Consider the following 115,343-nt stretch of genomic DNA (forward strand, 5'->3'; position numbering starts at 1 on the left):
CCGCCAGCTTATCGGGGAGGCAGGTTTTAAAGGTGAACCTACCGCTGAAGGCCGTATGGAAATTGACTATTCTATACTTGCCCACTACCAGCACCACGGATATGCCATGGAAGCCGTCCATAGCTTGATAGGCTGGATACTCCAAGACCAAGATATCAAAGAGATTATAGCCCAGACTTATCCCGAATCTATAGCCGCCCAAAAACTTCTGGTAAAAATAGGTTTCAGCGCTTCCGGTAAAGGCATGGAACAGGGCACCATACTCTTTGTTCTTCCCCGCGAAGACTATAAAACCGAATTACCTGTGATGACTGAAGGAGAAAAAAACGTGAAAGAAGACCTCAAAGCTAATTCCCGTAAAGCCGCTGAAAGCTTTGGTGATATGCTGGCCGCTTTTGGCAGCGCCGTCAGTGAAATATTTAATGACCCTTCTTTAAAAGAAAAGGCCAAGGAATTCGGCAAGAGTGTTTCAAGTTCGGCAGAAGCGGTAACCAACCGCTTTAAAGACGAGGAAATAAAGGTAAAGTTTAAAGAAGTGGGTGACGCCGCCCAAATTTTCGGCAAAAATGTAAGCAATATCTTCAAAGATGATAAAAAAGAATCTAAAACAACCGATGCCGAGGATTAGTTTATATTCCGCATACTGCAATGCATATATTTAGCAGATGTATTTACAGGTGCATCTGCATTTTGACGTGCTCTATCCCGTCCTCCACAAAGGACTCTCCGTCAGGAGCATAACCCAAGCTGGTATAGAAACCTAATGCACTGGTCTGAGCATGAACTACTACTCTATCTACATTTTCTGTTTTTAACATGCTTACAGCGTAGTTCATCATCTTCCTTCCCAAACCAAACTTGCGGTGGTCAATATCTACAGCCACTCTTTCAATCTTAGCAAGGCTTTTATCCAGCATTCTTATACGGCAACAGGCTAAAGCCCGTTCTACGTTATGTATAACCAGATGACGGGCAGTTTTATCGTATAAATCATATTCGGTATCTGGGTCAATCCCCTGCTCGGTTACAAATACTCTGTACCGAAGGGCAAAAACCATTTGCAAAATATTTTCGTTTTCAACTAAGCATACCTGATACATAATCATGGTATTATATTTAAACTATAACGTACATTCAAACACCACCTATATGCAAAGTGTTTTTACTGCTAAACTATAATAAAACCGAATTTTTCCGGAGGCTAAATATGTCACCACCCAATAATAAGACCCTAAAAATAATCCGTAATCGTTTTTTTACCGGTCTTGCCTTTGTTTTGCCCATCGGGGCGGCACTGGGACTGCTTATTTGGGTATTTAATATAGTAGACGGTATGCTAAAGCCTGTCATAGAGTTTTTCTTCGATTGGTATTTCCCGGGATTGGGCCTTTTAGTAACATTGCTCCTTATATATCTAGTAGGATTGGTGCTAAGTAACTATTTCGGCAAGCAAATATTGGGGTGGATAGATAAGTTACTGACAAAAGTACCTATATTCAATCAGGTATACAACAGCGCCAAACAGGTCATAGAAACACTGGGGGTGAGTAATAAAGTCTCCTTCAAAGAGGCTGTAATGGTAGAATTTCCCCGGGCAGGTATGCATAGTCTGGCATTCATTGCTAATGAAACCACCAATTCCAGCGGTGAAAAATTGTATCTGGTTTATGTACCCGGCTCCCCCAACCCGACCAGCGGCTTTTTAGAGCTCCTCAGGGAAAATCAGATTGAGAGGGTAAATATATCGGTTGAAGATGCCATGAAAACCCTCCTTTCGTGTGGTTTGGTGTTTCCTGAAACGATTCAGAGTATTGAGATTGGCAAGGGGGATTTACGCCCCGGCAAAATCTAGGGCATCAGTTTTTTAATAAAACAAAGGGGCAGAGACCTGAAAGTCCCCGCCCCTTTGTTTTTACTTTTATCTGGCTAAAGGTTATTTAATTTCTACGGTAGCGCCGGCAGCTTCAAGAGCCTTCTTGGCGGCATCAGCTTCTTCTTTGCTGACATTCTCTTTAACAGCCTTGGGAGCGGCTTCAACCATATCCTTGGCTTCTTTAAGACCCAGGCTGGTAAGTTCGCGGACAGCCTTGATTACGTTAATCTTGTTGGCACCGACATCCTTCAGGATTACGTTAAATTCGGTCTTTTCTTCTTCAGCAGCAGCAACAGCGGCACCGCCACCGGCAGCGGGGGCAGCTACGGCAACAGCAGCACTTACACCAAATTCCTTTTCGAGGGCTTTTACCAATTCGGACAGTTCAATAACGGTCATGCCCTTAATGGCACTCATCATTTCGTCAATAGTCATGAAAATACTCCTTATAATATTTTATTACTTTATTTAGCCTTCAAGCTGTTTCATACGGGCTTGAAGTACAATGGCCAAACCACGGGCAGGACCATTGAGTACCATCGCCAAACCGGCAATAGGACTCTGCATACCAGCCAAAACCTTGCTGATAAGCACTTCGCGAGACGGTAACTTGGCAAGCTCTGCTACTTCGTCAACGGAAATAAGCTTGTTGCTGAGATAACCGCCGGTTACTTTTAAAGTGGACTTGGAGCTGGCCAGATAGTCCATCAAGACTCTAGCCGGAGCAACCACGTCACTCGAAGAGTAAGCCATAGCCACCGGGCCTTCAAATGCACTCTTGATATTTGTGTGGTGAGTGTTGTCAGCGGCACGCCGAGCCAGAGTATTTTTAAGCACCCGGTAACCCACACCAGCTTCACGCAGTTTTACACGTATAGTGGTCAACTCTGATGTACTGATACCGCGGTAATCAGTAAAAACCGCAGACTGGGCAACAGCTAAAGCGTCAGTTAACTCATCAACTGCTATCTTTTTCTTTTCACGTATCTTCTTTACCAAACCGCACCTCCTTTTCTAAAAAATAAAGTCCTTATGCCAAAGCACAAGGACTTATAAAACCCTTAATAAAAAGTCTTGTATCCTCGGCAGGCAATGTATTAAGCCAATAGGCACCCACGTCTCAGGAAATATTCAGTTATAAATACGGCTGACTTATGCGCCACCCATGGCAGACACAGCCCTGAGATCCATCTTTACACCAGGCCCCATGGTAGTAGCCAGATAAGCACTCTTGATGTACTGGCCTTTGGCACCGGTGGGCTTTGAACGTATAATAGCATCTATCACAGAGGTCATATTCTCCAGCAAAGCCTGCCCTTCAAAACTGGCCTTGCCCAATACGATATGTACAATGCCTGAACGATCCAGTTTGAATTCCACACGTCCTTTGCGGGCTTCGGTAACAACTTGTTTGAAATCTTCAGCAGGGACTACAGTGCCGCTCTTAGGGTTAGGCATAAGACCGCGCCGGCCCAGAACTTTACCAAGTTTACCAACTTTGCTCATCATGTCAGGGGTAGATATAGCAACGTCAAAATCAAGGAAACCGGCTTCAACCTTCTTTATAAGCTCTTCACCACCGTATACATCAGCACCGGCCGCTTGAGCCGCTTTTTCAGCTTCACCCTGGGCGAATACCAATACACGTACGGTTTTACCTAACCCATGGGGCAATACGGCTACACCGCGCAACTGCTGGGTAGCATTTTTAGGATCAAGGCCCATCTTCAGATGCATTTCAACGGTCTCATCAAACTTTGCCGCAGCCATTTTCTTGGCCATATCAATAGCTTCAGCCGGAGCGTAAGCCAAACTCTGGTCAAGCAGTTTTATTGCGTCCTGATATTTTTTACCGCGTGTTACCATCTGTTATTCCACCTTAATGCCCATGCTGCGGGCAGTACCTTCAATAATTCTTTCTGCACCCTCAATATTAACTGCATTCAGGTCCTTCATCTTGACCGAAGCAATTTCTCTGAGTTGGCCCTTTGAGATAACAGCAACGACGCTTTTGCTGGGAGTACCAGAACCTGCCGCAACACCAGCCGCCTTTTTCAAAAGGTCAGCCGCGGGAGGGGTTTTGGTGATAAATGTAAAAGAGCGGTCATCATAAATAGTTATCTCTGCAGGTACAATAGTGCCCGTCATAGAGGCTGTGCGTTCGTTATATTCTTTACAGAAACCCATGATATTGATACCGTGCTGACCCAGCGCCGGACCAATGGGAGGTGCAGGATTGGCTTTACCTGCAGGTATCTGTAATTTTACAATTGCCTTTACTTTTTTTGCCACGTATGTCTCCTAAAGCCTCTAGAGCTTTTCGACCTGCAAAAAGTCAAGTTCCACAGGAGTTTCCCGCCCGAACAGGGAAAGAAGCACCTTGACCTTGCCTTTTTCAGTGTTAATTTCGTCTACCATGCCGATAAAATCAACGAACGGTCCGTCAATAACCCTGACACTCTGTCCCTTGCGGAAACCAACCTTAACTCTGGGCGATTCAGCTTCCATTTGGTCCAGTATACGGCTGACTTCTTCGGGCGGCAAATTGGTCGGCTTACCCTCGGAACCTACAAAGCCAGTAACACCGGGAGTATTGCGGACTATAGTCCAGCTTTTATCATTCATGTTCATCTGCACCAGCACATAACCGGGCAGGATTTTCTTTCTGATGGTTCGCCGCTGACCGTTTTTAACTTCAACTTCTTCTTCGGTAGGCAATACAACCCGCTCTATATCATCCTCGGCATCCATAGACTTAATCCGTTCGTCAAGACCTTTACGGACTCGTTCTTCATGCCCGGAGTAGGTATGCACCACATACCAATTCTTTTGTTTAACAGTCATAAAATTTCACCTTGTCAGTCGGCAACCCCATAACATTTCTAAACGCATTATTTTACAAATACGTTATCAATAAACCAGCTAAAGCCGTAATCTACAACGCCCAGTACAATACCAACCGCTATAGCAACCACCAAAACCATGGTGGTTAGCTTTATAACGTCTGGCCGGCTCGGCCAGACTACTTTTTTTAATTCGGCAACAAGGTTGGAAAAGAAACCAGGTTTCTTACCAGCCGCCTTGGCAGTTTGCTGTGCGGAAGGACACATATTACCTAGCTCTCCTCCTTTATCTACTTGGTCTCGCGATGTACCTTTGCCTCACGGCATCGCGGGCAATACTTACTTAGTTCTATTCGCCTGGGATCATTACGCTTGTTCTTTTCGGTGGTGTAATTTCTTTCACCACAGTCCGTACAAGCCATATTAATCACAATTCTTGTGTCAGTTTTTTTGGCCATTTTACGCTAATACCTGAGAGATGGCACCCGCACCAACGGTCTTACCGCCTTCACGGATGGCAAAACGCATACCCTTTTCCATAGCTACCGGATAAATAGTGGAAATCTTCATTTTCACATGGTCACCGGGTACAACCATTTCAACGCCTTCGGGAAGATGAATCTCACCGGTAACATCAGTAGTACCAAAGAAGAATTGAGGTTTGTAGCCATTGAAGAAAGGTGTATGGCGGCCGCCTTCGTCCTTGCTGAGTACATAAACTTCAGCTTCAGCATTAACATGAGGCTTGATGGAGCCGGGTTTGGCAAGTACCATACCGCGCTCAATATCTTCACGCTCAACACCGCGGAGAAGCAACCCGACAGCATCGCCAGGTTCAGCGGAGTCAAGAATCTTATGGAACATTTCCAAACTGGTAACAACAATCTTGCGGGGCTCATGATGCAGACCGACCAGGTCAACTTCATCGCCGCCTTTAATAACACCGCGTTCAACACGGCCGGTAGCAACAGTACCGCGGCCTTTAATGCTGAATACATCTTCAACCTTCATCAAGAAGGGCTTGTCAACAGGACGGGGAGGAATGGGTATGTAGGAATCAACAGCATCCATCAGTTTCCAGATTCTGCCGCACCATTCACATTCACGCTTGCCACAGCCGCACTCAAGGGCTTTAATGGCACTTACTCTAACTACCGGAATTTCATCACCGGGGAAAGAGTTTTTGGTAAGAAGTTCACGAACCTCAAGCTCAACCAGCTCAAGCAGTTCTTCATCATCCATCATATCGCATTTATTAAGAGCTACGACTACAGCAGGTACTTCTACCTGATGAATCAAAAGTACATGTTCACGGGTCTGGGGCATGGGGCCATCAGGCGCGGAAACCACCAGAATAGCACCGTCCATCTGAGCGGCACCGGTGATCATATTCTTGATATAGTCAGCATGTCCAGGGCAGTCAATATGGGCATAATGCCTGGTCTCGGTCTGATATTCAATATGAGAAATAGCAATTGTCAGACCTCTAGCTTTTTCCTCAGGAGCGTTGTCAATCTGGTCATAGGCGCGGAAATCAGCCCAGCCCTTGGTTGAAAGGGTCTTGGTGATAGCCGCAGTCAGGGTAGTTTTGCCATGGTCTACGTGCCCAATAGTGCCTACATTACAATGAGGCTTAGAGCGGTCAAACTTTTGCTTTGCCATTTCTTTTAATTATTCCCCCTTATTATTATGGAGCCCACAATCAGATTCGAACTGATGACCCCGTTCTTACCAAGAACGTGCTCTACCTACTGAGCTATGTGGGCAACGCTTACATTATATTTATTTTAATACCCACTGTCCAGCCCGACGGGGTCATAAAATACTCTGGAGAGGGCAGGGTTCGAACCTGCGTAGCCCTTAGGGCGGCAGATTTACAGTCTGCTCCGATTAACCACTCCGGCACCTCTCCATGATGCTGTTAAAAAAGCCCAAAAAAAAGTTAGCGGCTCAGCCCGAGAGGGGATTCGAACCCGCTAACCTACCGATTACAAGTCGGTTGCGCTTCCTTTGCGCCACTCGGGCAATATTTTTATCACGTTTCAGGCTGATTGTCAAACAATCAAAGTGAGATTATACGTAAATAAAGCTCTAAAGTCAAGCAAAATCAGCTGTTTTCGTATCTATTTTCGAAAGCATGGCATAGCTGACAGTTATTCGCCCGAAATGGATTACATACCGGTTAATTTACCACCACATATCCACCCTGTGAAAGGATTCGGTTTTTATATATTTTTCGGCATCCGGATACATATCTATATATTTACCGATATCACCATTCCCGCTCAAAGCCAGAATAACTTCATCCATTCTGCCGCCGCCCTGACTTTTGTGGCATGAAATAGATTTGAGCTTCAGTATTGCCGTCTGGCTGATATCTACCTGATAGTTGGGCTCCTGCGGATTTGAAAGTAAAAGTTCGGTAACTTTATGGGGTTCAAGACCTTCCGCAATAAGGTCAGGATAGGCCAGATGGTCACGCGAATACGGGAAAATAGCATCCATCACGGCTTCTCCGCACTGGCGGTGGTCTCTATGCCACCACATATAACGCTGGTATGGGTCAGTAGTAATAACAGTAAACGGTTTAAAAGCGCGTATCTGCCGCACCAGCTCCTTGCGCAATTCGGGTGTATTCTCAAGCCCCTGGTCAGGTTTACCCAGAAAAACCACCTTGCTTACGCCCAAGACAGCTGCCGCCTGACGTTGTTCATCCTCGCGTATTTTTATCAATTCAGATGGTATCATATTGCGGTCAGAAGTACCTTTATCTCCATTGGTACATACCACATAAGCCACTTTTTTACCTTCGGCGGTCATTTTGGCAATAGTGCCGCCAGCACCGAATTCGGCATCATCCGGATGAGGCATGATAACCAATACATCTGCTTTTAAAGACATAACCCCTCCGTTCTAATTAACACCTGCTGCTTTAACATTTAAAAGACTGTAATAAACTGATTCTATTTGAGCAGACACAGACTGCCATGAATATTCTACGATTGCTCCCCGTATAGCCCCGGGGTCAGATTCTTTCATAAAAAGCCATTCACGAAGACAACCCGCCAGTTGTTCCGGCTGATTATCAGGTACAAGGCCGCCGTTAACTCCAGACTGAATGATATCGGGTGCAACCCCGACCCTCCCGCTGATAACCGGAGTACCGCAGGCCATAGATTCAAGTATAACCATGCCAAAACTCTCATAATACGACGGGACTATACAAACACTGGCGGCATTATAATATTTTACCAGTACACTCTGTTTGACTGCCCCGTAAAATTTCACTTTATCCGAAATGCCAAGCTTTTCAGACATTTTTTTCAGTCTTTTTCTTTCACCCTTGCTGTAATCATCACCACCCACTACAAGCAGTTCCATATCGCCCTCAAGCAGTGAGACCGCTTTGAGCAGATTATCCAGCCCCTTCAGTTTCTCAAGCCGTCCCACAAACAGCGCTTTAGGGGCAGATGAAAGGCACAGTTCAGCTTCAACCTCAGCCCGACTGGTGATGAAAAATAACTCTGTGTTAACTCCGCAGGGGATTACCTTAATTTTGTCTGCTGCCGCTTTGTACAAAGATATCAGGTCATATTTTTCATTTCGGGTAGCAGCTATTATTAGGTCCGTTTCGTGGACTATGTTCTGCTCGGCATCTAAGCGGAGCTGGGGATCAACCTGTGCCTGCATCAAACGGTTTTTAACCTTTCCAAGTGTGTGAAACATAACCAGATGGGGAACTTCCCAAAGCTTGCTTAATACGAGCCCGGCTCTGGCAGACAGCCAGTAATGGCTGTGGATAAGATCATATTTAATACCTTCGGAATTACGGAATGTTTCCAGCCCGCAGACAAAACTTTCCAGATGCTCGTACTGAGCCAATTTCCCCATATCTTCTACCGGCCCGGCCTGAATATGAATAAGCCGGACATTGGGAGCTAAAAACTCCCAGACATCATCACGCGGGTCATGGGCACGGGTATAGACATCAACATGGTGGCCTATACCTCCCAATGCACGTGCAAGTTCACAGATATATACATTCATTCCGCCGGTATCCCGTCCGCCGGGTTGCCCCAAAGGACAGCTGTGAAGGCTGATAAGGGCAATATGCAATATATTCTTAGCCAATATTTTGCACCTTACTATCCAAAATTATCCGGCACTTGTGAACCGGTTGAGATTTTCCGCCCAAATGAAATTTGTACTTTTCTTCGCCCCGCAGGAAATCAAAGGCATCACAGCCTTTTTCTATTGCGTCTTTGACAGCCAAAACCTTGGAAAGCACACCCACGCTTAGGTGGGAATACTCGGCACTGTAACCGCTGTTATACAAATATCTTATATTATTATAATCAAAGCAAAACAGGCTTGCCAAAACAGTATCTCCTGCCTTTAGAAACGCCAAACGCAGGTAACCCTGACTACCAAGCCAGTTCGCCAAGCTTTTGAAATAACAGCGCATTTCAGAAGATAGAAAAAGTGCTTTCTCGGGGTGACTTTCTTCCATTTGGTCAAGCAAAATATCAATATTTTCAGAGTTGGTTTCTATTTCCAGTCTGGGTGTTAAAACTTCCTCAAGACGGCGGAGTTTACGTTTAAGCTCGTGGCGTTGGTGTTTTTCTAGTTGAGCCAGATATATTTCAAAGTCATTCGGCAGCTCAAGCAACGGAGAAACATCAGCTTGTTCGCAAATTACCTGAAACCCTTTCTTTTTAGCCAGCGGCAGCAGGTAATTATAAGCTTCAGACCGGGTAGTAAGTGCCTCCAATTCCAGCGTCTCAACTTGATTTTGCTGTAGCAGTTTCAGCAGAAGCTCAAAATATCCCGGCTGGTGGCCGGGCTTTACCACAAAATCCAGATAATCAAAAACACTCCCGTCAGCTATAAAACGGGCAATTCCATTATTTATACTCAAGGCTACTAAGCCTATAGTTTCATCCCCATCGTTAACCAGTCCGCAAACCTGCCTGCCGGATGGCAAAAAACAATCTTGCCAGAGATACTGCCAGCTGGGATGAATAAACGGATAAGTAATATTTATCCCTTGTGAGACAGTATCAAAATTACGGCTCAATTCGCCAAGCTCAATTTTTTTAAAAATATATACCATCTTTAAAGGATATCACCTGCCCGCTTGTAAGACAATTTTCATCAAAAACGGAAATATTATTTGACAGTCTGTTAACAAGACATTATTATATTCTTATATGCGCATATGGGGGTTTTATGGAAAAATATGTGAATATCTTTAAGGCCCTGGCAGACGAATACCGTCTGCGTATACTAAGTTTGCTGTTCAAGCAGGAGTGCTGTGTCTGTGAAATCCAGCAGGCACTAGGCATAAGCCAAACTTCTGCATCCCGCCACCTGCAAAACCTGCATCAGGCCGGGCTTATAAAACTCCGCCGTGACAGGTTATGGGCACTTTACTCAGTTGATTTAACCGGATTCCCGCCTGATGTCAATAAAATCATGCGGGGTCTAGAAGAAATGCTATCTCAAAATCCGCTTACTAAGGCGGATTTTACTCGGCTGAAATCCAGTTGCCGGAGAGGTAACACCTGATGGACTTTATTATCAATCTGCTGGCGGGTGGATTTTCTGCCCTGTTTGAATATCTTTCAGCCCATGTTATAGCCTGTCTGGTGCCGGCATTTTTTATTGCCGGGGCTATTTCAGTATTTTTGAATCCGTCTATAGTAACCAAATATTTCGGCAGTAACGTAAACCCCTTTGTATCATACAGTATAGCCTCTGTATCCGGGTTTATACTGGCAGTATGTTCCTGTACGGTTTTACCCCTGTTTGCCGGCATTTATAAACGCGGCGGGGGTATCGGCCCGGCAGTCACTTTCCTGTATTCAGGCCCTGCCATAAGCATTTTGGCGGTTTCCTTGTCTGCCGGAGTACTAGGCTATGACATCGGCTTTGCCAGGGCTGCCTTTGCCATCATATTTTCTATACTAATAGGCCTTATCATGGCCTACCTTTTCAGCAAAGATAAACCCGCTGTTTCCCAACTGTCAGCCGCACTGCCTGCAGATACAGCCCATGAACGCCCCATGTACCAAACCCTTATTTATTTCGGCAGCCTTATCGCCATACTTATATTCGCATCCGCCAAAAATATACCCGCATTTCTGCTTGCTCTTTTAGTATTGCTGTTCAGCCTTTGGCGGTTTTTCAATATGCCGCAGATAAAAGAATGGCTTTCTGAAACTTGGCGTTTTGTAAAGCTGATTTCCCCATGGCTAATAGGCGGTATCTTTATAGCCGGGGTTTTGAAAACCCTTATCCCTACTGATTTTATCACCAGTTACGTGGGCAGCAATAACCCCATTTCAAACCTTATTGCTTCATTCTCAGGTGCTCTGCTATATTTTGCCACCCTGACCGAAGTACCCATAGTCAAGGCCTTTATTGATTTGGGTATGGCCAAAGGCCCGGCACTGGCTTTGCTGCTGTCAGGGCCGGCTGTCTCTCTCCCCAGTTTTTTAGTTATCCGCAAAATATTGGGCAATAAAAAGGCATTTTCCTATATAGGGTTGGTGATACTAAGTTCAAGTTTAGCCGGGTATATATTTGGGATATTTTAAATACAAGGAGAACCAAAATGATAATCAAGATATTAGGTACAGGTTGTGCCAAGTGCAACAAACTGGAGGAAATGGCCAAAGAAGCCGTACTGGAACTGGGGTTGTCAGCTCAAATAGTAAAAATAAAAGATATAGATAAAATATCCGCTTATCCTATACTGATGACTCCGGCTTTGGTTATAGATGAAAAAGTAGTTATCTCCGGTAAACTGCCTACTAAAGAAGAAATGCTGAAAATCATACTATCAGCTTCTAAATAATATTCCATAAAAAAGCCGGCACACTCAAGGTCAAAATACCCTGAACCGTGCCGGCACTCCCTGAGAATGCTTTACTTAACAGCGTTTGCTGCTAGAGATATCTCATATTTACGGCGTACAATTCCGCTCCCGTTCGGGCTGGCAGGAATTTCATTTACCTTGCCTACCATACTCAATTTCTTAAGCACATCCAGCAGGCTGTTAGGTTTATTTTCGTATACAATAATTACAGGGTGATTGGGGCGGGGTATCAATTCCACCACTTCAACCTCACTGGCGTTTTCCAGTTGGTCCATTATTTTGGTAATTTTTACTGCATCTACCGGCGGCAATATTTCCAGTTCTATTTCTTTATCCCGTACAATTACTTCCTGAGTAGTGGATTCTATAATATCCGAGGTAGCAACCGCTTTGGCCATAAAATCATCCGGCTCACTCTTATTGGTTTCTTTGGTTGCAGAATGTGCAAGTTCAACAACCGCGGCTTCACCTTCAGACTTAAAATCAAAATCTTTATCCAGACTGTTTACCTGCTGTTTCAGAGTATTCAACTGGCGATAAATCTGTTCATATACTTTTTTAGCTTTTTCCTCAGCCTTGGCAAGCAAACTGTCAGACTCCGCTTTAGCTTTGCTTATAGCCTCTTCTTTAATCGTAACCGCAATTTTATCAGCCTCTACAACAGTTGCATCCGCCAGCCTTTTTAAAGAATCCAGATGCTCAGCCTGTTCTTTCAGCTTTCCCAATTCAGTTGAAAGGCGGCCGTTTTCTGAAAGCAGATTCTCAACGAAGGATTTTACCTGCTCAGGATCCAGACCCTTTTGGATTATATTAAATTCGTTATCTTTTATGTTAAATACATTAGGGTTGTTTCCAGCCATTTCCGTACCCTCCAATCAGTATGCTCTAACAGAATAGTTGTTTATCTGAGTATAGTTAAATAGCCAATTAGTAACTTTTAGATAGTTACCTAAGTACCATTAATATCTAGCATCATAACCCTTAACCCCATCAGAAAAACCTGAATTAATTTAGCTATTGCAAGTGCAAATATCTGTCTTTCCAAAACTAAATTATACCACTGAAACTACCATATCTATACTTTAACTATATCAAACCATAGTACGGGGTTACAAACCCTCAAACAGTTTTTACCAGCTAAGAATATGCACACAGAGATACCGAATTCAAACTGAAAAGCGGAAAATTAATAGCGGCTTAGAGACTGTCCATTAAGACTGACGGTCTTACGAATTAATCTACCCCAGATATAAAAACCCACAGCCGAAAGCAAAGCCAGAGCCGCCAGAGTACCCCAAACCGATAAAGCACTGTCAGGGTGAGCATCAAGCAAAGCACCGCCTACCATAGGGCCAAGTGAAAACCCCAGCATTTCGGATAAACCATAAAATCCCATATATCTTCCCCTCTGCTGGGGCGGAGAAAGATCTCCAACCACCGCCAGAGTAGTAGGTGCAAAAACTATTTCGCCCATAGTGATAACACTCATAGCCAGGAAAGCCATACCAAGACTGGATGTCCAGGCAAACATCAGATACCCGGCAGCATAAATCAAACTGCCCATGACTACTACATGCGACTTAGAGACGTTATGCAAAATCCGGGTAACCGGTAATTGCAGGGCAAACACCATCAGCCCATTCAAAGTAAGCAGCATGCCATAATCAGCCTCCGAAAAGTGCAGGCGGTCAACTGTAAAAACAGAAAGGGTACTGATAAATTGCCCTACTACTATGAATAAAAGTATGCTCAAAATGGTAAACCAGAGAAATGCCCTGTCCTTGCCGGCCGAAAATATTTTGGTCAGGCTGACCCATTCCACCGAATTTGATATGGATTCTTTGATATATTTTGAAATTATATACAAGGTTATTAGGCAAACGATTGCCCCCACGCCAAACAGATAGGCATAAGGAAGCCCGATGAGCAAAAATCCCCCCAGCATCGGCCCAATAGCCCATCCCAGGTTGTTACCAATGCGTACTATTCCGTAAGTTTCCGTCAGACGGTCTTTGGGGGTAAGGTCTGCAATCATAGCCTGTGAAGCAGGGCGGGTAGCCATTAAAGCACAACGCAGCAGTATGTAGGTTAGAATAATCATCATAACGGGTACATCAAACCCGATAAATATCGTCATAGCCCCGTAGATAACGGCACTGGCAACTGAAGTTAACAGCATCACCGGTTTTCTCCCGAAAGTATCCGCCAAAGCTCCTGCAATCATCTGGATAATAGCCGATGCAAATCCGCTAAGCAGGATAACCAAACCTACTTGAGTCATGGAAAGTCCCCGTTCCTGGTAGAGGTATAGCGAAATAAACGGCAGTGACAGGGAAAATGCGGCACTGTTTATCAACCCGATAAGGGTCAGTATCCAAACCCCGCGGTCAAAGCGGTCTATCAACCCTGTCTTTAGACGGGTTTTCAAGTATGATGGAGAAAACCAAAAAGAATTCATCTTTAACTCTGGGACAAAATAGCGAATGCCGGACAGCCTGCATGTCCAGCATGTGGTTTATACTTTACTACCATTTTCCAGCATATTCAAATAAACAGATTGTCTTTTATTTCTTATAGTTCTTTTAGCAGTTTGCCAGCTTCATAAATTCTCCATAATATATTCATAACCCCTGCACAGCCGCCCGCTAGACTATAAACATGTTCAAAAATCCTTTTAAACACCTTTCTGCCGCAATTGCAGGATTTTTTCTGGCGGTAACAATTCTGCTGTCCACACCTAATCCCATACTAGCCTGTGATATATCTATTTTACCAGCAGTGCCTAGCGGTGCAAGCGGCAGCGAAATAAGCCTTACGGTAAATGTGGCATTGACCCACCGTGTCTGCACAGTGCCAATCAGCCAGACAGATATCACCCTGACCAATATGACACTGGTCAGCCAAACCGACTGGAACAAAATAAATAATTCGCTCTATCAAGCCACTTTGATAGTCAAGCTGGGAAACAGCGGAACAGGTACAATCACGGTGGTACGGGAATGCACCAAAGGAGGAGATACTGCCAGTGTAAAAATAACCATACAGTCTGCATCGGCAGATGTATCTGTAGCTTTGCCGTCAGATACCATTCCCGCAGTGACTGACCCTCCGGATGAAAATCTAATACCCACCATACTACCCGCAGACATTATAAATACGCAGACAAATACTCCTGCCGAACAAGAACTGGGATGGATGGAAGCGATATATCAGGCATTAAGTGAGCCGTACATGCTAGCTTATATAGCCCTTATGTCGGCCGGTACTATCAGTTTTCTGAAAGGCTGGCGGAAAAACCGCCCTATTCTGATGGCGGTTTCATTATTTTATCTGGGTTTTTTTGTGGGAGGCTGTCCCTGTGCCATTGGTTCGCTTCAAAGTGTACTCTTGCATACCGGGGAAATGAAGATTTATATGGTTCAGTACATACTTCTCTTTATCCCCGTAATTACCACTCTTTTCTGGGGAAGAATATTTTGCGGCTGGGTATGCCCAATGGGAGCACTGCAAAATTTTATCTACCGGAAAGAAACGGGCATAAAGATAAACGAAAAGCTGAACCATTATCTTGGTTTTATAAAATATATATTTTTATTCGCCCTTATAGCTGCGGTACTGATAACAGGTACCACAGTGTTTGCTCATATAGACCCGTTCAAAGCCCTTTTCAATTTTGATTTCAACTGGTTTACCGGGATTTTTCTGGGTGTAGTTCTCACGGGGTCTATCTTTATATCCGGTTTTTGGTGCCGCTATTTATGCCCGTTGGGGGCATTTCTGGGACTGTTGAGCAAACTATCATATTTCAAACTAAAGTTTGGCACTTCCTGCAAACATTGCGGCATTTGCCAAAAAACGTATTGCGAATACGGAGTTATAAACGGCAGCGGCAAAGAGCTTAAATTAGATAATTCGGAATGCGTACGCTGCGGAGAGTGTTTAAAGCGCTGCCCTAAAAATGCAGTCAAACTCAGCCATAACCGGGTAATCCTGATTTCAGGTATCCCCAACCCCGTGTCCCAAGAAATCATCTCCAAGGAAGAGTTCAAGCCAGATCTTTTAAAAAGCCCTTCATTCGGCTCTGAACCATAGACAGTACCAGGGCACTGGTAACCACTGCAATAAATACCCCGGGGCTAAATCCGGTTATAGCCACACCCAGTGCCGTACCGGCCGCCGGGGCATGTTTCAAGTTCATAACTACCATCAGGAAAATACAAAACCCCACTGCCATAGCATAAACAAGGGCATCTGTCAGCATACAGTGGTGAGGTATCAAATTTACCAGACAACCAATACAAAAACCCAGTATATGCCCCCAGAATATGCGGCGTGGTACTGCCGGAGGGGAACTGGGTTGAGTAAAGACAATGAAGGCGGTAGAAGCAATGGAAGCAATGACTACCGCATTTTCTATACTAAGGGTCAAGGCTATTATAAAGAGTACAAGCGTGGCCAGAAAGCTTTGAAAAACATACAGCTTCCAGTGTGTTTTAAGTTCACGTATCTGCTTTTGCAGATAACGGTAAACCCTTTTTAGATAATTAAGCTGCATCTAAGTTTCTTCATTACCCCCGGCCACACCAGCCTTTTTCTATCCGAAATACATATCCTTGGCAGAAGCTACAAACTCGCTGTTGCAGATAGGGCAATAGAATGCAGCCTTTTCCACTGATAAAACAGTGGTATCATTTTTCTCCACCCGTGACACCTGTGCCTCAAATCCGTCGTTAGGGCACTTGGCACATATATAACGCTTGAGACCTGTCTCCGTCTCGGTGAAGACTTTGGCATCAGCCAACAACTCGCAAATTAGATCGATATCAGACATGTAACCCTCCGGATAATATTATTTTTTTATTATACCCTAAAACTGTTTTTTTTAAATCCCGATTTTATATATACAGAGCGGAATATAGCTAATAACAGCTTTATTTTGCCAGTTTTCAGCCCTGAAATGCATTGTTACTTGACTGCTCAAAGCAAATGTATATTTAAAATTTCCCCAAATAAAAAACCGGCTCCTTTTAGGGGAGCCGGGTAGCTTTCTAATTCAGCTTTGGGTTAACCGTGTTATTTCTGGGTTTTGTTTTCATGGGTGGCAAGCTCTGTAGTAATGTCTTCCACCATCTTGTTAAAGACGTTGCGGATCTTTTTCATGACAGCTTCGGCTGCTTCTTCGCCGGCCCTGCGCGCTTCTTCAGCTGCCTTTCTGGCATCAGCGGCGGCCTGTTCTGCCCGGATAATACTGCCGTCAATTTCGTCCAGTATCTGGGGCAGGGGCTTGCTTAAGATCTCGTGACTGCCTTTTGTTGGTTGGTTCACTGCTTTCCTCCTCCTCTAGCACATCCTGATAGTATTATACAATTTATAAATATTTATTATTTAAGCTACTCATAGCTAAGGTCAAAATAATTTTTTTTATGTAAATTTGCTTACCGTCATCATCGCCCTGTCAAATACATATCCCGCCGCATGATGGACGGGATATGTACATTCATATTTATGTATCAGAATCAGGCTAAAATTGTCTCCGCCTTTTCCGGGTTGCTTACCTTAAGTACAATCCTGGCCTTACCCGGTGTGGAGTCCAAAAAGGCGTAAAAATAATCTATATTTATATCTGCCTTGCTGAGAGGCTCAACTACTGTTTTTAAAAGTCCGCTGGGAATATCCGGGATCTCAGCGGTAACCATCATATCAGTACGGCTGGTGAATCCAGCGGCTTTCAGGGCTTCAGCCCCGTTATCCGGATTATCCAGAATCATACGCACAATTCCAAACTCGTCTGTTTCGCTGACGGATAATGCCCGGATATTTATTTTTGATTTATCCATAGCCTTAAGTATGGCAGACAGCCGCCCTGGTTTATTTTCCACAAAAACGGAAACCTGTTTTATCATCATTTTCCTCTTCCTCCTGTTGCTACCTGTTTTCAGGTAATTCGGAACGGTCAATAATCCTTTTTGCCTTGCCTTCAGTTCTGGCTAGGGTACGCGATTCAACCAGTTTTATTTTGGCGCGTATCCCCAGCACACTATCCAGTTCGGCCTGAAGTTTTTTCTGAAGGGCATTCAAGCGGGACATCTCATCAGAGAAAATGCCTTCGGAAACCTCCACCCATATTTCCAATTCGTCCGAGGCAAAGGCATTGTGTCTGTCCACTATTATCTGGTAATGGGGTTCGATACCCTCTACAGTAAGCAATACACTCTCAATCTGCGAAGGGAATACTGAAACACCTCTAACCCGTATCATATCATCACTGCGGCCGGTAATTTGGGACATACGTACCATAGTCCTGCCGCAGCCGCATTTTTCGGGCATCAGACTGGTAATATCTTTTGTCCTGAAACGCAGTACCGGCTGGGCCTCTTTATTGATGGTAGTGATTACCAGTTCACCTTTCTGGCCATACGGAAGCACTTCACCTGTTTCAGGGTTTATTATTTCGACCAGAAAATTATCCTCCCAGATGTGTAAGCCGCACTTCTCGGGGCATTCCATAGCTACACCCGGTCCGGTTATTTCAGTCAAGCCATATATATTCAGGGCAGTAATACCCAGTTTGGTTTCTATCTCACGGCGCATATTTTCACTCCATGGCTCGGCACCCATAATACCAAGCTTGAGCGACGAATTATGGAAATCCAGTCCCATTTCGCTACCGGCTTCATACATTATCAGAGAATAAGACGGGGTGCAGGTAATCACGGTGGTACCTAAATCCTGAAGCAGCATAAGCTGCCGTTTTGTGTTGCCGGTAGAAGCTGGAACTACCGCCACCCCCATTTTCTCCGCCCCGTAATGAATACCCAAACCGCCGGTAAAAAGTCCGTACCCGTAGGCATTTTGCAGGATATCTTCTGGCACAACACCGGCGCAGCTTAAGGAGCGGGCTACCAGTTCAGCCCAGGTATCCACATCTTTAGCAGTATAGGGGGCGATTACCGGTTTACCTGTAGTGCCAGAAGAGGATTGAATACGGGATATCTCATTTTTTGGCACACAGCATAACCCGAAAGGATAATTCTGACGGAAATCTTCTTTACTGGTGAAAGGCAGCCGGGCAATATCTTTCAGGGTTTTAATATCTGCGGGTTTTACCCCCAATTTGTTCATACTCTGGCGGTAAAACGTATTTCTTTCATAGATATAAGAGACTGTTTCTTTAAGCCTTTTTAACTGCAGCAGGTCCAGCTGCTGTCTGGGCAGCGTTTCATATTCGGGGTTACGTATAACCACTTGCTCCTCCTAATATAGCGGGAACTATTACAGGGTAAACGCCTTACCAAAATAGTATTGCTTTTACCGAAATAACAGAAAATATTTTACCCCTTTTTCTTAAAATGAGGAAATGTTTTGTTTATAAAAAAGCCCCAGTCGAAACACAGACTTGCATACCCTTTCAGCATCGCATATGACGGCTCTAATATTCAGACAAAATTTATATCAGTCTGCTTTTGAAAGTATCTTGGCCAGTGCACTTTTTAACACTGCAATATTAAACGGCTTTTTAATACACGGGATATCATGGTTAATCAGAAGCTCACTGGATGTATCACCGGTAATAAAGATAACCCGTTTAGTCAATTTTGGCCATTTGGCAATTATCTCTGAATAAAGTTCAATGCCACTCACCCCGGGCATACGTATATCTAAGAGAATTGCATCGTATCTATTTTTTTCAATCATTGGCATAGCTTCCTGAGGCACGGCACACTCATCCACTTTGTAACTATCCTGAACAAGCACAATCCGTATCAGTGTCCGAATTGTAGCTTCATCATCAATTACCAGTATTGATGCTTTTTGGGTTGGACTTTGAACCGCAGCATTTGGGTCAGTAACTGCATGCATTCTATCTGAAGTCATTACCGGCAGTTCAATAATGAATTCAGCTCCTTCACCGGATGTACTCTCACCCCGAATAGTACCCCCATGTTCCAGAATAATGCCATGTGACAGGCTTAGACCCAAACCGGTACCTTCACCGGGTTCTTTGGTAGTAAAAAACGGCTGGAATAGTTTTGCCAGTATTTCAGGCGGCATACCCAACCCGTCATCACGGAAAGACAGTTTCACCCTATCACCTGCTCTGCTGACAGTGATATTCAGAGTACCTTTTTCATGAGCTTTTTTCATAGAATACTCTGCATTCAGTATCAAGTTTAAAATTACCTGCTGCATCTGGCCGGGGTCAACCGTCAATAACGGCAGATCAGGCTCATATTGCTTTATCACAGCTATATTGGCAGTTTTAAGCACATAACTGCGTAACTCCAAAGTATTATCAATAAGTTCGGTAATATTTACCTGATGTCTGACCGGTTTGGCTTGACGGGCAAACGTAAGCATACGCTTTACAATATCTACTACCCTTTGGCTGCCGGAATTTATTATCTGTAGCTGCTCCATTACATCTCTTGGTAAATCTTCCCTTTCCATAAGTATAGAGGCAAAACCTATTACCCCGGTGAGAGGGTTATTTATCTCATGTGCAATGCCAGCCGCCATTTCGCCTACTGCCGCCAAACGGCTGGACATCTCTGACTGGTAACGCAGTTTTTTCTGTTCCTCTTCCAGCTTTTTACGTTCGCGTATATCTCTGGCAAGTGTAATAACAGTACGCTTACCACCAAGTTCAAACATACGTGAATGCAATTCCACTGGGATTAATTCGCCTTTTTTGGTTACCAGTGTATACTCAGCTACCACTTCATTGCTTTGCTCCACGTTTCTTATAACATCGGGGGCTTCATCTATCCGATATTTGCCATCCAGCAAAATTTCCGCCGGAGTAATTTGCAGCAGTTCTTTCCGGTTGTAGCCCAACATTGACATGGCAGCATCATTTACTTCTATAAATTTTCCGACTGAATAATCTGCTTCAGGCTGATGCACTAAAATAGCATCCGTAACACTGTTAAAAAGCACCTGATAATTTTGCAAGCTTTCATTAAGTGCATTTTCAGCCTGCTTCCTTGCAGTGGTATCACGGATAATATTTATCAGGGTTATTGTGCCTTCAATATCTGCTCCGCGTGAACTGACCTCTACCGGGAAAATACTACCGTCTTTACGCATATGGGAAGTTTCAAAAAGCATACCGTGAGCATAAGCATAATCAATCTGCTTTTCGGTAAGCATTTTAGCCTGCGGGTTACGCAGGTCCTGTATTTTCATGGTCAACAGTTCTTTACGGCTATACCCATAAGCTTTTACAGCTGCATTGTTAGCTTCCAATATTTGTCCTGTTATTCTATCCATAAAAAGGATAATATCCCGGCTGTCTTCAGCAATTAGTTTGTACTTTTGCAGTGCATCTTCGGCTTCTTTGCGTGCGGTAATATCCATAATCATAGCCAGATAATATAAAAAGTTACCATCTGAATCCTTGATAATCGCAACTGAAATATGTGCCCAGAAAATACTGCCATTTCTGTGGAGATATCTTTTATCTGTTTCATAACGGTTTATATCCCCGTTTTTCAGGTGATTTAATTGGTCTATATCCTGATCTAAATCATCTGTATAAGTGATATCTCGTACTGTCAAACTATTAAGCTCTTTATCAGAGTACCCTAACATCCGGCAGAATTTATCATTTACCTGACGGTATTTTAAATCCGAATCATATATTGCAGCACCTATAGGTGACTGGTCAAAAGTTGAGCGGAATCTGGCTTCACTGACACGGAGCAATTCTTCAGCCTGTTTTCTTTTAGTAATATCCTGTATAGTCCCGAAAACCACATTCCGCTCAGGGTCAAACTCTGCTATAGAGTGTATATATAAGATAGCCCCATCGGAAGGACGCTTAATTTTGAACTCGATATCATACGGAATATTTTGGGTAATCAGGTTATTTAACGCCGTATCCAAAAAGGCACGGTATTCTGGGACAGGTATCATCTGAACAAAAGAAATGGTCACTGTATCTTCTGTCAAGCCATATATCGCTCTGGCTCCTTCAGATGGATTCACCAACCCGCTTGACAAATCAAACTCCCAATACCCGAACCCGGCTACCTGTTCGGCTTTTATCAAACGGCTATGGCTTTGTTCCAGTTCATATGCAGCTATTTTACGGTTGCTGATATCATGGGCCAGAGTCAACACCGCCGGTCGGCCCTGCAAATCAAATAAATGGAATGTTATTTCCACAGGGATAATATGTCCATCTTTATGCCTCAGATTTGACTCACGGGTTATCATATGCTGCGCATACAGGTCATCAGTAGTCTCTTTTAACAGGAGACCGGATGAAGCGTAAAAAAACAGATTTTTTGCAGATATTTTCAGCAGTTCTTCATGGTCATACCCCAGCATGGAAGATGCCATTTTATTCAGCTCAACAAATTCATCAGACCATTTGCGGCTTTCAATATAGCAGACAAAAACCGCATCGCTTATACTTTCAAAAAGAGCTTTATACTTACGCTGGTTTTCCTTGATAGCTTCTTCCGCTAAATGCTTTTGGGTGATATCCTGCAACGTACAATGTGTTTGTTTAAAATTTCCTTTAGCATCACGGGCTATTTTCCCGCTGAATGCCATCAGCACTACTGAACCATTTTTTCGGCTCATATAAAACTCAGTTGAGGCATTGCCGGTAGCTTTGAAAACGGGAAAACGCTGTCTAAAAAGCTCCACCTGGTCAGGCAGTAAAAAATCCCCGAACCAGTGCCCGATAACCTCGTCCCGTTGGTATCCCATATCATCAAGCCAGGCTTGATTTATCTCTATAAAACGGCCTTCGGAATCCAGTGATTGATAGCCAATTGGTGATTTTTGATAAAACTCCCGATAGCGTTCCTCGGTTTTGCGTAATTCTTCTTCGGCCAATTTCCGGTCTGTAATATCCCGAAAATTGCACTGGAGGATTTTCTCTTCACCCACCCGGTAAATATTACTGGTAAATTCAACCTTCTGCACTTTACCGTTTTTTGTCAGAAGCGGAAAATCATCATAGCGGATATAGTCTTTTCTTTGCAGATCGTCAAAAGCTTTGCGGCTGGAAGCTATATTTTGGAATACACTAATTTCCCAGATTCTTTTATCCAGAATTTCTTTCTGAGTGTACCCCAGCATATTTAACAAAAATGGGTTGATATTAGTTACTTTACCGGATACTATATCAACAATAAGAATACCGTCTTGGGCGGTTTCGAAAAGGCGGCGGTATCGCAGTTCGGAAGCTTCTAAGTCCAGCCTTTTGTCATTCATATATATTTATCCTGATATACAGAGAGTTGAATAATCTTGATAATACACAATTATTTACAGTTATGTCAGCTTTTTATCCGAAACATTCAAATCTGCACACTATAACTTTACCCCGTAATATTGCTGTTGTCTATGAAAATTAGGTTTCCCCGTAATAACCGCCAGCATCAAATCTGCCTTACTTTATAGAAATTAAACCCTCAGCAAACCGCGAAATCCTCTGCTGCTATACCATGAAGTGGCGCTGTTATGAAAAACAAAAACATGCCCGTAGCGATAATCAGCAAAAACAGCCCCGCCCAGTTTTCTGATATCAGGCGGCGTTTTTAGCCAGCTCTCGGTCTTGGTGTCAAAATTACCGTATTCCTGCAATTGGCGGTATTGCCCCTCTGTTAAAAGCTCAATACCCATGTCCTGTGCCGCATCCACAACGTTACCGCCGGGTGCTGCCCGTTTTTTGGCTGCCTCACCGTCATAACACATTTTGCGGCGTCCTTCGGGGCTTTCGGCTGAACAATCATAAAATATATATTCACCTGTTGCCTTATCATAGTCAATCACATCCGGTTCACCGCCGGATTTTTCCATTTCATTTAGTGACCACAGCTTTTCAGCATTTGCCGCCAGCCTTTTTTCTATCTCACCCCATTTAAAACCTTTATGGCGGTTCGTATTTTGTTCAAAACGGGTTTTCAGCACGTTAAAAACTTTGACACGCTGATCCGCCGATAATTCTTTTCCGATACCGTTATTGTTATCCATACTTTTATATTACCCCTATTTCTGAGGCTTTTAAAAGTACATATTCAGCCAATGCAAAAACTTTTTTCGACTCATGCTAATGAACAGGTTTTATACGGCAGGCTCACGAATATTATACCTATAACAATTGCCCGCAAGTATATTTAATCATAATATTTATGCAGGTATAAAACGAAACTGATGCAAAGATTACATCTGTATATGTTGAAACCCGGAATGGTCTTAGGGCAAAACCTGTTCGATCAATCAGGCCGCCTGATTTATAGCAATGGCATGAAACTTTCCGAAGAATATATACAGGTCCTGCAGAGTTATGGAATGAAGGAAATACTGGTCCATAACTCTAACATGCTGGATATACCCGTCCAGTGTTTGTACTCACCTCTCATTGAAGCAACTTTATCAATAGAATTGCGTGAACTTTTTACTGAAATGCGGGGTGGGGCTGAAATCAGTGAAAAAATGCTTGAGAAGGTATTTGACCCCATATATCAAATGGCAGGTGAACTTTTCCCTGAACTCATTGGTGAACCAAATTTAAATCTGAAATTAAAAGCCGAAGAATACCAATTTGTATATCTCGTAAAAGTAGCCGGAATTTGCATGCTTCTGGGTAAACGGGCAGGATATGGCATATACGACCTGCCAGTCTTAAGAACTGCCGCTTTGCCGATGAATTTGGGATATATAAACCTGAGCGGAAATGAAATAAATATGATAGACCCGTTTTGTGAACCTCAATCTGTCAATATAAAAAATCATCCGCTTGAAACATGGAAAATACTCTTAAACTATAAATACATTCACCCCGACACACTGAATGCTGTTAAACACCACGAACGGTACGATGGCAACGGATACCCTGATAAGCTCTCAGGAGTACTTACCCCTCTATCATCCCAGATACTGGCTGTAGCAGACTCTTATGACGCTATGACATCACTCCGTCCGTACCGTCAGCCTCTAAGCCAAGAGGCAGCTGTAAAAGAACTTCTGGCCTGTAGGGGCAGTCAATTCAATCCAAAGGTGGTAGATGCTTTTGTAGAAGTACTTAACAATGTAAATAAACCCTCTGCGAAACCAATTTATCTTTAGCGATAAGGCACATTATGATAAATCAGAATACTATAAAACAAAAATATCTGTTATCACTGATGGAATCTGAGGGATGCCCCGGTTGCGGCCGCAAGTTCAACAGCCCGGTTTGCCCTTTTTGTGGTTTTCCCAACGCAATTACCCAGCCAATAAATCCGGTAAATAGCAGTCAACCTTTGCTTCTGCCTGAAGACAATTCCGTTTTACCCGTACTGCCGATTAAACCAGTATGCCAGTTTACCTCACCTGACCAGATTACTCGTATTGCCGCGCAATCAGAAAATATTCCGAATGAACAACAGCACACTATGGGAAATACCTTTGATCCTGAAAGTATTCAGTCAGAGGCAATATTAAAACTTCAATACCAGATGGAATGCGAACTGCACTCATCACTTAATCAGGCACGGCATGAAGCCCAGCAGATTATCAGAAAGATGCTCAAAGCTGCCGAAAAGAAAAAGCCTGGCTGAAACATCTAAACTTCGGGCAACAATAAAAGCCAAAATAAAAGAAGAATCCCGAAATGTTGTTGAAAAAGCCAGTATTAAATCAGAGCATTTATTGAAGAAGGCACGCCGAAAAATATCCCGCAAAAGAGAGCTTGAAAGCGTCAAGTTTGTTTCCCGTTTGCGTGACCAATCCCGCCATAGTATTAACACTTTGACAGATGAAGTCCAACAGGAATTGGAAGCCACAGTGAAAATTGTAGTAGATGAAGCTTTGAAATGCTCTGAAAATAACGCTGCAAAAGCAATTTCAGATGCCCGCTTGGAAGCTGATATTATTCTCCAGAAAGCTATCAGCAGACTAAAAAAAAGGCTGACAGCTTAATTTCAGAAGCTCTGCATCAAACAGAAGAAAAAAACATGCTCCTGCTGGCAACGTATCCCACAGACTGACTATCCTCAAAAACACAAAAACCACCGAACCTATTGAAACTGTGACGGTGATATCGGGAAAAACCAGCCCTACCCTGGCGGATAATTATCCGTCTGAAGCGGTCAATTTTTATAACCAGGGCAATGATAAAGCCTGTCAGGGAAATTTCGGAATAGCCATTAATTTTTATACCAAAGCCATATCTTATGCCGCAGGCTTCAGTTTGGCTTACACTAACCGTGACTTTGCCTATTTCGCCCTGAAAGAGTATTCAAAAGCTATCTCGGACTGTAACTATGCCATCAGGTTGAACTCAAATGACTCCAGAGTATATTTCAATCTGGGTCACTGTCTGTTGGCAAAAATAAAACGAATAAAGCTAAGGAAAATTTCAAAAAATGCCTTAACCTTGCCAATGACCCCTCTCTTATAGAAGCCCCAAGTCAAAGCCTCAATACAAAACACATGCCAAATAACACATTACAGCTGAGTAAAGTATCTCAAATAAATTAATAATAAGATATCTTGACCTCATATTGACTGTTTGTACATATAAGTGTACATTAATTCCTAATAGTCATTAAGGAGTACCCATTGAAAAGATCACACTGGGTTTTATGGATAGTATCGGGTATTATTTGTACAGTTCTTTCAGGCGTGATTTCTTCCATTAGCTCTGTTTTTATAGTTCTGGCAATATATTGTTTCGCAGGCGCAATGGGTTTGTTGAACTTTAAATCTAAGAATAAACCTTCTTAAATAAATTCATCTAACCCATCATGAATATCCAAAACAAGCAGTTAATAATGTGCAGTACACACAAGACATCTGCCCATTATCTAGAACGATTAAATGCTTAGCTGTAACTAAAACCATATTTAAAGAGTAAATAAACAAGATATTTAGCATTTTTTCACAACACTACTATTTGATACAAATGGAAAAGCCCTAAGACTAACATTAATCTTAGGGCTTCGCTGCATTTATTAAATGGTGGGCCATCTTGGTCTCGAACCAAGGACCTCAGTCTTATCAGGACTGCGCTCTAACCAGCTGAGCTAATGGCCCGATTGAAAAACGTCATTATAATATAGCAAACAGGATGTTTTGCGCAAGTCCTATATCACACATTTACTTATGGAAACGAAATGAAATAAGAGGCGATAAAACTCAGGCTGTCAGCCTGAAGGAAAGTGATTTTAATCCCCTTTATAACACTAACACCTTAACCTCTGGATAGCGGAAAGAAAAGCGAAGTATCCGTTTTAAGTCGGATATCGACCTAGGTTAATAGGCACGAGGCCAATTATCCTTAGAAAGGAGGTGATCCAGCCGCAGCTTCCGCTACGGCTACCTTGTTACGACTTCGTCCCAATTACCAGTCCCACCCTCGGCGACTGCCTCCTTGCGGTTGGCACATCGACTTCAAGTGTTACCGGCTTTCATGACGTGACGGGCGGTGTGTACAAGGCCCGAGAACGTATTCACCGCACCTTGCTGATATGCGGTTACTAGCAACTCCAACTTCATGCAGGCGGGTTTCAGCCTGCAATCCGAACTGAGGACAGCTTTGAGGATTAGCTCCAGTTCACACTGTTGCAACCTATTGTTCTGTCCATTGTAGCGTGTGTGTAGCCCAAGATATAAAGGCCATGCTGACTTGACGTCATCCCCACCTTCCTCCCCGTTTCGCGGGGCAGTCTCGCTAGAAAATTTAACTAGCAACAAGGGTTGCGCTCGTTGCAGGACTTAACCAAACACCTCACGGCACGAGCTGACGACAGCCATGCAGCACCTGTGCAAACTCCTGACTTAACAGGTCGTTTCCCTTTCGGTTCACTACTTCATGCATGTCAAATCTTGGTAAGGTTCTTCGTGTAGCATCGAATTAAACCACACGCTCCGCTGCTTGTGCGGGCCCCCGTCAATTCCTTTGAGTTTTAGCCTTGCGACCGTACTCCCCAGGCGGGACACTTAAAGCGTTAGCTTCGGCACAGAGAGGGTCGATACTCCCTATACCTAGTGTCCATAGTTTAAGGCGTGGACTACCAGAGTATCTAATTCTGTTCGCTCCCCACGCTTTCGAGCCTCAGTGTCAGTGACAACCTAGAAAACCGCCTTCGCCTCTGGTGTTCCTCCCGATATCTACGCATTTTACCACTACACCGGGAATTCCGTTTTCTCCTGCTGTACTCTAGTCCAACAGTATTGAATGACACGTCCCGGTTAAGCCGGGAAATTTCACATCCAACTTGAAAGACCACCTACGCTCACTTTACGCCCAATAAATCCGGATAACGCTTGCTTCCTACGTATTACCGCGGCTGCTGGCACGTAGTTAGCCGAAGCTTATTCCACAGGTACCGTCATTATTCTTCCCTGTGAAAAGAGGTTTACAACCCGAGAGCCTTCATCCCTCACGCGGCGTTGCTGGGTCAGGCTTTCGCCCATTGCCCAAGATTCCTTGCTGCTGCCTCCCGTAGGAGTCTGGGCCGTGTCTCAGTCCCAGTGTGGCTGATCATCCTCTCAGACCAGCTACCGATCGAAGCCTTGGTAGGCCGTTACCCCACCAACTAGCTAATCGGACGCAAGCCCCTCACCAAGCGCCTTACGGCTTTAGTGAACCAACTTATGTCGGCCCACCACATGCGGTATTACCTTCAGTTTCCCGAAGCTATCCCCCACTTAGAGGTAGGTTACTTACGCGTTACTCACCCGTTTGCCACTATCTTAATTGCTTAAGACCGTTCGACTTGCATGCATAAGGCACGCCGCTAGCGTTCATCCTGAGCCAGGATCAAACTCTCCAAGCTCAATATTAATTACTAGCATATTGTGTTTAAAACTTTTCTTTCCGCTATCCAGTTGTTAAGGTGCATCAGTTCCAGACAAAGAGAGATAGTATCACATTCCGTTACTCTCTGTCAAGGAAAAACCCCAGCCTGTTAAAGGCTTTTGTGGAGTTGTCTACCGTGAAACCTGTCTTTTAAGGCGGCCGTTTTTTACTCGGCAATCAATTTCAACGTGGGAGAGTATATCATAGGGTCTAGGGGAAAGCAAATCCCTTTTTAGCTTTGGAGGGGGGTATTTTTTAAAATAATTGGCATATTTTTTGTTATTTTTGCCCATCTGTCATATAACCTTGCACACATATGCTGGTCACACAGTGCACCCTTAAAGATTTCTTTGGTATGACGTGACCTGTTTAGGATCCAAAAACTTATTAAAATATTTTTGAACTATTGAAAAGAATAAGCTCGGCTGCACTTATTAATTAAAAAACTCAAAAAGGTGAAGAAATGAAAGCAAACAGATAAAAATAAAGCCCTCTTCCAAACTATTTAGCTTTGAAAAAGGACTTGAACTACCTATTGGTAGCGCATACCGGATTTGTCAAAAGTCATGTTATTTGGTACTTTTACGTTCATTTTAGTGTTTTTCTAAAATATGGCGAATTGTCATTCTATTCGTAAAGTAACGTTTTGTACCACCCTGTATTTTTTAATCCGTTAGCAAATGGTTAGCAAAATTATATTCGTTTTTAGCTTGAACAATTTTGCCTTATACTTCTATCACCTCAATACCAACATGTACTTTGTGCAACATGAAATCCCAGTATGTAAGTAAACCCTTAGCTCTGCAAAGCTATACGTTGACATTAACGTTGTTAAGGACTAGGAAAGAAGGAGGAGGTAAGGGGGAGGATGGGCTCATGGATACCCAATGGCTTTCGGATTATTACATCATCGTGCAGTTGTGGGTAATATATCAAGTATAGAAGGCAACGATGGTACGTTGAAGATATTCTAAAAACTTTCTCTTCACATCCACATATGAAAGAAAAATAAAAAGCGGGGGAATCCCTTCCCCCGCATGGATATAACCAGAAACTCTAACCTAGGTCTGTTTTGCTCTCCTAGCTACCAGCTGCCAGGCAACTACCAGCAATATAAGAGCAGGTACACCTATAATGGCAAGCCCCATCCAAGCCGCAAAAGAAAAGAGCTCAGCTGAAGCCCCGAAATAATGCTGCACAGCTACCAACAACAATACCAGCCCGATAATGCCTATCAGCCATTCATACCAGTTGACTTTGATATTGTGACTACGCAGCCAACTGGCAAATGTATACAGGCCAACAGATATAAGTGCCCCTATCACCACGAAAGGGATAAAGTGTTCCATCTCAATTTTCTCCTTCTTCCAAAATGCCTATTGTTCCAGCAAAGCAGGGTGAGTCCCATATACATGCCATTCAGCAGGATTATCCCACCACGAAGAAGCTTCCTTCAATCCATACCTCATAGTTTCTTCCATGTTTTTGAAGAAACTATTGAATAAGGGTGTGGTAGAAACAGTGGATTTTACTAAACTATGTATAAAACTGCCATCAGGTATAGTATTGAAAGGACAATTGCCTCTACAAGCAGAACCACACTTAGAGATGGTACCGACAGTACAAGAGACCAGGTTACATCTCCAACCCTTGTAGCCTGGGATATTGTACATCCCTGCAATTCCGCCGGTTCCGTCATCTCCAGCCCAATCCTGTCCGGTGAAGGTTTCCCAGTTTTGTCCTATCTCAACCTTCGGAATTGCTCCCATGGGGCAAGTATCGGCACAGATACCGCAAGTTTCACAGAATTTGGGTATACCGGCATCAACCGGGGGAGTGAAGACCAAGGGGAGGTCTGTATAGAAAATAGCATGGGTACGCATTAGCCCGCCGTATTCGGGTGATAAAGCCACCTGTCCCATACGGCAATGTTCCGCAAGCCCGCTCAAAAAGTCCCATACCGGAGCCGGCTGCAATTTATGCCCATAAACCGCATGATATCCCAAACCCCGTATAAAATTTTGGACAACAACTTTAGCAAAAGCAACACGGGTATACGAAATACCCTCTGCCGCACCGCCAAAACCTGCAAAAGGCCGCCGCAACAACTCATCACAGGACATATTATGAGCTGTAATTACATATTTATGAGAAGTGGGTATATGAATTGTATTGGGATTTAAGGTTCGGTAGTATTCGCTGATACTGTCATCAAAAATAATACGTTCAGATGCAAATGACTGAGGGGCTGTACCGTCTGCAAACGGGTCATGGGATGACGAAACATCCCAGATAAAGTTCTGGGTTTTGGAATTAAGTTCCGCCACACCTACTGAAGGGCCTAACCCCGCCACGCTTAATACGGCCCTGAGCATCAGAAGGTTTTCCTCAGGAGTACCTTGCCATTTGGGTATACCGAGTTCATCCGGAGTAGCCACAATTGGCAAGGGATAACCATTCATTTCACAATTATCCGCATAGTGAGTATTTACCCCGGCCGCTCCCAGGGCTTTTCCCAAAGCTATATCTCTGGTAGAAGCCTGATAGTCAGGCCAAAGTTCTTTGGTTTTATCCTGAACTGCCTTGGCACCAACCCCCAATGCCTCACTGAAGGCAGCCGGTCCGCCCGGATAAGACATGGCAATAGCCGCACCTTTCCAATAGGTAAATTTACTCTGGTCACGACGTTTAAGCAGATTCCAATCAAGCTCCATGCCTATGTCACCAAATTCACGGCTCTTGACATACCAGGGGCGATTGATTTTTGCTTGAGGTGAAGCTAAAAGTTCATCCAAGTCATGAAAGACCGGCGTGGTTGCGGCAACTGTTCCCAAACCTGCGCCAACTAATCCCAGGCCTTTCATAAAATCACGTCGGGAAACTGTTGAGTGGAAATTGGACATATTCAATTCTCCTTTTTCGTTGTTGTAGTCTTTCCTGCTGCCATCCAGTCTATCCTGGAAGCCATTTAACACTAATCCTCCTTTTCGGATATTATTAACAACTGCAAAGTGAATTTTGGTAATATGTGATGGTAATATATTACCATCACATATTACCTCTTTACAACTACCCAAAAGAATTAGTACCAAATCTTAATCTTATCTCTTATGCTTACAATTGCCATAAAGAAACTATTTTGCTAAACTTCCAATATGGAAGATTCAAAATTTCGTGACTTAGAAGTTGGACATTTCTTAACAATTATCCTGCACCACACTACGTGGCTCATTCACAATAAATGGAAAAAGGAATTAAAGAAAATAGGGCTAACTGGAGAACGTTTTGCCTTGATTCATGAAATCAGTTTATTAGGTAAAAACGCAAACCCAGCATCTCTCGCAAGAAAATCCATGCTAGAACCTCATGCCATCTCAGCATTACTGACTAGGATGGAGAAAGATGGCCTTATACGTAAGTCATTTTTTGAAAAACCCAAAAACATGGTCAGAGTAGAACTTACTCAAAAAGGTGAAGAGCTTAGAGAGTTGGCATGGCAAATAACACCGATTTTGAATGAGTTTTGGGAGAATTGTCTCACCTCGGATGAACTTAAGTTATTGTTTGACCTTTTAGCAAAACTGAACACCCATAATCTACCTTCAATCTACGGACACAATAAGACACCTCATAACTTCATACCAAAATACGATCAAGAAACCCATAAAATTGTTAAATTCTACGTTAAATCGTAAGTAAGTCGCCGTTCAGACCGCAGACAACTATCCCCCGCCGTCTTTTTCTTTCTTCTAGTGTAATTGGCAAGGGACTGATAACAGGCTATCAATTGTTTGCTCAGCTTCGTTTTCGCCTTGAGTACCTCAACAGCTCTTTGACCTGTTCCAGCCCTCAAGTTTGAATCCTTTCTCCCTGCAGGCTTCTTCTTGGTATATGCCACAAATGCAGACATGGCGTTTGCTCTCACGCCATACCCATGAAGGCACGAGAGCTACACCTAGCCATTTTCCAGGCATTTGCGCATATTCTTACCAAAAAGTATTTTCCTTCTCAAGTGGTTTCTAAATGCAAATACTTGAGCAAATATTTAAGTAGTGCTAAAGTTTGCCTCAAGTTTTGCCAAAATAATAGCTGGAAAAGAGCTTCTCTATGCGAGGACATATAACTAAAAGAAGCAAAGATAGCTACTCCATTGTGCTCGAACTAGATAAGGATCCTGTTACTGGCAAACGTAAACAACAATGAATAACCGTTAAAGGAACGAAGAAAGCCATCGAAAAGAAACTCTCTGAGTTACTCTCACAAATTGATACTGGCTCTTTTATTAAACCAGGTAAAACAACCGTCAGAGAATACCAATAAGATGGCTGGATGACTACGCAAAAGTTAATCTATCTCCCCGCAGCTTCGAGAAGTATTCAGGCATTATTATCAAACATCTAATACCCGATTTCGGGAGACTCACCCTAACACAATTAAAACCCGAACACATCCAAAGACATTACACAACCAAACTCAGAGAAGGACTCAGTGCAAGAACTGTAAGATATCATCATGCCATAATTCATTCTTACTTGCAGACAGCTGTTAAATGGGGGTTAGTAGCCCGTAATGTAGCTGATGCAGTTGAACCACCAAGAATACAAAGAACCGAAATGCAGATTTGGAATGAAGAGGAAATAAATATCTTTTTAGAAAACTCGAAAGATAGCCCATATTATGCTTTATTTTACACAGCTCTTTTCACAGGTATGAGGCGATCCGAATTGTTAGCGTTAAGATGGCAAGATATCGATCTAATTTTGAGACAAATTCATGTAAACCGCAGTTTACACCATCTCAAAGACGGAACTTATATCTTCTCATAACCAAAGTCAGCAAAAAGTAGTCAAACGATAGCTCTTACTCCCTCGACAATAATAACTCTCAGGGAATATCAACAAAAGCAAAAATTAGAGAGAGCAATGTTTAATTTTCCATTCTCAGATGAAAGTTTAATCTTTAGTGATATAGAGGGAAAGCCATTTCGTCCTAACACTATAACCAGAGCTTGGACTACTCAAGCAAATAAGTGTGGATTAAGCCCTATACGCTTCCACGATGCCAGACCTACACACGCTTCGCTAATGCTAAAACAAGGTATACACCCGAAAGTAGTCCAGGAGAGTTTAGACCATTCTAGCATTCAAATGACTATTGATACTTATAGCCATATTGCGCCTGGCATCCAAGAAGCAGCTGCTAACCGTTTTGATGAAATGTTAAATCGTACACCAGAAAATACATCCTCAGAAACAATCCGTTAGCAATCCGTTAGCAATTCGTTAGCAAACAGGCAAAAATAAAGCCCTCTTCCAAACTTTTTAGCTTTGAAAAAAGGCTTCGAATGACTATTGGTAGCGCATACCGGATTCGAACCGGTGATCTCGTCCTTGAGAGGGACGCGTCCTAGGCCGCTAGACGAATGCGCCATTAAGAACGAAATGGCTGGGGAAGAAGGATTCGAACCTTCCCATACGGATTCAGAGTCCGCTGTCCTACCGCTAGACGATTCCCCAACATGCACACGGATTATACAGTGAACCAAGCCACAAAACAACGCCGCATCAACATTTAAAGGTGCGGCATTGTTTTGCTTAAGTCAGTTTATGAAATAGGGGTGATTGCAGGAGGCATATAAAGGAAGCCATAGAAAATAACTAAACTTATGCCAAAACAGCAAAACAAGAAAGCTAATATGAAAGCTATAACGCCGGCATTCTCTATCAGTTTACTCATTCCGTTTCCTATCTCCTATTTACATTTTTATATCAGAAATATCATAAATGCTTTTTAATTTTAAGTCAAGAAATCCCTTCATTTAGTCCAGCTTGACATGTATTTACCGAATAGCATAATCTTATTTGAAATGCTAGATTTAACTGAACTTGAAGAATCCCTCGGAGTAAAGTTTGAAAATCCGTCTCTCTTGGAGCAGGCTCTTATCCATACTTCCTGGGTAAATGAAAATCCTACCCACTTAAATGGCTCCAACGAAAGAATGGAATTCCTGGGTGATGCCGTGCTGGGTGTCATATTTGCAGACCGCCTTTACCATGATTTTCCTGATATTCAGGAAGGTGACCTGACCCGTTTCCGCTCCCTGCTGGTACGGAGAGAGAGCTTGGTGAGGGTGGCTTTAGGGATAAATCTTGGCAATTACCTTTATCTGGGAAGGGGCGAAGATGTATCTAAAGGGCGTTTTAAACCGGCAAATTTAGCGGGTGCTTTTGAAGCCGTGCTGGCTGCTATATATATAGATAAGGGCATAGACATAACCCGAGAAGTGATTTTCCGCCTTTTCAGGACTGAAATGGAGCGAGTTCAAACCCTTAGTTCCAATATTGATTATAAATCCCGCCTGCAGGAGCTTATTCAGGCTCAAATGCAGATGACACCCCGCTACCGTATTACAAACTTTAGCGGGCCTGAGCATAACCGCTTATTTGTGGCAGAGGTTTACACAGAGGCTAAGGTTCTTGCTGAAGGTTCGGGGCGAAGCAAAAAAGAAGCCGAAACCAGCGCCGCCAAGGCAGCTTTGCAGCAGTTTGAAAACAGCTTTACAGCTGAAGATAACATTTGATAAACTTTTAGCATCATAGGAGGTTATATATGGGTGGCAGAGATTTTCAATCACGTGAGACCAAAAAACAGAAGAAAGATTCAAAAAAACCAGCAGTTTCGGGTGAGTTTTTTCAGCCGAATGTAGAACCGGAAGTAGTCCGCAAAAAGAAAAAAGGTAAAGATATATAAGTTGAAATACGAGGTTCAGGCATGCCCTGTCTGAAAGCTATTGTCAGGGGAAAAGTACAGGGAGTTTACTTCAGAGACTTTACCCGTATACAAGCAGTGCGTTTGGGGCTCTGCGGATATGCTAAAAACCTTGCCAGTGGTAACGAGGTGGAAGTGGTAGCCGAAGGCAACAAAGATTCACTTCTGGAGTTTTTAAAATTGCTCCGTTCGGGCCCTCCCCATGCCGAGGTTAAAGAAGTGGAAACAAGCTGGGAAATGACAAACAGCAACTACGGTGATTTCCACATCAAATACTAATCCGGATTGAACAAAACAAAACCTTTAAGTCCAGCGTTCAAGTTCAACGCTGGACGTTTTTATTAACTCCAAATAGTCTGTCTTGATATTTAGAATACGTGAAACTTCCGTATCCACCTCATAAGGTTCACCCGCAAATATCTTTCCCAGATGCTCAATCTCACCTTTGGTATGGTCACCATGGCTGGTAAATTTCTGGGTAGCTTCTATGATACCCATATCGAACGGCAATGTGAAGTAAAGATCAGATAAAACCTTTTCAATACCCTGATTATAAAGCGAATCCCAGCCTGTTTTGCCGCCGCCGTATTTGCTTGAAGGCAATACCGGCAGCAAATTTGAGATTGAAAAATTCCCCTTGCCGTTGATAACCTGCAGGGGTGTAACACTTATCAGGAAATCACTGGATAAAATAACATTAGGCACCCAGAAAGTGGGGATAACCAGTGGTTTATTTAAAGGATTATCCACCTCAACCCAAGTGCAATCATTTACATCCAGCAGAACTACCCTTTGAAAATCGTATGAAAGAGCTTTATAAATACTTTTCATGGGTGCACCGCCGGGTGCACCTTCCAATATGATAATATCCGCATCACTTATCTTGCGGATTCCGCTTATAATCTTGTAGATAAGCTCACGGCTGGTACTAACCGGATACTGTACTGGATAATGGGCATTTGGCTTTATCAGGACTCTTCTGGCACGGGAAAGTATTTCCGGTGCCTTAAAATTATATTCGGACGCATTGTATATCAAGAATGTACTCCTGGTTTATCATAATAAGTAATTGCCATGTTAATATTTCGTTGTATCAGGTCAAACTGCGATTGACATTCTACAGGCACGCGGAGCAGGTCAAAATGCCCCCGCCATAAGAACACCCCCGACTTGCCGGCTTGGTAAGTCACAAATCGGATACCGCTATTCATCCTGATATTAAAGCATAAAACCGATGCCTTTATTCCGGCTAAAAAATACTCCACCAGAGTTTTTACCCGGTTAAGCATCGGCTATTGGCCTAGCCACATTGCAGATTCTTCACAGATATCAAAACCCCCGGTCTATGCGTTAGCTACCAAACAATAAATAATCCGCCTCCAACCATAAATACAACTTTGGTAAAACCAAAATCGTAGAATTTTGAGGCATATTATTCATCCTGGGCTAAATCCCGGCCGGAAAAATCCGATTTCCTATTTACGGGAGTTGTGATACATTATCCGTAAAAAACAAGCCACACTTGCAACCTATTCATTTTAGCATAAAAGTCAAGGTTTTAAGCCATATATTTATAATTATTTTGCAATATTTAGTGCCAAACTTATCAGAGTAGCTACAGATGCTCCTGAACCGCCCTTAACCTGGTGACCATTGTCCTTGTCAAGATATGCAGTTCCTGCAATGTCCAAATGAACCCATGGTCTGTTTTCTACAAATTCTTCAAGGAACAAAGCCGCCGTACTAGCACCGGCGACCGGACCGCCGACATTTTTAATATCTGCCACGTCACTTTTTATCATTTCCTTATACTCATCGAAAGTGGGCAGCTGCCATATGCACTCACCTGCCTGTTTGGCGGCAGATACTACCTTAGCGTAAAATTCATCATCATTGGTAAAACCACCGCTGCAGGCACTGCCAAAAATACGTGAGCAGGCACCGGTAAGAGTGGCTACATCTACCATTTGCTTAGCTCCCTGCTTGCATGCATAATCAAGGGCATCAGCCAGTATCAGCCGCCCTTCAGCATCAGTAGAATGGATTTCTACCGTCTTTCCGCTGGCCATCCGCAATATGTCACCCGGCTTGATGGCACACCCGCTGGGCATGTTTTCAGTAGCCGGCACAATACCCATAATGTTTACCGCCGGTTTCAACTTGGCGATAGCCCCCATGGCCGTAATGACTGCCGCCCCGCCGGACATATCAGACTTCATTTCCCACATTTTATCCCAGGGTTTAAGCGAAATACCCCCTGAATCAAAGGTGATAGCTTTGCCTATATATGCCATATCCAGTTCATCACTGTCACGTCCGGTATATTTCAGGATAATAAATTTGGGTGCCTGGCATGAACCTTGTCCCACTCCCAGCACACCGCCCATGCCTTTTTCAAGCAGCTGAGTTTCACTAAATATTTCACAGGCAAGGCCGGTAGATTCGGCCAAACGCCGTGCAAAATCAGCTAAATCAGTTGGTGTCATATTGCTCGAGGGTTCATTTATAAGGTCACGGGCAGAGCAGACAGCATCTGCCACAATCTGCCCCTTTATAAGCCCCTGTGATGCCTTGGCAAGGTCAGCCTTTTCACCCAACACCAACTTTATTTCTTCAATCACCCCGTTTTCATTGCCGCTGGTAAAATATTTTCGGAAACGGTAACTGCCCATCACGGCACCTCCGGCAGCTATTTCCGCCAGCACATCAGTCCCAAGTGTCAATTCCCCCAGCCAAATGGCTATAGTTTTAAAACTCTTTTTGGATAAAGCCCTTGAAAGCTCACCCACAGACTTGCGTAGTTCATCATGGCCGAATTTTTCCGCTTTTCCCATACCAAATACCGCCAGATAACGGACCGGTAGTTTACCCAGAGTATTTACCAAGTGAAGTTCGCCTGCCTTGCCTTTCAGTTCGGCTTTTTCTTTCATTTCAACCAGATTGCCGCCCAGTTTAGAATCCAGTTCCTTGAACTCCAAGCTCAAATCCTGTCCTTCAAAAACAGGCATAGCCAAAACATCAGCCGTAATTGACTGCGGTTTTTGTTTTACAATTTTGATTTCCATTATCTGCACTCCTCTTGCTCTAGATAGGTTTTTACATCTTTTATTAAATATTCCAGCACCGGTTGAAAGTCAGCCTCGGTACTTATACGATAACATCCTTCGGAAACAGGCTCAAACATGGGCCTAAGCATCCGGTAGATTTCCCAGTCTGCATCCGAACGGGATGTACCCTGCTTAGTTCGCATGTCCATGCGTTTTTTAATAATCTCCGGTGATAAATCCATCTCTACAATGAACCTCTTCACACTCTGGCTGGAAGCTATACTGTACAAAGGTTCGCGGTCTTTGGCTGTCATGCTGGTAGCATCCAGTACCAGCGATACTCTTTGCTTAAGCAGTTTAGTCATTAGCTCATGTATTGCTTTAAAAACCCGGATATGCTCTGTATTGGAGTAAACAGGCTTTCTTATCAAAGTTTTACGCAAAGCATCACTTTCCAGTATCACAGCCGGTATCCGTTCTGTAAAACACTTTGCAAAGGTGCTTTTACCTGTTCCCGGCAAACCTACCAAAATAACCAGAAACGGACACTTTTCAGCTGGAGGCAATTCACCGAAGCTGTTTAACAGCAATTTAAAATCGTCTTCAGATGTGAACGGCATAATAACTAATTATTATATTCCAAAAAAGCTAAAAAACCCAGACAGTTTTCAGACCTCATAAAAAGCTACTCCGACTACACCCGGACCAGTATGTACACCCATTACAGGAGTAAACTCCATAAATAAAATCTCAGCCTGAGGGAATTTCTCTTTTATATTCTGCTCCAGCCTGTGTGCCCGTTCCAAAGCATCCGCATGCATTACCGCCACTCTCAGCTTGCCTTTACCTTTTACATGTTCCGTCATCAAATCCATAATATTTTGCAAAGCTTTTTCGGCAGTGCGGGGTAAAGCTATTGTTTGGGCATCTCCATTACGCAGGGTAAAAACCGACTTAATTTGCAGTACTGAATCTGCCAATGCAGCTATTTTGGGTATTCGCCCGCCTTTAATCAAGTATTCAAAAGTATCCAGCGTAGCATACAGATAAATTTTCGGCATCAGGGTGTTTATTACGTTTACCAGATTATCAAGACTTTTACCGGACTCGGCATGACGGGCAGCTTCCAAAACCACCAATCCCAAACCTGCAGCGGCAGTTTCACATGGAATAACCTTTATACAAAGATTTTTATGTTTTTCCAATACCTGCATGGCAGCCAGCTGAGCGGCATTGAACATACCTGAAAACCGCACAGGTTCGGTAACACATAAAATCTGGTCGGTTTTGGCAGACAAGCGGGAAAAAGCCTCAATATACGGCCCGGGTACAGAGCCGACAGTTTTGGGTGTCTGGGAAGATTCCTTCAGTAACTTGTAAAACTCATTAAGGTCAAGTGCAGAATCATAAGAAGCCTTGCCGTCTATAACAATTTCTATCGGAATAACTTCTATCTGGTACTTTCTGACAAGCTCAGCCGGGATACAGGCGGTTGTATCGGTAACTATGGCTACTTTTGATGCCACGTTTCACCTCTCATCAGCTAAAGTGTTTAAGCTTATTATACACACAGCCGAGAGTTTGGCAACACATATTATCCGGTTATTTTCACATCTTCCTGAGGGTATCTCTGCAAGGTAAACCCAGTAAATCACAGGGCAGTTCTTTTAGAATAAATATTTCCCGGGGGGTTTTATACTGTGCAATATTTTCCAGACAGTATTTTTTAATACCGGCAGGGGTTTGTTCAGCCCCATCCCGAAGTATTACCGCCACCCGAACCACCTCGCCCCGCATACCGTCAGGATCAGGAATCCCCACTGCCAGTACTTCTTTCACCCCCGGGCATGAAAGAAGCAAATCTTCAACGTCAGAAAAATATATATTCTGACCTTTGGTAATAAGCATAGGTTTAATAAAATATTTTATGTAAACATAACCGTCGCTATCTTTATAGCCGATATCACCGGTATAGAGCCAGCCGTTACGCAGCATTCGGTTGGTTTTTTCGGGTTGGCGGTAAATCCCATCCATAACAGGCCCGCGTATAATTATCTCCCCAGTCTGGGATGGCAGTAATACCTGCCCTGCTGAATTTACCACTTCCAATTCAAACCCCTTAAGCACTTTGCCCACAGAACCGGACTTACCACTTTTGTCCAAAGGCTGACAAGTTACATGGGAAGTAGATTCAGTCAAGCCGTAAAAATCTACCAAATCTCTATCCAGTAAAATCCTGTATGACAATACCAGTTCCGGAGGCAAGGGCGCACCGGCACTACCGCATAACCTGAGTGAAGTCAGATTATATTCAGAAGAATTTTCCCGCAAATGGCGAACCAGCATGGCATGAATAAACGGAACACCCAAAAATACGGTGATACTCTCTCTTTCAATTGTCTTTAACAAACAGTCAATGGAAACGCCGGAAAGAAGTATTACGCTCCCCCCGCTGAAAAGAGTACCCAGTAATACCACCACCAACCCTATTATATGGTGGAGCGGCAGGGCAAACAGTATTACCCTGTCTTCGGCACTTTGCGCAAAGCCACCCGCGGATATAGCAGCCGTCTTTACCAGATTTACGTGGCTTATCACCACTCCTTGCGGGCGGAGCTGAGCTGCCGAGGTATAAGCTATATGGGCAGTTCGGTTTTCGGGCACATCAATTTCAAAAGGTATTTCAGGAATATCTGTCAGAAAATTTTTTAATAAAATTACATCAGGATAACCGATGTCTTCCGGGCTGATATAATGCTGAATATAGTTTAGTTCAGACCGATGCTGATGCAATATATTCAGTCCATCTGCCTGACAAGCCAAGACCTTTGGCTGACAGTCATCAAGCAAAGCTTTAAGCTCCGGCCATTTGTATTTCGGGTCAAGCGGTACTGCTGCAGCCCCTGTTTTAACTATACCGAAATAGAAAAAAACGAATTCAAGACAGTTTGTCATAAGAAGAGCCACCCGCTCACCCGCAACCACACCTATATGGGTAAGCGCCCAAGCATAACAGTCGGAAATCCTGTCCAACTCTGCATACGTAATACTTTTACCTTCAAATTTCAGAGCTATAGCCTCTGGGCAAGTTGTAACCACTTCCGAAAGCCTATCAGCAAGATTCAAGTGTCACCATCCGGATATGTATTGTCTGAAGCATTTGGATGAGCCAGTGTACCAGATTTTATATTTTGTATCAATTTTTTAATATCATTCATTTTGTCCGTTTCACTGAAACCTGCTTGACAAGCAGTCCCCTAGTGATTAATATTTACCTAACTGAATATTTCAAAGGCTGTGAACAAGACTAGTAGATTTCAAGCGAGGCTAAGAGAGCCGGGCAAGGTGTGAGCCGGTGCTGACGCAGAAGTTGAATGGACTTGGGAGCCGCAAACCGAACGGTCTATCCAAGTAGGCTTTGCCGCAGGGGAAGCGTTAAAATATCCCAAGGCATATTGGGTCAGCCCAGAGTGCCTGTTTGAGATGACCGGCATTTCATAATCCGGTTAATTAGGGTGGTACCGCGGAAGTAAACCTTCTGCCCCTTTCAGGGCAGAGGGTTTTTTATTATCCCGCCCGCACAGGCCTAATAGCAAAGGAAGCTCAAAACATGCCTGGCTTACCTGCGCAGGAAATAAATGATAAACCAAGGCTAAACTGGGACTAAAATAATGTCAAGGAGAACAGAAATGGTTCAAACCAAGTTTATACTGCAAGAAAAGGACATGCCCCAGGTCTGGTACAATATCCAGCCTGATTTGCCCGTACCGCTGCCTCCCGTTCTGCATCCGGGTACCGGCCAACCGGTGACTCCAGCTGATATGGAAGCCATATTTCCCATGAGCCTTATTATGCAGGAATTCAGTCCTGAAAGGCATATCGCCATACCTGAAGAACTGCTGGAAATATATAAAATCTGGCGGCCAACTCCCCTTTACCGTGCCCACAGGCTGGAAAAAGCTTTGCAGACCCCGGCTAAAATCTTTTACAAACTGGAAGATGTCAGCCCGGCCGGTTCTCATAAACCCAACACCGCTCTGGCTCAGGCTTATTATAATAAAAAAGCCGGCATAAAAAGGATTGCCACCGAGACCGGCGCCGGACAGTGGGGTTCTTCGCTGGCTATGGCCTGCAAATTCTTTGATATAGAGTGCAAGGTCTACATGGTAAAGGTCAGCTACAATATGAAACCCTACCGCCGCATTATGATGGAAACCTGGGGTGCCTCTGTCGTACCCAGCCCCAGCCCTGATACCAAGATAGGCCGTGAAATACTTGAACGTGACCCTGAATGCCCCGGCAGCCTGGGTATTGCTATAAGCGAAGCCGTGGAAGACGCCGTAACCCATCCCGGCACCAAGTATGCTTTGGGGAGTGTACTTAACCACGTTCTGCTGCATCAAACTATTATCGGTCAGGAAGCCAAAAAACAGATGGCTATGGCTGACTGCTACCCGGATATCGTGATTGGCTGCGTAGGCGGCGGCTCTAACTTCGGTGGTATAGCCCTGCCTTTTGTAGAAGACAAATTGAACGGCACTCACAAGAATACCCGAATTCTGGCTGTTGAACCCGCCAGCTGCCCTTCTCTGACTAAAGGTCTGGACGCTTATGACTTCGGAGACGAAGCCGGTATGACACCCATGATGAAAATGTTTACCTTGGGTCACCGGTTCATGCCCCCTCCGGTACATGCCGGCGGTTTGCGCTATCATGGTATGTCACCCTTACTGTCTCACCTCAGCCGCCTGAAGCTGATTGAGGCCACAGCTGTTAACCAGGTAGAAACCTTTGAAGCTGGCATGCAGTTTGCCCAAACCGAAGGCTTCATAAGCGCACCTGAAACCAATCACGCCATTAGGGCGACCATTGATGAAGCTTTGAAATGCCGTGAAACCGGCGAAGCCAAAACCATACTCTTCTGCCACAGCGGCCATGGCCATGTGGACATGGCTTCTTATGACCTGTATCTGCGCGGTAAGTTGAGCAATTATGAATATCCTGCAGAACTGGTAAAAGAGGCTCAGAAGGGTTTACCCAAAGTAAACGTCAAGTAATATTTCTGTCTAAACGTTTTTTTGGAGGGAGGGGCTAAAAGCCCCTCCCTCTTTTTATCAATAATTTCTACACAATTTCCTGCTATAATGAGCACAATAACTCCTTACAGGAAGATGCTATGAAAAAAATTTTCAATAATTTCTTCGGGCTGTTTATTTCAATCAGTCTGGTACTATCCATGCTTCTGGCACAGGGCTGCGACATACTTCAGGATTTCAACAATTCCCCTGAAGATAACACCCAAAACCAGACTAATGAACAAAATTTGCCGGACTACAGCGATGAATTTGGGAGTGTACAAAGTCCAGTTAATTTCGTAAATGCAGTAAAAGCGGTAAAACCCTCGGTAGTGGCTATAAATGTAGAGCTGGTCACCCGTGATATTTTCGGGCGGACAGTAGTAGAACAGGCTGCCGGCTCCGGCTGGATTATAGATTCAAACGGGATTATCGTAACTAATAACCACGTGGTGGAGGACGCCACCAGCATAACAGTAACCCTGGATGACGGGCGCACCTTTAACTCGGTAGCGGTACGCACTTACCCGGCCAACGACCTGGCGGTGATAAAGATAGATGCCACCAATCTGCCCGCAGTCAAGCTGGGTGATGCATCTAAACTGGCGGTAGGAGAACCGGTGGCCGCCATAGGTAATGCACTGGGTATGGGTATTTCCATGACCGGCGGCTGGATAAGCCGGCTAAATACCACTGTTCAGTTTAGCGATACCGAAAGCCTGACCGGGCTTATAGAAACCGATGCCGCTATAAATCCGGGTAACTCCGGCGGTCCGCTGGTTAACTATTTGGGTGAAGTGATAGGCATAACCAGTGCTAAAATACAGGAGATAGGAGTGGAGGGTATTGGCTATGCTATCAGCCTTTACATAGCTTTGCCCATTATCAATAACCTTATCTCCCAGCTGCCTGCTTGAGAAAAACCATGAAAAAGAACCAAAAATTGCTAAGCCTGTTTCTAAGCATACTGCTTGCTGCTACCGTCTTTACGGGTGGGGGCTGCGATTACTTGTCCCAGCCTATAAACTCTGACAATACGAACGATACCAATAACACTTCCCTCCCTATTGACACAGACTGGACTTTCCCCACTCCCCAGCAGAATCTGCCGAAACTCGCAAACTACGCCATGGTGGTTGCGATGGTGAAACCGGCAGTAGTTGCAATAGATGTGAAGTATACCACCCAGGACATATTCGGACGACAGACTATCTCTGTAGTTTCGGGTTCGGGTTTCATAATAGACCCCAACGGCTACATTATTACCAACAACCACGTAGTTGAAGGCGGAAGCACTGTCACCGTCACTCTTTCAGACGGCCGTACCTTTACCGCCAGCCAGGTGGTAACAGATTCACGCACAGACTTGGCGGTAATCAAGGTGGATACACTGGGTGAAGATCTGCCGTTTGTATATATAGGTGACTCGTCAGCTTTGGAAGTAGGCGAACCAGTGGCGGCTATCGGCAATGCCCTGGGTTTGGGCATCACTATGAAAGGCGGCTGGATAAGCCGGCTGGACGCCCAGATAACCGTTGACCAAAGTGTCACCCTGTACGGTTTGATAGGTACAGATGTAGCCATAAACGAAGGCAATTCCGGCGGCCCGCTGGTAAATATGGCAGGTGAGGTTATCGGCATTACCTCTGCCAAAATAGCTGAAGTGGGGGTGGAAGGGGTAGGCTACGCCATAAATATAAACTCCGCCCGCACCTTCATTGAAGAACTGGTCAAAAAAGGCTATATTACCCGTCCTTTTATGGGAGTGGCAGGCATACTGACCGTAGACAGTTCAATCCAGTCATACTTCAGGCTGGGCATAGACAGAGGGGTGCTTATCCGGGGAGTGTCTGAAGGCGGACCTGCCGAAAAAGCAGGTCTAATGGCAAATGATGTTATTCTGGCCATAAACGGCCAGCCAGTGCTGACTGATGAAGAACTGATACTGGCTATCCACGGCAAAAAGGTAGGAGATAAAATAGAGGTCAGCTATTTCCGGGACGGAGTAACCACTACTGTCACTCTGACACTGGCAGAGACCCCGCCGCCGGAAAGCTAGTTTTTTAGTTTTTTAGCGTGCCACCCACAGGCTTAGGGAGTGGCCATCAATATCCAGACTTTCAGCATACGCCCCTTCGGGGGCGTTTCCATCTATAAGTCGGCTGGAAAGTGTTTCTTTCTTTATATATTCGCTATGCATCTGGATAACACTATCCAGATATTCATCAGCCTGATAATAAGTATTTATATAATCTGCAATCTCAAATCCGGCAGATTTCCGCATGGTCTGCAAACGGTGGACAATCTCGCGGGCAGTGCCTTCTGCCAGCAGTTCGGGTGAAAGCCCGGTATAAACGGCTACTGTATAAGCCCCTTCGGTACTGGCGGCATAGTTTTTCTCCGGTATAACTGTGCCCGGCTCTTCCACTGCCAAAGCCTTTACGTTCAGCTCTTCCAGCACCTGTTCGGCCAGACGCATAAGTCCTGTTCTTTCACCGGCGGAAGCCAGTACCACCCGCACCTCAGCCAGAGGCTGGCGGACTTTGAGAGCCGCTTTGCTTCGGGCAGAACGCCCCATACTGGAAACCTTCATTACCAGCCGTATTTCGTTATCCAGCTGTTCGTCTATAAGCGCTGTGTCCGCCACCGGAAAATTCGTCAGGTGGACACTTTCCAAAGCAGACGGGTCTACCGAAAGCACCAGGTTCTGGTAGAGTTCTTCGGCTACAAACGGGGTAAAGGGAGCCAGTAGTCTGGAAAGGGTAACCAGACAGGTATACAAAGCCTGATAGGCCGAAAGTTTGTCGGCATCATTTTCGCTCTTCCAGAAACGGCGACGGCTGCGGCGGACATACCAGTTGGAAAGGTATCCCACAAAATCTTCAATCCGCCGTCCGGCCTGAGTGGGGTCATAATTATCCAGCCCCTTATCCACATCCAGCACCAGCTGGTTAAGCTCGGATAAAATCCATCTGTCCAGTTCGGGCACTTCGCCTTCCAGATACTTTTCCGAAGGGGTAAAGCTGTCTATATTGGCGTAGGTAACGAAAAATGAATATACGTTCCAGAGCATCAGCAGGAACTGGCGGGTTACCTCACCCACCAGTTTTTCGGAAAAGCGTCTGGCATTTCCGGGAGGGGCCGCAGTATAGAAATACCAGCGGACAGCGTCTGCCCCGTATTTATCCAGCACCGTAGCCGGCTGAATAACATTATTTCTGGACTTGCTCATTTTTTCGCCGCGCTCATCCAGTATATGCCCCAGACAGATTACATTCTGATAACAGGGGCGGTTGAATATCAGGGTAGAAATAGCATGCAAACTGTAAAACCAGCCGCGTGTTTGGTCTACAGCCTCACAGATATAGTCAGCAGGGAAACGCCCGTCTTTGGCAATAGACCTGCTTTCGGGCTCAAAGGGGTAATGGTACTGGGCAACCGGCATAGCCCCGGAGTCATACCAGCAGTCCATAACCTCGGTAACCCGTTTCATATTCCCGCCGCATTTATCACAGTCATAAGTCCACTCGTCTACATATGGGCGGTGGATATCCAGTTTTTCCTGCATGCCCTTGAAATTCGGTTTGGCTTTGAGTTCATCAATGCCGCCGACACACTCCGTCCGGCCGCACTTTTCACACCGCCAGATGGGTACAGGCGTTCCCCAGTAACGTTCGCGGGAAAAAGCCCAGTCAATATTATTTTCCAGCCAGTCGCCAAAACGGCCGTCTTTTATATGTTCGGGATACCAGTTTATCTGCTGGTTGCCCTTTATCAGTTCGTCTCTGACCGCGGTAGTCCGTATGTACCAGCTTTGCTTGGCATAATAAATAAGCGGGGAATCACACCGCCAGCAGAACGGATAGGTATGGTGCATACGTTCATTACGGAACATCAGCCCACGCTCTTTAAGGTTGCGGGAGATATCCTTGTCCGCTTCTTTAACGAATTTGCCGGCAAACGGGTAACTGCCGGTTATCCTGCCCTGCAAATCCACGTGGTGGACAAATTTTAGCCCGTACTTCACCCCGGATTCATAGTCCAGTTCACCATAAGCCGGAGCAGTATGGACTATACCCGTGCCATCATCCATGGATACATAGCTGGTGGTTATTACCGGATAAAGCAGTTCTTCAGAAACACCTGTCTCAGAGTTATCCTTCATATTTCTTACAGGAATACCGAATTCCCGCGGGTCAAACAGCGGCTTATAAAAAAGCCCACTAAGGTCACTGCCCAGGCATTCCCCCGCTACGGGATTTTCTGCCAGTTTAAGGGCTGACAGACGTGGTTTGGCCAGTATCATATAGTAGTCCGTCATATCCAGTATGACATACTGGTCCGCAGCGGATACCGCCAGCGCGGTATTGGCGGGTAAAGTCCAGGGGGTAGTAGTCCAGGCCAGCAGATAAAGCGGCTTGTCAGCCGGGTAAGCCCATTTCTTTGCCAAACCTGCCTTAGCCAGACTTTCTTTGGCTATTTCAAATTTCACAAATACGGAAGGGTCTTCGGTATTATCCTTATATCCCTGCGCCACCTCATGAGAGCTTAGCGAAGTGCCGCAGCGCGGGCAATGTGGGGTAACCCTATGCCCCTGATACACTAGTCCCTTGTCCCACATTTGCTTAAGCGCCCACCAGCCGCTCTCTATATAGTTGTTATCCATAGTTATATAGGCATTGTCCAGATCCACCCAGTAGGCAATCCGTTCGGTCAGCTTGTTCCATTCGGACACATATTTAAAAACGCTGGAACGGCAACGGGCATTAAACTCAGCAATGCCGTACTTTTCAATATCATTTTTGCTAGTAAATCCCAGTTCTTTTTCCACCTCAAGCTCAACCGGCAAACCATGGGTATCCCAGCCGCCAATCCTGGGGGCATAATAACCCTTCATAACCTTGTAGCGGGGTATTACGTCCTTAAAAACCCGTGAAAGAACATGGTGAATACCCGGACGTCCGTTGGCAGTGGGCGGCCCTTCGTACAGGGTAAAACGCTTGCCGTCACGGCGGTTTTCAATGCTCTTTTTGAATACGCCCTTGTCCTGCCAAAGTTTCAGGATATCTTCTTCCATCTGGGGGAAGTTTTGTCTGGGATTCACAGCCTTAAACATTCATCACCTCTTAAAAAAGAAAATCCCGTCCTTATCAGGGACGGGACAAATAAGCCCGCGGTACCACCCCGCTTCCCCTGCCATAAAGCAGAGGCTCTCATAAGGGCACTAACATGCCCCGCCCATTATAACGGGTGGCGAACCCGGCCAGGTCTACTTGGCCGAAAGGCTTTTCGGCTGGCGGCTCAGGAGTGATTTTCGGGATAACCGCGGGAAGGTCTGCTTTCACCGTACCAGACTCGCTGCTGCACCGCAGATAACCTACTCTTCTCCGTCAAGGCCTTTTGTAAGGTTTATTGTACTATTCTTTTAAGACTACCACAACTTTTCTTGATTCACCAAAGCCAACGCTCTGGGTAGTCACTTCGTCATCATCAGCTAATGCCAGATGAATAATCCGCCGTTCATAAGCAGGCATAGGCTCAAGTGAAAAAGGCATACGCCGCAATTTTACCTGTTCGGCTGTTCTCCAAGCCAAAGCCTGAAGGGAACTTAGGCGGCGTTGCCGGTAACCATTTACGTCAACTACCACCGGTTCAAATCTGCCCAACTGGTGGGAAAGCATTAGCCTCACCACTTGCTGCAAACTTATGAGAGTCTGACCCTTGCGTCCTATCAGGATACCCAAGTCTTCGCCCACAATGTTCAAAACAGTACTCGGCTGTGATTCCTCATCGGTAACCATCTTTTCAGGCAGGATATCTACATAGGCTTCGATATCCATCTTGTCCAGCAGGGTTTCCAGAATATTTTGTGCTAGATCGCCTGCATCCATCTGGTTGCCCGGCGCAATATCATCATCGTATTCATTTTCAATAAGATGCAGGCAGACCCTGGCATCTTCCCCGCGCAGACCCAGTAACCCATGCCTGCCTTCAGACAATACCTCTATCTCAACTTCGTCTCGGCTTACGTTTAGCTGATTTAGCCCCAGTTTTATTGCTTCCTCCACCGTCTTGGCGCTCGTCTCGACCTTTTTCATCTATACTACCTTCCATCTGCTTACCTTTGGCCGAAGAATCAATCAACTGACCAGACGGAGTTGCAGTTCTTTTTTCAGTTTTATATGTGTTTCCCGGCCGTACCTGCCGGCCGCCGCGGAAATAGGAAATAACTTTTTCGGCCATAGGTTCAAGCTGTCCCCAACCAGTAATGAAATACTGCATTATGATACCCACTATGGCAGAAACGAACCAGTAGAAAGCCAGACCACTGGGGAAAGAGAGCGAGAAGAAGAAGAACATGAACGGCATCATGAAACTCATCATCTGTCCCTGAGCTGCCTGCTGCTGATTAATAGCTTTGGGGGTAGACATTTTCTGCTGGACATACATGCTTACACCCACCAGCAAAGCCAAGGCAAAGTCCGGAAGGGAAAGATCCATCCAGAGGAAATGATTGCTGAGCGGCAGGGTTTGGTAAACTACCGGCCATGAATAAAGATGATCAGCCAGATTCATAAAGTCTTCGGGAGTAACAGCCAATACTCTCACAATAGCCTGATACAAGGCTATCCAGATAGGAAACTGAATGAGCATGGGAACCAGACAACCGGTAGGTGAAACACCGGACTCTTTGTAGAGCTTCATTTGCTCTTCGGCCAGTTTCTGGCGGTCATTACCGTGCTTTTTCTTCAAAGCTTCCATATGTACGGTAATTTCCTGCATCTTCTTGGTGGCCGTAAGCTGTTTTCGGTTAAGCGGCCAGAGTGCCAGCCTTATAACCACAGTCAGCACAATAACTGTCAGCCCGAAACTTCCCCATAAATTGTGGGAAAGCCAGACCATGCCGTTTATCATCGGCGAAAGTATTACTAAATCCCAAATAGCACCAATATCCAACGACTACCTCGCTAACTTACTACAAAAGTCCAGATTATAGTACGGCTCTCCGGATTTATAGCATATACAGTTTCATCTTCCTGAGTATGTATGTATACAACTTCACCTGACACCGTAACCGGTGCTATCACTTTCAAGGCAAGGTCGGTAACAGCCTTCATTTCCATTGTATTTACATTTATGGAAAAAATCTTGCCGGTCTTAGTGGCCACAATCACATTGTCACCCAGCAGCGCCGGAGAGGAAGCAACCTCGTCAGTCATATCAATGACTTTAATCTGGGAACCAGTCAAAGCATCCAGTACATAGGTGTTGCCGTCCAGATTGGGGGCAAAAACTTTGCCGTCAGCCACAACCGGGGTTGCCCAGAACCAGTTGGGTGATTCAAAGACCCATTTCTGGCTGCCGTCTTCCAAATCCAGAGCGTACAGATTGCGGTCAAAACAGCCCACATAAACAACGCCGTTATCCACTACCGGGGCGCTGGCAAAGGGGCTTTGGGTTTCAAACGTCCAAACAGGGCTGCCTGTGTTGATATCCAGGGCATATACCTTTTTATCAAAACCGGGTACTATAACTAAATCTCCATCAACCACCGGAGAAGCCCAAATCTTGGCACCGGTCTGATATTCCCAAACCTTCTGACCGTCTGCCTTGCTCAGGGCATAAACAACACCATTAGTGTCTGCAAAAAAGATTTTATCTCCGTTAGGGGCAATACCGCTGACAATAGCGGATAGTGACCCTGTTCCGGGGTAAACCCACTTCAGACTGCCATCAGCCTGATTATAAGCATAAACTTTGCCGCCGTAGGTAGAAATATAGATAACACCGTCCGAGACTACCGGAGTACCATATATACCCACTGTAGTAACAGCACCAGCACAGCCGCCGCCGTTGGTGGTAGTCTCCAGAGTCACCTGATAACGAGGAGTGCTGGCATCTTTATTAAGGGCTATAAGTTTACCAGTCATAGAACCAAATATGGCATCATTATCAGAGACAAGCACGCCTGACCAACCCAAAGGCTTCTGACTGGTACCCATACAGCCGCTTAAAACGGCCAAAACGCCGATAAGGCTAAACAGCAAAACAATTTTTTTGGATATGCGATTGGTTTTGAACAATTTTCCGTCCTATTCTGGCACTGGGTCGTAGCCACCCTTGTTCAAGGGGTGACAGCGGCTAAGCCGTTTCACACCCAACCAAATTCCCTTAAAAATTCCGAATCTTTCGATAGCTTCGTAGGTATACTGTGAACAAGTGGGAATAAACCTGCATGAGGAGGGTGCAGTTTTAGAGTAGGTATTCTGGTATAATCTAATCAGTTTTAAAGCTAGTTTTTTCATCTGTTTTTGATAGTATCTGCGCCTTGCCAAGCAAGTGCTTAACTACCCTCTCCATTTCGGCACATTTTACTGTAGCCGCTTTTGCCCTAGCTATAAATACTATGTCCCAGCCCTGTCTGAGTGCGATAGTCCGCAGGCTTTCCCGCAATATCCGCTTTGCCCTATTACGCTCTACTGCTCCGCCTACTTTTTTGCTTACAATGAAGCCTACCCGGCTAAATTCAAGGTTATTAGGCAACGCCTTCATCACAGCCAGCTGCCCAATATAAGTTCCGTCACCGGCAAGCACCCGGGAATATTCTTCCCGCTTGGTAAGCCTGTTTGAGTATTTCATTGTAAATAGTGTAACCATACTCCGGATGGATAATCAACCCGGAGTACAGCTGTTACACTCTAGACTACAATCAGTTTCTTGCGCCCCTTAGCCCGGCGGGCGCTGAGTACACCGCGTCCTCCGCGGGTGCTCATCCTTGACAGAAAACCATGAACCCTCATGCGGGGGATACGTTTCGGTTGATATGTCCTCTTAGGCACATTAACTCCTTAAATGGCAAGTAATAATTTACTATTATGCAGACTCCGCAGACTCAGAAGCTTCCGCTGCAGGAGCAGCCTCAGCCTTTACTTCGGGTACCGCAACTTCGGCCTTGGTCTCTACTTTAGACTCAACCTTGGGTTCAGCCATTTTAGGTTCGGGCCTCAGCTCACGCATAGGCGAAAAAGTAGCCACATTTCCCTGGCGGCGTACATGCTCAGAAACAAAGGGCATCAGGGCTATAAAACGAGCCCGTTTAATGGCATTAGCCAAAGCCCTCTGGTGCCGGGCACAGGTACCGGTGCGGCGGCGGGGTTCAATTTTGCCGCGGTCAGATATATATCTGGCCAGTTTAGCCGAATCCTTGTAATCAATACGGCTAACCTTCTCAGCGCAGAAAGAACATATCTTGCGCTTGGGGGTATAGCGGCCGCGCCCACCCCTGGCTGGTCTGTTAGGTCTGTCCTGGATACTCACTCAATCAAACTCCTATCAAGAGATTTAATATTCACTAAAACGGAATGTCTTCCGGTTCTAATTCACCACCGCCATTGTCATCATCACGGGCATCCATCCCGGTACCTGCACTGGCTTTCTCAAGGAAGGTAACCCTGGAAGCAATTACCTCGGTACGGTAATGTTTCAGATTATCCTGCCCTTCCCAGCTTCGGGTGCGAAGCCGTCCTTCCACGTACACCAGCCGCCCTTTGGAAAGGAACTGGTTGCACTGTTCAGCCAGCTTGTTCCAAGCAACTACCGTAAACCATTCAGTTTCCTGTTTGCGTTCACCCTCGGGGGTATTATAAACCCAGTTGGTAGCAACTTTAAAGGAGGTAACAGGATGCCCGCTGGGGGTATACCGCATCTCCGGCTCACCGCCAACATTGCCAATTATCATAACCTTATTCAAACTCACCATCTCTCGCGTCTCCTCTCTGGCAAAATGCCCGGCAGCATTAACAGATATTATTCTTCGTCCATATTAATGGCCATATGCCGAATAACCTGCTCTGAAATACGCAGGTCAGAGTTTATCTTGCGTATGGAAGAAGGCTTAGCCTTCATCTTGATAAACACGTAATAACCTTCGCCGTATCTGCCGATAAGATAAGCCAGCTTGCGTTTACCCCAGTGGTTCACCTCGGTAAAGCTGCCTTCTTTTTCAGCTATGGTTTTGCTAATGCCTTCCAGAATGGCCTCAACCTTTTCCTTGGGGGTATCAGTGGTTAAAATAACCACCAGTTCGTAATCACGCAGGTTTTCAACTCTGGATTTAAGTAGTTCGCTTGCGGCCATGTTTTCCTCTCTAAGTTAAAGGCAATATATTCCCTTAAAAAATCTGACGGTCATTATAGCATATAGCGAAGAAGCAAACAATATTGACCGGAATGAACCTACCCGACCATCAAATCATATTTGACAGATTGCGTCAAATACTCTAAACTGTTTTCCGCTTCTAGGCCCCATGGTGTAGCGGTCTAACATGCCACCCTGTCACGGTGGAGATCGGGGGTTCGAATCCCCCTGGGGTCGCCATTGAGCTTCTTTTTACCTTCAGTTACCAGAGTATACCACATTGCTGGTTTGTCATTTTCCCGTAGCGTTTTATTCATCTCCTGCCACCCTAATTCTAACGGATATATCTTAAAACTATCAGTTTCATCATATATTTAAAGAATATTTTTAATAATGTGCATTTCGATATATATGCGTTCTCAAATAATAAATTTTCCGCAAGCCTTTCTTATAATGCAATGATAGGCTAAAATATTTCCAGAGTACTCTTAAGGAGCTACCAATGGAAAAAGAGAAATTTGAAATCGTAATTACCAGCCCTAATGCCAAAGAAGTAAAAACTATAACTATGGAAGGCACACTAGATGAGGCCAAGGCTAAAACAGACCAAATTGCCAGAGAACATATCGGCAGTATTGTCTCTGCTTTTACCACTAACGGCTTCAAGTCGGTTTACCAGAAACACTACCTATCTGCTATCAAATGCCCCAAATGCGGGGAGATTATCCCCATAGAACACCTGTAATTATAAAAATATTTTCAAAAGAAAAAAGCTGCCTCTAGCTTAGCTGAAGGCAGCTTTTTGTTTCCCAGTTTGCAGTTATACCTGCGGCAAATAGGCTATCGCCTCTATTTCCACCATTATTTCAGGAAAAACCATACCGGCAATCACAGTAGACCGGGCAGGTTTAGTGCCGCTGAAAAAGACCGTATAAACACTATTCATTTTGGCAAAGTCTTCCTGATTTTTTAAAAATACGGTTGTCTTTACCACATCATCAAAAGAAGCTCCAGCTGTTTTAAGCAGTTCCGCCATTTTTTCCAGACATCGCTTAGTCTGAATCTCAACACTAGCTAAAGGTTTGCCGTCCGCATCAATATGGCCTATCTGACCCGAAATATACAGGTAATCACCTGCTTTTACCGCCAATGAATAAGGCCCTTGTGCTCCGGGTGCTGAAAAATACTTTTTGCTCATTTCCCATTCTTTCTTCTTTATTTTTTTCAAATTAGCCACCGTTCAGAGCAGCGTTTTAAAGCGTTGCTATAGCGGATTTTTAATTGTAGAATAACTTGTCTGAAATTACCAAATCATATGAGGTGTAAAAATGACCGATGAAACCGGCAAATCAGCCAAAGAATCCGCTGAAGAATATTTAAAAGTTACCCGTATAGCTCTTAAACAAGCTGAAGACCAAGCCAGAGCAGCAAAAAAAGCAGCTGAATCTGCGGCCAAAGACTCTCAAACAGCCATAGACAAAGCTGATGCTGCGGCCAAACAATATCAGGAAAATATGGAGAAATATACGGCACTGTACGCCCAAAAAGCCGAGGAAGCCAGCCGGCGTTCAGAGGAAATGATTGCCAAATATACAGACCTGTTTGAAAAAGCCATAAAACGGGCTGACGATACCAGCCGCTGGGCAAAAGATAACTGTGAAGAAGCAATACGCCAGACCAAAGAAGCTATGCTGCGCATAGAGGATGCCACCCGTTCAGCCAAGCAGTCTGCTTTGGACAGCATCCGCACCGCCAAAGAAATGAGCGAAGAATGTATACGTGCCTCCCGTGATGCTGTTTCCCAGTCTGATGAAACTATAGACATGCTGAAAAAGACGGCTGATGTATCCGTAAGGGCTTCCGAATCTGCTCTGTTAAAGATGCAGGAAAACGGCGCCCGCATACGCGAGAATGTAGATACCAATGTAAAAAATTCAACTAAAGCCATTACTGAAATGAATCAGCTCAGCCAGAATTCTTCAGCAGAAATTTCAGAGCTGATAACCAGGCTTCAAAATGAAATCCGCAAAGCCGAAGCTATGAATGCCCAAATGAAGCATCTGGTAGATTCTTCTAATGCTCATCTGAAAGAAACTGTAGCCAGAGTTGAAGAGGTCCAGCAAAATACTGTACAGGCAGTAAAGCAGATACAGGAAACATCCCGTAAGGCTGCGGATGATGCTAAGACAGCCTCTAACAAAGCTGTTGAGGCTAGCCGCAAAGCAGCACAAGAAGTATCCCAGACTTGGGTCGGGGTATTTAAAGAATTTATCGGCAGTGTGGATACTTCAAAACAGGTTATAGCCGCCATTACCAAGCAGACAGCCGAAAAACTAGATGCTGTGGCCAGCGAACCGCCTGTTACCCGCCCGGCAATCTCACCCCGCCCTGCCCACCAGCCGCAGGCTGTAACACCTGAAACCGCAAAGACAGATGCCACTACTGATGAGGTTAATGAACAAGCCGAATCCACATCAGAGGAAAATCCCTATTACTCTGAACCGGAAGAAAAGGATAACAAGGTAGACTTACCTGCCAAAGAGGTAAATGAAGCAACCCAGAACCGTTTGGAATATCTGGCAAAAATGTATGCCGCCAACAAGGCCCGCCGCCAGAATGACCCCGGTGCCAAAGACACCGAAGATGACGATTAATTTAACCGCATGAAATAGGTTTATATACAAAGAGCCGTACTTTAAAGTACGGCTCTTTTATTGCAAATACAGATTCAGACAACAATCCCTGTCAGTCCAGCAGGGAGGGTATACTCCCGAAAGCGTCTTCCACGTTGAACCCCTCGGACAGACGCTTGTCCAGAGAAATAAAGCGAATGGTTCGGTCAAAATAATCCATAACCTTTTTGGGGCTGGAAATCTCGGACATAATAACAGTCACACCCATATTGTCTCCCCGCGGGTAATCGCCGCTGCGGATAATAGCATGCTTGGCATTGTCCCTTAGAGTGGCTGAAAGCTCCTTGATAATATCTATACTCATCTTGTTGGGGTTAGCAGACAGCAGGTATAAAGCCCGTCTGGCATCTTCGGGGCGGCATTTCAAAGAAAGCTCGGCAATAGCGTCTTCCATAGCCTGAGCCCCCTTTTGGGTTTCGGCATGTTTGCCTCTGAAATCCAGTTTGAACGGCAGGAAAGAGCTGGCAATCTTGCTATGACCGATAACCGTCCAGCCGGATAATGTTTGGATAATATCACCCGCATCCAGCACCTTTGAGCCTATATAACGGGGGGTAGTCTCTTCACCGGCGGAAAGTATATTGTAAAAAGGTTCTACAAAACGGTAGTTAATCTTGTTGAAATTATCACTTATCGAGGAGGCATCACGCACATAACGCTGGTTATCCGCCAGTATTACAGCATCCGCCACCCCGTAAGCAGACTTCAGGCAAGTCCCCACATTATAAATAGTCCGCTCTTCAGTGACTTCTTCATAGTTAAAGGGTAAAACAATCATATTGTAGACCGGTTTGTCTACAAACCGCTCTTTTATCATCTTGGTCAGCACCGCAATCGCCCCTGAGCCGGTACCACCGGATGCCCCTGCTACCAGCAAAAAGGCATCGGTATCCTGAAGCAGGCGGGTTTCGCGGATACTGTCAAGTATTTTGTCACCATCTTCACGCGCCAGCTGAGCTCCAAGCTCATTCAGCTTACCCACTCCGTGCCCGCTGGTTTTGCGGCTGCCTATAAGAATACGGTGTTTATAATCAGGCTTAACGTGTACCAGACCGGACAGGTCTGCAATATCGGTATTTACCGCTAAAACATTTGACACTATGCTGATGCCGCGCTGACGCTTTGCATTTTTTCCTAACAGGGCAAACTGGTCCGCAATACGTCCGCCGCACTGGCCGCAGCCTATGACCATTAATTTCACTTTTTCACCCGCTTCTCAGCAAAAAATCCGAAAACCTTTAAAAGTTTAACTGCTAAGGTAGCAATAGTCAATCAGAAGCTTGCCGGTTTAATACAAGATAACCTGTTTTCTTGATTTTTCGGCCTTAAAACCAGATAATGATTTTAATATAAAAAGCTGGTCAGGCACGATATTATGCTAGTTGAGCTTCGGGTAAAAAATTTTGGCATTATTGAGGATATCACCTGGTCTCCAGGTGAAGGGCTTAATGTCATTACGGGTGAAACCGGAGCCGGAAAATCACTGGTAATAGATGCAGTGGAAAGCCTGCTTTCGGGGCGTATCGGTGACGAACAAATTCGCCACCAGGCCAGTGAAGCCAATCTGGAAGGGGTATTTTATTTAAACCCCGCCAGCCGCCTGAAAATAGCCGCCATGCTGGCCGAAAACGGGTTGGAACTGGAAGATGACAGCCTTATTATCCGTCTTGAGTCAAAACTGGCCGGCCGCAGTGTGCTAAGGTTAAACGGCAGCGCCATAAGCCGCTCGGTCTTAAGCCGTCTCTGCCCTTATCTCATTGATATACACGGTCAAAGCGAACACCTTTCCCTTCTTAATAAATCTTTCCATCTGGATATGCTGGATGGTTATGCCCATACTGCCGGTGAACGCACCGAGTTTGCCCGTCTGGCACATGAGCTTAACAGCCTGCAAAGGCAGCTATCCGAATTGGAAAAGACCAACCGCGAAGCCGTCCGCCAGCAGGAATTCCTGCGTTTTCAGGCAGATGAAATAGAGGCGGCTAATCTTGCCGAAGGCGAAGAAGAAAACCTGCTTTCTAAACGGCAGGTCATGGCTTCCACCGAAAAACTGAAAACCCTGACCCACCAGTCACTGGAGTATTTGTGCAGCGGCCAAAACGGAGGGGTACTGGCCGATTTAAACCAGGCTATGCAGTCCCTCAGGAAAATTGCCGAAATAGACTCCTCACTCAAAGATACCGCAGATGAAGTGGAGAGTGTATATTTTAGTCTTGAAGAAAGCTGCCGCTCTGTCCAGAACTATAACCGGGGGCTTGATTTTAACCCCGCAGAACTGGAAGATATTGAAAACCGTCTGGCACTTATCCACAGTCTGGAAAGGAAATACGGGCGGGATATTCCCCAGATACTGGCTTTTCTGGCTAAAACCAAAACCGAGCTGGATAATATAACCAGCTTTGCCGAAAAGACAGATAAACTAAGCAACGCTATAACAGAATTAAAAAGCCGCCTTGGAGATATGGCATCAGGATTAAGCAAACACCGCAAAGAAGCCGCTCTTAATCTTGAAAAAGCAGTCCAAGCAGAACTGGCAGACCTGAATATGTATCAGGTAATATTTAAAGTAAATTTCCAAACCCAAGCTGACGAAAACGGACTGCCGGTAAGCGATCAGACGCTCGAATTTTCATCAAGCGGCACAGACATAGTAGAGTTTTTTGTAAGCACCAATCCCGGCGAACCTCTCCGCCCGCTTAACAAAATAGCCTCTACCGGTGAAATATCACGCATTACTCTGGCCTTAAAGAGTGCCGCTTCGCGGCTGGATGATATACCGGTGATGATATTTGATGAAATTGATATAGGCGTAGGCGGACGCTCCGGAGATATGCTTGGGCGAAAACTCTGGAAACTTTCACAGGGGCATCAGCTGATAAGTGTTTCTCATCTGCCCCAGATAGCCGCATATGCCGACCACCACTTTTATGTATCAAAAACCGAACTTAACGGCAGAATAAACAGCCGTATTGCACGCTTGGATAGTGAAGAACACCTTGCCGAACTTTCGGTAATGCTATCAGGCAGCCAGACTGGTGAAAAATCACTGGAGAATGCCCGCGAACTATTAAAAAAAGCCTCTATATTTAAGGAAACCAGCCCCGAACAACCTGAACTGAATATGCCCCTAAGCGGTAAATAGCCATGCCGCGGCATATTTTAATATCTCTTATCTTTACCACTTTATTCTGGGCATCAGCCTTTGCTGCAATACGGGTGGGTTTGGCAGACTACAGTCCGTCCCATATGGCTCTGCTCCGTTTTCTGGTAGCTTCATTAGCCCTGATTATATATGCAGTGATAACCAGAATGCGCCTGCCGGACAAAAGTGACTTACCGGCTATATTTCTGCTGGGGCTGGTAGGCATAAGCATGTATCACTCCGCCCTCAACTACGGTGAAAAGACAGTCACCGCCGGTGCTGCCAGCCTTATTATTGCTGCTGCGCCTATATTCAGCGTTTTACTGGCCAGATTTTTCTATAAAGATAAGCTAACCCCGGCAGGCTGGCTGGGCATAATTCTCAGCTTTGGGGGAATTGCAATAATCACCCTGGGCGAAGGGCAAACCCTCAGCTTTGAACCCCATGCCATTTTTGTATTGCTGGCTGCTATCTGTACCAGCATATACATAGTATTCCAAAAACCCCTGCTAAAAAAATACAGCGGATTTGAGTTTTCTACCTATGCTATCTGGGCAGGGACTTTGCTGCTCATGGTATTTGCACCCGGTCTTTTAAAAGAGATATCAGAGGCCCCTCCATCATCTACTTTGGCGGTGGTTTACCTGGGCATATTCCCTACTGCCATCTCCTACCTTTTATACAGTTATGCCTTATCCAAAGCCCGCACCGCACAGGTAATCAGTTTTTTATACCTGAACCCTGTTTTTGCCATAGGCATAGCCTTTTTCTGGCTGGGTGAAATACCGGCTGTTATCAGCCTGCTGGGAGGCCTGCTGGCACTGTTCGGAGTCATACTGGTTAACCGCTACGGCCACAGCCGCTGATATCCGCTTGAATCAATTTTGACATACCATTTACACACCTCCTCCATAATATCTCCACACACACCTTGTATAGTTAATGCATAACAACCTGAGGAGGTTACAGAAATGAAAAAGAGTCTAAAAATCTTAATCATTGTGGGGGTAGTAGCTGCCCTATCCGCCCTGTTCATGTTTTCCACTGTCTCGGCTGCTGGTCAAAACCGCAGTTTTGCCGGGGAGTGTGACGGAACAGTGCTTACTCTGCTTAATATGACACAGGCAGAGCTACAGGCGGAACGCCAAAGTGGTAAAACTCTGGCAGAAATTGCCGCCGAACAGGGCATCAGTACCGATGCTCTGGTAAATGCCCTTATGGAACAGCACAGAGCCGCAGTGCAGGCTATGGTAAATGCCGGACAGATTACCCAGGAGCAGGGTACTTACCGCCTGCAGATAATGGAGCAAAACGTTATCCGCATGGTAAACCAAACCGGCGGCGCTAACGGAGCAGGCAGCGGAAACGGTGTCTGTGATGGAAGTGGTCCTATCAGCGGTTCTGGTAATGGCACAGGCGTTGGCGCTGGCAGCAGCAATGGCATCTGTGACGGAAGCGGTATCGGCAGCGGTGGAGGACAAAGAGGCGGCAGATAAACTTGCCCGGTCTTTCTTTACTAACATCAAAGGGGCAGACTTTTGCGTCTGCCCCTTGCCGTTTAGAAGATTGCATTATAATATGAGAAGACAATGACTAAGCAAATACTGATAGCGGATGACGAAAAAAGGATAGCAGAAATCCTGCAAGCCTATCTTGAACGTGAAGGCTTCATGGTGGTTGTAACCTATGACGGAAAAACCGCTCTGGCAAAATTCCATGAAGAAAACCCTGATCTGATAATACTTGACCTGATGCTACCCGAAATATCCGGCTGGGATGTCTGCCGTGAAATCCGCAAAGAAAGCCGCGTACCTATAATAATGCTTACCGCTCGTGATGAACTTACCGACAAGCTGATAGGATTGGAAATTGGGGCGGATGATTATATGACCAAACCCTTTGAGGCCAAAGAACTGGTAGCCCGCGTCAAAGCTCAGCTCAGACGGTCTGAATACACTCCCAGCCTTGACTCAGTACTGATTATTGACCAGCTGGAAATAGACAAGGCACGGCGCCTGGTTAAAATAGGCGGTAAGGCGGTTGATTTGACTGCCACCGAGTTCGATATACTGATAAACTTTGCTGCAAGCCCGGGACGTGTCTTTTCCCGTATGCAGATACTGGACAAACTGGGTGAAGCTTACGAAGGATATGAACGTACCATAGACAGCCATATTAAAAATCTGCGTAAAAAAATAGAGCCTGATCCCGAATCCCCTGCCTATATCCTGACCATACACGGGGTAGGCTACAAGATGAAAGATAAAGGATAAAAGAGCGTGTTCCGCTTAAGCTATAAAATTTTCGGTGCCCTGCTGCTTACAGTGTTACTTTCGGTAGGTCTTACTTCGTTTGCCGCCAATCAGCTGACCGCCAGCCAGTTTCGCCAGTATATTATCCGTGGAAATACCGAGTTTATAACCGGTGTGGAAAGCACACTAAGTATGTATTATACCCAGTACCAAAGCTGGGATAACGTAAGTACCATACTTGTACAACTGCTGGGCAGTAACGGCGGGAGGCTTCTTTTAAGTGATGCTGGCGGGCTGATAGTAGCTGATACCCAAAACAAATGGGTAGGCCACCTGACAGACGAGTATAACCTGTCAGACGGTAACACGATAAGCGTTTCCGGTACATTGGCGGGATATTTTTATTGGCTCGGCAGTGAAAGCAGCGCCTCAGGAAGCGGCTATGGCAAAGGAATGCATAGCAGCCAAAACAACACCGGCAATTCCGCTATCACTATCATCACCGAACCCCAACAGCAGCTGCTAGATGAAATGAACAGGTCTGTTTGGATATCCGGTATTTTAGCCGGTCTGGCCGCATTGGGTCTGGGACTACTGCTGACGAACCAAATTATCCGCCCTATAAACGCCCTTAACCGCAGTGCCAGGCAGGTTGCCGGCGGAAAGTTCTCCCAGCGGGTAAGAGTAGAATCCCGTGACGAACTGGGTGAACTGGCTGAAAGTTTCAACCACATGGCTAAAAGCCTTGAGACAAATGAACAGTCACGCCAGAGACTGCTGGCAGATATTGCCCATGAGCTTCGTACTCCACTCACAGTTATTGAGGGAACGGTAGATGGAATACTGGACGGGGTTTTTGAAGCTGATACCCGTCACCTTACCACCATCAAAGAGGAATCTGCCACGCTTACCCGCCTAATCAAAGATCTGCGTGATATATCTCTGGCCGAATCCGGCAAACTCAAACTGGAAATCGCTCAAGTGGATATAGCAGAAATTATCCGCCGTCAGGCAAGTCAAATATCCATACTGGCAAAAGATAAGTCTGTTTCCCTTGTAACCGATATACCAGAAAATTCATCTGTCATTTCAGGTGATGCCACCCGCTTAAACCAAATAACCGCCAACCTTCTTAGCAATGCCTTGCGGCATACATCTGCCGGCGGGCAGATAACCCTCAGCCTGAAAAATATGCTTTACAAGGATAAACCCGGAGTAATGGTATCGGTAGCTGACAACGGGGAGGGAATACCCCCGACGGATTTGCCCCACATTTTTGACCGCTTTTACAGGGTAGCCACTTCCAGAGCCAGAAGCGAAGGCGGCAGCGGGCTTGGTCTGGCTATTGTAAAAGAAATGACAGAAGCACACGGCGGTTATGTATGGGCAGAAAGCTTACTTGGAAAAGGGAGCACATTTAACTACTGGCTGCCCAGATAACAGCTAATTCCCAGTCTTCAAAAACCCTTTTAAGGCCAGCATTCTTTATAAAGCAGACAAGCCACATGGTGCCCGGGTGAAACCTCCCCCATTACCGGCACTATTTTAGGACAATCTTCAAAGGCTTTAAAACAGCGCGGATGAAATACACAACCGCTGGGCGGATTCAGGGGGCTGGGTACTTCACCCTTGAGTATAATGACTTTACGTTCAGCCTCAACCGCAGGGTCAGGTATAGGCACCGCCGAGAGAAGTGCCTGAGTATACGGGTGAAGTGGTTTTTCATACAAACCATCCCTATCGGCTACTTCCATAAGTTTACCCAGGTACATTACCATTACCCTATCTGAAATATGCCTAACTACTGAAAGGTCATGCGAAATAAACAGGTACGAAAGACCAAATTTATTCTTCAGGTCATCCAGCAGATTTATTATCTGAGCCTGAATGGATACATCTAATGCCGAAAGCGGCTCGTCACACACAATAAATTCCGGCTGCAAGGCCAAAGCTCTGGCCACCCCAAGACGCTGGCGCTGGCCGCCGCTGAATTCATGGGGATAACGCTCGGCCATATAGGGTGATAATCCTACCAGCTTTAAAAGCTCCGCTATACGTTTATTATATTCTTTGTTGTTTACTTTATGTAAACGTAGCGGTTCGCCGATAATATCTGCCGCAGTAAAACGCGGGTCAAGCGATTCGTAAGGGTCTTGAAATACCACCTGCAACTTCTGACGGTACGGACGAAGCTCTTTGTTGGTCAGACTGGCCAAATCTTTATTTTTAAACCAGACTTCACCAGAAGTAGGCCGCTGAAGCTGGAGTATGTTTTTGCCGATAGTAGTTTTACCGCTTCCGCTTTCCCCCACCAAACCCAGCGTTTCCCCCTTGTGAATAGCAAAACTTACCCCATCTACCGCTTTGACCTCAGCCAGTTTTTTACGGCCGAAAAGCCCGCCGGTAACAGGGAAATATTTAGTCAGATTGGTAACTTCAAGGATTATATCTTTTCCCACGTCAACGCCCCTTCCTGGGCAACCAAACAAGCTGTCAAATGGCCCGGTTTTATTTCTATAAGCGGAATCCGTTTGATTTTGCATTCCGGCTTAACGTATACACAGCGCGGGGCAAACGGACAACCCTGCGGCGGACCAATCAAATCAGGAGGCTGGCCGTCTATAGGCTGCAAACGGGTGCGTCTGGGCTCGTCCAGCCGTGGTACAGAGCCAAGAAGTCCTGCAGTATACGGGTGGAGAGGTTTATGATAAACATCTATGGCTGTACCCTGTTCCATAATCTGCCCGGCATACATCACATACACCCGTTGGGCATATCTGGCAACCACCCCCAGATTGTGAGTGATAATAATAAGTGCGGTATTCAAGCGTAAGGTCAGGCTTCGTATCAGGTCCAGCAGTTGGGCTTGAATAGTCACATCCACGGCAGTAGTAGGTTCATCAGCAATAACCAGCTGCGGTTCACAGGCCAAAGCCATAGCTATCATAACCCGCTGACGCATACCGCCGCTGAAATGATGCGGGTAATCATTTAGCCGCCCTTCGGCATGAGGGATACCCACCGATTTCAGAAGTTCCACTGCCTGTCTGGTGGCCTCATTTTTATTCAGCTTGAGATGGAATTGCAGTCCCTCGGTCAGTTGACGGCCTATGGTCAAGACCGGATTAAGCGAAGTCATAGGCTCCTGAAATATCATGGAAATGTTTGAACCGCGTATTTTCTGCATCTCTTCTTTATTCTTTTTAAGCAAATCCACACCGTTAAACAGCACCTGCCCAGCCACTATCTTGCCCGGCGGCTGTGGTATCAGCTGAAGCACAGACAAAGAACTGACGGTCTTGCCGCAGCCGCTTTCTCCCACCAATGCCACCATTTCGCCTTTATTAACTTCAAAAGAAACCCCGCTAACTGCCTGGACAATGCCGTCCTGAGTCATAAAATGAGTTACCAGATTTTTTACTTCAAGCAATTTAGCCATTTTATCTTCTCAACCTCGGGTCAAGGGCATCTCTCAGGCCGTCTCCCAGGAAAGTAAACGAAAGCATCAGTATAGCTATGGCAATAGCCGGGAAAATTACCAGATGAGGTGCGGCATATATAACGTTATTGCCGTCTGCTATCATAGTACCCCAGCTGGGAGTAGGCGGGCGGACGCCAATACCGATATAACTTAGAGCTGCTTCCGCAAAGATAGCTCTGGGTATATTAAAGGTTATGGCCACGATAATAGGACCGAGTGAATTTGGCAGCAGATGCCGCAGAGTTACATATGCCCCGCTTCCGCCCATCGCACGGGCGGCCGACACAAAGTCTCTCTGCTTAACAGATAGTATCTGCCCGCGTACCAAACGGGCTATACCAACCCAGGCAACAAGCCCGATAGCCAGAAATATCATAAAAATACTGCCGCCGAAAATGGCCCGCAGCAGAATTATCAAAAGAATATCCGGAAATGCATACATTATATCTACAAACCGCATAAGCATGTTATCAACTTTGCCGCCGGCTGCTGCCGCAATGGCACCGATGGGTAAACCGACCACCAGCACCACCAGCTGGGTAAACAAACCTACAGCCAGAGAGGTGCGGGCACCATATATAAGGCGGGAAAATACATCCCTGCCCAATTCATCCGTACCCAGCCAGTGTTCAGACGAAGGCCCTACCAGAATGGCATCGTAATTCTGGGTGGCAAAGTCATATTTCAAATAAAGCGGTGCAAATATAGCCGCCAGTGCCAGAAGCAGAATAATAGACCCGCCCAGGACCGCCAGCCTGTTACGGCGTAACCTTACCCAGGCATCACCCCAAAGAGTATGATGCTGACGGGAAGATGCTTCCGTTTCAGTGACCTCTTTTTTAGCCCGGTAAAACAGGTTAAACATATCTCACCTAATCATAACGGATACGCGGATCTATCCAGCCGTACATTATATCTACTATCAGGTTTACAATAGCCACTGCAAAGGCATAGAAAAGAATTGTCCCCATGATAAGCCCGTAGTCACGGGCAAATACCCCTTGAACAAATAAACGGCCTACGCCCGGTATGGAAAATATATTTTCAATAATAAATGAGCCGGAAATAAGAAATGCCAGCTCGGGTCCGGCTACTGTGACAACCGGTATAAGAGCATTCCGCAGAGTATGCCGGAAAAGAATAATTCGTTCGCTTAACCCTTTGGCTCTAGCTGTACGTATATAATCCTGCCTGACTACCTCCAGCATAGAGGCACGCGTAATGCGGGCGGTATAGGCGGCCGGAAGGGCAGCGAGCGAAAATGCCGGCATAATAATCTGCCGCCAGTCTCCCCACCCGCTGGTTGGCAGCCAATGCAACCAAACAGAAAAGATAATAACCAGCAAGATACCCAGTACAAAGCCGGGAATACTGGCAAACACGGTTGAAAAACCTACAGCTGCATAGTCTACAATTGAGTTTTGCTTGAGAGCCGCCGCCATGCCTAAGGGAATTCCTATAACAAGTGCCAGCAAAAAGGCGACTACCCCCAGAGTAGCGGTGATGGGCAAACCGGTACCTATAATCTCAGTAACACTGCGGTCCTGATACTTGTAAGAAACCCCCAAATCCCCATGCAAAGCATTCCAGACATAATTTATGTACTGCTCATAAAAAGGTTTATCCAAACCGTATTTTATGTTCAGGTTTTCCACAATCTGGGGGGCAAGCTCTTTTTCCCGGTCCCAAGGGCCGCCCGGAACCAGATGCATGAGACTGAAGGTAATAAAGGACACTGCCAGAAGTACCAGTCCCAGCCAGAGTATTCGTCTGAGAATATACTTTCCCATACTATCCCTTTTAATATAGTGCAGGGCCCGACGCCACAAGTCTTATGCCGAGCCCTGCATTCAGGCTATCTGTGTTACTTGACTATAGAAACATTAACAAACGACGTATCACCCATTATGGTGCCATCCATACCGGTGGGTTCCAGTCCTTTAACATAGGGTTGGACTACATAGAACCGTTCACGGTAGAACATGGTTACAATAGGCATATCGTTCATAACCATTTCCTGGGCTTGAGCCCACATCTGAAGACGCAGGGTATTATCAAGTTCCATCATGGCCTGTCTTGCCAAGGCGTCAAAGGCAGGATTGGAATAACCTGTATGGTTATTGCCGCCGCCAGTGCCGAACAAATCAGGCAGCCAGTTATCGGGATCAGGGTAATCAGCTCCCCAGCCAAACCATGCCCAAGTATGCTGTTCGCTGTTTACAAAGGCACTGAAAGCTGAAGGTTCCATAGGTTCAAGAGTAAGATCAATATTTAAATTGGTCTTTAGCTGAGCCTGCAGGAACTGAGCGATAGTGCGGTTGCTGGCAGTATCTGCATACTGGAATTTAAGTTCGGGTAAGCCAACCCCGTTGGGATAGCCGGCATCAGCCAGAAGCTGTTTGGCTTTGGTAACGTTAAATGCAAAATCTTTACCCAAATCAGCATCGTATCCGGGCATGCCTGGCGGAATCCACGAATAAGCAGGTGCACCTACGCCACCTCTGACTTGGTCCACAAAAGCTACCCTGTCAATGGCGCAGGACATAGCCTGCCTTACCAGCAGATTATCAAAGGGGGCTTTATTAACATTAAACTGGAAAGCAAAGGTGGTCAGGTCATTATTCCGTACCACATGCTTGCCGTAAACCGAGTCGGCCAATACAGCGGTTTCCGTCCCTACCGGAACTCTAGCCATATCAAGCTCACCGTTCTGATAAGCCGAATACTCCTGAGTAGCATCAGTAATCATAAAGTATTTGATTTCAGTCAGGGTAGGTTTGGTATCCCAGTAATTCTGGTTGATGGTAAATGTCATGTGATCCTGATGCACCCATTCTTTCAGGGTATAAGGCCCGTTGCCGATAAGGTTACCGGCTTCTGTCCAGGCAGTACCCTTAGCGGTAATAACACTTTCCTTAACCGGAGAAGTAGGCCAAAGAGCCATAATGGAGAGGAAAGTAGGACGGGTTTGGGCTAAGGTAATGCGCAGGGTAGTATCATCTACCGCTGTTACACCTACGGCATTCCGCAGGGCTGTCTTGGTGGCGGCATCAGCATCCGCTGCGCCGTTGAACTCAGCTGCACCCACAATATCATAGTAGAAAGTGGCATATTCAGCAGCTGTGTCGGGGTCAAGCATACGTTTGATGCTATATTCAAAGTCATGGGCGGTAACCTTTGAGCCATCACTCCAGGTCACGTTTGATTTGACTTTGAAGGTATAGGTCAAGCCGTCTGCCGAAATACCCCCGTTTGCCACGGTCGGAATTTCCTGAGCACATGCTGCTTTTAAGGACAAGTCTGAATTGAAGTCCAGCAGACCCACAAAGAGCAGCATGATTACGGATCTTTCCGTAGCCCAAGAAGCCTTGTTGGGATCTATGGTGTTGGGTTCACCTGCCAGATTAACACGGAACACCTGAGGAGTGGTAACGGTTCCGTTATCCCCGTCATCATTGTTGTCATCACTGGTACAACCGCTAAAGACAATTGGCACAATGATTAACAGGGTTGCCAGCAGGTATAGTAACTTCCCTTTCATACAACCTCCTTTCTGGTATTGTTTTATATGTTTATTATACTCAGGTATCAGTAATTGTCTATAGGCTTTTATTTGCTTGCTATCTTTATATAGTTGTAGTTGTTTTGTTTTTATTATATCTTTCGCTTTTTGTATTTATATTTCCCTCGTCTTAACCACCTTAACTATTTAACACATTTGTCGGCATGCTTACTTTTATTGACCATATAATGCATAATAGTTAGGTAGACTGGGCAATCAGGGGGATATACCTTATGAGTATAGAAATACAGTTTTTAGGGGCAGCTCAAAACGTCACCGGCTCAAGGTATCTGCTGAAAACAGCCCAAACCCGCCTGCTGGTGGACTGCGGGCTATATCAGGAACACCGCCTCCAAGAACGGAACTGGCAACCCTTTGATATATCTCAGGAAAGCCTTAGTGCTGTACTTATCAGCCATGCACATATTGACCACTGCGGACTTTTGCCAAAGTTGGTAAAGGATGGCTTTAGCGGGCCGGTATTTGCAACAGAAGCCACTGCAGAAATCGCCCGTATATCTCTGGCAGATGCCGGCAAATTACAGGAAGAAGATGCCGCTTTTAAGAAGAAACGCCACGAACATGAAGGCCGAAAAACCCGATATCTTGAAATACCCCTTTACACTGCCGAAGATGCCAAAGCTGTATTCCCATTGTTTAATATCGTGGAATACAGCCGTGAAATACCTGTCTCCGCAGATGTAACCGCCACCTTTCATAATGCCGGGCATGTATTTGGGTCAGCCAGCATAGAACTACGGGTAACAGAGAATAATCAACATACCGTAATAGCATTTTCAGGTGACTTGGGTAACTGGAACAGACCTATTCTTAAAAACCCTGACCTTATAGACCAGGCAGATTATATTGTCATAGAGTCTACTTACGGTGACCGCACCCATGAAGATATAAATGAGGCATCGCTGAAATTAGCGGATATAATAAATCAAACCATTCAAAGAGGCGGGAATATTGTGATACCCAGCTTTGCCTTGGAGCGCACTCAGGATTTGTTGTATTTTCTTAACCGCTTTATGTCAGAGAGTAAAATACCCCGGCTGAAAGTTTTCGTAGACAGCCCCATGGCTATCAGCATCACTAAAATATTCACAAAATACCCGGAACTATACGATCGTGAAACTGCCGGCCGGGTAAAAAACGGCAGTTCTCCGTTTGAGTTTGAAGGGTTATATTTTACCAATAAGGCAGCTGACTCAAAAGCTATCCTTTCAGAAAAAGCCCCCTGCATAATAATAGCCGGTTCAGGTATGTGTACCGGAGGACGGATAAAACACCATTTGGTAAATAATATAAGCCGTCCGGAATCAACTATTCTGTTTGTGGGCTTTCAGGCAATTGGCACTTTGGGCAGGCTGATAACTGACGGGGCAAAGGAAGTAAGGATATTGGGACAATACTATCCGGTGCGTGCACATATCCAAGAACTGAGAGCCTTTTCGGCACACGCAGACCAGCCTACCCTGCTTCGCTGGCTGAGGGGATTTAAAAACAAACCCAAACGGGTATTTGTAACCCATGGTGAACCGGAAACAAGTGAAACGCTTATAAAAGCTATTACAGAAACTTTCAGCTGGGAAGCAACTGCACCGGAATACCAAGAAATATTTAATTTATAATAAGAGAAAATAAAAAACCGCTGTAAACAGCGGCAAATTTTACACACATTCCAACCCAATCAGCTTAGGCAACCACTCTAAGGCTAATGCACTTCCGCCGTATCAAGGTTGCTGATACTGATGATAATAGCTATAAGTATAAGCCATAAACCCAGCGAAGACATTATAAACCCCAAAAATAACTTGGCAGATCCTTCCGATAACCGATTACACCTAGGGCTCAGCACACGGCAGGGGACCTGGATGAAATTTAAGCTTTAGCTGCCTCAAACTAAAGCACCCTAGTTTCCCCCGAAAGGATCCGCCCGCTGTTACTATAAACTATAACTGTTCTGATTAATATACGTATGTTTACGTAATTAAAGGACGAATTATCCCGTAGTTTCCTCAGGTATATTTTTTTCGGACATTTCGCACTTGTTTTCCGGAGGGATGATACCTCTTTGCAAAGCGTAACGCAACAATTGGGTTTGGTTACGCAAATCCAGTTTACGCATCATGTTGGCACGGTGAACTTCTACGGTACGGGGTGATATAAAAAGTTTTTCTGCTATTTCGGCACAGGTATACCCCTGTGATACCAGATGCAGCACTTCCCTTTCCCGTATAGTTAAAGTTTCATACGGATCAAGTGATGTTGCTTCGGCAGACTTTTCCATATAGGCTTCAATAGCTTTTTCAGAAAGCGGCGGACTGAGATAACGATGCCCAAGCATTGCTTCTCTCACTGACCTTACCAGTTCCTCGGAAGTGGAGTCCTTAAGCACGTAAGCCCGAGCCCCTGCCCTCAAGGCTTCATGTACATAGGCTTCATTGCCATACATAGACAAAATTACTACCGCTGTTTTGGGTGAACGTTTGACTACCTGATAAGTAACCTCTATGCCGCTCATACCGCCCATCATCAGGTCAGTTACCAGCACATTCGGCTGCAGGCTTTCGGTCAGGTTTACCGCTTCAATACCGTCTGAAGCTTCACCCACCACATTAAAATCAGTTTCAGCCTCAAGCAGTACCTTTAAACCATGCCGCACGATATGATGATCATCTGCTAGTACTATACTTATCATGGCTCGCCTCCGTTAATTCTGTCCTTTTCTTCACTCAAGGGCAGTTCAACTATAATATGTGTACCTGCACCCGGTTTGGATTCTATATCCAGTTTACCACCAAGAAAACGCACCCGTTCTTTCATACCCTTCAAACCGCTTGACATACCGGTAGCACGCTGGGCAGGGTTAAAGCCTTTGCCTTTATCCTGAATAACCAGAGCCAGATGGTTTTTATCCGCCTTCGCCCGCACAAGCACGTTGTCAACCCCTGCGTAACGTACAACATTTGTAAGAGCTTCCTGAATAATCCTGTATACAGCAGTGCCCAACTGGGGAGAAAACTTGCGTTTAAGACCGGTATGCTGGAAATTTACGTTTATACCCGTCTGGCTGGTAAAACGGTCAAAATACCAGAGTAAAGCCGGCAGCAGACCCAAATCATCCAGCATACGGGGACGCAAATCAAGTGACATATTTCTGACACTGCTTATAAGTTCACTAACCAGAGGTTGAGCTTCGGCCAGTAATTCCTCTGCCTTGTCAGGAAGACCATCTTTTGCTTTATCCAGCATCAGTTTCAAAACCGTAAGCGATTGCCCCACTTGGTCATGCAGTTCACGGGCGATAATTGACCGCTCTTCTTCCTGAAGCTCAACCAAACGCTGGGAAAGGGTATGCAATTCGTATTCCGCAGCCTTTCGCTCACTTATATCACGCGACGCCCCCAGTATACCCAGAAAATGGTGATTTTCATCATACAGCGGGCGCATAAGCGTCTCGGTCATTATTATCTTGCCGTCCTGCCGCATAACATCCAGTTCCAGCGGGTTTACAATAAGCTCAGACCCGGTTTTGCGTACCTGCTGATATACATCCAGCAATTTTTCGTAAGATTCGGGGGTAAATATCATGGAAATATGTTTGCCCAATATATCCTCAGGGTAATAGTTGAGCAGACGGATAATGGACGGGGAAAGATAACTGGTATTTAAATGTTCGTCAATAGTCCAGATAAATGCCACCATGTTATCCGCCAGCAGACGATACCGTCTTTCGCTGTCCCTCAGGGCTTCTTCAGCCATTTTTTGTTCGGTGACGTCCTGAACAGTACCCAACACCCGCAGGGGAATACCTGTATCGCTCAGGGTTATTTCCGCCTGTTCATGCACATACCGCAAATGTCCGTCAGGCCGTATTATGCGGTGGTCTGTATTTATCTTCGATCCTGAAACTATGGCCTTTTGGGCTTCGGACCGTACAATATCCCTGTCATCAGGGTGGATCATTTCCATAACCTGTTTCAAACCCGTGATACCGTTTTTAGGAGATAAACCGAGTATATTGTAGACCTCATCTGACAACAGCAGTTTATGCCCTAAAAGGTCATAATCCCAATTGCCGATATGGGCAATCCTCTCTGCTTGAGCCAGCAAACCTGCCTGATACCGCAGAATTATCTGCTCCATCTGGCTCCGCTCCGTAACATCATGGAAAAGGGTCAGCTTGGAATTGCTGCCATCAGGGTTTTTAATAGGTGTAGCCATAAGTTCATAATCCCGCTGGTTGTGCGGAGAATGCCACTCCCAGCGAACAGTCTGCCCGCTTAAAACTTCTTTGTTTTTGCAATATTCGCAGGGACTGCTGCTATTGTGGAAATAGTCATAACATTTTTTGCCATTTATAAGCCCGAACTGGGCCATAAGCGGCGGATTAACATACTCTATTTCATAGTCAGCATTTACAATATAAACCCCGTCTTCCATAGCATCCAGTATGCCCCGCAGCTTATCCCTCTCCAGTTTCAGGGCGGCGTCAGCTTTTTTCCTCTCGGTGATATCGCGGGCTACCGAAATAACCATAAGCTGTCCGCTCAACTCAAATTGCTGAATATTAACTTCAACCGGTATAGAAGTACCATCACGGCGTATATGCCTCTGTTCAGTAATAACCCTACCTTCTTTTTTCAACATTTTGGCGGCGTCAGCCATTGCCCCGGTAGAAGCAGGGGCATCTATCTGGCAGGGAGACATATTTAACAACTCCTGGCGGCTGTATCCGAGACGCTTGCAGGCTACCTCGTTAACTTCCACAAAATTGCTATTGCAGCCGTCTGGAGTTATGTAATATACAAAAACCGCATCACCAAAGCTGTTAAACAAAAAGCGATAGCGCTTTTCGCTTTCTTCCAGCATTTCGCGAGTTCGGTTGCTCCTGAAAGCGATAGCGGCAAGCGAGCTGAAAGAAGCGGCTACCCTGATATCGGATACACCAAACCCGCCTGTCTTGTTGAAAAGAGCCATCAGGCCAACACTCCGCCCGCTAAGACGCACCGGAGCAAAAAGAGCATTTTTTAAATCAGGGTAAGCGGCCGTATAAAATTCATTATCATTTTCAGCTGCAAAGTTGTTTTCCAATACAGGCTTTCCACTGAAACAGGACTGTAAAGCCAATCCGCTAAGAAGCACAAACACGGGAAGTTCCGGCTGATTTTTTGTGCTATCAAGGTAAATGATACGGCAAACCCCATCCTCTATATGCCCCACAAAACCGCTCTGGCAGGAGGTGATTTTCTTGCAGGAAGAATACACTGCCATAGCAGCTTCCGTAAAACCGGTATGCTCCAGTATGGCACGTGACGCCTCAAGCAGTGCCGTCGTTTCACGGGTACGCCGGCGGGTTTCCTCCAGTGAAAATTTCAAAGCTAATTCCATCTGTTTGCGGACAGTAGTCTCTAACAAGGAAAATATCAGCCCTTGAACCCTCCCACGGGAGTTTTTGATAGGCACCAAGCTCCAATCCCAGTAGGTAGTACCCCTCCACGGCTGGTCAGAATACTCAAAAGGCTTGTCATGAAATTCCACGGATTTGCCGGTTTTAACTACCCTCTTAAAAATTGCTTCGTTTTCAGTACTGGGGAAGAGTACAAAATGGTTTGCACCTATCAGTTCATCTTCCGTATGTCCGCAATTTTTTACGTATGCTTTATTTGCTTTAACAAAGTTGAAATCTCTATCTAAAAAAACCAGCTGGGCGGTTGTATTATCCATAATAGACTTAAGAGATTGGTTGTCACGAGATATATCATCCCTTATTTCCTTATCCCGCAAGGCAGTGGCTTTTAACATTTTTTCCTGTTTGGAAATAATGTTTTTATACTTGCTTATATTTGAAACTACCATCAATACACCGTTAAAATTGTTACCCTTCCCGAATGGCACTGAAACGTGGAAAACTACCCAGACCAAACGCCCGTTACCCTTCCTTAGCTGAAGCTCATAACGGGATGAAACACCTTTTTTATGCCTTTCCCATTGGGCAAGAATAATTGGTATATAGGATTTGCCTGCAAGTTCAAATATACTTTTGCCTTTGAGTACATCAAGCGGATAACCGGCTATTTGGCTGAAATGGGGATTAACCAGCGTTATCCGTCCTGCGGCATCTGTGAGTATTACTCCCTCACCTGCAGTTTCCGCAATACGGCAACAGGCTTCTAAGGCATCCATTGCATTTTCCTGTACAAAACCCCCGGAAGATGTACCGCGAGTATTACTTAAAATCTGAAAAGACGCACCCGAAGATACTCTTTCGGAAGAACAAAGAGCGGCCTGGTTTGAAAGCAGTTTATCGTAGCGGCACTGCAGATCTTCAAGCTCTGCAACCAGCTGGGCATTGGTTTTGCGAATGTTACCCATATCACCCCCAGAAAACCAATTGTTTTAATTTTAGGCTATAAGTAAACTGGTAACAAGACATTTTTTAACACTTATGCCCCTTGTATCTAAATTAAACTCCTAATCTTCATTTATGCTACAATGCCCTCTGAATATGAACGAAATCACACCCGGAATAATTGAAAATGTCTGCCTTGAAGAAGGCCAAAGCTTCGGGCTGACCAAAGTAAGCCTGACAGATAGTACCCTTGAGGTTTTCGGGGGTATTAAAGGGGAAACAGTAGATATCCGCCTTTTTGTCCATAAAGCCGGGCGGGGTTATGCCCAGGTAATAAAAGTACATACTCCTTCCTCTGATAGGATTGCCCCGTCCTGCCCGTATTTCGGTGATTGCACCGGTTGCACTTTCCAGCATATAAATTACCAACACCAATTGAATCTGAAGCACAGGATAGTCTCTGCTGAGTTTGAAAAAGCAGGTCTGCACAGTCTTAATATATCACCTGTAATCCCTTCAGATGATAAAGGCGGTTACCGCAATCATGCCCGCCTTTCCATTTATCATGCCAATCTGGGTTTTGTAAACCGCTTTTCACGCCGCCATATACAGGTAGACCAATGCCAGATAATGAACCCCGGCATAAACAGGGTATTAGGAGAACTGCAAGGCAAATGCGGCGAAACCCGCCAGCTTTCCATCCGCCACGCAAGCAATAAGGATAGCTACCTTATCCAGCCTAAACTGATAAAGGCTGACATAAACATCGAAAGCGGTCAAAAAGAGTACCATGACCTGCTGATGGGGCATGATTTCTGCATATCCGCCGCTTCGTTTTTTCAGGTAAACAACCCGCAGGCAGAAAAAATGGCAAAGCTTATTAAAGAACACCTGAACCTAAGCGGCAGTGAAACACTGGTAGATGCCTATGCCGGAGTAGGTACATTTGCCGTACTTCTCAGCCCAGACTGCAAACGGGTAATAGCAATTGAGGAATCTGCCGCCGCTGTTAAAGATGCAAAGCTAAATATTTCGGGCATAGACAACATTGAACTTATTCAGTCCAAGACAGAGGACGTTATAAACCGGTTTGAGGGACAGATGGACGCACTCATACTTGACCCATCCCGCAGCGGTGCCCACCCGTCTGTCTTAGCCACCATATGCCAAAACCCGCCCCTGAATCTGGTATATGTGGCCTGTGACCCTTCTTCACTGGCCAGAGACCTTAAAATCCTGCTTGCCGGCCCGTTTGAACTTTCACAGGTAATCCCGGTAGATATGTTCCCCCAGACTTACCACGTGGAAACCCTGGCCTTACTTAAATGCAAAGGATAGTTTCATCGATTTAATTAACCGTGAAGTGGGCTTTTATGAAAACTGTAAAAATAACCGATATCAGTCAGATACCACCTGAATATATGAATACCCCCATTGCCGAGCTTATCGGGTATCAGAATCTGGGCAAGGAATTACATACCTGTCACTCTGCCCGTCTGCTTGTAGGCATGTGCATGGATAACCGGAAACAGCTCCGCATACCCGAAAACTTTGCATATATACTCCGGACCGGCGGAGCAAATCTGCGAAACAGCGAGTTCAAGGTTTCGTACGCAATAGCCATAGGTGAAATCAAACATATAGCCCTTATCGCCCATAACAATTGCGGCATGGTAAACTTGGCTTCAAAGAAATCTCAGTTTATAGAGGGGCTTTGCAAAAATGCCGGCTGGAACAGGGACAGAGCCGAAGAACACTTTATGAACTATGCCCCGATGTTTGAAATTGACAACGAAGCTGAATTTGTAGTTGCGGAGGCCAAACGCCTGGCGGATAAATACCCCGGCATAATGGTTGTACCTCTTTACTACAGCCTTGAGGATAACCTGCTCAGCCTGATTTCAGATTAAATATGAGGCACGAAAGCAAGTGGAATTATGTCTGATAATCCAAGCGGCAAACTCCCTGAAATAATACTGGCGTCAGCCTCACCCCGCCGACGCCAGATACTAAGTGAAATGGGCTTGGCGTTTTCAGTTTGCCCCTCACAAGCCGAAGTATCCCCTGACAGTTCGGCTGAACCTGCCGGATTTGCCGTTTTAAATGCAGAAACTAAAGCCAAAGATATTGCCGGCAAATGCAGCCACGGACTGATAATAGCCGCAGATACCGTAGTGACAGATGATTGCGGCATACTCGGCAAGCCTGCATCAAAAAAAGAAGCTTTAGAATATCTGCTGAGGCTGGGCGGCAAGAGCCACAAAGTAATAAGCGGAGTTTGCCTGCTAAATACCGCAAACGGCCAAATTCACTCCGCCTCCTGCCTTAGCACCGTTATTATGCGCCCTTTTACTGCCGCTGAAGCCCAAAGCTATGTAGAAAGCGGCTTACCCATGGATAAAGCCGGTGCATACGGCATACAGGACGGCGAATTTAATCCGGTGGAAAAGATAGACGGGTGTTACCTGAATGTAGTGGGGTTGCCTGTTTGTACTTTAGTGCGTCTGCTGAACAAGGCGGGTTTTAACCCTAAACTTGCCCGAAGCTGGCAGCCTGAGGGAGATTGCTCTCTTTGCCGCATTTACCGCACCGAAATATCCCGATTACTTTAGTCTGCAAGGCTTTCCTGCGGCTAAACCCTGCAGTGCAGGCACAACCTATCGGGAGGAGTTATCTATCGGGTATGTTTTAAGGCAGGTACTGCAGGTGCGGTTATGAATGCAGATTATCCCTCCGCATTCTGGGCAACTAAGACGTTCTTTTTCACGGGCAAAAAATGCCTCAAAACCATTCTGTTTCAAAAACAGCCAGTTTTCAATCAGGCTGAGGCCGTAACGTAGTCTATACCTTTTGTCAATATTGACAATCTAACGGCAGGGAAACACACTGCAAGCAGCACAAGCATTCACCTCATGCTCTGCGGCACATGCTTTTATACGGCAATTCCGGCAGCTATCTGACTTAGTTCGGCTGTCAGTAAAACATCCCGGACAGACCTTTTTTTGCATAATATGAGCCTTGCAGCCGAGGCAGTTTATACCGCAGGGGGCAATTATTTCTGGGGCTGAAGTTTCAGGCATTTCCATATTGTTTACTCCACGCCAGTCATTTGCTTAGTTAGCGTGATTATAGCGGTTGGTAATAGGCAAACGGCGGTCGCGTCCGAAAGCTTTGGAAGTTATTTTAATGCCCGGGGGGGCCTGACGGCGTTTATACTCACTACGGTCTACCATTTTGACCACCCGTTTTACAATACTCTCTTCAAATCCAAGTGCCACAATCTGGTCTATGCTTTTATCCTGTTCTACATAAGCTTCCAAAATAGGGTCAAGTACTTCGTATGGTGGCAGTGAATCAGTATCAAACTGGTTGGGTTTAAGCTCGGCAGATGGCGGTTTGGTGAGCACATTATGGGGTATCAGCTCAAAGCCGGCTGATTTATTGCGGTTGTGAGCCAGGCGGTAAACCAGCACCTTGGGAACATCCTTGATAATGGCAAAACCGCCGGCCATATCACCATACAGGGTACTGTAGCCTATAGCGGTTTCGCTTTTATTACTGGTATTAAGCACCAGCCAGTGAAATTTATTGGAAAGGGCCATAAGCAGATTACCCCGGATACGTGCCTGAATATTTTCTTCGGTTGTGTCAGTTTCAGTTCCGGCAAATACCTCTGAAAGGGTACTCAGAAATGATTTGAAAATGGGGTCTATGGGGATTTGCAGGGTTTTTATACCCAGATTTTCCGCCAGACGCAAACTGTCTGAAATACTGCCCGCAGAAGAATAACGGGAAGGCATAATAACTCCCACTACATTATCCGCACCCAAGGCATCTGTGGCTATAGCAGCTACCAAACTGGAATCTATCCCCCCGGAAAGACCGATAACCACCTTCTTAAAGCCGTTTTTATTTATGTAATCTTTAGTACCCAGTAAAAGCGCCTGATAAACCTCTGCATCAGCATCCAGAGGAACACTGTCACTATTTTTAACCGGCAGTTTTGGCTCACTAAGACCTGATGCCGAAACAAATATAGAGTCCGGGACTTCTATATTTATATCCCTTTGTACAGGCGAAATAGGGATATCCAGGTCCAGCACCAGCAAATCTTCCTGAAACTGTTTGCCCCTTAACACCAGATTGCCATTATAGTCAAAAACATTGCTGGCACCGTCAAATACCAGCTCATCCTGCCCGCCTACCATGTTGGTGTAAGCAATATATACCCGGTTTTCCCGGGCACGGTTTGAAAGCATTTTTTCGCGCTGATTTCTCTTGCCCAGATGATACGGCGAAGCACTTATATTAATAATAAGTTCCGCTCCCTTGCTGGCTTGGGCAGTGGACGGACCGGAAGTAAACCAAATATCTTCGCAAATATTTACTCCTACCTGCAGTCCGCAAATGGTGTACACTGGACAGCGGTTACCCGGCATAAAATAGCGGTTCTCATCAAACACGCCGTAATTAGGCAAAAATATCTTATGATAGCTGTCTATCAAACAGCCGTTATGGATAACAGCAGCAGAATTATGAAGGCCGTCGCTTGAATTTACATACCCTACAATTACCGTAATACCCTGTGAAGCTTTTATTACCGCATCCAGCGCATGCAGGTTTTCTTCCACAAAGCGGGGTTTGTGCAGTAAATCTTCCGGAGGGTAACCGCAAATAGCCAGTTCCGGAAAGGCTATCACATCAGCACCCAGTGAACGTGCTTTTTGAATATTGCCGACAATACAGGCAGTGTTACCTGCTAAATCTCCCACCACACTATCAATTTGCGCCATTGCTAAACGCAGTTTTCCCATATTGCCCTCATATATAAAAAAACAGGGTCTGGTATAGGCTATTGTAACCTATTTCCCAGACCCTGTGCCAATTTATTTAGTAAAGGCTATAGAACGGGCAGATATCTCTTAAGTTCCCAGTCCGTAACAGCCATGCTGTACTGAGTCCACTCTATTTTCTTGTTAGCAATAAATGCCTCGTGAACATGTTCACCCAAAGCTTCACGCATCAGGGCGCTGCCCTCAGTCAGCTTCAGGGCTTCCAGCAAACTGCCGGGCAAAGTACCGATGCCGCGTTTAGCACGCTCAGCTTCGTTCATCTCATAGACATTCTCTTCTATGGGAGCAGGAGGAGTCAGTTTGTCCTCAATACCCTTAAGACCGGCGGCCAGCATAACGCTGAAAGCCAGATAGGGGTTACACCCCGGATCAGCAGAGCGAAGCTCTATGCGGGTAGATTTTTCATGTCCTGGTTTGTACTCAGGTACACGTACCAGATCAGCCCGGTTGCGCCGTGCCCAGGAAAGATACACAGGAGCTTCAAAACCGGGTACAAGCCGTTTATACGAGTTAATCCACTGGTTGGTGACTGCGGTAAATTCGGGGGCATACTTAAGGATACCGGCTACGTACTGCTTAGCCATAGGTGACAGATAGTAGGAATCTTTGGCATCAAAGAAAGCGTTTTTGTCACCCTTGAAAAGACTCTGGTGAGTATGCATACCGGAGCCATTTACAGAAGCTACAGGTTTGGGCATAAAGCTGGCATGCAATCCATGACGCAAAGCCACTTCTTTAACCAGCAGCCTGTAAGTCATAACATTGTCCGCCATGGTTAAAGCATCGGTATAGCGGATATCAATTTCATGCTGGCTGGGAGCGACTTCGTGGTGGGCATATTCAACTATGATACCCATATCCTGCAAAGCCACTATGGTTTCGCGGCGAAGGTCAGTTGCCAAGTCACGGGGAGTCAGGTCAAAATAGCCGCCTTCATCTAAAAACTCGGTTGAGCGGTCATTCTTGAAGTAAAAATACTCCAGCTCAGGTCCTACATAGAATGTAAGACCCATATCAGCCGCTTTTTTCAGATTCCTCTTAAGGACGTAGCGGGGGTCACCTTCAAACTGCTCACCGGACGGATGTTTGATATCGCAAAACATCCGGGCAACCTGATATTCGCCATTAGACCAGGGCATAATCCGGAAAGTATCCGGGTCAGGCAAGGCAACCATGTCAGATTCATCTATACGGGCATAACCTTCAATAGAAGAACCGTCCAAACCCATACCGTCTTCCAAAGCCCTTTCAAGCTCGTTATAGGCAATGGAATAACTCTTCAAGGTGCCTAAAATATCAGTAAACCACAGGCGGATAAACCGTACATTATGATCCTTAGCCGTTTTAAGAACGTACTCTACAGATTCTGCCCTCGTCATTTCTAACGTATCTCCTTTTATTGCCGGGGAAATATTTTCCCCAAATCGGTTGTTTAGTCTACCAGTTATATATTTCAGTATTATTTCACAATTGTTTCAGAAATGTTACGTCTCGTACAGCCTAGACTGCTTCAGCGCCTGTTTCACCTGTACGGATACGTATTACCTGCTCAACCGGCATTATGAATATTTTACCATCTCCAATACGTCCGGTTCGAGCAGCCTTGACAATGGCATCAACTGCAACCTGGCAGTCATCATCATGGCAAATCATTTCCAGTTTCAGCTTGGGCAGGAACTCTACCCGGTACTCACCTACTCTCCATTGCAGCGGAACGCCCTTTTGCTTTCCGCGTCCACTTACTTCGGTTACAGTCAGCCCGGCAAATCCTGCCAATTCCAATGCTTTTCTAACAGGTTCCAATCTTTCTTCGCGGATAATGGCTTCTATCTTTTTCATCTTAAACTCCCACCATAAGCCCGTTCAGAGTGCTGGGCAATATCAAGCCCTATCATTTCTTCGGGTTCTTTAACACGCAGACCTACCAGTTTATCCACAACCTTGGCTATTATGAAGCTGCCAACGAAGGCAAAGCCGGCTGTAACAGCCACACCCAAAGCCTGTTTTAGGAACAGTTCCACGTTACCGGACAAAAGACCGTCAGCACCGGCAGAGTTTACTGCTACGCTGGCAAAGATACCTGTTGCCAAAGCACCCCAGATACCGCCTACACCATGTACCGCCATAACATCCAGTGAATCATCAAATCCGCGTTTCATCTTGAATATCATAGCACCGTAGCAAACCAAAGCTGCCACCGCACCAATAGCGATAGCCGCCAAAGGTGTTACAAAACCAGCCGCAGGGGTAATAGCTACCAAACCGGCAACTGCACCGGTAACAGCACCCAGAAGCGACGGCCGGCGGTGACGCCAGCTAAGGAATATCCAGCACAGAGCTGCGCTGGCAGCTGCAGTGTTAGTAGTAACAAAAGCATTTGAAGCCAGACCACCGGCAGTTAAAGCGCTGCCGCCGTTGAAACCGAACCAGCCGAACCAGAGCAGAGCCGCACCCAGCATAACCATGGGCAGGTTGTTGGGTTCCATCTGTTCCTTAAGGAAACCACGGCGGGCACCCAGTGCAAATACCAAAGCCATTGCGGAAACACCAGCGTTAATGTGTACAACAGTACCGCCGGCAAAGTCCAAAACACCCAGATTGAATAACCATCCGCCATCACCCCAGACCCAATGGGCAATGGGTGAGTAAATAAGGCAAAGCCAGAGCGCTCCGAACAGGAGCAAGGCGCTAAAGCGGATTCTCTCTACTACTGCACCGGTAATAAGGGCAAGAGAGATAATAGCAAACATACCCTGGAACATCATGAAGGCTAAATGAGGTACAGTAGTTGCATAAGTGTCAGACGGGTCTTGCCCCACCCCATTTAAACCCAGAAAGTTCAGGCCGCCTACCAGACCGCTGATATCGTTACCGAAACCAAGGCTGTAGCCGATCAGAACCCAGAGTACGCCACCCAGGGCCATAGCGCCAAAGCTCATCATCAGGGTGGAAACCAGATTTTTACGCCGGACCATGCCTCCGTAAAACAGAGCCACGCCCGGAGTCATTAGCATGACCAGAGCGGTGGAGACAAGTAGCCAAGTCGTATCGCCGCTGTCCATAACTAAACCCTCCTTCTGTATACTTATTTATATACAGTTTAGCTATGGCAGGTTAAAAACAGATTAACGCCGTATTGCAATCAAATTAAATTTAAGTTTCAGGAATATTACGGTAAAAATGCCAAAGGAGAAAACCGAGAATGTCAAAAACGGCGTTTAAAACGGTAGCCTATGTTACGCACGGTCTCAACAAATGTATGAGAGGAATCTTCTATCTTGCCCCGCAGGCGGGTTATGTGGACATCTACGGTGCGGTCTCCGCCGTAATAGTCATATCCCCACACCTTATTAAGCAAAGCCTCACGGGAAAAAACACGTCCCCGGTTTTGGGCTAAGAATTTTAAAAGTTCAAACTCACGGAATGTCAGGTCAAGCAGCCGCCCTGACAGAGTGACTTCACAGCCAAGGGTATCTATTACAAGATCACCTGCTTTTATAATACCCGGCTCACTCATCCCCCATTTTTCAGCCAACCGCGCCAGGCGGACTTTCAGTTCGCCCATAGAACCGGGCCAGCGGATAAAATCATCCAGCCCAGGTTTAAGAGCAATATTCTCGTAATCATCTACAGGTAACAGACCCATTACCAGCGGATTTCTATCTAAATGAACATCTTCCGGAATTTCCCATTCGGATGGCTCATTTTGCAGGCTAAGAAAATCCAGCAGGACAATATCAGGTACAAATTCGGCAAGCAGAGGATAAGCCAAAACAAAAGAGGCCGCCTGTTTTATTTCAAACCGGTCAGCCTCCAGTTCCCTAAGCAAACTGCCCATTTTTTTAGTGTCTGCAGTCACAATAAACAGTTTTAACAACTGGCCCGCCTTAAGTGTTTCTTAATAAGCGTACATTCTGCCATAAGGCCTGAGATATTTCGGGTAGAGTTTGTAGAAAGGCCTGGCAGCTATCTCCTCTGCATTATAACCAAAGTGGAGAGCAAATTCATCAATTAAAGGGCGTAAAGTTTTCCAGTCTGCCTCATCCAACTCAGCAATAGCCACTTCTTTGCCAAGCTGGTGTTCCTCAACCTTGCCGCTCATATATATTACACCGCCATGCATGCCTGTACCAATAAAGTTAGCCTTGTGGGTTTCGTTTTCCCCAAGCCCCAAACCCAGTACTACCAGCACACCTCCAGCCATGTACTCACCCAGAAAGTCCTGAGCGGTATTCCCGATAACCAAAGAAGGTTTTTTATCCTGATAGGCTTTCATGTGAATACCGGCACGGTAACCTACGTAATCACGTACAAAGAGTTTGCCGCCGCGGGCAGACATACCGAATATATCCCCGCCATGCCCGTGAACGACAATACAGCCATTATTCAGAGTATTGCCGCAGCAATCCTGCACATTGCCGTTTACTGTTATGCTGGGGCCATCCATAAAAGCCCCCAGGTCGTTGCCGGGTGTGCCGTTTATGGTTATTTTAAGGTCACCTTTAAGGCTGGTACCGATATAACGCTGGCCGCAGGCATTGTTAAGCTCCAAAGAGCGGACACCCTGATTTACCAGCTCTGCCAAACGGGTATTAAGCTCACGGTAATAAACACCGTGCAAATTTACACAGGCAGTATCCTGGTTTTGTTTCACTTCAATGCTATTCATTTATTCACCTGCCGCCCTTACTCCAAGAATTTTCAGCTCTTCAGCGGATAGACCTACACCTCGCAGATGGAGGCGGTTGCCTCTGAGGCTTTCAATAGCATTTACGCCCAAGCCGCCCAGCATATCTTTAATCTCAAGGCTCCAGCCGCGCAGCAGATTGGAAAGGCGTTTAGCACCTATCTCAGGGTTGATACGCTTGGTTAAAGCTAAATCCGAGGTACAAATACCCCAGGCACATTTGCCGGTATGGCATTGCTGGCAAAGATGACAGCCTAAAGCTACTAAAGCCGCCGTACCTATATTGACAGCATCAGCACCCAGGGCAATAGCCTTAAAAACGTCACCGCTGTTGCGGATACCGCCAGAAATCACCAGTGAAGCCTGATTACGGATACCCTCTTCACGTAAGCGTGAATCAACCGCCGCCAGAGCCAGCTCAATAGGTATACCCACATTATCACGGATAACCTTGGGGGCAGCACCGGTAGCACCCCGCATACCGTCAATAGTCACTATATCCGCACCTGCCCTGACAATACCGCTGGCAATAGCCGAAACATTATGTACAGCCGCAATCTTTACCGAAATAGGTACGCGGTAACGGGTGGCTTCTTTAAGAGCGTATATAAGCTGGGACAAGTCTTCTATAGAGTAAATATCATGCTGGGGGGCAGGGGAAATAGCATCTGTCCCCATGGGTATCATACGGGTAAGTGAAACATCAGCACTCACCTTTTCACCGGGTAAATGGCCGCCAATGCCGGGCTTGGCACCCTGGCCTATCTTGATTTCCACTATACGCCCTGAATTAAGGTAATCATTTTGAACGCCGTAACGTCCTGAAGCTACCTGGACTATGGTGTTATCTTTAAATTCCATCAGGCTGTAGTGAAGACCGCCTTCACCGGTATTCCACATAGTGCCCATATTTTTAGCTGCCTGAGCCAGAGAACGGTGGACATTCAGGCTGATTGCGCCATAAGACATGGCAGAGAACATAACCGGCACATCTATTTTCACCAGGGGGGTAATGTTTTCTTTCACATTACCGCAATTATCAAAAGCGGCTTTTTCAGGCCTGCGCCCCAAATAGGTGGTAAGTTCCATAGGCTCACGCAGAGGATCTATGGAAGGGTTGGTTACCTGTGAAGCGTTTATAAGCAGTTTATCCCAGTAAATGGGTTTAGCCTTATCCATGCCCATACCGGTAAGGAGAACGCCGCCTGTTTCAGCCTGCTTGAAAATATCCTCTATCATTTCGGGCGTCCAGTTGGCATTCTGGCGGTATTCCAAAGGATTATTCCGCACGACCAGTGCATTAGTGGGACAGAAGGTCACACAGCGGTGACAACCCACACAGTTCTGGTTGCGGACCTTTATCTGGTCATCATCTTCGTCGTAATAGTGGGTATCAAAGCTGCATTGAGTTATGCAGACCTTGCACTTGATACAACGGTCTTCAATCCTGTCTACTATAAATTTAGAAGGTAAAAATGTCTTCATCTTAGTTCTCCAGCCTTACCGGCAAACCCTTGCTCTTAAGATATTGTTTTACTTCGGCTATAGTGTAACGCCCGTAATGGAAAATGCTGGCCGCCAGCACCGCATCTGCCTGCCCTTTATCCAGGGCGTTATACAAGTCTTCCGGGCTACCCGCCCCGCCTGAAGCGATAACGGGTATATTCAAGCGGGAACTGATTTCCCGGTTAAGCTCATTGTCATATCCGGTATTTTTACCGTCGGCATCAATACTGGTCAGGAGTATTTCTCCAGCACCCAGTGCTTCTGCCTTAATAGCCCACTCCACCGCATCCAGCCCGGCGGGTTTCTTTCCGCTATGGGTATAAACCTGCCAGCCGTTGCCTTCACGTTTGGCATCAACAGCCACTACAATACACTGCCGGCCGAATTTTTCAGCTCCCCGGCTTATCAAATCCGGGGTAGATACGGCTGCCGAATTTATAGAGACCTTGTCAGCGCCGGCCCGAAGCAGAGTATTCATATCCGCAATGCTCCGCAAACCACCGCCCACACACAGAGGTATAAAAACCTCCTTAGATACCTGCTCTACCACCTCGGCCATAGTCTTGCGTTCTTCGGTAGTAGCTGAAATATCTAAAAACACCAGTTCGTCAGCACCTTCGCGGTAGTAACGCGCCGCCAGTTCCACCGGGTCACCGGCATCACGCAGATTTACAAAACTGGTACCTTTAACTACCCGTCCGTTATTCACATCTAAACATGGAATAACCCGTTTATTCAGCATGCAGTAGTTTCCTTTTGCGCCTTGATGGGATTTTTCAAGCTGCCCACTACCGGAACACCGCCAACGGGCAACCAGACTTTATCCAGTTCCGGTTGCACCAACCGGATAGCAGACTCTTCTGACGAAATAAACAGCTTTGACTGATATTCACCCACTACCATGGGTCGCAGACGTATACGGTCTGTCATACCTATCATTTCGCCGGTATGGGCCACAATGACTGTAAACGGACCATTTAAAAGCAAACCGCCGTAAATCTGGCGAAGAGTAGTCATAATCTTGCGTTCGTGTTCCGGCAAACGGGCTATCTGATTCCAGAGAGGCGCAGACATTACTTTAGCCGCCAGCTCAATAGACAGACCGTGCTTACGCATAAGCAGGTCTACCGCGTATGCTACTACTTCGGTATCGGTTTCCATAGTGCATTTGTATCCGTACTGCTCCAGAAAACGCTTGTTTATGCCATAGGAAGAAATCTCCCCGTTATGCACCACTGTCCAGTCCAGCAGGCAGAACGGGTGAGCACCTCCCCACCAGCCTTTGGTATTGGTAGGAAAGCGTCCATGAGTAGTCCACAGATAACCTTCGTATTCTTCCAGGCGGAAAAAGCGCCCGATATCCTCAGGATAGCCCACACCCTTAAAGACACCCATGTTTTTGCCGCTTGAGAACACAAAGGCATCATCTATGCAGGTGTTTATGTACATTACGCGGTCTACCACGTAATCTTCTTCAATAAATTTGCCGCATTTTTCAGGGCTGACCGAGGCAAAATACCGCCAGACAATGGGCGGGTTGGTAATTCCCTGCTGGTCACGGGTAGGAACTTCTTCCTTGTATTTCAGATTAAAAAAGCTTTCCAGAAAACACTCTGTTTCCGTTTTAGCCTGCTGGCTGAGAAACATGATATGGAAAGCGTATTCTTCGGCAAAATCAGGGTAAATTCCGTAAGCGGCAAAGCCGCCGCCAAGCCCGTTTCCACGGTCATGCATACTGCCGATGGCAGTAATCAAATCAGCCCCGGAGAAACGCCCCCCGGAGGTATCCATCATCCCGAAAAGCGAACAGGCATCTATAACCTTGCTGTCCGAATGGCTATTGCTTACTCTAGTTAAGTCTCTCATGGAAATCTCCTGCTAATGCTTGAAATCAGCCGGGGCTACCCTGCCCGAAGTATTGCCATGAAGGTGTTCTTCACGGCTGTCAGCCGGCAGATAGGCCAGACCAAAATTCTCATTAAGTATGTTATCTTTAATGGGGCGTACATCACTCTGGTCACGCATAAGGCCGAATATAATACCGGCGGTATCCGTTTCGCCCAGAGTTAACATGCCCACAATCTTGCCTTGTTCATTTAAGACCAGTTTCTTGTATCCGTTGGCGGTGAGTGCCGAAAGAACTTCAAGACCACTGGCATCCGGCGGCAATACCGACATACCGGCAGTGGCAATATCCATGCCGAAGTAGTTAAGAGAATTCATCACTGTACCGCCGTGATAGGTGGTAACCATACCGGCCATATTGTAACCGGCTATCCGCCCGCCTATATAAGCATTAGGCCAGATAGGAGTAACCCGGCGGCTGTTATAGATAAAATCAAAAGACTCACAAGCATCACCGCAGGCATATACATCAGGGTTGCTGGTACGCATATTGTCATTTACCACCACCCCGCGGTTAACTTCCAGACCGGCGGCTTTAAACAGTTCTGTCCGGGGAATAACACCGATGGCTATTACCATCATCTGGCTTTCTATCTGATGACCGTTGTCCAGCTCCACCCCGGCAACCTTGTGCAAACCCAGTACTTTACTCACAGTCCGTCCGGTGTTCAATTTTACACCATAAGAAGTAACTGTCTGAGCAGCTATCTTGCCGGCTGCTTCATCCAGAATAGTATTCAGGATATGGCCTTTAAGCTCAATAATATCTACTTCAATACCCAGCTTAGTGAGGGCATCCGCGGCACTCATGCCAATAAGACCACCGCCTATGATAACAGCCTTCTTTACATTTTCGGCCTTTACATAGCTGTCTATCAAAGAGGCGTCTTTCATGTTTATAAAGTTAAAAACACCCGCCTTGTTTGACCCGTCAATCGGCGGTACAATGGGTTTGCCGCCGGGGGCAAGCAAGAGTTTGCCGTAACCAATCTTTTCCCCGTTTGAAAGGCTGACCTCATGGGCAGCAGTATCCACCGCTTCCACTTTGGTATCAGTCAGACAGGTAATATTGTTATTAGCATAAAATTCCGGACGGCGGAAAAGTATTTTTTCCACGTTTTTTTGTCCGGAAAGATACTTGGCTATCATGGGGCGCGAATAAGCCAGATAAGGCTCTTCCCCCGCTATGACAATAGAACCGTCACGGTCCACTTCCCGAATAGCCTCTGCCGCGCCTATACCGCCGGCAGAACATCCTACAATCAAATAATCGACTTTCATTTTTTATCTCCCAAGAGCCATCTTAAAAAAGTTTTGATATAACTTTAAGCCGTAGCTACCGCTCTTTTCCGGATGGAACTGGGTAGCGATAAGGCGTTTACTGATAACCAAACTGCAAAAATCCACTCCGTAGTCTGTGGTTGCCCCTATAATATGTTTGTCAGCAGGGCTGGCATAATAACTGTGGACAAAATAAAAATCAGCCCCGTCAGGTATACCCTCAAATATGGAGTGTGAAACCCGCTGCTTGAGCTGATTCCAACCCATCTGGGGTATCTTTACCCCGTCAGGCAGGCGTTTTACTTCGCCTTTCAAAATACCAAGACACTTTGTTTTATTCCCCTCTTCGGTGGAGTCAAAAAGCACCTGCATACCCACGCATATAGCCAGCAGGGGGATATCTCTCTTTACCAGCTCTTTTATAGCTTCATCCAGTCCCTTTGCCTTCAGCCCGGTAACCGTATCAGCCGCCGCACCCACTCCGGGCAGGATAACTGCCTGAGCAGAAAGAAGCTCCTTTGGGTCTGAAGTCAGGGTAAACTCATATCCCAAAGCATGTATGGCATTCGCCACACTCTTCAGGTTACCCCCACCGTAATCTACAAGCGCAATCATCGTTTTACCAGCCTTTTAGCCGTCAACCAGCCCCAAGGCTTCATTCGGGCAGTTAGCTACACAGGCGGGTATTTCTTTACCGCCGCACAGATCACACTTGAGAATCACATGGTTTGCCTTGTCTTTTATAAGAGCACTGTTCGGGCAGGCCACAATGCATGTCCAACAGCCGATACATCTTTCAGGATCACTGGACACAATACCCGTTATAGGGTCACGGGTCATAGCCCCGCTGATGCAGGAATAAGCGCACCATGGCTCGTCACAGTGACGGCAGGGAACGGAGAAACTTATCTCACCCTTGCGTTCAACCCGTATTCTGGGTTTCTGATTTTCCTTTTTGACGGCCTTTATAACGTCATGGGAGACTGAGTGTTCGGTCTGACAGGCTACACGGCACAGGCCGCAGCCCATACAAAGTTCTTCTTTAATTTGTACCCTTTTCATACTTACCCCTACATACGGTATATAACTTCCGTATTTATATAAATTAGCACTTAGATAATCGCTTGTCAAATATCACGCAAGCTAAATCAATGTAATTAATACATTATTATTTCGCAATCATTTCGCCTGTATTACACCAGTAGTTCCCAGCCAAGAGTATGTTCTGCTAGTATTTTTAAGCCTATTAAGACCAGCACCAACCCGCCTGCTATACCAACCCAACGGCTGGCCAAATGGCCGATACGGTTGCCCAGTTTAAAACCCATAAAGCTAACCGCGAGCGAAACCAAACCTATCAGCAAAGCCGCAAGCCCGATATTGGCATCTTCAACTGCAAACGCCAATCCGACAGCCAGCGCATCTATTGAAGTAGCCACCGCCACACCCAGTAAACCAAGCCCGCGGGTTAGGTCAAGCTTTACCAGCTTTTGGTCATCTTCACCCTGCACAGCTTCATATACCATGCGTACACCAATAACTGACAGCAGACCGAAAGCAATCCAATGATCAAAGGCAGATATAATATCTATGACACTCAGGCCGGCAAAATAGCCGATAGTAGCCATCCCAGCCTGAAATATACCGAAAGCACCGGCAACCCGCCACATGACATGGCTTTTAATGTTTGTATGGGTACATGCTATGCCGATTGATACGGCAAAACAATCAGCCGAAAGTCCCAGCGCAATAAACATAACCGATAATAAGCTCATAATGAAGTAGTAGTATAACACGCATTAGGCTATTTTTAAAACATTCTTGACAAACCTGGGTTCATGCCCGACAATCCTATTTATACTAGTTTTAAATATTGGTCTAAAGGGGTCCGTATGGAAAACAGAGCATCTGAACCCAATACCCGCAAGGGATGCGGCATTGCCTCAAATATTACGGAACTTATCGGCAACACACCGCTGGTTCGCTTAAACAAGATAGGCAGCGGGCTGAAAGCCGAAATCATACTGAAACTGGAATCGTTCAATCCCACTCACAGCGCCAAAGACCGTCCGGCTCTGCATATGATAGAAAAGGCGGAACAAGAAGGTAAGCTCTCACCCGGAGGCATCATAATAGAATCAACCAGCGGCAATACAGGTATAGCATTAGCCGCCGTTTGTGCCGCTAAAGGTTACCGTCTGATGCTTACCATGCCTGAAAACTTTTCGGTTGAGCGACGGCGTCTACTCCGTCTGCTGGGAGCTGAACTAGTGCTTACCCCTGCAGAATTAGGTATGCAGGGGGCGATAGAAAAAGCATCTGAATTAAAAAGCAGATTGCCACAGGCCTTCATTCCAAACCAGTTTGAAAACCCGGCTAATCCCGAAAGCCACTACCGAACCACTGCTGAGGAAATTTGGCGGGATACCGACGGCAGGATAGATATATTGGTAGCAGGCGTAGGTACGGGCGGCACTTTAAGCGGCACAGCCAGAGGATTAAAGGCCGCCAAACCATCTATACAGATAGTAGCGGTAGAGCCGGCTGAATCACCTGTAATTTCCGGCGGGAAACCTCATTCTCACCTTATCCAGGGTATAGGTGCAGGCTTTATACCCCGCATACTGTCACTTGAACTGATAGACAAAGTTATACGTGTACCCGGTGAAGAAGCCGTAAAAATGGCACTGCGTTTAGCTAGCGAAGAAGGTATCATGGCAGGCATTTCATCCGGGGCAGCACTCTGGGCGGCACTGGAAACCGCCAAACAAGCTGAAAACTCCGGCAAACTTATTGTTGCCATTATGCCTGATAGCGGAGAACGCTATCTCTCTAGCCTGCCTCTTGGTGACTAGATGCATCTTTATATGTGTGTTAAAAATTGAAGGGGTATTTACACCCCCTTCAATACGATAAACTTCCCGACAGGCACTTTTCATCCTAAACCGAATATGCCTTTTTTTATATCTAGCTTATCCCCCAGAACAGCTTCAAACAAACCTACCATTTCCTTGCTGGTACCATCAATAAAATATTCCTGTTTCCCACTTGCAGTTTCAATCTTTATCTCGGTAGTATCCGCCAGATTTTCATCGCCTGTTTTTTTCTTTACAATTACCTTTGAAATATTATCAAGCTGCAGCTGGAAATTCTCTTTGCTCTCCTCCAGTATAGACTCGACAGGCATATTATAGTACTTTTGATAAAGAGTAAATCCGCTTTTTATCTGGTCACCCCAGCGGGCAAAAAAACCTTTCCCTGCTTCTTTAGCGTTTTTCCGGGCTTCAGCAGCCGCATCTTTTACCATCTGGCTGGTCATTAAAGCAAATATAAAGCTCTGGTCTGTAACCACCAAAGAGTATGTATCCCATCTTCCCCATGACTTGGACTTCTTAAAATTAGGTACTACACCAAGGATTTTTTCTTCCACAGGGCACCTCATATACAAAGATTATCCATTTATAATAACAACCCCTTTCCCTTTTGCCAATACTTGCACAAAATGCATCTGAAAATCATTTAAAATTGTATATTTCCAAAACTCCAAAACTATTTCGGGGGAATATTGTGCTATAATGTTAGATAATTTTTTGTAGGAATATATATTTATGACCGCAAATTCTCATACACCACGTATTATGCCTGACCGCCAAGCCAACCCGGAAATGACCAATGTTTATCATATAGCCTATGCTCCCGGCATAAAAAAAGCCTATCTGTTTCATTGGAACTGCAACTTGAAATGCCGCGGCTGTCTATGCAAAAAAGAAATCAACTGTCTGGCCCTGGAAGAAAATCTGGACGTGGTCTCACGTGACCCCCATTTGTCACCACCCCGTGGTCCGGAATCGTTCCTGAGTTTAGACGGGATTATGGAAACCCTGCGCAAAGTAGAGCTCAAAGAAGTTCTATTTGAAGGGCAGGAAGCGACCATAGACCCCCATTTCGAAGAAATATGCCGCCGCCTTAAAGCCGAGTTTGGCGTCTATATAACCTTAAACACAAATGGGTTGAAACTGCCTGATCTTTCCAACATAGACGAGGTAGTTTTCAGCCTCAAAGCGGTTACTCCGAAACTCTATCTGGATTACACCGAAGTATCCAATACTAAAATGCTGAAAAATTTTGAAGCTATTTTCCGTTCGGGCAAAAAGCTTAGAGCCGAAATGGTATTTATACCCGGTTATATAGACTTGGCTGAAACAGAAGCTATTGCCAAGCATATTGCCAGTCTCAGCCCGAATATTCCCCTGAGGATAGATGCATATTTTGAATGCGGTGATAATACATGGCGAAGAGCTACTCAGGAAGAAATGAGCCAGGCAGTAGCTCTTGCAAAAAAATATCTCAGCACCGTTACCTGCACCCAGCAAACCACTGACAATCTGGATAAAAAAGACCTCTTTTTTGAGGTAAAACGGCTATTCTAAGCAAACTACCCTTTTAAAAATGTTAATCAGGTATAAATATTAGCTAACTGTGGAAACTGTATATATAATTGTACTTGCCATTGCTTTAGACTTGGTACTGGGTGAATATTCCGCACCTCTTCACCCGGTAGTTTGGCTTGGCAAATTCATATCCTTTCTGGATCGCTTCAGCCCGTCCCGCAATCCTAAAACCCAGTTTATTTACGGGGCATTCTTAAGCATACTAACCGTAAGCATATCCTTTACAGCGGTATTCTTCATTCTGGGATATCTAAAAGATTTTAACACCCTGATCTATGTGTTTGCAGGAGGGCTGATACTTAAACCCGCTTTTTGCCTTCGTGAGCAGTGGGCAATAGCACTTAAAATAAAAAAACTGCTTGAAAAAAACAGCTCCGGTGCTCCGCCTAAAGAACTGGAAACCCTGCTGGGCACAGTCCCGCATGATAAAGAAAGCCTTAGCCGTGAGGATATTATCTCCGCTTCCATACGCTCCATCTCAGAAAATGCCAGTGATTTTTTCGTTGCCCCCTTATTTTACTTTATACTTTTGGGCATACCGGGAGCATTTGCCTACCGTGCTATAAACACGCTGGACAGCATGATAGGTTTTCACGGCAAATACGAATATCTGGGCAAATTTGCCGCCCGTCTGGACGACGTGGCTAATTTCATCCCGGCCCGGCTGACTGCTCTACTTTTTATAACCGGTGCATTTATCATTCACCAGAATCATAAACAGGCACTTCGTTCTGCCATTTCAGACCATGCCAAGACTACCTCCCCAAATGCAGGCTGGCCGATGGCCGCCATGGCAGGGGCATTGGATGTTTCATTGAAAAAGGCCAGGTGCTACACTATGGGTAAATCTCTCCGTCCGCTAAGTACCCTATGTTTGAGTAGAGCGGCCAGACTTTATAAAACCAGCATGTTTATCTGGGCAGGCATATGCATAGCCATAGTCTGGATATAAATAATATCCCCTAATATATGCAGGAGTTGAAAAGTGAATGACACCCGGCAGACTACTAAATACAATACAGGTCTTGTCCAGATATTTACCGGAGAAGGCCGCGGCAAAACTTCGGCGGCACTGGGGACAGTTATGCGGGCGTCCGGATACGGGCTGAAAGTTTATATAGTCTTTTTTATGAAGGGTATTCACGAAGGCGGTGAATATAACTCACTTAAGCGTCTGCCGGGTATAGATTACGCCATTTTCGGCCGCAGTGATTTTATGGGCCCGCAGTATACCACTCAAGCAGACTTGGATTACGCCCAAAAAGCCCTGGCTGAAGCAAAAAAAGTGATTTCCTGCGGTGAGTATGATGTAGTAATGCTGGATGAAATAAACACAGCCTCCGCCTGGAAACTAATAAATGTAGACGAGGTGGTTGAACTGGTAAAATCCAAACCCCCAAAAGTAGAGCTGATACTGACCGGACGCCATGCGGATACCCGTCTAGTGGTGCTGGCAGATCAGGTAACTGAACTGGTCAACCGTAAACACCCGTTTGAAAAAGGGGTGGACGCAAGACAAGGGATAGACTACTGATGACCAGAATTATTAAAGTAGCCATGTTGCACATTGAACCCAGAACAGCGGATATAGACACGAACCGCACCTTAATATCCAATGCCCTCCGTAAAGCTGCTCAGGCCGGGGTAAAATGGGTGCTCACGCCAGAGATGGCTGTTTCAGGCTATTTTTTTGAAGAAGTTATCGGTACAAAATGGATATCCCCTCAACCTGACTCATGGCTTAAAAAGATATTGGAGTTATGCAAATCTTTAGATGTGGGGTTGTTCCTTTCCTACCCTGAAAAAGACCCGTCAAGCGGCAAATGCTATAACTGTCTGTTTGCTGTAAACCGCCAGGGAGAACTTGTCGGCAAACACTGCAAAATAGAGGTACACCCCGGTACAGAAGAAGGCTGGTCAAGCCCCGGATGCCGCCTTTCCGTCTTTGAAATGGACGGTTGCAAGCTGGGTATGCTTATCTGCGCAGATACCTACGATGGTGAACATGCCAAGATACTTGCAAAACATGGTGCCGAAATTATTATTGTGGCTGCAGCCTGGGGAAATAAATACCCGCCGGAAGAGCGCTGGAAAAAACGTTCAGCTGAAACAGGCCTGCCGCTTTGGGTTTGCAACCGCACAGGCAAAGAAAACCAGGTGGATTTCACTCAAGCCAGAAGCGTGGTAGTTGAAGACGGGTGTGAAAAGCTGGTTTACCTTGGAGAAACCCCTGCCATGCTTGTTTATGATTTTGATACGGCTACCAAAAAAACCCTCAGCCGATCTTTCACGGTTATTGACATGCCCCTGCTATGACATGTTTTGACATATAGGCTATAATAACACCGTATGATCAGTGTTGTATTGCCTGCTTGCAATGAGGAGCTATTTCTTCCGCGTTGTCTTGACAGCATATGCCAACAGGACTTTGACAGCTATGAAATCATAGTAGTGGTAAACGGCAGTACAGACAAAACCGCACTGGTTGCCCGCAAATACCCTGTAAAAATACTGCATTGTGAAAAACACAGCGCTTTTTATGCCCGCCAGATAGGTGCGGCAGCCGCGGTAGGTGAAATAATTGTTCAGGCCGATGCCGATACCATTTACCCCCGGGACTGGCTCTCCCGCATATACGCAGACTTTAAACACCAGCCTTCAGCGGTAGCGGTCGCTGGTATATACAGATATGCTGACCCTCCGTGGTGGGCATTTCTGGAGTATCTGCTGCGCCTGATATGCAACGCCTATACCTACCTGTTTCACGGCCGCCCCATGCTTATTTCCGGGGCTAACTTTGCCTTTAAACGCCACGTATTTGAACGGATTGGCGGCTACCATGTAAGTACCTTTTCGGCAGACCAGTATGATATATCCACCCGGCTTAGCCGGCAGGGTAAAGTACTCCTTGACCGCCGTTTGGTAGCCACTACTTCCGCCCGAAGAGTACACAAGCCATTTTTCAGAATACTCCGTGATGTATTTAAGAATATAGCCATGGTAACCGGCTGGGTTTTTCAGCATATCGGACAATTTTTCCACCGTTTGTACCGCAGCCCCTTATTTTTCCGTTCAGCGAAAAATACTCTACCCATACTCGGCTTAGTGGGCATACTCTTCTGGGGATACGCCAGCCCATCTTCCCAGCTGTTCGGCAAGGTGTATTTTGAAGGTGAAGGGCATACAAAGATTATAGCTCTTACGTTTGATGATGGTCCCAATCCCGAATACACCCCCGAAATACTGGCTATCCTGGATAAATATGGCATAAAAGCCACCTTTTTTGTGGTGGGCAAAAATGTAGAGACCTACCCTGAACTAACCAGAGAAATACTTGAGCGCGGGCATATACTGGGCAACCATTCTTACTGCCATAATGCCAACCATGCCCTGTCTGATTTCGGGGCAAAAGATATACTGCGATGTGCGGAGGTTATCTGTAAATCCACCGGCGTTACCCCTTGTCTTTATCGCCCGCCATATGGAAAAAGGTCTCCCTGGGAATTGTCAGCCGCAAGCGAAATGCAGATAGTAACCATCAACTGGGGATATGCAGTGGAAGGTAAAAATCTGGGTGAAACAGACAATGCTCTTTCAAAGATACTCGATAAAATCAGCCCCGGCTGTATTCTACTATTCCATGACGGATATGGCGTAGACTCAAACAGCCTTCAATCTGACTGCCAGCTGACTGTTAAGGTACTGGATAGCTTGATATCAAACCTGCTCCATCAGGGCTATAAATTTATTACTGTGCCCGAAATGCTGGGGCTGAGTGCTTACAATTAGGTATTGCAGTGGATTTTGAAGCGCTAATCACCCAGAGTGTTGCCATGCTCTCGGAATTTAATCTGGTAGTATTGGTGATACTGTTCGGTATCTGTTTTATCAGTGAAACTGTCGGTCTCACCATACCTTATCTTTTGGAAACAGCCTGGCTGATGGGCGGCTATCAGGCAGCTAACGGAGAGTTGTCTATATGGCTTCTGATACTTTTGATACTGGTAGCTCAGGCTGGCCGCCAGATAGGGGCTTTAGCTCTATCACGTTTGGGCAGAGTAGGCAGCGGCCCCATTGAAAGGTTTATTACTTTTCTGCGTACCAGAACCCCTCTTAAGAAAATGTCCGAATCACCTGCCCTCCAGAAAATAAACTTTTATTCCCCCTTTGCCATAGCTGTAGGCAGATTTATGTGGCTGCGTATACCGCTGACCCTGCTTATGGGTGCTAAACGCAAAACCAAAGTACTGATGCTTGGGGTGTTGATATCCGGTTTATTTTATGATGCCCTGTATGTTATCTTCGGAGCAGTCGTAGGAAAGGTATTTACGTTAAACCCTGTCCAAATGGTAATCATCTTCACGAGTGCATTGACCGTTCTTTATATAGGCACTTTTGCTATCCAGCAGATTGTAAGCCGCTTGAAAAAGAAACCCGCAAAAACTCTGCCGCCGGTCTAAAATAATAAATCTTTCCGCCGCAGTTGGTAACGGGCATGACGTATAGCCCTTATAAGTAGAAGCAGACTTAAAACAGCCACCGCCAGCAGCACTATTGCCGCCCAGACAACAGGTAGATTCAACCCGCTGGCTATATCCCATACAATATGGAGACCCACTGCCAGTATAAATGCGCCAATAACCGCCAGATTTAGAGGCCCTCTGTTATATTCAACTCGTTGCCTCCACAAAATAGCACAGACTATACCCGTCCAGGCGGCATGTCCGGCAGGAGATAATAACCCCCTGAAAAGAAGCACCTGCTCCAGAAGGTTTATATCCCCCTGACTCTGGATAAGGCTGACTACCCCATAACCCATAGTTTCCAAAGCTGCAAAACCCATACCGGCCGCCACTCCAAACAAAACCCCGTTAGCCTCAGCCCTGAAACCTCCGCCCCAGAAAAGCATCATCGGGAATATTAGTTTGGCTGCTTCCTCTATAACCCCCACTGTCAGCAGTCCGGACGGACTCAGACTGGAAACAGTGGCATATTCCAGCATGCCGGCCATCAAAAGTCCAATTATTCCGCCCACAAAGAAACTGGCCAGCACCCAGCGGATATTTATATTTGCCAGTGGCAGGCGTTCATATATAAAAACCACGAAAGTTACCGGCATAATGAAAGCGCCCAAAACTACCAACAGCGGCAAAAAATTAGTCCCGTGGGTCAGTTTGATAAGCTGCTCGGCACCTAAAAACAAACCTAACCCGCCTATCAGCACCCATATCCAGCGGTAGGTAGTCAGATATATTTTAATATTCTTCAGATAATTCATATCCGCAAATATAAGCGTAACATCAAAAGGGCGCGCCTTCAATCACCCATATGGCTAAAATATAAATATACGCCATATCTATTGAATAACCCGACTGGAACACTTATAATCCCTTCATCTTTAAAAATTATAACGAACGGGAGGGTTAATAGATGGTAAAAGGTATTGTTACCGCTATCATAACATTTGCGGTACTTATACTGGCCGCCGCAGTGCTGATTATGGGCTATCTGGGTATAATGCCGGGTGTTTCCAGCTTGATGGGATCAGACAAACCGCGTGATTTGGGTGTAACCGCCACCAGTCAGGACTATCAAACTATGGTTTCTAAAAGCGGTGTTACTATAGGTACTTTACCATCTGACACCCCTCCGGCAGACAGCATTATTTTTTCAGGCTCCCGCATCGTTAATACCTCTTACACTGCTGAGGAATTGACCGCTTTCGTAAATCAAACTAATTACAGGTACACACCGGTAAAAAATTTTCAGGTAAGAATAAACAATGACGGGACAGTAGAATGTTCCGGAATTTTTGATATAAAAGTAATTCAGGATTTTATTACTGCTATGGACGGCAATGCCGAAGTTTCTGAGTACTGGAACAAATACAGCCGCTATTTTATATCCAATCCTGCTTTTTATGTTAAATGCACACCATCCATGACCAATAACCATCTATCCTTGCAGCTAGAAAAATTTGAGCTAGGCAGGTTTTCCATACCACAGGCTGCTTTGGATGAACTTAGCAGCAAACTCATCACCCTGACAGATGGTCTCATCAGCCATATACCCGGCCTTTCCGTCAATTCTATTACCATGGTAAACGGCAAAGCTGTATTCAATATGATCGGCCACAAGTATATATCTATAGCCACGCCATAAATGCCGTTTGTACTGAAAACAAAAAAGGGGGAAGCGTATACGCTTCCCCCTTTTGACTAATATCCCGCATCATCAATAATACAATCTAATAAAGCTAAACAAGTCCGAATTTCACAGCCGCAATACCTGCCAGAGTACGGTTAGAAACATTTAGTTTGGTCATAATACCTTTTACATATTTTTTAATGGTAATTTCAGCATAATTCAAATTAACACTGATTTCCTTGTTGGTATAGCCGCGGGCAACCATAATAAGTATCTCCAATTCACGCGGAGAGAGTACATCTTGCGGTATTATACTGACCGCAGCAGATGAATATTCATTTACCATGTTCCGGCTGACAGTCTTTTCATTTACAAAGCAGGCAAGATTCTTAGAGGCAATTTCAAGCAAATTTCCCTGCCAGACACTGCCGCCGCAAGCTACTACCCTAATAGCATTGGAAAGAAGCTCAAGCGGGCAATCTTTGGTTAAAAACCCGTTCATTCCGCTAGACAAAGCCTCTGTTGCGTATTGTTCTGCTTCATAGCCGGTAAGGATTATAACCTTTATCAGGGGATAGATTGTTTTCAACTGCTGGCGGAGTTCACACCCGCCGGTACCTGAGATTTTTATATCGGTTAAGACAACCTGCGGTTTTAATTCTGCTGCCAGCCTAAGTGTATCCGGGACATTGTCAGCTTCGCCTATTATCTCAATATCTGATTCAGAGTGTAGGATCTTTCTCAGCCCTTCTCTGGCAACTTCATGATCATCTACAAGTAATACCCGAACGGGTGAAGTGCAATGACCTGTTTTGGGAGAGGATTTGCTGGGTTTCAAAATTATTTTTTCCACGGCCATCCCTTAATTTTCAGGTATACAAAAAGACAAGAATACAACCAGTATCCATACAATCAAAGCATTTCTCATGATACTACGCATAAGCACGGAATAAAAGCCCTAAATTTTATTTCGGGTTGTTATTTTTGTTTGAATCAAACTGATAAATACAAGAAAGCGGCTCCGTGTACACGGAGCCGCTTCAATCAATGATTGTTCTTGCAGTCTGGTTTTAGAGTTCCAGATTAACTTTATATTCGGTGGATTTATCCTTCTTAACGTTAAAGCCGAAATCCTTGCACAGGTTCAGCATAACCACGTTTTCAGCCAACACCACACCGTAGAAATTCTTCAAACCTTTTTCGCGGGCAATGCCTATCAGCATATCCAGCAGTTTAGCGCCCAGTTCATGGTGCTGGAAATCATCAGCCACCAGTACCGAGAACTCACCGCCCAATCCGCTGTGATCAATAATCAAACGGCCTACACCCACATTGCGTTTTTTACCCTTGTCGTTATACTCGGCAATAATGGCCATTTCGCGGTCATAATCAATATTGCAGAAACGCACCAGCAGGGAATGGTTGATGTCCTTGAGTATGTGGAAGAAGCGCATACGTGAAGATTCTTCGGACAAACCTTCCAGCAGGGCTTTTTCCATAGGCTCGTCTTCAGGGCGGATAGGCCTGAGGATAACATCACGTCCGTCCTTGGTATGCCACGGTTTGATATACTTGGCCGGATACGGGGTAATAATAAGATGATTATGATCACCCGCCGGATTTTTAATGTATTCTTCGTCTATGATTATGCGGGCATCCAGGGCAATGGCCTCTGAACCCAGCAGTGCCAGCGGGTTAATATCAATCTCCATAATCTCAGGAAAATCCACCAGCAAGTTGGAGAACTTGACCAGAGTTTCCTCAAGCAAACGTAAGTTCGCCGGGGGTTTGGTGCGGAAACCCTTGTAAAGCATTTCGTAGATTTTAGTGCCTTCCATGACCCGTCTGGCAAGTACCTGATTAAGGGGCGGCAGACCTACAGCCACATCTTTTTGGAATTCGGCTTCAATACCGCCGGAGCCAAACAGGATAACCGGCCCGAAGACAGGGTCTTTCTTTGAGCCGATAATCAGCTCGTAGTCATATTTGTCTACCATTCGCTGCAGGGTTACACCTTCAATACTGGCCGCAGGACAAGCTGCCTTTACATTTTCCATCATGGTGGTAAAGGCTTTTTCAACTTCAGCCTCAGTTTTAAGCCCAAGGATAACCCCACCCACGTCTGATTTATGGGAAATATCCGGCGAAGCAATCTTCATCACTACCGGGAAACGCAGAGCGGACGCAATCTGGGCGGCATCTTTGGCATCCCGTGCCAAAAACGGTACGGTAGCATCAATGCCGTAGGCCTGAAGGAACTTTTTGGATTCAGTTTCGGAAAGAAGAGTGCGCCCTTCGCTGGCCACCTTCTTGAGGATAGTCCGTATATACTCTTTGGAAGGGTCAACGTCTACTGCCAGCTCTTCAGGGGTTTCATAAAGGTTTTCAAGTCCGCGAGCATAGCGATACATGAAAATATAGCCCTTAACCGCCTCTTCGGGGAACTCAAAACTGGGTATATTGTTCTGATAGAAGAGCTTCCGGGCCTCGGCCACGTTGGCATCACCCATCCACGAAGTAAGCACAGGTTTCTTGCTCTTCTTGGCAATTTTGACAATGGTTTTAGCAATATCCAAAGGATTAGCCGCACCCTGGGGAGTGTAAATAACCACTACGCCATCCACCCCGGGGTCTTTAATGGCAGCTTCAAGGGTGACTGCATACCTTTCAGGGTCTGCATCTCCCAGAATATCCATGGGATTGCCTTTGCTCCATGAAGGAGGCAAAACCGGATTCAAAGCGGTAACAGTATCGTCAGATATATGAGCCAGTTTGCCCTTCTGTTCCATAAGGGAATCAGTAGCCAACACAGCAGGGCCGCCGGCGTTGGTTACAATAGCTAGATTCGGTCCTTTTGGCAGATTTGAAGTATTCAAAATGGCGGCGCAGCTGAAAAGGTCACCAATGTTGTCTACCCGAACCACGCCTGCCCGCTGGAAAATGGCGTCTACAAACATGGCATTACCCACCATGGAACCTGTGTGGGATTTGGCTGCCTGAGCGCTCTCTTCAAAGCGGCCGGGTTTGATAACGATAATAGGTTTGGTGCGGGCAAAACCGCGGGCGGCACTCATAAATTTTTTAGCTTCGCCCATGGTCTCCAGATATACAATAATACTCTTGGTATTTTCATCAGTACCAAAGTAATCAATCAAATCACCGAAATTGACATCCATCATAGAGCCGATAGAAGCAAACCCTGAAAAGCCCACATTCCGGGCAATAGCCCAGTCAAGTACAGCCGAGCCCAAAGCACCGCTCTGTGACAGGAAAGCCACGTTGCCTGTTTTGGGCATTTCCATACGGGCAAAGGTAGCATTGAAACCGCTTGCGGGGCTCATAGTACCCATACAGTTGGGGCCTATGATCCGGATACCATACTGTTTAGAAATTTCGGCAATTTTGTCTTCAAGGGCTTTACCCTCAGGCCCAACCTCTTTGAAGCCGGCCGAGATGATAATAACGGACTTAGTGCCCACTTTACCGGCATCTTCAATAACCTGGGGTACAAACTTGGCAGGGACTACCACCAGTACCAAATCAGGTACTTCGGGCAAGTCTTTCAGAGTAGGATAGCATTTCTGTTCCAGTACAGACTCACGGTTCGGGTTAACCGGATAAACAGCCCTTCGGTCTTTACCTTTGATAAGATTCTGAAGGATAATTTTACCGGTTGAACCTTCTTTGTCTGTTGCGCCTACCAGAGCTACACTCTTAGGGTTGAAAAATAGCTTGATTTTGTCCACGTTTCTCCTCTAGTAAATTACTTGTGGGCAAAGAGGCTGATAAGTCCGCTCAGGGAAGATTATTACGGGAAAAAATAAAAAAACTTCCCCCACGGTATTTTTCTGCCCAGCGCCGATGTGCAATAGAATACCATGACCCATACCCACTTTTCAAAGTTTTGCCTCAGTTATTTAAATATTTTAAGTCATTTTTCAAGGTTTATACCTAAATATCAGAATATTCACCGTAAATGCCGGAAAATATTTTTCACCCACAGCAATATTTCATTACCCTCCAGCATCAAATCTCATATTGAACAAATCTTAACCGGAAATATTCAATGGACTTTTAGTAATTTTGAGACATATTACCTATATCTTTCTATTGACACCAGCAATATAATAAGGGGTAACAATATATTGGGAATATATGGCATGTCCATTTGTGACCTCTGCTGATTAAGAAATAAATATTCCAATAAACCAGGATGAGGAGTATGAGATATGATTTTGAAGCAAGGCCTGAAACTGTTTAGCCGTTTAGTACTCACTTTTGCCCTGCTGTTTCCCACTCTGCTGGCTGTTACCCCTGCCAGTACCATTTCTGCCAATACCTTTGCCGAATCAAGCCAGCTTTCGGTAACAGACGGGGTTTACACTGATTGGGGAAGTATGGCAACCCCCAGTCAGGGAGTGCATGTCTGCACAGATTATTCCAATAACGGCGTTGGTGACGGGTCTGGCTTTACCAATACCAGCAGCGATATAACCAATATCTGGGTAGCTCTTTCGAGCAGTTCAAACGGGCTTCTTCCGGCCAGTCCATCCAATCTTATAGAAAATATTTACTACCGCATAGACACCCGCGGTACTTCTATGAATCCCGGACAGAGTTATTTTATCCAGCTGAATCTGGGCATAGCCCCGGCAGGCAAAGCTGACCACCTGCTGCAGATATGGGCTCACAGTACCGAAACCCCCCAAATTAAAATCGTACTTTACCAGTACCAATCACCCTACCCCAATATAGGGGCTTTTACCAGCGGCAATTTTATTGGACTGCTATCCAATGTGGCTAATCCGTTCCCCGGTTTTACCGGCATGGTAGATGCCAATGCCGCCGGACGGCTGGCGATTTCTGACGGAACCCACTATAGTTTTGAAGCAAAAATACCATTTAACTGGTATACAGATAACGGCACAGTCACCGATGACGGCAGCGGCATGGCAACTATGATAACTGCTATTTATACCGCCACTGGCTCCATAGGGGCAGTGGGAACAGTCAAAGACACTGTCACCAACAGTTTCGGAGAAACCTGTGCAGCCAAAATTGATGTCACTACCGGTGATGTAAGCCTGCTTACCCCGTATATGATTTTCACTACTTCTCCGCAAACAGTTGGGGCGGGACTTTCATCATCTATCATTACCGTGCGGCTTAATGATTCCTTCGGCAACCCCAAAAATTACGCCGCAGATACTTATTTAAACCTTACCAGTTCTTCACCTACCGGCGTTTTCAGCCTGACCCCGCTGGGTGCGGCAATAACCCAGATACTCACAAATTCCAGCCAGTCAACTGTGTCTTTCTATTACCGTGATACCACGGCAGGGACTTACACTATAGAAGCGTCTGAAACACCCTCCAGAGGTTATACAGACACCACCCAGTCCATTATCATAACTACAGGTGCACCGGCATCTCTGACACTAAGCCCGGCTGCATCAAGCAACAATATTTACACTTCCAGCAATTATGCGGCCCGCCTAACCGATGCTTACGGCAACCCCATAGCCGGTGCGGCTATAGATTTTTCACTAAGCGGCACAGGCAGCATAACCTATGAAGACAGCCTGACGGATTCACAGGGATATGCCCATGCCATACTTTTTTCTACTGCCGCGGGTACTGCCACCCTGACAGTGACCTCAGGTTTGCTTAGCGACACCTCTGACCAAACATGGGTCGGGGTTGACCATTTTGAGGTTATTGTAAGCCCCACACCTGATATTGTGGCCGGGGAAGATTTCAGCATAACAGTAAATGCCAGAACAGCAGATAACAGCCTGCTGGACACTTATAACGGACCGGTTACACTCTCAGATATTACCGGCACTTTGAGCACACTCAGCATCACTCTAGTTAACGGCACTGCTACCATTACTGATGCCACTGTTACCCAGGCCTATGAACATGACACGATAACTGCCACGGACGGTCTGGTAAGCGGTACAAGCACCCAGTTTAACGTAATAGCCGCGGACATATATTCTTTGATACTGACCGCTTCGGATACAAATCCTTATGCAAATACTACCGTGCTTATTACCGCCACCGCCACAGATTACTTCGGAAATCCGGTACCCGGAAAAACTATTACCTGGGAAGCACTGGCAGATGACGGTATATTAGTCCCCTTGGATACAATAACTGATACCAACGGGGAGGTACACGCCAACCTAAGCTGGAATACAACCGGTGTTTCCACCGTTCAGGCAACATACGGCTCACTCACACCATCTGTTGTTGTAACATGGCAGGCAGGAACACTTTCCTATTTTGCATTTGACTATATCAACAACGTAACTGCCGGTACTGATGTGGTTTGTGTTATCTATGCCAAAGACTCAGCCGGCAATACCCTGCCAGGATATACCGGCCCGGCTACCCTTACCTTTTACAGCCTTACCGGCGGAGCATTACTTAACTACCCGTCTCTAGGTTTTACTGCTGGAAGCGTTACCCTCAATATCAGCTACACTACAGCCGGAACAAACTATTATCTGATTGCAGTTGACAATGCCGACCCCGCTATAACCGGCCAGAGCAACTACTTTGACATCACTGCCGGTGATGCCGCCAATATAACCCTTACCCCTGCCGCCAGCGCAGATTTGGTAGGCAACACTCAGCACTTTACCGCCACCGTGACTGATGCATATGGCAATCCTGTTTCCGGCGAAGCGGTAAGCTGGTCTCAGACCGGCTCAAATACTATTAACTACTCCGAGAGTTTTACAGATGCAAATGGACAGGCACACGCCAGTATTATCTCAGCTGTCATTACATCATCCAGCGGTTCAATTACCGCTACTATCACAGCTGACAATGACAGCTCCAGTGTAGACTGGATAGCGGTAGATCATTTTGAAGTTATTGTCAGCCCTACTCCGGATATTGTAGCCGGGGAAAATTTCAGCATAACGGTAAATGCACTTGATGACACGGATACTCTGATAACCATTTACAACGGAACAGTCAATCTTTCAGAAATGACCGGCTTCCTCAGTCCGCTCACTATTACGCTGGTAAACGGTACCGCTACCATTACAAATGCTGCTATCACCAAAGCATACGAGCATGACCAGATATTTGCCACAGACGGAATAGCAGACGGAGTAAGCAACTTATTTAATATTATCGCAGGTGCAGCAGCCACTCTTGACCTTACCCCTGATATTGCCAGTGTTGTTGCCGGCAGCCTGCAAACAGTACAGGTAAGCGTTTATGACGCCTACGGCAATCTGGTTACCGGTTATACAGGCACAGTTGTGTTTACTTCCACAGATACGCTGGCAACCCTGCCCTTTGATTATACTTTTACGGCGGCAGATGCCGGCACACATACCTTCAGCGGTGAACTTATACTCCGCACCGCTTCTTCAGTTACCCTGACTGCAGATGATTCGTCTATGTCAGATACCTCTAACTATACTGTAGGCACTGCCGAAATGGCCCATTTTATATTTACCCCCATATACAGCCATCAGGACGCAGGCGTACCTTTTGATATTACCGTACTTGCCAAAGATGAATTCGGCAATACTATTACCGGCTATAACGGACCGGTAACTATAATAGATCAAACCGGCAGCCTATCCCCCCAGACTATTACCCTGACAAACGGCACAGGCACTATAAGCATCAGCATCACCACTGCCTATCTGGGAGATTTCCTGAATGCTACAGACGGCACTTACAACGGTAAAAGCGGCAACTTTGATGTATACGCCGGAGCTCCTTTCAGCCTGAGCCTTAACCCCGAAACCGCAAGCGGCTATACCGGCGGAACCACCACTCTTACGGCTTTGCTGACAGACCAGTACGGCAACCCAGTACCAAACGAATCTATTGACTGGGAGATTATCAGCGGTTCGGGTATTTTCCCTGACAGCGGTACTACCACCCATAGCACTGCCACAGACCTTAACGGGCAATCAGTGGTGGCAGTTCAATCCAACGCTATTGGTACTACCACTATACAGGTAACCCATGCGGCTCTAAACGATACTTCCGTGATAAATTGGGATATCAATTATATTTACCATATCCAGTTCACTATCATACCCGGTACGGTAAGTGCAGGGGTGCCATTTTCCGTAACTATCAGCATAGTTGACCAGTTTGGCAACATAGCCACCGGATTTAACGGGCCGCTTACCCTTTCCGACCTTAGCGGCAGTCTATCACCGACAATAGTAAATTTGGTAAACGGAATAGCTATAGTCAACCTCACTATCAACACTCCGTTTAGTTCTGACTACATCACAGCAAACGGTTTCGGCATGAGCGGCACAAGCAATTCCTTTAATGTAGTAGCAGGTGCGGCACCTGCCTACCGTTTAGATCTCACCCCGAACAGCGGTACAGCCACTGCAGGAAGTCCTGTAAGCGTTACTGTGACCGTCTATGACCAGTTTGGACAGATAGCCAGCACCTATACGGGCACCATCCATTTCAGTTCGTCAGACTTGTCAGCCCTGCTGCCTGCCAATTACACATTTACTGCCGCAGATGGAGGTGTCCATACTTTCATTCTGGGAGTTACCTTTAATACCAACGGCACACAAACTCTGACGGCCACAGATATAAACACCGCATCACTTACAGATACCTCAAGCTGGGTTATTACCGGAGCTGACGGCCCCTCACAACCTCCCGTCACTCCGCCTGTAACACCGCCGGTTAACCCTCCGGTAAATCCTCCGGTTACGCCACCAGTGACACCTCCGGTAACACCGCCTGATACATCTTCAACTTCCGGTTTACCGGTTTGGGGCTGGATACTGATAGCACTGGTGACTATCCCGATTCTGCTGTTAGGTATCATTTATATCCGAAGCGGCGTTTACGGGCACGTACGCTGTACCAGTGAAAACAAGCTGATAAAAGATGCCCGCGTTATTCTGAAAGATTCAAAGGGGAATGTAATAAGAGAAGCTATTACTGATGCCAACGGATATTTCTACTTTGGAGGGCTCAAGTCCCAGGTATACTACCTTACCGCTACCTATCCCACCTGTAACCCCAGCCCGGCCAATGAGGGAATGGTAGAAACAGGAAAACTGAAACGCATCCACCATGACCTCACATTGGTAATGCCCAAAGAGTAGCTTTAGGCAAAATAAAATATATTAAGGGGCGGAAATGAAAGTTTCCGCCCCTTCTTTATCGAATGCAATAATCTATACTATCTGTTTTAAATGAATATACTTTCAGCCACACACTTATTTGCGGCAATCAGCGCAAATACCGTTTATAACCATGTGGCTCAGATTTGGGGAAAAACCGTATTCTGACTGGATATCACAGCGAAGTTTTGCCAGCATCTCGTCACTGCATTCTATCCATTGTCCGCAGCGGCTGCATATAAGGTGATGATGATGCCCTTCGTCAGAATGGTGATATACAGTCTGGTCATCTATCTTGCTCTTAACCACACAACCAATACTCTCCAGCAAATCCAGCGTGCGGTAGACAGTGGAGCGATTGATATCAGGAAACTGCTCCTGAACCTTGTTTATTATCTCTTCAGCAGTCACATGGGCAGGAACAGAATGGATAACATCAACTACCAGCTTACGCTGGAGAGTCAGCTTATAACCGGACTGCTTTATAGTATTTAAACAACTCATCTCAGTTTCACCTTGTTGCATTATAACAAGCATCAGGCATATGTCAAGAATAACTATCGTTGTTGCCCTGTCTGCTTTTGTAAGTTTTCCAAAGCACTAACACTGCCGCTCAGGCGTCAATTTTCGGTATTTGAGTGATATCGGATTTCCTCTTTCAGCAAAGCTATGAATTCTTCCCTCGCATACGTTTCATGCCACGGGCAATGACCGCACCGCCTGAGCAAAACCGGAGAAAACTTCGTCAGATTGTTTACTAAATATTCGAAGACTGGTTTTGCAGGGTGAGGATCATAGTCCCCGTGAATAGCAATCACCGGACATTCCAGCAAAGCCAAATACCCTTCAAACTTATTTCCCTGCCGCAAAGAAAGCGCTTCCTGCCAGACAGATTTATACGTTTGGTAACTGCACTCTGCCGCTGTATCAGGCAGATTCAGGGAAGAATATGTATCCGCCTGCAGAAACAGTTTCCCGACCTCAGCCATAGCCTCATCAGCAATAGCAGTATTATCAGCTTCAGCCAGCAGCCGATTCAAAGCTGTTAATCTACCCCTCTGTTCTGTATTCAACCGCCCCAGGCGGATATCAGCAATGCCATTTGCCTCTGTCTGACAGAATGGCGGGCAAGATACCAGTATCAGCTTTGAAATATACTGCGGGCAGGCCGCTGCCAATATAATACCCAGCCATGCTCCCCATGAATGACCCAACAGCAGCACTTTTCGCTGCCCTATACTGGCAATAACATCCCGCAGATAATCTATCTGTGCCTTTATGCTGAGACTGTAAAGATGCGGCTCAATAACCCCCTTTATTTGGCTTATATCCTCTGCCAAGTGGGCCAATTCCCCGCCTGCACCCGGCCCGCCGTGCAAAAACATCAAAGTGTATGGCGGTTTTCCGTGAAGGACAAAACTGTCAGTTAAAATACTCATACCCGAATATTAACACTATCAGCCATAAAACCAAATGATTCTTTTGAGCAAACTAATCACCCGCTTGACAAATTTCTATTTAGCTACTAAATTATATAGTAACTAAACTATAAAAGGAAGGACTCTAAAAGCAGATGCCCGAAAAGCAACTCCGGAAAGAAACTGATACGGTAAGAGATGAGCTGTTACAGCAACTTCTTTTACGTATGTTTTCTTTAATGAAAAATGTTCAGCGGGATGCTTCTGTAATAAAGCCCTCCCTCAGCCCTCCCCAAGCCAGATTGGTCTTGATAATCAGCAGGTACAATGATGCGGGAATATCCGTCAAGGAGCTAGCCCGCCTGACTTCAGTAACCCCCGGTGCCATTACCCAATTTATAAATACATTAGTCGATAAAAAACTGATAACAAGGGAAACAGACCCGGCTGACAGACGCAGTATAAAGATAAAACTGACCCCGTCTGCCAGAAATGAAATCCATCAGTTTAAAAATGAACTTTTCAGCTCTGCAATCAAAAAATTTGACGTTCTGAACACTGATGAACTTAAAGAGCTAACCAGAATAATTGCCAAGGTCAGCCCTGAAATAGTCACCAAAGAAGAAATGTTTTAGCTCCTTAACAGATAGACTGCCTTCTCAGGAGGAGATACCCTTTGTGGAAATTAATTAAATCGCTTAAACCGTTTACCTGGTCTGTCATATTTATTTTTATCCTGCTGCTGGGTCAGGCTATGAGTGACTTGTCTTTGCCGGACCTTATGTCAAAAATTATAAACATAGGCGTACAGCAACAGGGCATTGAAAATGCCACCCCTACGGCTATACGTTCCAGTGAAATGTCCCGCATACTCCTTTTTGTAGACAGTGAAGACAAGGCAGCGGTCACCGGGTACTACATACTGCTGGATAAAGATTTGCTGCCTGCCGCTGAATATAACCAATACCTGGAATCCTATCCCGGTTTGGCAAACGAACCTATATACAAGCTGAATACTGATGATGAAAATGCCCTAAACCGCTTAAACACCGTTATGCCTCTGTCGATACTGATGGTATCGTATATTGAAAATGGAACGGCGGCTGATATCCTGGGCGACCAGTTTGAACTGCCTGACGGAGCAGATATATTTGAGGCACTGGCAAATTTACCGGCAGAACAGCTTGATACCATTATCCAGAGTGCCAAAAGCCATCTGTCCGCTATACCCAAAAGTATGGTTGCCCAATCCGCCGTAAGTTATCTGGCCACAGAGTATCAAACTATCGGCATTGACCTGAACAGGCTGCAAATGAACTATATGTTCAGAATCGGCGGACTGATGCTACTGCTTACACTGGTCAGTGTAACCCTTTCGGTTACCGTGGGGTTTCTGTCCGCAAGGGTAGCCGCAGGCTTCGGCAGGGACACCCGCCGCAAGGTTTTTATTAAGGTGGAAAGTTATTCCAACAGTGAATTCGATAAATTTTCTACGGCCTCGCTGATAACCCGCTCTACCAATGATATCCAGCAGATACAAATGATACTGGTCATGCTGCTCAGGATTGTATTCTATGCACCTATTATGGGTGTAGGCGGCATAATCAAAGCTCTGGGACAGGATGTCTCCATGTCATGGATTATTGCCTCCGCCGTAATGGCAATACTGGCTATGATAGGCGTAGTTTTCGCAGTAGCAATACCCAAGTTCAGAATAATCCAGAAGTTTGTTGATAAATTAAATCTGGTTACCCGTGAGATGCTAAGCGGACTGATGGTTGTACGCGCATTCAACAAGCAGCAACTGGAAGAAACAAAATTTGAAAAAGCCAACGCAGACCTTACTAAAACATCTCTGTTTATCAACCGGGTAATGGTATTTATGATGCCGGCCATGATGCTGATAATGAACGGGGTAGGAGTGCTGATTATCTGGGTGGGAGCACATCAGATAGATGCAGGTGCCATGCAGGTAGGCAATATGATGGCCTTTATGCAGTACTCCATGCAAATTATTATGGCTTTCCTTATGGTCTCCATGGTATTTGTCATGATGCCCAGAGCTACCGTATCCGCCCAACGCATTGCGGAGGTACTGGAAACTGAACCAGCCATCAAGGACCCCGAAAACCCCATAAGCTTTGATACCAACACCAGAGGCAAAGTGGAATTTCAAAAGGTAGGTTTTAAATACCCCGGCGCAGATGATTATGTCCTGAAGGATATTTCTTTTGCGACCAAACTCGGGCAAACTACCGCCATTGTAGGCGGCACAGGCAGCGGCAAATCAACTCTGGTTAATCTCATTCCCCGCTTTTACGATATAACCGAAGGCCAGATTTTGATAGATAACACTGACATACGCAGTGTCACCCAGTATGCCTTGCGGGATAAAATCGGATACATCCCCCAAAAAGCCGGCTTATTCTCTGGCACTATAGAGAGCAATATAGGGTATGGAAATGAAAATGCGGATGAAGATTTACTAAAAAAAGCCGCCCGGATTGCCCAGCTGACAGAATATATTGACACTGCTGAAAACAGCCTCCAAACACCTATCTCGCAGGGAGGGGCAAATATATCCGGCGGTCAAAAACAAAGGATGGCTATTGCCAGAGCCGTAGCCAAGCAACCAGAAATATATATCTTTGATGACAGCTTCTCCGCCATTGATTTCAAGACAGATGCGGCTCTGAGAAAAGCCCTCAAAAAAGAGACTCACAATGCTACGGTCTTGATTGTAGCCCAAAGGATAAATACCGTTATGCATGCCGAGCAGATTATCGTGCTGGACAACGGGCGGATTGCCGGAAAAGGCACCCATAAAGAGCTGATGGAAAACTGCACAGTATACCGCGAATTGGCCCTCTCACAGCTATCCATGGAGGAGTTATCAGCATGAGCCAGAACAGAAATACCCCCCGAACCCAAATGCCGGTGAGCGGCGGACCTATGGGCGGCGGCATGCACATGGGCGGCGGTCCTATGGGCGGAATGCGTATGGCTCATTCAGGTGAAAAAGCCAGAAATTTTAAGGACACCATGGCCAGCCTTTTGAAATACCTGACACCGTACCGTTTTACGCTTATTATTGCTCTGGTATTAGCCATTTTGGGTACGGTATTTACCATTATCGGCCCGAAACTGTTAGGCAATGCAACCACCAAGCTTTTTGAAGGTTTGGTCAGTAAAGTTACTAATGCAGCAGGTGCCGGCATTGATTTTACCTATATTGGCAATATCGTACTGATTCTGGTTGGGCTATACGCAATCAGTGCCATATGCAGCTATATTATGGGCTACATAATGACCGGCGTATCCATCAAGGTTACTTATGACCTGCGTAAGCAGATAGCCGAAAAAATAAACCGCCTGCCAATGAAATTCTTTGACAACAAGACCTACGGCGAAGTGCTGAGCCACGTAACCAACGATGTTGATTTGATATCCAACACCCTGACCCAGAGCATGTCACAAATGGTCACCTCTATAGTTACCATACTGGGCGTACTGGTGATGATGTTCACTATAAACTGGGTTATGGCACTGGCTTCGCTGATAATAGTCCCCGTCTCTATAGGCCTGATTTCCATGATTGTCGGGCGGTCCCAAAAATATTTCCGCAAACAACAGGACTATCTGGGTCATATAAACGGCCATGTGGAAGAAATGTATTCCGCCCACAATGTTATGAAAGCCTTTAACGGTGAGGCAAAATCCATAGCCAAATTCAAAGGGCTGAATGAAGAGCTATACGGTGCATCCTGGAAAGCCCAGTTTTTATCCAGCATTATGATGCCCATGATGAACTTCATAGGCAACCTGAGTTATGTGGTTGTATGTATTCTGGGCGGCTTTTTGGCCATACAAAAAACTATTCAGGTAGGCGATATACTGGCCTTTGTCCAGTATGTCAGGTCATTTACCCAGCCACTGGCGCAAACCGCCAATATTGTAAATGTACTCCAGTCTACAGCGGCAGCAGCCGAGCGTATTTTTGAATTTCTGGGAGAAGACGAGGAAGTACCCGAACCGTCTAACCCGGTCAGCCTGAAGGATATTTCAGGTGCTGTCAGCTTTAAAGATGTGTCCTTTGGCTACAGCCCGACAAAAACTATAATCAAAGATTTCAATGCAGATATAAAACCCGGCCAGCGGGTAGCCATTGTAGGCCCTACGGGCGCAGGTAAAACTACCATGGTCAAGCTGTTGATGCGTTTTTATGATGTAAACAGCGGAGCGATTCTGGTAGACGGGGTCAATATACAGAATATAAAGAGACAGGAATACCGGAATGCTTTCGGCATGGTACTTCAGGATACATGGCTCTTTAATGGCAGCATTATGGATAATATCCGCTTCGGCAAGCTGGACGCAACTGACGAAGAGGTCTATACCGCAGCCAAAACTGCCTACGTAGACCATTTTATACACACCCTGCCTAGCGGATATGAAATGATAATGAACGAGGAGTCCAGCAATATTTCCCAAGGTCAAAAACAGTTGCTGACCATTGCCAGAGCCGTTTTGGCCAACCCCAAGATTTTAATTTTGGACGAAGCTACCAGCTCGGTAGATACCAGAACTGAAATGCTGATCCAACGAGCAATGGAAAATCTGATGAAAGGCCGGACCGCATTTATAATTGCCCACCGCCTGTCCACAATCCGCAACGCAGATATAATCCTTGTAATGAAAAACGGCGAGATTGTGGAACAAGGTAACCATACAAAACTGCTCGAAGCAAATGGATTTTATGCTTCACTTTATAACAGCCAGTTTGAATCAGGAATGGCAGAAGCAGACTCTTAATCTGATTTTTACCCCGGTATAACCCCGCTTTCAGACTTTGTGGCAAGCTAATTATATATATTTTAGAAAGGCAAAACATGCAGTCAAACAGCCATAAACATAATCCAGGTGATTTTACCCCTGTAATAAACACTTCAAAATGCGAGGGAGACGGAGAATGCACCATGGTATGCCCCAATAGCGTATTTGAAATATATCACCTATCTGCGGAAGAAAAAGGCCGTC

108 protein-coding genes, 7 tRNA genes, 1 rRNA gene, 1 pseudogene and 2 other annotated features (2 of these 119 only partly in view) are annotated in these 115,343 nt (G+C 45.6%); of the genes and pseudogenes, 43 read left to right on the top strand and 74 right to left on the bottom strand.

All coding sequences use genetic code 11. The features are described 5' to 3' along the window. Positions 1 to 628: the 3' portion of a GNAT family N-acetyltransferase gene (locus UCH007_RS04225; protein WP_023652401.1), read on the top strand. Its footprint begins 248 nt before the window's first position; only the last 628 of its 876 coding nucleotides appear in the window; its start codon lies off the left edge, out of view; it ends in the stop codon at positions 626 to 628. A gap of 43 nt (positions 629 to 671) precedes the next feature. On the opposite strand, the gene UCH007_RS04230 is transcribed toward UCH007_RS04225, so the two are convergent. Then, the gene (locus tag UCH007_RS04230) at positions 672 to 1,106 is read right to left on the bottom strand and encodes a GNAT family N-acetyltransferase (protein WP_156171833.1); all 435 of its coding nucleotides are present in this window, start codon (positions 1,104 to 1,106) and stop codon (positions 672 to 674) included. Between the two features lie 101 nt (positions 1,107 to 1,207). Between UCH007_RS04230 and UCH007_RS04235 the strand changes: the two genes are divergently transcribed. Then, positions 1,208 to 1,852: a DUF502 domain-containing protein gene (locus UCH007_RS04235; protein ID WP_046961145.1), complete on the top strand. Its 645-nt coding sequence runs from the start codon at positions 1,208 to 1,210 to the stop codon at positions 1,850 to 1,852. 81 nt (positions 1,853 to 1,933) lie between these two features. On the opposite strand, the gene rplL is transcribed toward UCH007_RS04235, so the two are convergent. The 14 genes from rplL to UCH007_RS04305 all read right to left on the bottom strand — a co-directional run bounded on the left by rplL (position 1,934) and on the right by UCH007_RS04305 (position 9,829). Next, positions 1,934 to 2,308 carry a 50S ribosomal protein L7/L12 gene (gene rplL, locus UCH007_RS04240; protein ID WP_012882143.1) on the bottom strand — a complete coding sequence of 125 codons (375 nt, stop codon included), beginning with the start codon at positions 2,306 to 2,308 and terminating at the stop codon, positions 1,934 to 1,936. Positions 2,309 to 2,341: 33 nt separating this feature from the next. Continuing rightward, a complete protein-coding gene (rplJ, locus tag UCH007_RS04245; RefSeq protein WP_012882144.1) occupies positions 2,342 to 2,872 on the bottom strand; it encodes a 50S ribosomal protein L10 in 531 nt (176 codons plus the stop codon). 12 nt (positions 2,873 to 2,884) lie between these two features. Then, positions 2,885 to 3,016, bottom strand: a sequence feature (ribosomal protein L10 leader region). 9 nt (positions 3,017 to 3,025) lie between these two features. Then, positions 3,026 to 3,739, bottom strand: coding sequence for a 50S ribosomal protein L1 (gene rplA, locus UCH007_RS04250; RefSeq protein WP_023652405.1), 714 nt, complete (start codon positions 3,737 to 3,739; stop codon positions 3,026 to 3,028). Between the two features lie 3 nt (positions 3,740 to 3,742). Continuing rightward, a complete protein-coding gene (gene rplK, locus UCH007_RS04255) occupies positions 3,743 to 4,165 on the bottom strand; it encodes a 50S ribosomal protein L11 (protein WP_012882146.1) in 423 nt (140 codons plus the stop codon). Between the two features lie 18 nt (positions 4,166 to 4,183). Beyond that, a complete protein-coding gene (gene nusG, locus UCH007_RS04260; RefSeq protein WP_012882147.1) occupies positions 4,184 to 4,717 on the bottom strand; it encodes a transcription termination/antitermination protein NusG in 534 nt (177 codons plus the stop codon). A 47-nt stretch (positions 4,718 to 4,764) separates the two neighbouring features. Beyond that, positions 4,765 to 4,983 carry a preprotein translocase subunit SecE gene (gene secE / locus UCH007_RS04265; protein ID WP_012882148.1) on the bottom strand — a complete coding sequence of 73 codons (219 nt, stop codon included), beginning with the start codon at positions 4,981 to 4,983 and terminating at the stop codon, positions 4,765 to 4,767. A gap of 23 nt (positions 4,984 to 5,006) precedes the next feature. Continuing rightward, a complete protein-coding gene (gene rpmG, locus UCH007_RS04270) occupies positions 5,007 to 5,174 on the bottom strand; it encodes a 50S ribosomal protein L33 (protein WP_011309437.1) in 168 nt (55 codons plus the stop codon). 1 nt (position 5,175) lies between these two features. Beyond that, positions 5,176 to 6,378 (bottom strand): elongation factor Tu, encoded by a 1,203-nt coding sequence (gene tuf, locus UCH007_RS04275; protein WP_012882149.1) that lies wholly within the window; start codon positions 6,376 to 6,378, stop codon positions 5,176 to 5,178. A 28-nt stretch (positions 6,379 to 6,406) separates the two neighbouring features. After that, positions 6,407 to 6,482, bottom strand: a tRNA-Thr gene (locus UCH007_RS04280). A 62-nt stretch (positions 6,483 to 6,544) separates the two neighbouring features. Continuing rightward, positions 6,545 to 6,628: transfer RNA gene (locus tag UCH007_RS04285), tRNA-Tyr, on the bottom strand. A 40-nt stretch (positions 6,629 to 6,668) separates the two neighbouring features. Continuing rightward, positions 6,669 to 6,741, bottom strand: a tRNA-Thr gene (locus UCH007_RS04290). 162 nt (positions 6,742 to 6,903) lie between these two features. Further along, entirely contained in the window at positions 6,904 to 7,617 is a 714-nt protein-coding gene (locus tag UCH007_RS04295; protein ID WP_023652408.1) for a PIG-L deacetylase family protein, read from the bottom strand. Positions 7,618 to 7,629: 12 nt separating this feature from the next. Then, positions 7,630 to 8,847 carry a glycosyltransferase family 4 protein gene (locus tag UCH007_RS04300; protein WP_046961146.1) on the bottom strand — a complete coding sequence of 406 codons (1,218 nt, stop codon included), beginning with the start codon at positions 8,845 to 8,847 and terminating at the stop codon, positions 7,630 to 7,632. Next, the gene (locus UCH007_RS04305; RefSeq protein ID WP_046961147.1) at positions 8,840 to 9,829 is read right to left on the bottom strand and encodes a GNAT family N-acetyltransferase; all 990 of its coding nucleotides are present in this window, start codon (positions 9,827 to 9,829) and stop codon (positions 8,840 to 8,842) included. Before UCH007_RS04305 ends, UCH007_RS04300 begins: the two co-directional genes overlap by 8 nt. Positions 9,830 to 9,945: 116 nt before the next feature. Here UCH007_RS04305 and UCH007_RS04310 point away from each other — a divergent pair, with 116 nt between their 5' ends. From UCH007_RS04310 to UCH007_RS04320, 3 genes are read left to right on the top strand one after another with little or no spacing between them, the layout of a single operon-like run. Continuing rightward, the gene (locus UCH007_RS04310) at positions 9,946 to 10,284 is read left to right on the top strand and encodes an ArsR/SmtB family transcription factor (protein WP_023652411.1); all 339 of its coding nucleotides are present in this window, start codon (positions 9,946 to 9,948) and stop codon (positions 10,282 to 10,284) included. Then, positions 10,284 to 11,315 (top strand): permease, encoded by a 1,032-nt coding sequence (locus tag UCH007_RS04315; RefSeq protein ID WP_046961148.1) that lies wholly within the window; start codon positions 10,284 to 10,286, stop codon positions 11,313 to 11,315. The genes UCH007_RS04310 and UCH007_RS04315 overlap by 1 nt, the downstream gene beginning before the upstream one ends. 17 nt (positions 11,316 to 11,332) lie before the next feature. Next, positions 11,333 to 11,575 (top strand): thioredoxin family protein, encoded by a 243-nt coding sequence (locus UCH007_RS04320; RefSeq protein WP_023652413.1) that lies wholly within the window; start codon positions 11,333 to 11,335, stop codon positions 11,573 to 11,575. A gap of 71 nt (positions 11,576 to 11,646) precedes the next feature. On the opposite strand, the gene UCH007_RS04325 is transcribed toward UCH007_RS04320, so the two are convergent. Both UCH007_RS04325 and UCH007_RS04330 read right to left on the bottom strand, forming a co-directional pair. Further along, the gene (locus tag UCH007_RS04325; RefSeq protein WP_046961149.1) at positions 11,647 to 12,456 is read right to left on the bottom strand and encodes a DivIVA domain-containing protein; all 810 of its coding nucleotides are present in this window, start codon (positions 12,454 to 12,456) and stop codon (positions 11,647 to 11,649) included. 326 nt (positions 12,457 to 12,782) lie between these two features. Then, positions 12,783 to 14,054, bottom strand: a complete 1,272-nt coding sequence (locus UCH007_RS04330; RefSeq protein ID WP_012882157.1) for an MDR family MFS transporter — start codon at positions 14,052 to 14,054, stop codon at positions 12,783 to 12,785. Between the two features lie 200 nt (positions 14,055 to 14,254). On the opposite strand from UCH007_RS04330, the gene UCH007_RS04335 reads away from it, so the two are divergent. After that, complete coding sequence (locus UCH007_RS04335; protein ID WP_046961150.1) at positions 14,255 to 15,688, top strand: 4Fe-4S binding protein; 1,434 nt, start codon at positions 14,255 to 14,257, stop codon at positions 15,686 to 15,688. Here UCH007_RS04335 and UCH007_RS04340 read toward each other — a convergent pair. The 7 genes from UCH007_RS04340 to UCH007_RS04370 form a co-directional block, all read right to left on the bottom strand. Continuing rightward, positions 15,642 to 16,151 carry an HPP family protein gene (locus tag UCH007_RS04340; RefSeq protein WP_046961151.1) on the bottom strand — a complete coding sequence of 170 codons (510 nt, stop codon included), beginning with the start codon at positions 16,149 to 16,151 and terminating at the stop codon, positions 15,642 to 15,644. The two genes, UCH007_RS04335 and UCH007_RS04340, sit on opposite strands and share 47 nt — an antisense overlap. Positions 16,152 to 16,190: 39 nt before the next feature. Beyond that, the gene (locus UCH007_RS04345; RefSeq protein ID WP_012882160.1) at positions 16,191 to 16,427 is read right to left on the bottom strand and encodes a hypothetical protein; all 237 of its coding nucleotides are present in this window, start codon (positions 16,425 to 16,427) and stop codon (positions 16,191 to 16,193) included. Between the two features lie 242 nt (positions 16,428 to 16,669). Continuing rightward, positions 16,670 to 16,921: a hypothetical protein gene (locus UCH007_RS04350; protein WP_023652419.1), complete on the bottom strand. Its 252-nt coding sequence runs from the start codon at positions 16,919 to 16,921 to the stop codon at positions 16,670 to 16,672. A 191-nt stretch (positions 16,922 to 17,112) separates the two neighbouring features. Further along, entirely contained in the window at positions 17,113 to 17,502 is a 390-nt protein-coding gene (locus UCH007_RS04355; protein ID WP_012882161.1) for an ACT domain-containing protein, read from the bottom strand. 19 nt (positions 17,503 to 17,521) lie between these two features. Further along, on the bottom strand, positions 17,522 to 18,841 hold the full coding sequence (locus UCH007_RS04360; RefSeq protein WP_046961152.1) for a phenylacetate--CoA ligase family protein: 1,320 nt from the start codon (positions 18,839 to 18,841) through the stop codon (positions 17,522 to 17,524). Positions 18,842 to 19,048: 207 nt separating this feature from the next. After that, positions 19,049 to 22,825 carry a PAS domain S-box protein gene (locus tag UCH007_RS04365; RefSeq protein WP_046961153.1) on the bottom strand — a complete coding sequence of 1,259 codons (3,777 nt, stop codon included), beginning with the start codon at positions 22,823 to 22,825 and terminating at the stop codon, positions 19,049 to 19,051. A gap of 192 nt (positions 22,826 to 23,017) precedes the next feature. Further along, positions 23,018 to 23,587, bottom strand: coding sequence for a DUF4256 domain-containing protein (locus UCH007_RS04370; RefSeq protein ID WP_046961154.1), 570 nt, complete (start codon positions 23,585 to 23,587; stop codon positions 23,018 to 23,020). Positions 23,588 to 23,788: 201 nt separating this feature from the next. On the opposite strand from UCH007_RS04370, the gene UCH007_RS04375 reads away from it, so the two are divergent. From UCH007_RS04375 to UCH007_RS04390, 4 genes are all read left to right on the top strand, one after another. Continuing rightward, positions 23,789 to 24,682, top strand: coding sequence for an HD-GYP domain-containing protein (locus UCH007_RS04375; RefSeq protein ID WP_046961155.1), 894 nt, complete (start codon positions 23,789 to 23,791; stop codon positions 24,680 to 24,682). A 14-nt stretch (positions 24,683 to 24,696) separates the two neighbouring features. Continuing rightward, complete coding sequence (locus UCH007_RS04380) at positions 24,697 to 25,155, top strand: hypothetical protein (protein WP_046961156.1); 459 nt, start codon at positions 24,697 to 24,699, stop codon at positions 25,153 to 25,155. Positions 25,156 to 25,246: 91 nt separating this feature from the next. Continuing rightward, complete coding sequence (locus UCH007_RS04385; protein ID WP_156171835.1) at positions 25,247 to 25,516, top strand: hypothetical protein; 270 nt, start codon at positions 25,247 to 25,249, stop codon at positions 25,514 to 25,516. Between the two features lie 115 nt (positions 25,517 to 25,631). Next, positions 25,632 to 25,997, top strand: a complete 366-nt coding sequence (locus UCH007_RS04390; protein WP_046961158.1) for a tetratricopeptide repeat protein — start codon at positions 25,632 to 25,634, stop codon at positions 25,995 to 25,997. A 558-nt stretch (positions 25,998 to 26,555) separates the two neighbouring features. On the opposite strand, the gene UCH007_RS04395 is transcribed toward UCH007_RS04390, so the two are convergent. From UCH007_RS04395 to UCH007_RS04410, 4 genes are all read right to left on the bottom strand, one after another. Continuing rightward, positions 26,556 to 26,632: transfer RNA gene (locus tag UCH007_RS04395), tRNA-Ile, on the bottom strand. Between the two features lie 248 nt (positions 26,633 to 26,880). Continuing rightward, positions 26,881 to 28,377 (bottom strand): 16S ribosomal RNA (locus UCH007_RS04400). Positions 28,378 to 29,461: 1,084 nt separating this feature from the next. Further along, positions 29,462 to 29,749: a hypothetical protein gene (locus UCH007_RS04405; protein WP_046961159.1), complete on the bottom strand. Its 288-nt coding sequence runs from the start codon at positions 29,747 to 29,749 to the stop codon at positions 29,462 to 29,464. 27 nt (positions 29,750 to 29,776) lie between these two features. Beyond that, a complete protein-coding gene (locus tag UCH007_RS04410) occupies positions 29,777 to 31,303 on the bottom strand; it encodes a reductive dehalogenase (protein WP_046961548.1) in 1,527 nt (508 codons plus the stop codon). A gap of 252 nt (positions 31,304 to 31,555) precedes the next feature. Here UCH007_RS04410 and UCH007_RS04415 point away from each other — a divergent pair, with 252 nt between their 5' ends. Together UCH007_RS04415 and UCH007_RS04420 are read left to right on the top strand one after the other, a co-directional pair. Beyond that, entirely contained in the window at positions 31,556 to 32,095 is a 540-nt protein-coding gene (locus UCH007_RS04415) for a MarR family winged helix-turn-helix transcriptional regulator (RefSeq protein WP_048893990.1), read from the top strand. 630 nt (positions 32,096 to 32,725) lie between these two features. After that, positions 32,726 to 33,664 (top strand): annotated as a pseudogene (locus UCH007_RS04420) (tyrosine-type recombinase/integrase). A gap of 88 nt (positions 33,665 to 33,752) precedes the next feature. On the opposite strand, the gene UCH007_RS04425 reads toward UCH007_RS04420, so the two are convergent. Next, positions 33,753 to 33,829 (bottom strand) — tRNA-Glu (locus UCH007_RS04425). A 13-nt stretch (positions 33,830 to 33,842) separates the two neighbouring features. Continuing rightward, a tRNA-Gln gene (locus tag UCH007_RS04430) sits at positions 33,843 to 33,916 on the bottom strand. A 350-nt stretch (positions 33,917 to 34,266) separates the two neighbouring features. Here UCH007_RS04430 and rnc point away from each other — a divergent pair. The 3 genes from rnc to UCH007_RS04440 are packed head-to-tail and all read left to right on the top strand — an operon-like array spanning position 34,267 to position 35,447. Continuing rightward, entirely contained in the window at positions 34,267 to 34,980 is a 714-nt protein-coding gene (gene rnc, locus UCH007_RS04435) for a ribonuclease III (protein WP_172644172.1), read from the top strand. A gap of 29 nt (positions 34,981 to 35,009) precedes the next feature. Further along, on the top strand, positions 35,010 to 35,150 hold the full coding sequence (locus UCH007_RS07790; RefSeq protein ID WP_012882170.1) for a hypothetical protein: 141 nt from the start codon (positions 35,010 to 35,012) through the stop codon (positions 35,148 to 35,150). A gap of 21 nt (positions 35,151 to 35,171) precedes the next feature. After that, entirely contained in the window at positions 35,172 to 35,447 is a 276-nt protein-coding gene (locus UCH007_RS04440; RefSeq protein ID WP_041330990.1) for an acylphosphatase, read from the top strand. Positions 35,448 to 35,471: 24 nt separating this feature from the next. Here the strand turns inward: UCH007_RS04440 and UCH007_RS04445 are convergent, their stop codons facing one another. The 5 genes from UCH007_RS04445 to UCH007_RS04465 form a co-directional block, all read right to left on the bottom strand. After that, positions 35,472 to 36,206, bottom strand: a complete 735-nt coding sequence (locus tag UCH007_RS04445; RefSeq protein WP_012882172.1) for a DUF362 domain-containing protein — start codon at positions 36,204 to 36,206, stop codon at positions 35,472 to 35,474. A 539-nt stretch (positions 36,207 to 36,745) separates the two neighbouring features. Continuing rightward, complete coding sequence (locus UCH007_RS04450; RefSeq protein WP_046961163.1) at positions 36,746 to 38,233, bottom strand: leucyl aminopeptidase; 1,488 nt, start codon at positions 38,231 to 38,233, stop codon at positions 36,746 to 36,748. Beyond that, complete coding sequence (locus tag UCH007_RS04455) at positions 38,233 to 38,835, bottom strand: AAA family ATPase (protein WP_046961164.1); 603 nt, start codon at positions 38,833 to 38,835, stop codon at positions 38,233 to 38,235. Before UCH007_RS04455 ends, UCH007_RS04450 begins: the two co-directional genes overlap by 1 nt. Positions 38,836 to 38,883: 48 nt before the next feature. Next, positions 38,884 to 39,741 carry a DegV family protein gene (locus UCH007_RS04460; protein WP_046961165.1) on the bottom strand — a complete coding sequence of 286 codons (858 nt, stop codon included), beginning with the start codon at positions 39,739 to 39,741 and terminating at the stop codon, positions 38,884 to 38,886. Between the two features lie 82 nt (positions 39,742 to 39,823). Continuing rightward, complete coding sequence (locus UCH007_RS04465) at positions 39,824 to 41,341, bottom strand: class I adenylate-forming enzyme family protein (protein ID WP_046961166.1); 1,518 nt, start codon at positions 41,339 to 41,341, stop codon at positions 39,824 to 39,826. A gap of 162 nt (positions 41,342 to 41,503) precedes the next feature. Next, positions 41,504 to 41,764: a binding site (T-box leader), on the top strand. 140 nt (positions 41,765 to 41,904) lie between these two features. On the opposite strand from UCH007_RS04465, the gene UCH007_RS04470 reads away from it, so the two are divergent. From UCH007_RS04470 to UCH007_RS04480, 3 genes are all read left to right on the top strand, one after another. Then, positions 41,905 to 43,272, top strand: coding sequence for a TrpB-like pyridoxal phosphate-dependent enzyme (locus UCH007_RS04470; RefSeq protein ID WP_012882177.1), 1,368 nt, complete (start codon positions 41,905 to 41,907; stop codon positions 43,270 to 43,272). A 119-nt stretch (positions 43,273 to 43,391) separates the two neighbouring features. Continuing rightward, entirely contained in the window at positions 43,392 to 44,207 is an 816-nt protein-coding gene (locus tag UCH007_RS04475) for a S1C family serine protease (RefSeq protein ID WP_023652434.1), read from the top strand. Between the two features lie 8 nt (positions 44,208 to 44,215). Next, on the top strand, positions 44,216 to 45,349 hold the full coding sequence (locus UCH007_RS04480) for a S1C family serine protease (RefSeq protein ID WP_046961167.1): 1,134 nt from the start codon (positions 44,216 to 44,218) through the stop codon (positions 45,347 to 45,349). Positions 45,350 to 45,361: 12 nt separating this feature from the next. Here the strand turns inward: UCH007_RS04480 and ileS are convergent, their stop codons facing one another. The 10 genes from ileS to rpsF form a co-directional block, all read right to left on the bottom strand. Next, positions 45,362 to 48,406 (bottom strand): isoleucine--tRNA ligase, encoded by a 3,045-nt coding sequence (ileS, locus tag UCH007_RS04485; RefSeq protein WP_046961168.1) that lies wholly within the window; start codon positions 48,404 to 48,406, stop codon positions 45,362 to 45,364. Positions 48,407 to 48,707: 301 nt separating this feature from the next. After that, positions 48,708 to 49,358, bottom strand: a complete 651-nt coding sequence (gene jag, locus UCH007_RS04490; protein ID WP_231854675.1) for an RNA-binding cell elongation regulator Jag/EloR — start codon at positions 49,356 to 49,358, stop codon at positions 48,708 to 48,710. Then, a complete protein-coding gene (locus UCH007_RS04495; RefSeq protein WP_012882182.1) occupies positions 49,300 to 50,247 on the bottom strand; it encodes a YidC/Oxa1 family membrane protein insertase in 948 nt (315 codons plus the stop codon). The genes jag and UCH007_RS04495 overlap by 59 nt, the downstream gene beginning before the upstream one ends. Positions 50,248 to 50,258: 11 nt before the next feature. Continuing rightward, complete coding sequence (locus UCH007_RS04500; RefSeq protein WP_023652441.1) at positions 50,259 to 51,374, bottom strand: PQQ-binding-like beta-propeller repeat protein; 1,116 nt, start codon at positions 51,372 to 51,374, stop codon at positions 50,259 to 50,261. A 9-nt stretch (positions 51,375 to 51,383) separates the two neighbouring features. Further along, entirely contained in the window at positions 51,384 to 51,596 is a 213-nt protein-coding gene (yidD, locus tag UCH007_RS04505) for a membrane protein insertion efficiency factor YidD (RefSeq protein WP_012984367.1), read from the bottom strand. Further along, entirely contained in the window at positions 51,568 to 51,930 is a 363-nt protein-coding gene (rnpA, locus tag UCH007_RS04510; RefSeq protein WP_023652442.1) for a ribonuclease P protein component, read from the bottom strand. The genes yidD and rnpA overlap by 29 nt, the downstream gene beginning before the upstream one ends. Positions 51,931 to 51,989: 59 nt before the next feature. Continuing rightward, complete coding sequence (gene rpmH, locus UCH007_RS04515) at positions 51,990 to 52,130, bottom strand: 50S ribosomal protein L34 (protein ID WP_010936738.1); 141 nt, start codon at positions 52,128 to 52,130, stop codon at positions 51,990 to 51,992. 34 nt (positions 52,131 to 52,164) lie between these two features. Next, positions 52,165 to 52,608, bottom strand: coding sequence for a 30S ribosomal protein S18 (gene rpsR / locus UCH007_RS07915; RefSeq protein WP_046961170.1), 444 nt, complete (start codon positions 52,606 to 52,608; stop codon positions 52,165 to 52,167). A gap of 34 nt (positions 52,609 to 52,642) precedes the next feature. Then, on the bottom strand, positions 52,643 to 53,050 hold the full coding sequence (locus UCH007_RS04525; RefSeq protein WP_012882187.1) for a single-stranded DNA-binding protein: 408 nt from the start codon (positions 53,048 to 53,050) through the stop codon (positions 52,643 to 52,645). A 47-nt stretch (positions 53,051 to 53,097) separates the two neighbouring features. Next, positions 53,098 to 53,427, bottom strand: coding sequence for a 30S ribosomal protein S6 (gene rpsF, locus UCH007_RS04530; protein ID WP_012882188.1), 330 nt, complete (start codon positions 53,425 to 53,427; stop codon positions 53,098 to 53,100). 163 nt (positions 53,428 to 53,590) lie between these two features. Between rpsF and UCH007_RS04535 the strand changes: the two genes are divergently transcribed. Next, positions 53,591 to 53,667 (top strand) — tRNA-Asp (locus tag UCH007_RS04535). Positions 53,668 to 53,929: 262 nt separating this feature from the next. Continuing rightward, positions 53,930 to 54,172 (top strand): hypothetical protein, encoded by a 243-nt coding sequence (locus UCH007_RS04540; RefSeq protein ID WP_012882189.1) that lies wholly within the window; start codon positions 53,930 to 53,932, stop codon positions 54,170 to 54,172. 75 nt (positions 54,173 to 54,247) lie between these two features. Here the strand turns inward: UCH007_RS04540 and UCH007_RS04545 are convergent, their stop codons facing one another. Next, complete coding sequence (locus tag UCH007_RS04545; RefSeq protein WP_046961550.1) at positions 54,248 to 54,625, bottom strand: Rid family detoxifying hydrolase; 378 nt, start codon at positions 54,623 to 54,625, stop codon at positions 54,248 to 54,250. 130 nt (positions 54,626 to 54,755) lie between these two features. On the opposite strand from UCH007_RS04545, the gene UCH007_RS04550 reads away from it, so the two are divergent. Then, on the top strand, positions 54,756 to 56,081 hold the full coding sequence (locus tag UCH007_RS04550) for an ATPase (protein ID WP_046961171.1): 1,326 nt from the start codon (positions 54,756 to 54,758) through the stop codon (positions 56,079 to 56,081). A gap of 91 nt (positions 56,082 to 56,172) precedes the next feature. Here UCH007_RS04550 and UCH007_RS04555 read toward each other — a convergent pair whose 3' ends face one another. Then, complete coding sequence (locus tag UCH007_RS04555; RefSeq protein ID WP_012882192.1) at positions 56,173 to 57,312, bottom strand: tubulin/FtsZ family protein; 1,140 nt, start codon at positions 57,310 to 57,312, stop codon at positions 56,173 to 56,175. A 183-nt stretch (positions 57,313 to 57,495) separates the two neighbouring features. Here UCH007_RS04555 and recN point away from each other — a divergent pair, with 183 nt between their 5' ends. The 5 genes from recN to UCH007_RS04580 all read left to right on the top strand — a co-directional run bounded on the left by recN (position 57,496) and on the right by UCH007_RS04580 (position 62,954). Further along, positions 57,496 to 59,262 (top strand): DNA repair protein RecN, encoded by a 1,767-nt coding sequence (gene recN / locus UCH007_RS04560; RefSeq protein WP_046961172.1) that lies wholly within the window; start codon positions 57,496 to 57,498, stop codon positions 59,260 to 59,262. A 2-nt stretch (positions 59,263 to 59,264) separates the two neighbouring features. Further along, on the top strand, positions 59,265 to 60,128 hold the full coding sequence (locus UCH007_RS04565) for a DMT family transporter (RefSeq protein ID WP_023652449.1): 864 nt from the start codon (positions 59,265 to 59,267) through the stop codon (positions 60,126 to 60,128). Between the two features lie 105 nt (positions 60,129 to 60,233). Beyond that, on the top strand, positions 60,234 to 60,758 hold the full coding sequence (locus UCH007_RS04570) for a hypothetical protein (protein WP_046961173.1): 525 nt from the start codon (positions 60,234 to 60,236) through the stop codon (positions 60,756 to 60,758). A gap of 93 nt (positions 60,759 to 60,851) precedes the next feature. Continuing rightward, entirely contained in the window at positions 60,852 to 61,535 is a 684-nt protein-coding gene (locus tag UCH007_RS04575) for a response regulator transcription factor (protein ID WP_046961174.1), read from the top strand. Between the two features lie 6 nt (positions 61,536 to 61,541). Next, positions 61,542 to 62,954 (top strand): sensor histidine kinase, encoded by a 1,413-nt coding sequence (locus UCH007_RS04580; RefSeq protein WP_046961175.1) that lies wholly within the window; start codon positions 61,542 to 61,544, stop codon positions 62,952 to 62,954. A 29-nt stretch (positions 62,955 to 62,983) separates the two neighbouring features. Here UCH007_RS04580 and UCH007_RS04585 read toward each other — a convergent pair whose 3' ends face one another. From UCH007_RS04585 to UCH007_RS04605, 5 genes are all read right to left on the bottom strand, one after another. Next, positions 62,984 to 63,973: an ABC transporter ATP-binding protein gene (locus tag UCH007_RS04585; RefSeq protein ID WP_012882198.1), complete on the bottom strand. Its 990-nt coding sequence runs from the start codon at positions 63,971 to 63,973 to the stop codon at positions 62,984 to 62,986. Continuing rightward, the gene (locus UCH007_RS04590; protein WP_046961176.1) at positions 63,958 to 64,953 is read right to left on the bottom strand and encodes an ABC transporter ATP-binding protein; all 996 of its coding nucleotides are present in this window, start codon (positions 64,951 to 64,953) and stop codon (positions 63,958 to 63,960) included. Before UCH007_RS04590 ends, UCH007_RS04585 begins: the two co-directional genes overlap by 16 nt. A gap of 1 nt (position 64,954) precedes the next feature. Continuing rightward, complete coding sequence (locus UCH007_RS04595) at positions 64,955 to 65,860, bottom strand: ABC transporter permease (protein WP_012882200.1); 906 nt, start codon at positions 65,858 to 65,860, stop codon at positions 64,955 to 64,957. Between the two features lie 7 nt (positions 65,861 to 65,867). Beyond that, the gene (locus UCH007_RS04600; protein WP_023652453.1) at positions 65,868 to 66,785 is read right to left on the bottom strand and encodes an ABC transporter permease; all 918 of its coding nucleotides are present in this window, start codon (positions 66,783 to 66,785) and stop codon (positions 65,868 to 65,870) included. A gap of 74 nt (positions 66,786 to 66,859) precedes the next feature. Further along, positions 66,860 to 68,536, bottom strand: coding sequence for a peptide ABC transporter substrate-binding protein (locus UCH007_RS04605; RefSeq protein ID WP_023652454.1), 1,677 nt, complete (start codon positions 68,534 to 68,536; stop codon positions 66,860 to 66,862). Positions 68,537 to 68,790: 254 nt separating this feature from the next. On the opposite strand from UCH007_RS04605, the gene UCH007_RS04610 reads away from it, so the two are divergent. Further along, positions 68,791 to 70,194 (top strand): MBL fold metallo-hydrolase RNA specificity domain-containing protein, encoded by a 1,404-nt coding sequence (locus UCH007_RS04610; protein ID WP_046961177.1) that lies wholly within the window; start codon positions 68,791 to 68,793, stop codon positions 70,192 to 70,194. Positions 70,195 to 70,565: 371 nt separating this feature from the next. On the opposite strand, the gene UCH007_RS04615 is transcribed toward UCH007_RS04610, so the two are convergent. Then, entirely contained in the window at positions 70,566 to 71,264 is a 699-nt protein-coding gene (locus UCH007_RS04615; RefSeq protein ID WP_046961178.1) for a response regulator, read from the bottom strand. Beyond that, a complete protein-coding gene (locus UCH007_RS04620) occupies positions 71,261 to 74,941 on the bottom strand; it encodes a PAS domain S-box protein (RefSeq protein ID WP_046961179.1) in 3,681 nt (1,226 codons plus the stop codon). The genes UCH007_RS04615 and UCH007_RS04620 overlap by 4 nt, the downstream gene beginning before the upstream one ends. Positions 74,942 to 75,074: 133 nt before the next feature. Between UCH007_RS04620 and UCH007_RS04625 the strand changes: the two genes are divergently transcribed. The 3 genes from UCH007_RS04625 to UCH007_RS04635 are packed head-to-tail and all read left to right on the top strand — an operon-like array spanning position 75,075 to position 77,530. Next, positions 75,075 to 76,256 (top strand): class I SAM-dependent RNA methyltransferase, encoded by a 1,182-nt coding sequence (locus tag UCH007_RS04625; protein ID WP_046961180.1) that lies wholly within the window; start codon positions 75,075 to 75,077, stop codon positions 76,254 to 76,256. A gap of 35 nt (positions 76,257 to 76,291) precedes the next feature. After that, positions 76,292 to 76,828: a carbonic anhydrase gene (locus UCH007_RS04630; RefSeq protein WP_023652459.1), complete on the top strand. Its 537-nt coding sequence runs from the start codon at positions 76,292 to 76,294 to the stop codon at positions 76,826 to 76,828. 27 nt (positions 76,829 to 76,855) lie between these two features. Continuing rightward, positions 76,856 to 77,530 carry a Maf family protein gene (locus UCH007_RS04635; RefSeq protein WP_041331098.1) on the top strand — a complete coding sequence of 225 codons (675 nt, stop codon included), beginning with the start codon at positions 76,856 to 76,858 and terminating at the stop codon, positions 77,528 to 77,530. Positions 77,531 to 77,785: 255 nt separating this feature from the next. Here UCH007_RS04635 and UCH007_RS07865 read toward each other — a convergent pair whose 3' ends face one another. The 14 genes from UCH007_RS07865 to UCH007_RS04705 all read right to left on the bottom strand — a co-directional run bounded on the left by UCH007_RS07865 (position 77,786) and on the right by UCH007_RS04705 (position 90,925). Beyond that, positions 77,786 to 78,004, bottom strand: a complete 219-nt coding sequence (locus UCH007_RS07865) for a DUF3795 domain-containing protein (RefSeq protein WP_231854677.1) — start codon at positions 78,002 to 78,004, stop codon at positions 77,786 to 77,788. Positions 78,005 to 78,031: 27 nt separating this feature from the next. Beyond that, positions 78,032 to 79,732, bottom strand: a complete 1,701-nt coding sequence (locus UCH007_RS04645; RefSeq protein ID WP_046961181.1) for an NAD+ synthase — start codon at positions 79,730 to 79,732, stop codon at positions 78,032 to 78,034. Between the two features lie 86 nt (positions 79,733 to 79,818). Next, positions 79,819 to 81,150, bottom strand: coding sequence for a glutamine synthetase family protein (locus UCH007_RS04650; RefSeq protein WP_023652463.1), 1,332 nt, complete (start codon positions 81,148 to 81,150; stop codon positions 79,819 to 79,821). Between the two features lie 121 nt (positions 81,151 to 81,271). Next, positions 81,272 to 81,610 carry a P-II family nitrogen regulator gene (locus tag UCH007_RS04655; RefSeq protein ID WP_012882212.1) on the bottom strand — a complete coding sequence of 113 codons (339 nt, stop codon included), beginning with the start codon at positions 81,608 to 81,610 and terminating at the stop codon, positions 81,272 to 81,274. Further along, complete coding sequence (locus UCH007_RS04660; protein ID WP_041331104.1) at positions 81,607 to 82,833, bottom strand: ammonium transporter; 1,227 nt, start codon at positions 82,831 to 82,833, stop codon at positions 81,607 to 81,609. Before UCH007_RS04660 ends, UCH007_RS04655 begins: the two co-directional genes overlap by 4 nt. A gap of 143 nt (positions 82,834 to 82,976) precedes the next feature. Then, positions 82,977 to 83,648, bottom strand: a complete 672-nt coding sequence (locus UCH007_RS04665) for a response regulator transcription factor (protein WP_046961182.1) — start codon at positions 83,646 to 83,648, stop codon at positions 82,977 to 82,979. A gap of 21 nt (positions 83,649 to 83,669) precedes the next feature. Beyond that, complete coding sequence (locus UCH007_RS04670) at positions 83,670 to 84,440, bottom strand: hypothetical protein (RefSeq protein ID WP_041331108.1); 771 nt, start codon at positions 84,438 to 84,440, stop codon at positions 83,670 to 83,672. Further along, positions 84,441 to 85,943 carry a glutamate synthase-related protein gene (locus tag UCH007_RS04675; RefSeq protein ID WP_046961183.1) on the bottom strand — a complete coding sequence of 501 codons (1,503 nt, stop codon included), beginning with the start codon at positions 85,941 to 85,943 and terminating at the stop codon, positions 84,441 to 84,443. Position 85,944: 1 nt separating this feature from the next. Continuing rightward, positions 85,945 to 86,706: an imidazole glycerol phosphate synthase subunit HisF gene (gene hisF, locus UCH007_RS04680; protein ID WP_046961184.1), complete on the bottom strand. Its 762-nt coding sequence runs from the start codon at positions 86,704 to 86,706 to the stop codon at positions 85,945 to 85,947. Beyond that, a complete protein-coding gene (locus UCH007_RS04685; protein WP_046961185.1) occupies positions 86,700 to 87,830 on the bottom strand; it encodes a class II glutamine amidotransferase in 1,131 nt (376 codons plus the stop codon). The genes hisF and UCH007_RS04685 overlap by 7 nt, the downstream gene beginning before the upstream one ends. 12 nt (positions 87,831 to 87,842) lie before the next feature. Further along, positions 87,843 to 89,150, bottom strand: coding sequence for an NAD(P)/FAD-dependent oxidoreductase (locus UCH007_RS04690; protein WP_046961186.1), 1,308 nt, complete (start codon positions 89,148 to 89,150; stop codon positions 87,843 to 87,845). A 3-nt stretch (positions 89,151 to 89,153) separates the two neighbouring features. Then, positions 89,154 to 89,765 (bottom strand): imidazole glycerol phosphate synthase subunit HisH, encoded by a 612-nt coding sequence (gene hisH, locus UCH007_RS04695; protein ID WP_046961187.1) that lies wholly within the window; start codon positions 89,763 to 89,765, stop codon positions 89,154 to 89,156. A 15-nt stretch (positions 89,766 to 89,780) separates the two neighbouring features. Further along, complete coding sequence (locus UCH007_RS04700) at positions 89,781 to 90,212, bottom strand: 4Fe-4S dicluster domain-containing protein (protein WP_010936826.1); 432 nt, start codon at positions 90,210 to 90,212, stop codon at positions 89,781 to 89,783. Between the two features lie 131 nt (positions 90,213 to 90,343). Then, entirely contained in the window at positions 90,344 to 90,925 is a 582-nt protein-coding gene (locus UCH007_RS04705) for a manganese efflux pump MntP (RefSeq protein ID WP_046961188.1), read from the bottom strand. Positions 90,926 to 91,042: 117 nt separating this feature from the next. Between UCH007_RS04705 and cysK the strand changes: the two genes are divergently transcribed. Continuing rightward, on the top strand, positions 91,043 to 92,005 hold the full coding sequence (cysK, locus tag UCH007_RS04710; RefSeq protein WP_023652472.1) for a cysteine synthase A: 963 nt from the start codon (positions 91,043 to 91,045) through the stop codon (positions 92,003 to 92,005). An 80-nt stretch (positions 92,006 to 92,085) separates the two neighbouring features. Here the strand turns inward: cysK and UCH007_RS04715 are convergent, their stop codons facing one another. Next, positions 92,086 to 92,580, bottom strand: coding sequence for a hypothetical protein (locus UCH007_RS04715; protein WP_231854678.1), 495 nt, complete (start codon positions 92,578 to 92,580; stop codon positions 92,086 to 92,088). Between the two features lie 178 nt (positions 92,581 to 92,758). On the opposite strand from UCH007_RS04715, the gene UCH007_RS04720 reads away from it, so the two are divergent. The 6 genes from UCH007_RS04720 to UCH007_RS04745 are packed head-to-tail and all read left to right on the top strand — an operon-like array spanning position 92,759 to position 98,061. Then, a complete protein-coding gene (locus UCH007_RS04720; protein ID WP_046961190.1) occupies positions 92,759 to 93,580 on the top strand; it encodes a radical SAM protein in 822 nt (273 codons plus the stop codon). Between the two features lie 49 nt (positions 93,581 to 93,629). Continuing rightward, positions 93,630 to 94,553 carry an adenosylcobinamide-phosphate synthase CbiB gene (gene cbiB, locus UCH007_RS04725; protein WP_046961191.1) on the top strand — a complete coding sequence of 308 codons (924 nt, stop codon included), beginning with the start codon at positions 93,630 to 93,632 and terminating at the stop codon, positions 94,551 to 94,553. A gap of 33 nt (positions 94,554 to 94,586) precedes the next feature. After that, positions 94,587 to 95,135, top strand: a complete 549-nt coding sequence (locus UCH007_RS04730) for a cob(I)yrinic acid a,c-diamide adenosyltransferase (protein WP_046961192.1) — start codon at positions 94,587 to 94,589, stop codon at positions 95,133 to 95,135. Then, positions 95,135 to 95,917, top strand: a complete 783-nt coding sequence (locus UCH007_RS04735) for a carbon-nitrogen hydrolase family protein (RefSeq protein ID WP_023652476.1) — start codon at positions 95,135 to 95,137, stop codon at positions 95,915 to 95,917. The genes UCH007_RS04730 and UCH007_RS04735 overlap by 1 nt, the downstream gene beginning before the upstream one ends. 33 nt (positions 95,918 to 95,950) lie before the next feature. After that, on the top strand, positions 95,951 to 97,390 hold the full coding sequence (locus tag UCH007_RS04740; protein ID WP_046961193.1) for a polysaccharide deacetylase family protein: 1,440 nt from the start codon (positions 95,951 to 95,953) through the stop codon (positions 97,388 to 97,390). Between the two features lie 8 nt (positions 97,391 to 97,398). After that, positions 97,399 to 98,061, top strand: a complete 663-nt coding sequence (locus tag UCH007_RS04745; protein WP_023652478.1) for a hypothetical protein — start codon at positions 97,399 to 97,401, stop codon at positions 98,059 to 98,061. Here UCH007_RS04745 and UCH007_RS04750 read toward each other — a convergent pair. After that, a complete protein-coding gene (locus tag UCH007_RS04750) occupies positions 98,058 to 98,879 on the bottom strand; it encodes a PrsW family intramembrane metalloprotease (RefSeq protein ID WP_046961551.1) in 822 nt (273 codons plus the stop codon). The genes UCH007_RS04745 and UCH007_RS04750 overlap by 4 nt on opposite strands. A 152-nt stretch (positions 98,880 to 99,031) precedes the next feature. Here UCH007_RS04750 and UCH007_RS04755 point away from each other — a divergent pair, with 152 nt between their 5' ends. Beyond that, positions 99,032 to 99,763, top strand: a complete 732-nt coding sequence (locus UCH007_RS04755; protein WP_046961194.1) for a hypothetical protein — start codon at positions 99,032 to 99,034, stop codon at positions 99,761 to 99,763. A gap of 94 nt (positions 99,764 to 99,857) precedes the next feature. Here UCH007_RS04755 and UCH007_RS04760 read toward each other — a convergent pair whose 3' ends face one another. Both UCH007_RS04760 and UCH007_RS04765 read right to left on the bottom strand, forming a co-directional pair. Then, a complete protein-coding gene (locus UCH007_RS04760) occupies positions 99,858 to 100,601 on the bottom strand; it encodes a response regulator transcription factor (protein WP_046961195.1) in 744 nt (247 codons plus the stop codon). A 217-nt stretch (positions 100,602 to 100,818) separates the two neighbouring features. Continuing rightward, positions 100,819 to 103,494 carry a bifunctional acetate--CoA ligase family protein/GNAT family N-acetyltransferase gene (locus tag UCH007_RS04765; protein WP_046961196.1) on the bottom strand — a complete coding sequence of 892 codons (2,676 nt, stop codon included), beginning with the start codon at positions 103,492 to 103,494 and terminating at the stop codon, positions 100,819 to 100,821. 483 nt (positions 103,495 to 103,977) lie between these two features. On the opposite strand from UCH007_RS04765, the gene UCH007_RS04770 reads away from it, so the two are divergent. After that, on the top strand, positions 103,978 to 108,870 hold the full coding sequence (locus tag UCH007_RS04770; protein ID WP_082111139.1) for an Ig-like domain-containing protein: 4,893 nt from the start codon (positions 103,978 to 103,980) through the stop codon (positions 108,868 to 108,870). Positions 108,871 to 108,984: 114 nt separating this feature from the next. Here UCH007_RS04770 and UCH007_RS04775 read toward each other — a convergent pair whose 3' ends face one another. Together UCH007_RS04775 and UCH007_RS04780 are read right to left on the bottom strand one after the other, a co-directional pair. Further along, a complete protein-coding gene (locus tag UCH007_RS04775; RefSeq protein ID WP_046961552.1) occupies positions 108,985 to 109,392 on the bottom strand; it encodes a Fur family transcriptional regulator in 408 nt (135 codons plus the stop codon). A 116-nt stretch (positions 109,393 to 109,508) separates the two neighbouring features. After that, a complete protein-coding gene (locus UCH007_RS04780; protein WP_046961197.1) occupies positions 109,509 to 110,327 on the bottom strand; it encodes an alpha/beta fold hydrolase in 819 nt (272 codons plus the stop codon). A 134-nt stretch (positions 110,328 to 110,461) separates the two neighbouring features. Between UCH007_RS04780 and UCH007_RS04785 the strand changes: the two genes are divergently transcribed. The 4 genes from UCH007_RS04785 to UCH007_RS04800 all read left to right on the top strand — a co-directional run. Then, positions 110,462 to 110,941, top strand: coding sequence for a MarR family winged helix-turn-helix transcriptional regulator (locus UCH007_RS04785; protein ID WP_023652487.1), 480 nt, complete (start codon positions 110,462 to 110,464; stop codon positions 110,939 to 110,941). Between the two features lie 41 nt (positions 110,942 to 110,982). After that, the gene (locus UCH007_RS04790; RefSeq protein WP_046961198.1) at positions 110,983 to 113,208 is read left to right on the top strand and encodes an ABC transporter ATP-binding protein; all 2,226 of its coding nucleotides are present in this window, start codon (positions 110,983 to 110,985) and stop codon (positions 113,206 to 113,208) included. Beyond that, positions 113,205 to 115,118, top strand: a complete 1,914-nt coding sequence (locus tag UCH007_RS04795) for an ABC transporter ATP-binding protein (RefSeq protein ID WP_082111140.1) — start codon at positions 113,205 to 113,207, stop codon at positions 115,116 to 115,118. Before UCH007_RS04790 ends, UCH007_RS04795 begins: the two co-directional genes overlap by 4 nt. Before the next feature lie 77 nt (positions 115,119 to 115,195). Further along, positions 115,196 to 115,343 carry the 5' portion of a 4Fe-4S dicluster domain-containing protein gene (locus tag UCH007_RS04800; protein WP_046961199.1) on the top strand. 152 nt of this gene lie beyond the right edge of the window, so 148 of the gene's 300 nt are visible here — the first part of the coding sequence; its start codon is at positions 115,196 to 115,198; its stop codon lies off the right edge, out of view.

The organism is Dehalococcoides sp. UCH007 (assembly GCF_001010485.1).
GTDB classification, from domain to species: Bacteria; Chloroflexota; Dehalococcoidia; order Dehalococcoidales; family Dehalococcoidaceae; genus Dehalococcoides; species Dehalococcoides mccartyi_A.

Coding starts and splice junctions, on each gene's coding strand:
- cysK (WP_023652472.1), top strand. CDS start 91,043: ATGGAAAACAGAGCATCTGAACCCAATACCCGCAAGGGATGCGGCATT.
- UCH007_RS07790 (WP_012882170.1), top strand. CDS start 35,010: ATGGGTGGCAGAGATTTTCAATCACGTGAGACCAAAAAACAGAAGAAA.
- rpmG (WP_011309437.1), bottom strand. CDS start 5,174: ATGGCCAAAAAAACTGACACAAGAATTGTGATTAATATGGCTTGTACG.
- UCH007_RS04455 (WP_046961164.1), bottom strand. CDS start 38,835: ATGCCGTTCACATCTGAAGACGATTTTAAATTGCTGTTAAACAGCTTC.
- UCH007_RS04785 (WP_023652487.1), top strand. CDS start 110,462: ATGCCCGAAAAGCAACTCCGGAAAGAAACTGATACGGTAAGAGATGAG.
- UCH007_RS04470 (WP_012882177.1), top strand. CDS start 41,905: ATGGTTCAAACCAAGTTTATACTGCAAGAAAAGGACATGCCCCAGGTC.
- UCH007_RS04705 (WP_046961188.1), bottom strand. CDS start 90,925: ATGAGCTTATTATCGGTTATGTTTATTGCGCTGGGACTTTCGGCTGAT.
- UCH007_RS04405 (WP_046961159.1), bottom strand. CDS start 29,749: ATGGAACACTTTATCCCTTTCGTGGTGATAGGGGCACTTATATCTGTT.
- UCH007_RS04650 (WP_023652463.1), bottom strand. CDS start 81,150: ATGACGAGGGCAGAATCTGTAGAGTACGTTCTTAAAACGGCTAAGGAT.
- UCH007_RS04795 (WP_082111140.1), top strand. CDS start 113,205: ATGAGCCAGAACAGAAATACCCCCCGAACCCAAATGCCGGTGAGCGGC.
- UCH007_RS04525 (WP_012882187.1), bottom strand. CDS start 53,050: ATGGTGAGTTTGAATAAGGTTATGATAATTGGCAATGTTGGCGGTGAG.
- UCH007_RS04610 (WP_046961177.1), top strand. CDS start 68,791: ATGAGTATAGAAATACAGTTTTTAGGGGCAGCTCAAAACGTCACCGGC.
- UCH007_RS04235 (WP_046961145.1), top strand. CDS start 1,208: ATGTCACCACCCAATAATAAGACCCTAAAAATAATCCGTAATCGTTTT.
- UCH007_RS04740 (WP_046961193.1), top strand. CDS start 95,951: ATGATCAGTGTTGTATTGCCTGCTTGCAATGAGGAGCTATTTCTTCCG.
- UCH007_RS07865 (WP_231854677.1), bottom strand. CDS start 78,004: ATGGAAATGCCTGAAACTTCAGCCCCAGAAATAATTGCCCCCTGCGGT.
- rnpA (WP_023652442.1), bottom strand. CDS start 51,930: ATGAAATACTCAAACAGGCTTACCAAGCGGGAAGAATATTCCCGGGTG.
- UCH007_RS04330 (WP_012882157.1), bottom strand. CDS start 14,054: ATGAATTCTTTTTGGTTTTCTCCATCATACTTGAAAACCCGTCTAAAG.
- UCH007_RS04685 (WP_046961185.1), bottom strand. CDS start 87,830: ATGAGAGACTTAACTAGAGTAAGCAATAGCCATTCGGACAGCAAGGTT.
- UCH007_RS04345 (WP_012882160.1), bottom strand. CDS start 16,427: ATGTCTGATATCGATCTAATTTGCGAGTTGTTGGCTGATGCCAAAGTC.
- recN (WP_046961172.1), top strand. CDS start 57,496: ATGCTAGTTGAGCTTCGGGTAAAAAATTTTGGCATTATTGAGGATATC.
- UCH007_RS04305 (WP_046961147.1), bottom strand. CDS start 9,829: ATGGTATATATTTTTAAAAAAATTGAGCTTGGCGAATTGAGCCGTAAT.
- UCH007_RS04295 (WP_023652408.1), bottom strand. CDS start 7,617: ATGTCTTTAAAAGCAGATGTATTGGTTATCATGCCTCATCCGGATGAT.
- yidD (WP_012984367.1), bottom strand. CDS start 51,596: ATGAAAAAACTAGCTTTAAAACTGATTAGATTATACCAGAATACCTAC.
- ileS (WP_046961168.1), bottom strand. CDS start 48,406: ATGTTTAAGGCTGTGAATCCCAGACAAAACTTCCCCCAGATGGAAGAA.
- UCH007_RS04310 (WP_023652411.1), top strand. CDS start 9,946: ATGGAAAAATATGTGAATATCTTTAAGGCCCTGGCAGACGAATACCGT.
- UCH007_RS04590 (WP_046961176.1), bottom strand. CDS start 64,953: ATGGCTAAATTGCTTGAAGTAAAAAATCTGGTAACTCATTTTATGACT.
- UCH007_RS04380 (WP_046961156.1), top strand. CDS start 24,697: ATGATAAATCAGAATACTATAAAACAAAAATATCTGTTATCACTGATG.
- UCH007_RS04675 (WP_046961183.1), bottom strand. CDS start 85,943: ATGAAGACATTTTTACCTTCTAAATTTATAGTAGACAGGATTGAAGAC.
- UCH007_RS04475 (WP_023652434.1), top strand. CDS start 43,392: ATGAAAAAAATTTTCAATAATTTCTTCGGGCTGTTTATTTCAATCAGT.
- secE (WP_012882148.1), bottom strand. CDS start 4,983: ATGTGTCCTTCCGCACAGCAAACTGCCAAGGCGGCTGGTAAGAAACCT.
- UCH007_RS04315 (WP_046961148.1), top strand. CDS start 10,284: ATGGACTTTATTATCAATCTGCTGGCGGGTGGATTTTCTGCCCTGTTT.
- nusG (WP_012882147.1), bottom strand. CDS start 4,717: ATGACTGTTAAACAAAAGAATTGGTATGTGGTGCATACCTACTCCGGG.
- UCH007_RS04700 (WP_010936826.1), bottom strand. CDS start 90,212: ATGAAAAGGGTACAAATTAAAGAAGAACTTTGTATGGGCTGCGGCCTG.
- UCH007_RS04355 (WP_012882161.1), bottom strand. CDS start 17,502: ATGATGATAAAACAGGTTTCCGTTTTTGTGGAAAATAAACCAGGGCGG.
- UCH007_RS04575 (WP_046961174.1), top strand. CDS start 60,852: ATGACTAAGCAAATACTGATAGCGGATGACGAAAAAAGGATAGCAGAA.
- UCH007_RS04320 (WP_023652413.1), top strand. CDS start 11,333: ATGATAATCAAGATATTAGGTACAGGTTGTGCCAAGTGCAACAAACTG.
- UCH007_RS04750 (WP_046961551.1), bottom strand. CDS start 98,879: ATGAATTATCTGAAGAATATTAAAATATATCTGACTACCTACCGCTGG.
- UCH007_RS04450 (WP_046961163.1), bottom strand. CDS start 38,233: ATGGAAATCAAAATTGTAAAACAAAAACCGCAGTCAATTACGGCTGAT.
- UCH007_RS04655 (WP_012882212.1), bottom strand. CDS start 81,610: ATGAAAAAGATAGAAGCCATTATCCGCGAAGAAAGATTGGAACCTGTT.
- UCH007_RS04630 (WP_023652459.1), top strand. CDS start 76,292: ATGAAAACTGTAAAAATAACCGATATCAGTCAGATACCACCTGAATAT.
- UCH007_RS04635 (WP_041331098.1), top strand. CDS start 76,856: ATGTCTGATAATCCAAGCGGCAAACTCCCTGAAATAATACTGGCGTCA.
- UCH007_RS04570 (WP_046961173.1), top strand. CDS start 60,234: ATGAAAAAGAGTCTAAAAATCTTAATCATTGTGGGGGTAGTAGCTGCC.
- UCH007_RS04645 (WP_046961181.1), bottom strand. CDS start 79,732: ATGGGAAAACTGCGTTTAGCAATGGCGCAAATTGATAGTGTGGTGGGA.
- UCH007_RS04690 (WP_046961186.1), bottom strand. CDS start 89,150: ATGAAAGTCGATTATTTGATTGTAGGATGTTCTGCCGGCGGTATAGGC.
- UCH007_RS04660 (WP_041331104.1), bottom strand. CDS start 82,833: ATGGACAGCGGCGATACGACTTGGCTACTTGTCTCCACCGCTCTGGTC.
- UCH007_RS04550 (WP_046961171.1), top strand. CDS start 54,756: ATGACCGATGAAACCGGCAAATCAGCCAAAGAATCCGCTGAAGAATAT.
- hisF (WP_046961184.1), bottom strand. CDS start 86,706: ATGCTGAATAAACGGGTTATTCCATGTTTAGATGTGAATAACGGACGG.
- UCH007_RS04780 (WP_046961197.1), bottom strand. CDS start 110,327: ATGAGTATTTTAACTGACAGTTTTGTCCTTCACGGAAAACCGCCATAC.
- UCH007_RS04340 (WP_046961151.1), bottom strand. CDS start 16,151: ATGCAGCTTAATTATCTAAAAAGGGTTTACCGTTATCTGCAAAAGCAG.
- UCH007_RS04565 (WP_023652449.1), top strand. CDS start 59,265: ATGCCGCGGCATATTTTAATATCTCTTATCTTTACCACTTTATTCTGG.
- UCH007_RS04755 (WP_046961194.1), top strand. CDS start 99,032: ATGGTAAAAGGTATTGTTACCGCTATCATAACATTTGCGGTACTTATA.
- UCH007_RS04600 (WP_023652453.1), bottom strand. CDS start 66,785: ATGGGAAAGTATATTCTCAGACGAATACTCTGGCTGGGACTGGTACTT.
- UCH007_RS04325 (WP_046961149.1), bottom strand. CDS start 12,456: ATGGCTGGAAACAACCCTAATGTATTTAACATAAAAGATAACGAATTT.
- rpsF (WP_012882188.1), bottom strand. CDS start 53,427: ATGGCCGCAAGCGAACTACTTAAATCCAGAGTTGAAAACCTGCGTGAT.
- UCH007_RS04375 (WP_046961155.1), top strand. CDS start 23,789: ATGTTGAAACCCGGAATGGTCTTAGGGCAAAACCTGTTCGATCAATCA.
- hisH (WP_046961187.1), bottom strand. CDS start 89,765: ATGATTGCGCTTGTAGATTACGGTGGGGGTAACCTGAAGAGTGTGGCG.
- UCH007_RS04620 (WP_046961179.1), bottom strand. CDS start 74,941: ATGGGTAACATTCGCAAAACCAATGCCCAGCTGGTTGCAGAGCTTGAA.
- UCH007_RS04480 (WP_046961167.1), top strand. CDS start 44,216: ATGAAAAAGAACCAAAAATTGCTAAGCCTGTTTCTAAGCATACTGCTT.
- rplL (WP_012882143.1), bottom strand. CDS start 2,308: ATGACTATTGACGAAATGATGAGTGCCATTAAGGGCATGACCGTTATT.
- rnc (WP_172644172.1), top strand. CDS start 34,267: ATGCTAGATTTAACTGAACTTGAAGAATCCCTCGGAGTAAAGTTTGAA.
- UCH007_RS04605 (WP_023652454.1), bottom strand. CDS start 68,536: ATGAAAGGGAAGTTACTATACCTGCTGGCAACCCTGTTAATCATTGTG.
- UCH007_RS04625 (WP_046961180.1), top strand. CDS start 75,075: ATGAACGAAATCACACCCGGAATAATTGAAAATGTCTGCCTTGAAGAA.
- rplA (WP_023652405.1), bottom strand. CDS start 3,739: ATGGTAACACGCGGTAAAAAATATCAGGACGCAATAAAACTGCTTGAC.
- UCH007_RS04365 (WP_046961153.1), bottom strand. CDS start 22,825: ATGAATGACAAAAGGCTGGACTTAGAAGCTTCCGAACTGCGATACCGC.
- UCH007_RS04720 (WP_046961190.1), top strand. CDS start 92,759: ATGACCGCAAATTCTCATACACCACGTATTATGCCTGACCGCCAAGCC.
- UCH007_RS04615 (WP_046961178.1), bottom strand. CDS start 71,264: ATGATAAGTATAGTACTAGCAGATGATCATCATATCGTGCGGCATGGT.
- tuf (WP_012882149.1), bottom strand. CDS start 6,378: ATGGCAAAGCAAAAGTTTGACCGCTCTAAGCCTCATTGTAATGTAGGC.
- UCH007_RS04540 (WP_012882189.1), top strand. CDS start 53,930: ATGGAAAAAGAGAAATTTGAAATCGTAATTACCAGCCCTAATGCCAAA.
- UCH007_RS04595 (WP_012882200.1), bottom strand. CDS start 65,860: ATGTTTAACCTGTTTTACCGGGCTAAAAAAGAGGTCACTGAAACGGAA.
- UCH007_RS04440 (WP_041330990.1), top strand. CDS start 35,172: ATGCCCTGTCTGAAAGCTATTGTCAGGGGAAAAGTACAGGGAGTTTAC.
- UCH007_RS04415 (WP_048893990.1), top strand. CDS start 31,556: ATGGAAGATTCAAAATTTCGTGACTTAGAAGTTGGACATTTCTTAACA.
- UCH007_RS04770 (WP_082111139.1), top strand. CDS start 103,978: ATGATTTTGAAGCAAGGCCTGAAACTGTTTAGCCGTTTAGTACTCACT.
- UCH007_RS04775 (WP_046961552.1), bottom strand. CDS start 109,392: ATGAGTTGTTTAAATACTATAAAGCAGTCCGGTTATAAGCTGACTCTC.
- UCH007_RS04670 (WP_041331108.1), bottom strand. CDS start 84,440: ATGAATAGCATTGAAGTGAAACAAAACCAGGATACTGCCTGTGTAAAT.
- UCH007_RS04735 (WP_023652476.1), top strand. CDS start 95,135: ATGACCAGAATTATTAAAGTAGCCATGTTGCACATTGAACCCAGAACA.
- UCH007_RS04545 (WP_046961550.1), bottom strand. CDS start 54,625: ATGAGCAAAAAGTATTTTTCAGCACCCGGAGCACAAGGGCCTTATTCA.
- UCH007_RS04410 (WP_046961548.1), bottom strand. CDS start 31,303: ATGTCCAATTTCCACTCAACAGTTTCCCGACGTGATTTTATGAAAGGC.
- UCH007_RS04230 (WP_156171833.1), bottom strand. CDS start 1,106: ATGATTATGTATCAGGTATGCTTAGTTGAAAACGAAAATATTTTGCAA.
- UCH007_RS04335 (WP_046961150.1), top strand. CDS start 14,255: ATGTTCAAAAATCCTTTTAAACACCTTTCTGCCGCAATTGCAGGATTT.
- UCH007_RS04370 (WP_046961154.1), bottom strand. CDS start 23,587: ATGGATAACAATAACGGTATCGGAAAAGAATTATCGGCGGATCAGCGT.
- UCH007_RS04555 (WP_012882192.1), bottom strand. CDS start 57,312: ATGGTCATAGGCTGCGGCCAGTGCGGCGGACGTATTGCGGACCAGTTT.